We start from the raw sequence: 82,419 nt of genomic DNA, 5'->3' as shown, positions 1-82,419 counted from the left end.
CGATTTCGTCATTACCCGTCACTCCTTTATTTTTTGATTATTCACAATATACAACGAAAACGTATGTTCTGTAAAGAAAAAAGCACTTCATTCCTCCCACCTCTGAAGAAGTGGGCTTCCTGAAGTTCACTGCTGTGAAATTAGCAACAATGCAAGGTGCTTCTACTGGCTTTGGTGGTATTTTCACATTAGCTATTGATATTCCCCTTATTTTAGGGATGGCTTTAAAAACATTGCAAGAGATTGCGATCATTCATGGCTATAATCCGAATGATAAAATGGAGCGTATTTTCATCGTAAAATGTCTACAATTCAGCTCCGCCGATATTGTCGGTAAAGAAGCGATATTAAAGGAACTTTCGTCCATTTATGATACTAATAATGCAGCAGAAAATATGATTTCACAGCTGCAAGGCTGGAAGGAAGTTTTCTATACATATCGCGATCAGTTTGGATGGAAAAAGCTGTTTCAAATGATTCCGATTGCTGGAATGATTTTCGGTGCCTACGCAAATAAAGGCATGATTCAAGACGTTGCCGAAGCAGGTATTATGCTCTATCGTAAGCGACGTATTTATGAAAAAATGAATGAACTAGATAAGCAATAACACTTAAAAAGATGACTCTGATAGATCGGAGTCATCTTTTCTTTGCTTAATCCATATTTATATCTACAACTACATTTTCAAGGTACTCGTCAAGATTCTCTTTATTTACAGCCTGCATCATATTTGACCGTTCTTCCCTGTTCTCTAAAGATTCGATTATTAAATACCCCACATTTGGATAGTAATGCAGCCAATCAAAAAAGTTGTCCACATTCGTCGTTACTTCATTCACCGCATGGAAACTATAGACGGTGCCAAACACATCTACCATATCGTTCATCCATCTACTATAAGCCTCGTAGCGATTATCATTATGCAAAATTGTTTGAAGGCGTTTGGCAGGCATTAATTCCGTGAAGACAACTAATTCTGTATCTGGAAATGCATCTTTTATAGCTTGAAGCCTTTTTCGATAGTCGGTATCGTACATAAAAGGCTTAGCTGACTCTGCTTTAAAATTTTTCTTAAATTTTTGCCATTCCTGCTCCATATCATCATTCGGATACGTTGTTTGTGCAATATTATTACGCTTGTAACTTCGAGCACCGTCATAATGATTTGCTTTTGAAATATCATAATTAAAACGAGCATAATGCATAGTGCTTTCTGAAAATAAGGATTTTATTGCATAAAACGGTGCCTCCGACGTCTCAATATAAGTTTGCGGCGGATTCAATGAATTAGATTTACTAGTATTAGCTGAATCAAAATATAACTCAATAAAAATCTTCTTAAACGGCTTACCATTTTTCTTTTCAGCATATTCCATGTAAGGTAAGTATTCTTCTATTTGCAGCCCACTCAATGAATAATTATAGACACTTTCTTTTGTAAAGGCCCTCTCATCAAGATACGTAATCCTGCTCGTTCCAATTAATAAACTATCATAGTTAAAATCATGGCTATTGATATAATTTGTTTTTAACTGTCTTTCATCAAAACCTAGCTGATAGTCGTTAAAGTCATTGGCATGTGTGTAATTCCAAAGAGGGTCAATATAATAATTGAAACCCATAATTCCGAAAACAGGTAATCCTATTACTATGAAAGATGTGGCAAACAATTTTACTAACCATTTTTTCGGATCCAAGTTAATTCACACCTTTATTTAGAAATTAAAATATAAGAATATACTATTTTTTTGCATATAGTAGATCGATATAAGAACTAGCGCAATCATAAATTGCATATAAATGATAGCTCTCCAATTAAATTTCATCTTATCCATTAATTGAATAGAATTTAAGGCAGTAAATGCAATAACAAGTGCGATTAAGAGCCCTACAACAATCACTAACGGATCACTTAATGTTAATCCCATAATATTAAATGCATCCGCTTGAGCAAAATTGGTGAGCGGCTCCGTAAAGAAACTAGTTATAGATTCCATATTTGGCGTAAACATTTTAGAAATAATAGTATTTGCTTGCTCGAGGCTTGTTGCACGGAAGTAAACCCAAGCAATGTTAACAAATTGGAAAGTTATAAACCACGAAAGTAAATATGGAAGTTTAACACCTGTTTTACTAAAAAGTCTTACAACAACAGACGCAAAGCCATGCATAAGTCCCCATAAAATAAAATTCCATCCAGCGCCGTGCCAAAATCCACTGATGAAGAAAATAATTAAAATATTTATGTAAGTCTTAAAAGCCCCTTTTCGGCTACCACCTAACGGAAAATATACATATGTAGTTAAAAACCGGTTCAAGGTCATATGCCACTTTTTCCAAAACTCCTGAATATTACGTGCTTTGTAAGGAGAGAAGAAATTTACTGGCAATTTAATATTAAATAATAAGGCTAAACCAATCGCCATATCAGAATATCCACTAAAATCGTAATAAAGTTGCACGGTATATGATAATGAGGTGATCCACGCTTCTACAAAACTTAAGTTACTATAATTTTCAAAGCCTGCATTAGCCCATATGCCAACCGTATCCGCAATAACAATCTTCTTGACTAAACCGATGACAAAGATAAACAAGCCTCGCGCAACATTATCATGTATAATTTTTCGATTTTCCTTAATATCATACTGAGGAAGCATTTCATCATGCTGAACAATTGGCCCCGCTACTAATTGTGGGAAAAACAATATGAACAACGCATAATTACTAAATTTATAATGAGCCGTTCCATCTCGATAACTATCAACAATAAAAGCAATTTGTTGAAATGTAATAAAACTAAGCCCTAATGGTAGCAATAAATGCAACAATGCAATATCTGTACCAAATAAACTATTAATATTTGTAATGAAAAAATCTGTATACTTATAGTAGCAAAGTATTAAAACATTAAAGATTACTCCGATAATCATATACGTCTTTCTCAGACGATTACTACTATTATTTATGATCCGACTTAAAGCAAAGTTTACAATGATTGAGATTGTGATAATTGCTAAATAAGTTAACTTAAAATAACCGTAAAAAAACAAAGAGCTCAGTACCAACCAATAAATCGCATATTGTTGTTTACTGAAGCGATTTAATAAAAAATAGACTACAAATGTTACTGGTAAAAATAGAAAAATAAATTCAAAGGAATTAAAAAGCACTCCATCACTCTCCTATTAGCCATTCCTTTATATTCGTGCTTAATAATACAAGAGGCCAAACATAACATTATATTTGAAAATTGACCTAAAACAAAGAACAATATCAAAATAAAGTAAAGAAATACAAAAATCCAGGTTCATCACCATAATGTGTGGTTGATTTCCGTTCCGACTGGGCGCTTTGTTGCTGACGCTTTGCTTTCGCACAGATAAAACATTTGTTCGCTGACGCTTCGCTTTCGTACAGAGCAAAGCTTCCTGTGGGCGTCCGATGAGCCGCTTCACTCGCGAGGCTCGCTCCAGGGTCTGACCGGAACGAAGATCAACTTATATAGCATATATATCACTAGCGTCGAATAAAAATAATTCGACGTTTTTTAAAAACTGGATTTTCCGCAATATTATCCGTCCATAAAAAAAGCCTTTATAATGGTTTGGTCATCCAAATCCAAAATAAAGGACATAAGGCATGGATAAGTTTACACGAAAAACATCATTTTAACTGTCAGTTGCCCAGTCAAAGGTTATAGTAAAAAAATGGATGTTCACTATCTCTATATTTGAGTGTCTTTCATTTACTTCAAAAACGGAAGGAATAGAAAATTCAATTAAAATTTATGCTGCATATTTATTAATAACTGTTTTTCTTAAATTTTAGTGATTAGCCTACAATGCTTTAACATAGGAACAATTGTAAAATCCAATCATACTACCAGAAATAGATAAAGAGAAGGAAAAATCCATATACAATATCTCATTTTACCAAATTTTTAAAGGAAATTCCTGTATTATTGTCGAAATTACATACTAAAGGAGATAATAGCTAAAATTATCTCTTTCAATGATTCCATTCTCTTATTTAATTCTTAAGTTTTGAAACAACATAGATGGGGTGATTCTTTGAAAAATATAATTAGATTTTTACTAGCTCTTTCAACTATATTTTTTATTATTAATTTCTTACCTATTGAAGCAAATGCATCTAGTTTCCGTGAAGTCAAAACTATCAACCTTAAAGATGGTGTAGCCTTAAAAAAAGCAGCGTCCACTGATGCTGATACCGTTACCCATATTCCTTATAAAGCATTTGTCGTACAATATAATACTCCTGATTCTGATTGGGTACATGTACAATATGGGGATCAAAAGGGATTTGTTGAGAAAACAGCATTATCGGCGCCACCGTATACTATTAAAATTGCAAGTTCTAAGGGGGGCGTAGTCGTTAAAGACTCTCCAAACGTAAAATCCCCTACCCAAACGTACTTACAATATAAAATGGTGGTGAAAGATTTCGGCTCTGTTGGGGGCAATTGGTCATTTGTGCAGTATGGCAATATTATTGGTTATGTTAATTCTAAATTCATAGGTGACGTGAAACCATATCCAAAAGTGTATATCTATAATGGAGCTAATAGTTTATACAATATCGCAAGCTTTAGTGGTGAAAAAACACCTTTTTTAGCGAAACGTGGGGATGTTGTTCAAGTTTATTCTGAAATTGCAGGTTTCTCCTATGTGTCGTTTGGCAACCAGCAAGGATATATTTATAGTAGTGAATTAGTCGACAAAACAGTTTGGGCAAATCAACAAAAACTAACTTCCTTTCAATCTTTAGTACCTAAAAAGCATTCGACTGCTACAATGCAAATAAATGGGAAAACCTATAAACAACTGCAATTGAAAAAAACAGGAAATACGTATTCTTATTATGAAAAAAATAATAATAAGCCTATATTATCAATCACTTACAATACAAATGAGCTGGCAATCAAGGGAATAAACTTGCTGTTAGATTTAAAACTTCCCGCGCCTCTTGAGCAAATTAATGATACTAAAACATTAATTGTTCCAAACACTTCTCGAGATGCCTATTTACAGCTCCTTACTACAAAGGATTCATTAAAAACACCTCTGGGAATTTTGAACAATGTTACAACATTGTACATTTCATATAGTTTTGTGGAGGATGCTATGTCTACTGATATATATAAGCTTTATTTTTCAAAGAATTACGGTTTAGTCAAAATTACTGGTGGGGTTGATTTGGGGCCATCTACACATAACAATATTGTATTCGAGCTACAAACACTCAAGTGAGAATGACCTATACTGGGGAAGTTCGATTACAACTGGAAGGCCTGAACTCGGAATTGTACGAGTCTCAGGCCTTTTGATTTTGCTATAACTTATTACACTTAATGCGAATCTTGAATAATTCCTTCCTTGATTTCTTGTGCTATATATTTTTCTGTTTCTGTCTTGGGGACATCTGATGAGATAGCTTCAGGCAACAAGTTGGTTTGTGCTACTATGCTTCATTTCATTCGCTTTCGGCACACAACATAGTTATTTAATAACCACTCCTCCATTGCCTTGAACCTAGTTCTCATCACAATTACATAATCAGTGTTTTCATGCACTGATTATTTTATATTTTAATTAAAATTTTCCCTTGATGCTGACGACTTTCCATTAATTCATGCGCTTTCTGCATGTCCTCTAATGCAAAAACATTGGCAATTGGTACTTGGAAGCTTTCATCTTTTAATAAAGTAAACATCTCTTGTGCAACTTGTTGTAGCATTTCTGGCTTAAGAGCTCGGGTCGTTCCTAAGCTAAAGCCTTTCACATTACGACAGCTACTATGTAAATCAGATGTTTTTATATTTCCTGCCTTGCCACCACTATTTCCAAATTGCACTAGCGTACCATAAGGAGCTAAACAGTTAAAGCTCTCTTCCGTAATATTTCCAGCAATTGAGTCAAAAATAATGTTAACACCATGACCATCCGTATGTTCATTAACTTGAGCACTAAAATTCTCATAAGTTAGTACATGATGTGCACCTAGTTCATAGGCAATTGACGCTTTCTTCATATCACTAACCGTGCCAATAATTTTTTTGGCACCTAACTTTTTCGCCATTTGAATAAGCATTGTCCCTACCCCTCCGGATGCAGCATGAATTAATACACAATCGTCTTTACTAATTGGAGCGATTTGATGTGTCAAAAGATAGGATAGAAATGAAACCGTTGGCACAGCAGCTACCTTTTCCAAAGGGACATCGTTCGGAATTTTAAAAACGAGCTGCTCTTTCGCCACCACATATTCTGCATAGGCCCCATTTTTCGGGAATGCAATTACTTGATCCCCCTTTTTAAAATCACTATTCTCATCAAAAACTTCTTCAACTACACCCGCTACATCTAAACCAAGTATCATCGGAAAATTCGCTTTTGCTTTATTTCCTGTTCTGTTTTTTATATCAGCAAAATTCACACTCGTATATGACGTCCGTATTAATACTTCCCCTGCCGAAATCGTAGGCTTTGAACATTCCACATACGTTAAAACATCAGAAGTGCCAAACTCATTGATAATAACTGCCTTCATAAATTTCTCCCTCCTTGTTATAGTTAGATTATAAAATAGAACAATTTTCACAAAAAGAGACACTAGGAGAGATTAAATGTCCACCTTTCTATCAAAAAATAAAACACTATTTTATTTACTTTCACTCTATTGCCAACAGAAAGGCAACACTTTTCCTCAGCAACAATTAGCTTCTATATTAAAAATAAGTTCTAAACAACTGAATCGTTATCTTAAATTATTTCAGCAACACAATTGGATAACTTATAAAGCTGGGAATGGACGCGGACACTTATCCAAAATCCAATGGCATGAAGATATTGAACAAATTATTGTAGATACGATTAGGCCTCATCTCTCAACAATAACAATGATGGATTGGGAAGAATTGCTTACATTTCCTAATTTAACAGACTCTTTAGCAGTAAACTTTAAGCATCTATATCATCAAAATATAAAAAATAATATTTTATATAATGAGCGTTTGATTGCACCAATCTATCATCCCATTTATAATTTACAACCTAATCAGGTAAATGATATATATAGTGCAGCACTTCTTTCCAATATAACAAATCGTTTAGTCGAGACAGATACTAATGGTAATATTATTCCTTCTCTTGCTCACCACTGGAAAATTAATGACATGAATTTACGTCTTTATTTACGAAAAAATGTTGTATTCCACAATGGTGATTTACTAACCGCACACGATGTAGCTTGGTGTTTACGTCAATTACTACATCTTCCTTTATGGAAACCTATTCGAGAAATAATCATCGTGGATATGTGGACAATTGATTTTATTCTTTCGGAATCCTGCACGTACGTACTACACTTACTAACAGATATAAAAACAAGTATCTATAAAGTTGTAGATAATGTAGTTTTCGGAACAGGTCCTTTTGCAATATCTAAGCATACACCCAATCAAATTGTTTTAGAAGCTTATGATAATTATTTTGGCATGAGAGCTTTATTACACACAGTAGAATTAAACATACTTCCAAAATCATCTAATTCGTTTTATCAAACTAATTTTTCAAATGAAATCACCCCCAAAAAAATTAATATCCAAAATGGGGTTTGCGCCATTATTTTAAATAAAAATGTGGAAGCTTGTTCAACTAAAGTACAAAGGCAAGGAATTAAAAACGTAATACATAAGCATTTATATAAACCTTTGCAAGATGATTCTTCATTACAAAATCATTTAAGTAGTTTTAGTAATGCTATCTCACAATTAAGTAAAAAAAAGGTTTTAAAAATTGGCGTGCCTAGAGGGAAAGTCAATCTAAACCAATATTTATTTTCAGCTTTAACGAAATATGGTTATCAACCTCAACTAGAAGCATTAACACTATCTCAATATATTAAAGATTCTCTTCAACCTCTGAAGTACGATGCGCTTGTTTATACAAATGTAGTAACTGTAAATACCGCTTTCCATAAATTACATGACATGTTCAGCCCAGTTTCTCCAATTTATAAAATTTGCAAAGAAGATACATATTTTATAAATATCTTTGAAAAATTTAAAATTGCAACTATAGCAGAATGGCCGTTACTTTTCGATTCATTAAACCACTATTTAATTGAAGAAGCTATTTTGATACCATTATTTACATATCTCGATGATATACCGTTTGCCCACGATATTTTAGAATTAAACTTCAACCACCTAGGGTACATCGATCTTTCAACAATCTGGTATGACAAGGAGGAACTATGATGAAAATGAAAATGAAACCGAGGAAAGAGCAACACAATGGCGTTGCATACAATCACTTTGATAGCACTAGCGATAAAGTGTGCTTTATGTTCTCTGGCACAGGCTATACGTATGAAAAACCACTTCTTTATTATTCCACTGCACTGATGCTAGAACTTGGCTATGATGTAGTACAAGTATGCTATACATTCGATCCGCAGCAATTCGAACAGGCGCCAGAAGCTATTTCAGAGACGGTTTATGATGCAGTAAATCCTATTGTAGAAAATATTTTTAGCACCAAATCTTATACGGAAGCTGTATACTTAGGAAAATCACTTGGAACATTGCCTATCGTAGATTTTTATATGCAACAGTCTTCACTTGTTCCTTCTCGTTATGTACTTTTAACTCCCTTATTGTCTCTTGAACATATTATGCAAAACTTACTAGAGAAGCATGCATTTCTAGCAATCGGTACAGCTGATCCTCATTATTCGAAAGAAAGTTTAGAACAACTTTCTTCACATGAGGTTGCTATTGTAGAAAATGCTGACCATTCTCTTGAAATAGCTACTAATACAGTAAAGTCAATAATCATTTGCCAGTCACTATTAACAACGCTTAAAGCTTATCTTCAATAAGATTGTCGGAACCTTTTCGTGAAATATCGGTATCATTTCTGAATTTATCGGAATGTTTTCAAGATTTATCGGAACAATTTCATAGTTTATCGGAATGTTTCTCACTTTTATCGGAACAATTTTAAAAAAACGGCTTGAGCCCATTAAAATAAGGCTCAAGCCACTTAACCCCCATTTGAGTATTCAGGGTTCCTCTTATGAACAATCTGTGTTCCTGCTATATCACCAGTAACATTGACAACGGTGTTACCCATATCTACAATTGGAGAAACAGCCGCAATGATTGGTATTATCGTAAGCGGAAGACCCATTGTAGAAAGTAATAGTGATGCCGTAACAACATCCGCTCCTTTCACTCCTGCGCAACCCATTGCAAGAACAACCCCTAAAAAAGCAATTTGTAAAATCATACTGAACGTTATAGGGAGACCGTATAGATTTGCTGCGAACACGGATAGGACACCCAATGTTGATGCTAATCCATTCATATTAAGTGTTGCGCCAAGTGGAAGCGTAAAACCATATATATTTTCTGGTATTTTAAGCCCGTCTCTTGAAACGTCCATCGCTGCGGGAAGTGTTGCACTACTTGATGTTGTACTGCAAGCTACTAGCATAGCCGGACTTACTTGCTTGTAAAAGAATAATGGACTGGTTTTCCCTAATACTTTTAACATAATCGGATAGACAACTAAAAGAATAATGGAAAAACCGATAAAAGCTGATAATACGTATCGACCCACTTCGATGACTACCCCCAACCCAAGTGTTCCGATAACGTTTGCGATTAATGCCATAATTCCATAAGGGGCAAAATTAATAACAATTTCAGCAATTTTAATCATCAAATTTGCGCCTTCATGAGCTAATTCCTTCATTCTCTTCACCTTGTCTCCAAGAAGAACCATTGCAATTCCGACAAAAATACCAAAGATTATAATTTGAAGCATATTTGTCTCTGACATTGCTTGAACAACGTTTGACGGAAACCATTGAACAATATTATCAAGAAAACTAAATTCCTCTCGCTCGATAGTTTCTGTTTTACCAAGAAGTCCTATCTCTCCTTTACCAGGCCTAATCAACAGGGCAGTAATAACACCAATAAGTGTCGATAATAAAGTGGTAACTATATAAATAAGCATTATTTTACCACCAATAGACCGTAACATTTTAATATCTTCAAGCTTCGTAATACCCGATACAATACTGAAAAAAGCCAGTGGAACGATGAGCATTTGTAACAAACGAATAAAAACGTCCCCGATAGGTTTTAAAATGGCAACTTTAGGTCCGAAGATCAAACCTAACACAACCCCAACTACTACGCCGATGAAAATCTTTACATATAGCTTTTGCTTCCTCCACCATTTCATGCAAACACCTCCTTATTCTCCAACCACCGGAATCTAAATATTCAGTCAATAAAATTCGCAATATTTAACTATCGATTATCTGTATTATCTTCATCATTTTTAAGTGGCACTTAAATTTTTGTGTAAAAAACGATTTATTACCATAATAAAGGATGACATTTTTGTTAAAACGTATGCCATAAATACATTGAATTGGAGTAAAGACTGAGCGCCCCAAGCTTTGCTCTGTAGCGAAAGCAAAGCGGTAGCTAAAAAGCGCCCAGTCAAATGGAAATCAACCCCACGTTATAAAGATGAGCCAAAAATGGACTCAATTGAAATATTTCAAAATCTTGATAGTTCCAATTAAAATGACACTTAACTATAACTTAAAGGTTAATGCTAGTTCCCATTTTATTTTTAACAGCTTTTTCGTAAAAATATTTTGCAACGACAATGTCTACAATGGCTAATCCTACTGATTTAAATAGAGTAATTTCTTCTGAGCTTTCTCTACCTTTTAATTTCCCATCTACAATTTGTCCGAGTTCTCCAAAGATATCGCCTGAATCAAAAACCCCTTCATTTATTGGAATTATTATGTCACCCGTCTCTTCTATGGCTGCTTCTTTGGATTCAACTACTACCTTGTGAGCTGAAGAAAGAGCATGAGATGGCAATTCTTGCATCGTAGGTCTGAATGAACCAACCGCATTTACATGAGCACCAGGCTTTAACGATTCAGAAAAAACTGGTGTTGAAGAATTGGTTGTCGTAACAATAATGTCAGCTTTACGTACCGCTTCATTCGGATCTGAATAGACTTGTACATGCTTATCAAATTTGTTGCTAATGTACTCTGCAAATTCATGTGCTTTTTGTTCTGTTCTATTATAAAGAAGAATTTCTTCAATATCTCGTACAGCAACTATAGCTTCAACTAGACCTTTTGCTTGTTCCCCCGTGCCGATGATGCATAACTTTTTTGAATCTTCACGGGATAAATATTTCGTTGCAACACCTGATAAAGCACCCGTTCTAATCATCGTTAAATAAGAACCTTCTAGAAGAGCAATTGGTTCCCCAGTTTTAAAGTCTGATAGCATTACCACTCCAGTTATCGTTTTCTTACCTAACTCTTTATTATTAGGGGCTACTGTTACTACCTTTAATCCAACACTACTAAGTTCGTCAGCTACAGAAGGCATAATCAATGCTGTATTTTGGTCATTATTAAAAGGCAGAGCAGCGCGGATAGGTGTAATAGTTCTATTTGCTGAAAATTCCTTTAAGGCAACAGCCACGCATTCAATAATTTCATTCATATCTACTAAACTTTTTTGTTCATCCGAACTTATAACTAACATAATTCTCCACCTTTTTTCTAACTGTATTTCTTCTTTTATTTAAATTTTAGAATACTAATTTGGATACATTTACTTCAATAAAAACCCTCTATTAAGGGGATCATCTGGACTAATCACAAATTGATGGAAACCTGTGATAAAGGCATTCCCACTAACTTTTGGAATAACAGCTTTAAATTCATCCACTGTCGTCAATGAAAGTACTTCACCAACAAATTGTCCATCTGTTATACTTTCATGAATAAAGCTTCCCTCTTCCTTTAGTACGCCACGTTCGTATAAAGTAGCTGCTCTTGCAGCAGTACCCGAACCACATGGGGATCGATCAACCTGTTTATCTGCAAAGATTGTGACATTTCGTAAATCAGCATTGCTGTCTTTTGGATTATCAGAGAAAATCACACCGTAAATCCCTGTTATATCTTCATATGGATGTTTTACTTCGATTTGACTTTCGATGTAATGTTTAATTTTGTCACCCGATACTTGCAAATCCCATAAATCCTTGTTGTTCACTTGTAGGCCAACTTTCTCACTATCAACCACGGCATAAAAAGCACCGCCGTATGAAATATCTACATCAAATTCGTGACCATCAATTTTAATCGGGAAATCTTTTCTATAGACAAAAGAAGGAACATTTTCAAAGGAAACCGATTCTACTTTAGTTCCACTACACTTTGCATACGCCGTTACAGGCCCACACGGACAATCAATGATAAGTTTATCGTTTTCATCTTTTACCTCAATCATGCCTGTTTCAATAGCCATCGTCACTACCGCAATAACGCCATGACCACACATTGTACTCCAGCCCTCATTGTGCATGAACAAGACACCTATGTCTGCACCTTGGGTCGCTGGTGGAGTAATAATGCAACCATACATGCCATCATGACCTCTAGGCTCATACATTAGTACTTCTCGAATATGATCCAAATGTTCCATACAATAGGCACGTCTTTCTAGCTGCGTTTCTCCTTTAATTTCAGGTAATCCCCCAGTAATAATCCGCAACGGTTCGCCTGACACATGAAGATCAATAGTAGTAAACATTTTTTTGAATTCCATAATTCTTCCCTCCAATTTAATTTGAAAATTAATAATCGCAGAAGCTTCGATAAACACAATATTTAATAACAGCTTTAATTTTCTGCTTTAATTCCTCGAAATTTCAATACGACTTAAATTTTAGAACAAAAAAATATACGTATTTATTGGCTCTTCACCAAAATATGCACTTACCTGCACATTACGCTACGGGCATGGCCTAAACCTCCCTTCGCTTCATGTACTATTATACGAACCTACTTTTTAATTAATAACAGATTTTAGTTGTAAGTTCAAAATTTAAATGACACTTAAATTTTCATTTAAAAAAATATGACAACTGTATCTCATTCCTAGTAAAGCCTCAGTTGAATTTGAGCAATGTAAGGCGTTTACATTTATTATACACACCGTTTTCGAAAATTCAATGTTTTTTGAATTTTTCATCTAAACCTTAACCCTTTCTAAAAATCCGACAAGGCAACCTTTTTAATACATCATAGATTTCAATCTTATTTCTACTCACATTTATAATGAATTCCAAAATTACAAACTGCAAAACCCAAAGTCTTCCATAACTTTACAAGAAGTTAAGTATTATATATACTTTATCACAATACGACTATATTTGAGGTAGATAAAATGGATCGAGATATAGGAATTTTAATAAAAAGACTTCGTAAGTCGAAAAAAATGACGTTGAAGGAAGTCTCTGAAAAAACAGATTTATCTATAAGCTTTTTATCTCAAGTGGAACGATCTCTTTGTTCCGTTACACTACACTCCTTGCGCAAAATATCTGAAGCTCTTGGTGTTAGTCCAAGTTATTTCTTTCCTGATTCAATACAAATGGACAAAGATATGATTAGACGTGGCGCTTCTAAACAATCGGAACATAAATCATCGTTTATCTATTCGGACCTTTCTGGAAATGTTTCAAATCCCATATTTGTTCCAATTTCAGTAACCTTATTGCCTGGGGACAAACGAGAAACGCCTTTTTCTCATGAAGGACAGGAATTTATTTATGTCACCGATGGAATCTTGACTATCATTCTTGATAATACAGAATATGATCTTTTTCCTGGGGATAGTATTCATATGAATTCAACCATACCCCACAACTGGTTTAATAAAACAGATAAACCTACAAATTTCATATTCGTTTCTTCAACTTCCATCAAAGTCTAAAATAATGCCATAAATCCTCTAACTAACGCATAGCTTCGTATCCATGTAGATATATGCCCATTTTGGATAAATTTATTATTTTGACAAAACTTAGGTTCATCACCAAAACGTGTGGTTGATTTCCGTTCCGACTAGGCGCTTTCCAGGGGGCGTCCGATGAGCCGCTTCACTCGCGTTGCTCGCTCCAGGGTCTCATCTGTGACGCTAATCCCCTAGGAGTCGCCCAGCCTCCACTCCAATCAACCTCTATATGACATACGTTTTAACAAATGTCATCCACAACTTTTGGTGATGAGGCAAAACTTAATAGATGGCAAGAGTAAATTATTACCTCCTTTAATTAAACAAGCCAGTAGCCTTTTATATTGAAATGAAGGGCTACTGGCTTTTATGTTTTCTCTTTCTCCATTTATCGGAATTTTTATAAAAGTAATACTTTACTAAAAATACAAACATATGCTACACTATCGAAAATACATTGAAGAGAAGAGTAAATAAGGCCGTTCTTCCCAGAGAGCTCGGGTTGCTGAAAACGAGTAAGAACGAATTATTGAAACAAGCCTCGGAGTAGCGCATTGGATTTCTGTTTGAATGATGGTGCGACGGGAACTCCCGTTACAGAGAAACAGTATAAGCATAAGTCTTTATGCCGTACTGAAAAGGCTATTATGGTGACATAATAGTGAACTAGGGTGGCACCACGTGAGTATAAATTCCACAATCTCGTCCCTAAGACAAATCGTCTTGGGGGTGGGATTTTTTTGTTTTAGTTACTTGTCATAACTACAAGGAGGAATTTATATGGGCGTGCATAAATTAATAGAAACGTGGCGTTATCCGGTTATATTATTGTTTAGTATTGGTGTTTCCAGCGTCGGAAGCTGGATATATTTTATAGCTTTAAATCTAATTGTTTTAAATCTTACAGGATCTGCTATCGCTGTGTCTGGATTATATATCGTTAGGGCTTTATCCACACTTTTCGCCAGTTTTTGGTCAGGTAGTTTGATAGATCGTTTAAATAAAAAATACCTCATGATTGTTCTCAACCTTTTCGAATCTTTACTAATTGTCACACTACCTTTCTTCTCTACTTTGACTTGGATATATTTCATGGTCTTTGTTATAACAATAGCTAGCTCTATGTATCGTCCGACTTCCATGACCTACATTACGAAATTGATACCCGTTGAACAAAGAAAACGTTTTAACTCGCTTCGCAGCTTACTTGATTCCGGAGCATTCGTAACTGGTCCAGCTATTGCAGGACTGCTATTTACGATTGGATCGCCTAATATGGCAATTTACTTGAATGCCATTGCTTTATTTTTATCAGCCTGTATTACATTTGGAATGCCAAATATTGAGGCTAATCAACAACTGGCAAGTAAGGCCGGTGCGAAATTTTCCTACAAAGTTTTATTCAATGATTGGAAGCTTGTAATCAAATTTAGCCTTAAAAATCCTTATATTATGATGGTCTATTTTTTATTTAGTGCGATGATTGTCATGATGACAGCAACGGATTCTTTAGAGGCTGCTTTTGCTACTCAAGTACTATCATTATCCGAAGGTGAATACGGGGTTTTGGTGGGCATAGCAGGTGCTGGAGTATTAGTTGGTTCTTTAATGAATACAGCCATCGTTGAAAAAACACCAACTGCTTGGCTTATAGGTTTTGGGTCATTAATAACAGCATTAGGCTATTTAATTTTCACATCCTCTTATACTTTTCTTATCGCTTCTTTAGGATGCTTTATTTTGTCCTTTGCGATGGCCTTTGCCAATACGGGGTTCAATACTTTTTATCAAAACAATATTCCTGTCGAAAACATGGGTAGAATAGGAAGCATTTACGGTTTTGTAGAAGCCTTTTTCATTATTATCATCACTGCCATCTTTGGCGTTGCAGCTGAAATTATATCTATTCGATATGTTGTTGTATCTGCAGCCATTATCATGTTTGTGGTAGCAACTGTACTGCTTATTATTAATGTTCAACCTTCGAAAGCTAGATTTTATAGTAATATTTCTAGACTCAACGACTAGAAGCAATTTTATTTTGTAGTTACTGTCGCACAGATAACTCAATGCCAGAGTCTACGTCTAAAAAGGCAAACAAAAATAGGTCTTTTCTCAAAGATGGAAAGACCTATTTACGTAAGCCCTGATTCATGACATTCTATTCTTTGCCTCTTTTATCTGTCGCTTTGCTTTTTCTATCCGTCACTTTGCTTTTTCTATCCGTCACTTTGACTTTCCTATCCGTCGCTTTTGCTCTTCTTTCCGTCACTTTGACTTTTATCCGTCGCTCTTGCTCTTCTTTCCGTCACTTCGCCTTTCCTATCCGTCGCTTCTGCTCTTCTATCCGTCACTTCGCCTTTTCTATCCGTCGCTCTTCCTCTTCTTTCCGTCACTTTGACTTTTATCCGTCACTCTTGCTCTTCTTTCCGTCACTTTGCCTTTTCTATCCGTCGCTTCTACTCTTCTATCCGTCACTTTGCCTTTTATCCGCCGCTCTTGCCCTTCTTTCCGTCACTTCGCCTTCCCTATCCGTCGCTTCTGCTCTTCTTTCCATCACTTCGCCTTTCCTATCCGTCGCTCTTCCTCTTCTTTCCGTCACTTTGCCTTTTATCCGTCGCTCTTGCTCTTCTATCCATCACTTTGCCCTTCCTATCCGTCACTCTTGCTCTTCTATCCATAAAAAAAAAGGCATGAATCAATTTAACAATTGATTCATGCCCTAAAAAAAATATTAATACGCTAAGCCGAATAGCGCTTTGATATGTGTAAGATAGCGAATGTTAGATGCTTCTTTCATAAGTGTTGCAGGAAGACCTTTAAGTTCTGTGTTGCTAGCACCAATTGTAGCAACAGCGTCTTTGCGGCCTAAGCTTGCAAGTGTACCAGAGTTAATCGCTGAGAATGACTTCATCTCTTGGTTTTTGTATTGTGCGAATAGGTTGTAACCAGCGCACTCACCCATTTGCCAAGCAACTTGAGCAGTTGGTGCGTATAGTGGACGACCACCATCAGCTGGTAATGCAACAGATGCGTCACCAATTACGAATACATCATTGTGAGATGTAGATTGTAAGAACTCGTTAATCGTTGCTTTACCGCGGTCAGCAGCAAGGCCAGACTCGCCTACTAGTGGAAGTGGAGCTACCCCACCTGTCCAAACAAGTGTGTTGGCAACGATTGGTTCGCGATCTTTAAGAGAGATGACATTACCATCAACGCCTGTAACAGGAGTACTTGTAATGAATTCAACGCCACGTTTAGCTAAGCTTTCAGTAGCACGTTGGATAAGTGTATCTGGAAGTACTGGTAAGATTTTCGGACCAGCTTCAACAAGTTTGATTTTAAGATCAGCAAAGTTAACACCATGTTTCGCTGCGATTTTCGGGAAGTTGTCCACGATTTCACCAACAAGCTCAACACCTGTTAAACCGCCACCACCGATAACGATTGTCGCATCTGCTTCGTCTTTTGTTTGTGCATATGCTTTAATACGGTCTTCGATGTGTCTGTTAATTTTGTTTGCATCGTTCACTGATTTAAGTACCATAGAGTTTTCTTCTAATCCAGGGATACCGAAGAATCCAGTTTGGCTACCTAAAGATACTACTAATGTATCGTAATCTAAAGTATAACCAGTGTCTAGGTCAACTTTTTTAGTGTCTACATTGAATTTCGTTACTTTAGCAATTTGTAAATCAATATCTAAACCTTTAAAGATTTTTTTAAGAGGTAAAGCAACAGCACCTTCAGCAATAGTACCACCAGCTAAACGGTGAAGCTCAGTGATGATTTGGTGTGTTGGGAATTGGTTTACTACAGTAATTTTAGCTTCATCAGCTGATAAATACTTACGTGCAGTTAATGCAGTTAAAACGCCAGCGTAACCAGCACCTAAGATGACGATTTCTTTTGACATGATTAATTAATCCTCCGTCCTTACGAATTGAATATATCTCGAGTCGAGTCTTATTTAGATTTACGTTCAGCGCTTACTTGTAAGAAAGCATTAACAAAACGGAAAACACCTTGTACTTGTGGGTCTTTTAACATTTTCATAAGACCGAATAAACCAATTACTTCTTGGCTTTCAGAAGCACGATCTTTCGCTTCAATTGCAGTAGCTGCAAGATTTTTTGCTGAGCCTACTACCGGGCCTGCCATTTCTGTTACAGCACCAACAGTATCATTTTTCAGCACTTCGTCAGTTGCAACAGCTTGAGCAAACTCATACGATTTTGTTAATAACGTCATCATTTCAGTTAACTTTGGTAATTGCTCAACTAAAGTTGTAAGTGATTCCTGAACCTCAGGCTTTAATAATTGATCTAGCACATCCAGTTGTTCTTGACTCACAGTTAATTGTTCAGACTGTGTTTGGTTATTCGTTTCTGACATTTTGAACTCTCCTTTGCCATCACTATTACTATTTTAATTTTATATTGCTTCCATGTAAAAAAGACCATTAAGGCACTTCTTAACAGTCGTTACAGCGCGTATATCTTACAAATCACCAGTCTCAAGAGCTGGATAACAATTCGTATGATTTGTTATTATAATGTTAACTTTACTTTGCAAAAAGTGCATCATAATTCCATCCTATCTTGTCTTGGTGACTTTACAAACTCCATTATAAGACTGTTTGCATATTATTTCAATGAGCTAAATCACAATTTCGACAATCTTTTCAAAATTCATTGATTTTGTCAACTATATATTGTATTTAGGTTTGCTTTTTGTCCATACTGACTTATCACCATAACGTATGGTTGATTTCCGTTCCGATTAGGGGGCGTCCGATGAGCCACTTCACTTCGCTCCAGGGTCTCATCTGTGACGCTGATCTCCAAGGAATCGCCCAGCCGAAACGAAGATCAACTTATATACAGGGCTGAATTTTTAATAATAATCGCTCTCTTGCTTCGTTCTGTATTTAATCTTCCCCACCATCGTTCGTGTAATACTTACTATGTTTATATATATAATGAAGGAATTTATTTCTCAACAGATTGCCAGAAGAAATCTACAATTTCTTTCGCAGCCATAGCTTCTGTTTGAAATAACTTATTCCCTTCTCTATCTTTAAAATAACCTACTGACATCAATGCCAAAAACGTATGCGCAAAAAAGGTAGCATTTCCTTCACGAATCGTGCCTCTCTCCATCTCCAACTGCATCGCCTGTTCAATCGTTTTATACATTTTACATTCTAATGCATACACTTCTTTTAATTGAGATTCTGATAAATTAATCGTCGCCTCTCTCATAAAATTTTTCATATCAATGCCCACAGTCGCTAATAAATGATTTTCAACTAACTGCTCTAAGCGTTCTCGAAATGGTCTTGGCTGCTCTAAAATTTCCAAAATGTACAGTCTGATTCTATCTATCATTGCCATTAAAACGGATGTATATAAATCTCCTTTAGTCGGGTAATAGTAATAGATAGTGGCCTTTGTCACATTACAAGCTATCGCTACATCATCCATCGAAATATTATTGTAGCCTTCTTTTATAAAAAGCCTAGTTGCCGTCTCAAGGACAATCTCTTTTCTTGGTCTCGCATTTTCATCATAGCGAGGTCTTCCGAGAACACGCGGTGATTGTTTCAAACAGGTTTGCCCCCTTTTCAATTTCGCCTTGGCGCAATTGTTGCTGCCGCTTCGCTTTCGCACAGAAAACAATTGTTGCTGTCGCTTCGCTTTCACACAGTAAACATTTGTTGCTGCCGCTTCGCTTTCACTCAGATAAACAATGCGTCCGAATTTTGAATTGTGCTCAGGTCTGCGCGAGGCCAATATGATGTTGGTCACTCAGGCGGTTTCACAGGATATGAAGTTCTTAGCCTGAGTTCCTCTATTTCAGTAGGTGTTTGGATATCCACTGAATAAAAATAAAGCACTCTTTTAAGACAGAGTATAACATATTGATTTTTCTCAATTAATTAACCTTTTGGTATATAATTGATGTGCTTCTTGATATGTTCATTGCTAGTGTCAGCTGTTATAACTGTTTTAGGTAAATATGCTGGTAACGAACATTGCTATAATTTTCAGATAATTATATACTAAAACAAAATTGCATGATTTGTTATGGATTTATATTCCAATTATTAACAAGGGATGTGGTATTCATGAACTATCAAAAATTGCAGCAACGCTTTCCATTATTAAAACCCTTTTCTGGCAATGAGACAGACGGCTATTTATTTAATTTTGACAATCGTCTTTTTGAAATTCCAAAACATACTATTACGCAAAGTGAGCTAGAGCTATTGCGTATTTTTTCTGGACCACTTACATTTCCAAATGATTATGATACGGCTTGGTTTGATTATTTTACGGATGAAACAAATGAAGCGCCAACACCAATTCATAAACATCGCGTATTATTTCTTCGTTTTGACAAAGCATTTACTACACCTAATTTACTTCGGACAGCCTTTGAAGCATTACTCGGCAAAGATATTATACTCATATCACTAAATCCTCATTTATTTGCAATTATCGAATGTATCGAAAACGATGAATTACTGAATTTTTCTCACTATCTTGATCTTTTACTTGAAGATTTAAAAACCAACTTTAAGATTTTTGTTTCTGATATTATGCCAGACATTACGATGACAAAAAAACGCTTTAACTGGCTTGTTGATTTACAGCAATCTCTTTGGTCTTGTACAACTAAGCATGTACTTACACAACAAGAGTTATTAGTGCCGTACTTATCACTACACCTTGGCTTACATGAGAAAAATATTTTTATATCTTCCATTTTAAAAGAAGCGACCTCACAGCCTGACTTAGTACATACTATAAAACAATTGATTAAATACGAAGGAAATATAACACTGGCTGCAAAAAAAATGTTTATGCACCGTAATACATTGCAAAATCGTCTGGAGAAATTTCAGCAACTTACTCAAAAAGATATTCGGCAATTTGAACATCGGCTCGAAGTATTCCTTGCTATCTCCTTTTTAGAGTCATTATAAGCCACGCCGCACACTTTATAACATAAAAATTGTGCAGTGTCATAGTGTTGAAAAATAAAATGGTTAAGGGAATCTTTGTGAATGTTGTTGCGCTTTCGCGTGGGCGATTCATGATGCTATCAGCGGTTCTCAGCTTTTTATCAGCGGTTTCTCGGTTTTATCAGCGATTCTCGGCGCTTTATCAGCGGTTTCTCGGTTTTATCAGCGATTCTCGGCGCTTTATCAGCGGTTTCTCGGTTTTATCAGCGATTCTGAGCATTTTATCAGCGGTTTCTCGGTTTTATCAGCGATTCTCGGCTTTTTATCAGCGGTTTCTCGGTTTTATCAGCGGTTCTCGGCTTTTTATCAGCGATTTTCTCGGTTTTATCAGCGATTCTCGGCTTTTTATCAGCGGTTTCTCGGTTTTATCAGCGGTTCTCGGCTTTTTATCAGCGATTTTCTCGGTTTTATCAGCGATTCTCGGCTTTTTATCAGCGGTTGGCATTTTGGAGCATCGGGCCGCTACGTTTGCACTTCGATTTCGCGCAGATACATTCGTGTTGGCCTAAGCAGCTTATCGGGCGCCCCAGTAAAGCGCCCAGTCGGAACGGAAATCACTCCCCCGTTTTGTCGAAGAGCCATACTTTAGTTAATGTTAATTTGACACCTTCATTTCATCGTCACAATAGTTTTTCAACAACATCACGCTGCACATTTTATAACATAAATATTGTGCAGTGTTTACCTAGGTCTACACGATGAAATTATTTACAATGGATGTATGACTTACAAAGGGGTGTAGTGTATGGCGGAATTGAGGTTAGAGCATATTTATAAAATCTACGATAAAAATGTTCAGGCTGTCACCGATTTTAATTTACAAATTCACGATAAGGAATTTATCGTTTTTGTCGGTCCGTCTGGCTGTGGGAAAACAACAACATTGCGAATGATTGCGGGCTTAGAGGATATTTCAAAAGGTGAATTTCATATCGATGATGTACGGATGAATGACGTTGAGCCAAAAGATCGTAGTATCGCTATGGTATTCCAGAGCTACGCCTTATATCCACATATGTCTGTATACGATAATATGGCATTTAGTTTAAAGCTTCGTAAGGTCGATAAAAAAGAAATTGATCGACGTGTGAGAGAAGCTGCTAACATATTAGGCTTAGAAGATTACTTAAAACGGAAGCCCAAAGCGTTATCAGGCGGGCAACGTCAGCGCGTAGCTCTTGGTCGTGCTATCGTGCGGGATGCCAAAGTTTTTTTAATGGATGAACCGCTCTCCAATTTGGATGCCAAGCTACGTGTACAAATGCGTGCTGAAATTCAGAAGCTCCATCAACGTATTCAGACGACAACTATTTACGTTACACATGACCAAACTGAAGCAATGACTATGGCGACTCGTCTCGTAGTTATGAAGGATGGTCTTATTCAGCAAATTGGCGCACCAAAGGAAGTTTATGATACCCCATATAATATGTTCGTTGCGGACTTCATCGGCTCACCTTCTATGAATCTTTTCCAAGGTCATTTAACCGATACAACTGTAATACTCGGTGAGCATAGCTTCCCTATTCCTTCAACATATTTAGGGGTATTGAAAGAGAAAAACTATTTAGGCAAGGATATTGTACTCGGTATTCGCCCTGAAGATTTATACATTATAGCATCCGATTCTCCGTACACTTTCCGTACAACAGTAAACGTTGCTGAACTGCTCGGCGCAGAAACTTTCCTCTATGCTTCATTAGCAAACCAAACATTTATTGCACGTGTTCATGCTGATAGTACTTTACAGCCTGCCGATGTAGTGACATTAGCCATGAAAGAAGAAAAGATTCATTTTTTCGATCCACTTACAGAAGAACGTATTTATTAGGAAGAACTTAGGCGATATGAGTCTGGCATCGCCTAAGTTCTTTTATTTCTTTCGTGTATTAACCTTTTTATGCAGGCCTTGAATTGCTGTACGTGTAGAGTCCAGATAATCAATTGTTTGCTCATAGTTACTCGTTGCTACGCACATAAATAAAATATCAATTACATGGAGCTGCGCAAGACGTGAGGAAGTTGCTCCGCTTCTAAAGGCCGCCTCTACATTCGGTGACGTGTATAAACAAATATCCGCCAAGCTTGATACGAGCGAACTACCATAGCGAGTTAAACTAATTGTTGTTGCAGGTGTTTCTCGGGCAATTTCAAGAATTTTAGCAACTTCATGTGTTTCACCAGAAAATGAAATACCTATTACCACATCCCCCTCTTCTGCGTTTACAACCGCTGTAGCTCCTAAATGTAAATCCATGAACGCCTTACTATTCTTATTAATTCGTAAAAATTTCTGGTCTGCATCCATTGCTGTAATACCAGATGCGCCGACACCAAAAAAGAAGATTCTGTTGGCATTTGATAATGCTGATACCGCACGTTCCAGCTCTACCGCATCAATCAAATCCGCTGTTTGCTTTAAAATCTGACTACTTTGCATCGTCACCTTTTCTACAATGGACCGTAATGGCTCATTCGGTTCAATATCACGATCATCTGTTTTTTCTCGTTGCAAATCACCAGCAATACGTAACTTTAGCTCCTGAACACCACTGACATTTAAAGATTTACACAAACGAATAACAGCCGCACTACTTGTATTACTTGCCTCTCCCAATTCAACAGCTGTCATTTTAATAGCCTTTGATGGATGCTCTAAAATATAGGATGCCACCTTCTTTTCGGATGGTGGTAACTTCTCCCGCATTTCCGCAAGCATAATCAATCCAGCATTTATTTTTTCCATTCCCATCAACTCCGCATTTTATTATGTATGTATTGTAACTTGACGAACAATTACGCAAAAGCGCTATAGAACCCGAAGTAAAAATAAGCAATCCACCACTATTTAGCCCGATGGATTGAAGCGACCCCAAGGATGTAGCACTTTAAGTTAAAAATCTATAATTTCCTTAACAATAAAAAAGTGAGTGGATGCATCCACTCACCCTTTCTCTTAGTCCTTCATAAGCTCCACTGCCATACGCACATGACCTTCCGATTGTGCTAATAATCTCTCAGCTGCATCTAAAGTCGTTTCTGTGAGTAACATTACAATGGCAAGCTTCACTTGAAAATGAGTCTGCTCTAAAATTCCCTCTGCCTGTTCATAGGATACACCCGTTGCCTCACAAACAATCTTTTTAGCACGTTCACGTAATTTAAAATTACTTGCATGGACATCTACCATTAAATTCTTATATACTTTTCCAAGCTTAATCATCGATGTTGTCGTAATCATATTTAGTATTTGTTTATGAGCAGTCGCAGCCTTTAGCCTTGTGGAGCCCGTTAAGATTTCAGGTCCCGTAATGACTTCTATTGCAATATTTGCATAGGCACTAATGACCGATTGCGGATTACTGGCTAAACTTATTGTACGTGCCCCTATTTGCTGTGCATAAACTAATGCACCTTTAACAAAGGGTGTCCTACCACTCGCTGCAATCCCAATGACAACATCCTGTGCACTTAGCTGCTGTTTCTTTAACTCCTCTTCCCCTAGAGTATAGTCGTCCTCCGCACCTTCTATGGCAACCATTACTGCGTCTGACCCCCCCGCCAATATTGCTTGCACGAGCTTTGGCGATGTACTGAATGTTGGTGGACATTCCACTGCATCTAATAAACCTATACGCCCACTTGTCCCTGCACCTACATAAAATAATCTCCCGCCATTCTTCAGCGCATTAATGACGACTTCAATTGCTTGTTCAATTTCAGGTAGCACCTTTGCAATGGCTTGCGTTATTTTTAAATCATCTTTATTCATCAGCTGTACAATTTCAGCAATTGACATTACATCTAAATTTGCTGTTTCTGGATGATAATCTTCTGTTGTTAGTTTTGTCATTCGTTCCATCGAAGTCAAATCCCTCCTCCCCTATTTGTTAATGTTGCTCATCCAAGTTTCCTTTACGATTTGCTGTACTGACTTCGTGATTAGAACGCCCTCACTAATAAGCCCTTTTACAAATGCTCCAATTACAGGTGGTACCTCGGGTTGAATGAGTCGATTTTTAATAGCTACTTGCTGCAATTTCTCTTGAAAACAGTTAGTAAAATAACTACTTTCAAATAAACCACCACAAGTGACAATAGGAAAGCTTTTGACTTGGGGCTCTTTCTGAAACATCGTTAACAGTAATTGTGCTAAGCAGGTAATGGCACGTTCTATAATAATCTCCGCTGTTTTATTACCTTGTTCAGCTAGCTGTAACACAGTTTGGACAATGGAAGCAATCAACACCCGTGGCTGTGCATGCTCGTAGATGAACGTAATGATTTCAGTCGGATCTTTTAGCACTAGTTGCTTTAAGATTGCCTCTGTAAACGCATCTCCATCTCGACCAAATGCATCATAATGCTGTGCAATAACACGTAATGCTTGTTGCCCAATATAGTAGCCACTACCTTCATCTCCAAATAAATAACCCCATCCACCTACCCGGCTCACACGATTATTCTTTTGAACACAATATACAATAGAGCCAGTTCCCGCAATAAGGACAAGCCCTTCATGTGCAAATGTACCGCTAGTAAGTGCCGCTACCGCATCATTTGTAACATACACCTTGCAGGATTCAGATGTAAAAAATAACTCCATCCATTTATGCCAGCGTACTAAATCCTCCTGACGATCCCCACCTGCTATACATAAAAAGGTAGTCGAAACATCCGTCCTCGTTGCCCCAACCTTTTGGAGTAATCGCGTTAGTAATTTCATCATTTGCTGTCGTACTTCTTCTGGTGGCGTTGATTTTATATTTGCTCCTGCTCCTTCAACGGTAGCAAGTACTTCACCGCTTCTAGTACCTATAACTGCACGGGTTTTCGTCCCACCACCATCTACACCAATAATGTATTGTTTATTTAATAGCACCAGCCGTCAACCCTTCCATAAATTGCTTAGAGGCAATAAAGAATAAAAGTATCATCGGCAATGACGCAAGTGTTAGGCCTGCAAAAAGCGAACCCCAATCAGCCGAATGTTCCCCAAAAAGAGACATCATCCCAACCGGAATTGTACGCTTCATCTTATCTGTAATGAAAATAAGGGGGAAGAAAAAGTCATTCCATGCGGCAATAAAATTAATGATGACCACCGTCCCAAGTGCTGGTCTCATTAACGGTAATACTACATGCCAGAGCACCCTTAAATTCCCCGCTCCATCCATACGTGCAGCCTCCTCTAGCTCATAGGGCATCGTTTTAAAGAAACCTGTTAATATTAACATCGTCAGCGGAATGCCTGTCGCAGTATTCATCAAAATTAGTGACCATAAGGAATTAATAAGTCCTAAATCACGCATTAAAATGAAAAGAGGTACAATCCCAAGTTTAATCGGAATCATCATCCCTAATAGGAAAATAAAAAATAGCGCCTGATTCCATGAAAATTTAAAACGCGCAATATAAAAAGAGGCCAATGAACAAACAACGACAATTAATACAACAGATACAATACTCACAAAGGCACTGTTCATAAAATACGTTGTAAATGGAATCTTTGACAATAATGTACGGTAAGTATCTAAGCTAAAGCTAGTCGGTAAGCCCAAAGGATTTTTATAAATGTCCACACTCGTCTTAAATGACGATAAAATCATTAATAAAATAGGATATAAGCTGATCGTTGCCACCGCAAATACAACAATATAGTAAAATGGCCGAGCCCAAATTGCGCCTTGCTTCATTTGCTCACCCCTTACATTTGTACATCTTTTTTACTCGTAAAACGTAAAAATACTGTTGTGCAAATTAAAATAAAGAAGAATAAAACCGTTGCTAGCGCTGACCCTAAACCAATGGCCGTTGCGCCTGAGGCTGTTGAGCTACCAAATGCCAAGCGGTAGAAGAATACAGCTAAGGTGTCAGTGGAATAATATGGCTCTCCCATTGAGCCCTGCATTGCATAAACAAGCTCAAAAGCCTCAAATGATTGAATAAATGTTAAGACGCCCATGATCATAATAGAAGGAATCATCAACGGCAGATAGATTGTACGTAATAATGTAAAGCCTTTTGCACCGTCTAGCTTCGCGGCTTCGATTAGTTCACTTGGTATCCCTTGAAATCCAGCTAAGAAAATCAAGACACCAAAGCCAAGACCAAACCAACAATTTACTAAAATAATAGCGATTAAAGCTGTCTTAGGATCACCTAACCATGCCTTCTGTAAGCTTTCCAGACCTATTTTCTCCAAAATAACGTTCAACGTACCGAAATTGGGATTTAAAATGAGTTTCCATAAAAATCCTACAACAATAACAGATAGTAATCGCGGCAAGAAGAAGGCCGCCTTAAAAAATTCTGCTCCCTTTATTTTTTGATAAATGATAAACGCTAGGAAAAAGGCTAAACCATTCATCACAATCATTTGTAAAACGAAATACAGTGCGTTATGTTTGAAGGCATTCCAAAACATCGATCCATATGGTTCTGTCGTAAACAATGTCACGAAATTTTGAAATCCAATAAAATTACCTCTCGTCATCCCTTTCCATTCAAAAAAACTATAGGATAATGCAGCTATAATAGGATACAGTACAAACATTCCGTAAATAATCAATGCAGGAATTGGAAAAAGATGAATGGTCCACTTTGCCCAAGTTTTTTTCTTTTTAGTCGATGAAGCTGTAGTTATGTTCATTATCGGACAGCCTCCTTTGAAGAAATTTAGACAGTAAGACCCCAGCTTCTTCCTTCGAAGTGTTCGTGGGGTCAATTTTAGTTATCTACTTAATTGAAGATACACATCTATCAAGGAAAGACAGTTCTATTTTTGAAACGGTGTAAACCATGTTTTGGCGTTTTCTTGCACTTTTTTCGCTACCTCTTCTGGTGTTACCTGACCTAAATACATGCCTTGTAACTCACTTTCGAGCAAGCTCTTTGTTGTCGGATCGCCACCTGTAAAATTTGTAACCCACATATACGGTGTTGCTTCATTTTCGGTGGATTTGCTAATGTCATTTAATAATGCATTGTCAGAGGTAATACCAGGAATTGCACTAATCATTGAAAATTCCTTTACAAATAGCTCTCCAAATTCCTTCGTTGTTAAAAACTCTAAAAATAGTTTAGCCGCATCCTTATGTTTCGAATTTGCATTAATAGCAAATGAACCATCTACCCAAGTCGTCACTGTTTTATTACCAGCCTTTGATGGTATCGGGAAGTAACCTAAATCTAAATCTGGATTCATTTCTAGCACAACTGGAATTTCCCAGCTACCTAGCGGGAACATAGCTGCATCACCTAATGCAAATAATGTACGAATATCATCCATCCCTAACCCTTCTGAATTTGCTGGGAAGTATTTTTTCAAGTCATTCATCACCTGTATAGATTCTATAAACTTCGGATCTGTAAAGTCTTTTTCTCCCGCAAGTACTGCTTGATAGAAATCATTTCCTTCATAAATAGCAGGACCTACAATGCCGTGCAGCAACGACAATAACCAGCCTTCTTTAGTGCCCATTGCAATCGGCGTAATACCCTTTTCTAGCAATTTATCATTAAGAGCTATGAATTCATCCCAAGTAGTAGGTATTTCTAAGTTATTATCTTTAAAAATCTTTTTATTGTAGAAGAATTGAGTGGAGCTCAAGTTAATGGGTACACCATACTGATTCCCTTCTTGATCGCGGGAAGCTATTAATGCTTCTTCAGGATATGCATCCAAACCTTTTAAGCCGGTAATTTTTTCCACATAACCAGCCTCAGCAAGCTTTAATCCTGCAGCATACGGACGTAAATGAAAGATATCTGGACCTTCACCAGCTTGTAATGCTGTGTTTAACACCGTGTTATATTCCGTATTTTTGGTTGGGTTAAATGCTATGTTTATGTCGGGATGTTGTTCATTAAATAACGCAATGACTTTTTCATATTTGGCAACATCCTCTGTACGCCAACTCCCTATCGTTAATGAAACTTTCTCTGTATTTCCTTTATCCTCTTTATCAGGCGTTGTAGAGCTTGTTGATTTCTTATCTGAGGAACAGCCTACTAATGCCACAACGAGTAACAAAAGGAACAGGAACAACCATTTGTTCATTTGTTTCATAACAGCAAATCCACCCTTCATGTAATTAGATTTTCATAGATCATCGTATGAAGTTTTTCTCTAATTCCCCTTATGTTCGTATTTCTTCCATAATGAACAGCGTTTGTAAGTAAAATAACAAATGCCTTTTTGACAGGATCCATCCAAATACTTGTGCCAGTAAATCCTGTATGCCCAAAAGAGCCCTTCGTCCACCCCCTACCAAAACAAAATGTTGAACGATCTCCATTCCAAACTTCAAAGCCAAGTCCTCTGTTATCTATTGTTTTCGTAAATGCCAGCTTCATCCACTCAACTGGTATAGTAGATTGCTGCGTTATGCCTAACCAATATTCCGCATACTTTGCTAAATCCTCTGCACACGAAAATAACCCTGCACTACCGGCTACTCCACCTAATAGTAGTGCTTTTTCATCGTGTACAATTCCTTGCACAAATTTACCTGCTACCATTTCTGTAGCTGCCGCTTCCCTCCTTTTCTGCTCGGATAGTCGAAAACTTGTATTATGCATACCCCACGGCTCGAAAATCTCTTGCTCTACAAAATTTTGAAAAGGCAGACCTGCGACATTTTCGATCGTCTTCCCTAATAAAATCATCCCTATATCACTGTATCGTACTTTTTCATTTGGCTGTCCTATTACATCACAAGCCAAAACCTCCTGCATAATATCACGCTGCTGGTGTCTTTTAACAGATGGCTCTAAGCCTGCCGGTAGCCCAGAGCTATGTTGTAATAAATGTTGTATTGTAATGTGCGGGAATCTAAAATTCGGTAAATGTTTTTGTACTGAATCCATCAAGTTCAACTTGTTCCTACTAATTAGTAAAAGAATAGCTGGTAATGTGGCGACAACTTTTGTTAAGGATGCCAAATCAAACAAAGTATTTTTGGAAATAATTTGCTTACTCAAATCCTCAGCTGTATACACTCCATAGCTTTTTGACAATATACGTCTATGCTGATGTTGGACAATAAGCACTGCTCCTGGAATTTCATTGTCCATCACTAAGCGATTCATATATGCATCTACCAAATAAACACCTCACATTTAAAATGACTAAATTTTCTGTAAATTACTAATATGATATAAAATATAATGACGAAAAACAACATAAATTTTAAAATATTTTTTCATTTTGAGTAATGCTCTTTTAAAATGAATCAATACCATCAATCCTTATGTATAAAATGATGATTTCATGATAACTTATTTTGCGTACCCTTTAAACGCGGTATGATATGTACAATTAATTACACAATTTATTGCATAGTATATAGAGTAAAGGATGGTGACAACAATGGTGGATAAAGAGAAATCCTTTGGTCATTCTGTTGATTTAGATTTCATCAAGAACAATGTGTTTGGCATTACCGATATCAAGCGAGGCAATCGTTTAAACGAGATTTTAGAAACATATGAACATGGTGCTAACGACTTTTACGTTGTACAAAGTACACAACAAAAAGGCAAAGCTGTTATTGCTAACTTGGATTTTTTCACAGAGCTTCTTCGAGCAAAAGAACTATTGGATGCTATTCATGATGAACATATGCAAAAAGTGATGTTAATACGTAAAGATGATGAGGCAAAGATTCCATTAAAAGAGGCTCTAGGAGATGAAGATTTAGATTTTAATGAAATCATAGCAATGGCAGATCAATTTGATGAGGTTATCGACTAATGCCAGCTTGGTTAGATCGACTAGAGGCTGAATGACTAAAATTCCATACACGCTTTCGCTACAAAAATATTTGTTGCTGTCGCTAAGTTAGCCCTTCGCTTTCGCACAGTAATTTTTTTGCTGTATGAACATAAAAAAACCCGCTAGTAGAAGTTTCTACTAACAGGTCATCATTTAATTAGTTGGTTTTTTCAAATCCATATGTGCAGCTGCACTTTCAACTTTGGAACGTTTTAAGAAGAGTGCTAGCACAAGTGCAACCACTGTAAGGCATGCAGCAATTAAGAATGAGTGAGTAATACCATCTAATAAAGCATTTTGCATAATTTGATCTTGCATTTGTTGCATTTGCTCTGGTGTTGGTGCAGCACCTGACTGTACCGCATTTGCCTTCGCTTCTGCAATTAAATCCTGAGCGGTTGCTTTTGTACGGTTATTCATAATCGTTACCATCACAGCACTACCAATTGCCCCCGCCACTTGCTGTACAGTATTATTAATGGCTGTACCATGTGGGTTCATCTTTTGAGGTATTTGGTTTAAACCGTTTGTCATAATTGGCATCATGACCATTGACAAGCCGAACATACGAATCGTGTACATTGACACAATATACGTATAGCTTGAATCCATTTCTAATTTTGCTAACCCGAATGTTGCTAGTGTTGTAATGGATAAACCGGTCATCGCTAACACTCGCGGTCCAAATTTATCAAAAAGCTTCCCTGTAATCGGCGACATAAGCCCCATTAACAGCGCCCCAGGAAGCATCATTAAGCCCGCTTCAAATGGTTCAATGCCACGAATTGATTGTACATATGCAGGTGTTAAAATCATCCCTGAGAACATAGCCATGGATACGATAACAGAAATAGCCGATCCCAACGCAAACATTGGATATTTATAAATACGTAATTCTAGTAAAGGCTGATCCATACGTAATTGTTTTAATACGAAGATCATTAAGGCGATAAAACCAACTAAAATCGTGCCGTATACCCAAGGACTTGACCAGCCCTTGTCCCCCGCTGCACTAAATCCATACAGTATACCACCGAATGCTATTGTTGATAATAATACGGATGGGAAATCTAAATGAACTTCACGTGTTTCCATCACGTTGTCTAATTTCCAAACGGCAAACAATAAACTAATAACAGCAAACGGAATAATCATTTGGAATAGCATGCGCCAATCATGGTGCTCAACAATATATCCTGACAATGTTGGACCTATCGCTGGTGCCATAATCATGACTAAACCAAATATCCCCATCGCTGCCCCACGTTTTTCTCTTGGGAAGCTAGTTAACATGACATTCATTAAAAGTGGTGACATTGTTGATGCACCCGCCGCTTGCACCATACGACCCGCTAATAACATACCGAAGTTAGGTGCAAATCCAGCCATTATTGTACCGATCGTAAAGACTGACATTGCTGCAATAAATAAATGTCTATTTTTAAAGCGTGTTACAAAGAATGCCGAAGCGGGTACCAAAATACCACTTACAAGCATATATCCTGTCGCAAGCCATTGTACCTTAGAGTACGTTGTGATACCAAAATCTTTCATGATTGTTGGTAATGCAACGTTTAACAATGTGTTATTTAGAAAAGCAACAAAAGCACCCACAAATAAAATGGCAATCATGCCATAAGGGGGCTTTTTCATTGTTTGCTCACTATTCATTTTTATCCCTCAATTCTCTCTTGTTTTTTCGATAAAACTTATTTTATACTCGCAGTCTACTTTTTTCAACAAAAAAGAATATTTTTTCCCTAAACATTGATATATAAGCGTTTTAGTTATAGAATGATAGTATAATAATTTCAAAAAGGTGAGGTTATGAACAAAAGAAAAAGACAAATAATTACTGCTGCTCGTGAACTTTTTATCGAAAAAGGATTCGTAGAAACATCCATTAACGATATTATTAGTGCAGCTAAAATTTCAAAAGGTACATTTTATAATCATTTTGCTGCCAAAAATGAATGTTTAATCGCTATTCTAGATGAAGGGCGCGAAGAGGCAAGCAATCGTCGACATGAGCTTCTTTACGGAAAAGACCCGACTGACTTAGAAGTGTTAACACAGCAAGTTGCCGTGCTCATGTATGTCAATCGGGAGCACAATCTAATTCAAATTTTCGAGTCGATTACCTCTTCTCGTGACAAAGAACTTAAAAAGATTATTTTGAACTATTACTTACAGGAGCTAGAATGGCTTGCTAATCGTTTTGTACAAGTTTTCGGTGAAGAAATTAGTACACTGAGCTATGAATGCGCTATACAGGCACTCGGAATGATTAACCTTTCATTACGAGCAGTTTTAATTTCGGATTTCCAATTTATTAGTCGCGAAACAATTGTCCGTGTAGCATTGCGTAATATTAAAGCAATTATTCCTGTAATGTTAGAATCCAAAGAAGTCATTATAAACGTTGAAATGATTAACGCTATTCAAAATGTGGTGAACTATCAATCGATTAACAAGGAAATGATTGCTAAACAATTGCATGGATTTATGAAGGAATTGCCGAAGGATGAAACAGTTGAGGGCTTAGAATACACTGAATTTTTGCTAGAAGAATTACAACGTGAGAAACCAAAGCTTTTCATCATCGAATCACTACTTACTCCTTTCAGAAAAGCATTCGTCGGGACGGGACATGCTGCTGAAGCACGCGACATCGCCAATAATTTATGGCGCTATGTAAAAATTGAGCATCCATCAGAGAGATGTATATAGTTAGGCGTGTTAATTGGGGAAAAATAGGTTTTGCTAATGTATTTCTATTTTAACTAGGGCTACTCGACTCCCGCAGAAAAGCGAGTAGCCCGTAGCGGAAATCAGCCTCTTCGAATGTCTAGAAATGGTTAATCAACACACCTGGTATATAGTAAAACACTTAAAGGAGCTATCTAGAAAGTCTCTTTCTAGATAGCCCCTCAATTAATATGGAATTTATCTATTTATTGCTTATTTGACGATCTTTTGGCCCTATCCAAAAGCCAATCACAATACTGGCAGCCACTACAAGAAAAGGTGCATACAAAATTATAAATTGATTCATTATAGTCCCTCCCTATACATGATGATTACGTTTACCGCTAGCATAGTCACGATCAAACACAAACCATTTCATTACTAAATATAGTGAAGGAATGAGTAGAACTAGCCCTCCAATAAACGCTATCACTAAGGCAACAGCCATTGTTTCGTTTGTAAAGCTGTCATAGACTGATAGGTACGGATACAGTAAATAAGGATAATGTGAAATACCATAACCGAAAAATGCAAATCCGAATTGTGCAACCATTAAAAAGACAGCTACTCCATAGTTTTTCTTTTTAAATAAAAGAATTAGTGTGATAAAAAAGAGAACACCTGATATTGCGAAAAGCCACCACAGATTTAACATATTTTCATAATGCTCAGGCACATGTCCCTTTAACGCCACCATAACTCCTATTACACTTATGACGAGCGGTAACGACCAACCGAGCGCATACTTTCTCATTAAATTAGAAGCATGTTCATCTTGCGCTCTTTTCCCATACCAAGTTAAGAAGACAGCCGAAATATACAAAACCGCCATTATACTTAATAGCACAACAGACCAAGTTAACGGACTTGTGAAAAGTTTAGCAATTTGTAAGTGTGGCTCATCATTGACAATGTTCACGAACCCTCCCTCAGATATCGTTAATACAATAGAAAGGGATGCTGGTATGAATAAACCAGTAATTCCATACATCAATGTATAACCGATGTGTATACCATTCGAACTGTAAGATTCAAATGCATAATAACTACCTCTAATTGCAATTAATATTAATGAGATACTGACCGGCACTAGCAAAATTGTGCCATAATAGTAAGCCGACTGAGGAAAGAACCCTACTATTCCTACAAAGAAAAATACAAGGAAGACGTTTGTAATTTCCCACACCGGAGATAAATAGCGCTTAATGACATTTGCCAATATACGGTCTTTCCCAACCATGACACTATAAGCATTAAAGAAGCCTGCTCCAAAGTCTATGGATGCAACAATGACATAGCCAAAAAGAAATAACCATAGTACTGAAATTCCTAAGATTTCTAAGCTCATTGTCCTTCACATCCTTCCACTTGTTTATGTTCTTCAATTTCACGTTCGATTGGATTGTTACGGAACATACGAATAAGTGCTACGACACTTCCTATTGCTAATACAATGTAAAGCCCTGCAAATAGTATTAGCATAGTATCGACCTGACCACTTGTTGTGGCTCCTTCCGCCGTTTTCATATAACCACGAAGTATCCAAGGCTGACGCCCTACTTCCGCAAACCACCAGCCTACCTCAACAGCAATAAGCGCTAGTGGACCACCTGCCACTACTATTCTCTTAAAGCTTTTTGAAGAAACGAACTTCCATCCTCGCCACTTACCTAGTACATAAATAGCTGCAACGGCTATTAAGAAAATCCCGATTACTACCATGATGTCAAACAAATAATGGATGTAAAGTGGAGGTTGTTCATCCTCAGGAAATTGATCTAAACCTTTTACTTCTGCAAAAGGATTATTATGCGCCAATACACTCAGTGCGTACGGTACTTTAATGGCATATTTTACTTCTTCTCCATCTAATACACCAAATAGTACAAGCGAAGCATCCTCTTTTGTTTCAAAATGCCATTCAGCAGCAGCTAATTTTTCAGGTTGATATTCAGCTAAATACTTCCCAGAAAAGTCACCTACGATCAGTGCTGCTAGCGAAAATACTAATCCAAGTTTCATTAATAGATGTAACGATTTTTTATGATACACATGCTTCGATCCTCGCAGCATACGATAAGCTGCGATAGAAGCTAATAAAAATGCTGCCGTCATATAAGATGTCACTAATACATGCGCTACCTTCGTTGGCATTGCAGGATTTAACATAGCAAGTACAGGCTGAATATTCACAAGCTCCCCATCTACAAGATCAAAGCCTTGTGGTGCGTTCATAAATGCATTCACAATCGTAATAAAAACGGCCGACATAGAAGCACCAATAGCTACTGGAACCAATAATAATAGATGTCGCTTTGGATTTTTGAATCGATCCCATGTATATAAATAAAGCCCTAAGAAAATTGCTTCCACAAAGAACGCGAACGTTTCCATAAACAACGGCAATGCTATAACTTGACCAGCCAACTCCATAAAACTTGGCCACAGTAGTGATAACTGCAATCCAATAGCAGTACCAGTCACAACACCTATCGCTACAGTAATGACAAACCCTCTTGCCCATCTTCTTGCGAGTAGTAAATAGTGTTCGTCATTATTTTTTAATCCGACCCATTGAGCAATCATTATCATTAAAGGTATGCCAACGCCAATCGTTGCGTAAATAATATGGAATGACAATGTTAACTCTGTTAAGGCTCGACTCCATATTACAGCTGAATCATTCATTTAATTTCATCTCCTATGTACCAAAAATTCTTCCAACTAGTGAAAGAAGCATTATCCCAGCTACAAAAAAACTCATAATTATTAGCTTTTTCTCCTGTGATTTATAGGCAACAACTTTTTGTTTTTTAAACATCATCAATCAACCCCAATTTTAATCGCTGTCGTTAAAATGAGTACGGCTACAATACATTGCAAAATTTTCGCTTTCTTTTTTACCTACTTTTGTGCCAAGCGGAGCCGTCAGTCTTTATGGTAATGAAAATGCCGCTAAGGCAAAAGGTGGCGGTATAGATAGCGGCATTGCGTATTTAATGATTGAACCGCGTATTCCCAACATACCGGACACAAAAGATCCAACGCATCCCGTCAGGAAAATCGCAATTAAAAATGTTATATCCACTGCGCTTGCATCTCCTTTTATTCATGTGCTTTCAGTATAGTCCCGCTGCTTTTTCAGACATATAGGGGTTTTCCACTATTAGCTTTCCTCACTGTGACAATATTGCAAATTACTTTGAATAAGAAGAACAAATATGCTAAAGTGCTACATCTGGTGCGAGGGATCGAAGCGACCTCGAGGTACAAAAACATTTGTTGAATGAAGATAAAAAAAAGACCACTCCTTGTTCGAGTGATCCTGTAACCGGTCTAACATCCTTTTGGCATATAATATTTCGATAAAGCTTTCGCTTCTTACAACAATGAGCTATTACATATAGTTATTTGCAAGCCCATACTGAATAAGCTCAGCTTTATTACTTAAATCAAGCTTTTGCATAATATTCGATTTATGATTTTCAACCGTTTTACTGCTGATATATAGCTGTTCAGCAATTTGGACATTCGTATACCCTAGAACTGTTAACCTCATTATTTCCTGCTCACGCACAGTTAAAATGCATTTATCTTCATGCCCTTTGTGTTCAAACAATTTATTAATCTGTTCTTGTGGAATACCAACGTTATAATATACACGACCACTTGATACAGCATGGATAGCCTCATAAAGGACCCCACCTTGACTATTTTTCAAAATATAACCATGAGCTTCAACAGCAATCGCTTTTTGAATATAAGCAACTTCATTATGCATTGTTAACATAATAATTTTAACGTTGGGCATTTGTTTATGAATTTCTTGAGTAGCCGTAAATCCATCTAATCCATTCGGAATGGATACATCCATCAAAATGACATCTGGTTCTAATGATATTGCCTGAGTTATCGCCTCTGCTCCATCACCTGCTTCACCTACAACGTCTACATCTTTATAATTTTCCAATAAAAGAACAAGTCCTTTACGGATTAGCACATGATCATCTACTACTAAAACACGAATCATCTATAGTCATCCTTCCAATTAGGTACTTGAATACTAATTTTTGTACCTTTATCGTAAGCAGAAGTAATATTAAAAGATCCGCCTAACAAAGTTATTCGCTCCTCCATATGTTTTAAGCCAAGTCCTTCTTTCTTCACGTGCTGTAGATCGAATCCTACGCCATTATCTTCTATATAGAGCGCTAAATCTCCAGCTTTCTTTTCGAGCCGAATAACGACCTTAGAAGCCTTTGCATATTTAACAATATTGTGTAAAGCCTCTTGTACAACGCGGTAAATATTGATTTCTACAGATGGATGGCAACGTTCTTCAAAATCCGTTTCGAATACTATAGAAATACCGGGATGAACCTTCTGCACTGAATCTACAAGTGTACCTAATGTAGGTGAAATCCCTAACTGGTCAATGCTTTGCGGGCGGAGCTGATAGGCGTACAATTTAATATCATTCATTACTTGCCCTAGCTCATTGCGTACTTCTTCAATATACGTATTTAACTTTTCATTATCTTTGACATAGGATTCTATCGCTTGCAATGCAACAGAAATTGTAAATAGCGATTGGCCAACGCCATCATGTAATTCCTGCGCAAGCCTTTTATGTTCTTCCTCTTTCGCCTCAATCAGCTGTTTAATAATCAGTTTTGAAATCCGAGCCTCTTCTTCCTTTAACTGTAGGGTTTGATCGCGCAGTACAAGCAGAAACTCTTGCTCGTTTGTTTTACTGTCTGTATACATCAGTGCTGTGCTAATTTCAACATCTATTTTACAACCATGATACGTAAGCATTTTCGATAAAAAATAGGGAACCTCATTATGTTCTATTAAATAACATGTATGTTCTGTTGGAGACTTTTGGCGATTTTCACAAAATGAACAAAAGGGCACTCGATTTCCTAATTCCCATCCCGTTAATCTCATCGCTGATGGATTCATCATTAAAATTTCACGATTGTGATTCATAATGATGATGCCGTCTTGAATGTATTGAAATATTTGCTGTAAATATTTATTTTTTAACTGTTCTTTCTCCAAGCTAAACACACTCCTGGCTTAAAATGAAGGCACACCGAAAAATACGTTTCTTATATTTCTTTGAAGTTACCTTCCTTTAAGTTTACTTGTTACAATCAACACTTTGCCCTATATTTTATCTTCTATCAAGGTATAACTCTTCGCTTCATGTTCTGATTTCCAAATGATGAGAACGCTCATATTTTTTTGGATCATCGCCATAACATGTGATTGATTTCCGTTCCGACTGGGCGCTTTCCCGGAGCATCCGATGAGCCCCCAGCCTCTAATCCAATTAATATATGGCATACGTTTTACCAAATGTCATCCCTAACTTTTGGTAATGAGCCAAAAAACTATTATTTACAATTAAATTTCAACACAAAAACAGTACCTTCTGCTCCTGATTGGACACTAATGGTACCATTGTGTAAATCAATTAACTGCTTAGTAATTGCCAATCCTAGACCTGTACCCGTTGTATCATCAGTCGTATTAGTACCTCGATAATAGCGTTCAAAAAGATTATCTAGCTCTTCTTGCGGAATGCCAGGACCTTGGTCGGCAATTGTTAGCATAATGCCCTTGCCTATATTTTGCGCTTCTACATTTACCTTTGTACCAACAGGAGTATATTTTTTAGCATTCGTAATTAAATTATCTAAAATGCGCTTTAATAGAAGCTCGTCCGCTTCGAGCACAACATCCCCATAAACCTTCACAGACACCTGCTCATCTGCAAATTGAGGTAACCACGTGTTGAGTGTCAATAACACTTTTTCAATCTGTATCGCTTTATTTTTTAATTGATACGTATAGGTTAAGTCTTGTATAAGGGCATCCATATACGTCGCCTTCTCCTGCATCGTATTCGCAAAGATACGCATTTCTTCCTTTGTCCACTCATAATCTTCTGAAGCAAGCATTGTAGAATAACCAAAAATAGAGCTTAACGGTGTTTTTAAATCATGCGATAAGCCTGTTATCCACTCCTCACGCAATTGCTCTGCATGCTTAATTTGCCTTTCATTAAAGGATAGACGTTCCGATAAATTATTGAGGGATTCATCCACTGGCTGAAATAATTTATATTTCCTCTTCAGCTTCCCTGTCTTCCGATGATGAATTTTTTTATCTCTTACTGCACTGTAATCAAACTGTGTCAGTCGCTCAATACGAGATAGTACATAAACAAGCGGACGAACAAATTGACGGGAAACGCTAATCGATAAGAAGGTAACCCCTATTAACACTAAAATATGTCCACCAAAGAAGATGGAAACAAATAAAACCATCGCTTTAGTAAAAGGTTCATCAAATGGCTTATAGGATGGATTAGGCATGCGTACAACTAATGTCGAGCCATCCTCTAAAGCTGCACTTTGCGTAAGCTCTTTATGCTCAAAAATATCGTATTTCTCTTCTAGTAACTGAGGTTTATGTAGCTTTTTATAGCCCTTACCAATGACTCCTACACGGTCCCACTGCTCGTTATAGATTTCAACAGAAGCCTTCTTATCTTGTAAACGCTGGAGCAGTTCTGAAGAAATCTCCTCTTTTTCCTTCCAACTCTGATATACTTCCTCAAAAAGTGGTTGGACAGGTGATGTCGGGAGGAATAGCAAATAGTATTTAGGAATCTCCCACGTGTGCATTCCTGGACGTTTAAGAGCAATGATTTCGTTATCTGTCATTCCACATAGTTCACAACTATCTCCCGTGTAATCAACGATGTCCATCGATTGATCGAACAAATATAATTGCCCTGCGTTCTCCTTCGCTCGCTTCACTAAATAATCAGCAAGCTTAATAGATCCTCCTTCTTCTACGACAGCATCATCTTTTATTTCAGAAGAAGTCATGATATGAATATTGTCACCAACATGACCATTGATAAAGATTGCAAAAAATATCAAACTAATAATAAAGCCTGAAATGATTAGTAAATAAAATACGATGAAATAAGACACGAAACGAAGTGATAATTTTCCAGCTGGCTTCATGATTGAACATCTCCAACTAGTTTATAGCCAATCCCCCTCACAGTTATAATGCAAGTTGGTTTACCAGGATTCTTTTCAATTTTTTCTCGCAGTTTTCGAATATGAACCATCACTGTATTATCATCAAACAAACAATCGCCCCAGACTCGCTCATAAATTTGCTCCTTCGATAATACTTGCCCTACATTTTCACACAAAAATTTCAATAAATGAAATAATCGCCCACTAATAATTTCCTTTGTATCATTAACAGTTATCTCTGCTGCATCGATATCAAATGTAAAGCGACTACATGTAAATAAATGACTTTCTGGCACACGCTTTTTCTTTATATATCTTGCAAGCTGTACTTTCACCCTTGCAACAAGCTCAAGTGGATTAAATGGCTTCGTAATATAATCGTCTGCGCCATTCATAAAACCACGAAGCTTATCTGCATCACTACCTTTTGCTGTTAAAAAGAATATAGGTGCATCACTTTGCTCACGAATCATATTCGCCATATCAAGCCCACTACCGTCTGGAAGCATAATATCTAAAAGGTAAAAATCAAAAACCTTATTTTCAATTTTCTTTTTTGCTTCTTGAACAGTGCCGCAGAGTGTAATGTTTAAAAATCCTTCTTTTCTTAATATAATTTCAATCATTTCCGCAATTGCATGTTCGTCCTCTAACACTAAAATTGAAGCATCTTGCATTCTCTCACCTACTTTTAAGATTACTTTAAGGTAGTCATTATTCCACCATAAGTTATTCCAACTATACTATGTATAAGATAACCAATTAAGGAGATAAAACGCAATGACAACAAACCGTGTTACTTTCATTGATACAATGCGTGGGTTTAGTTTATTTGGCATCTTAATGGCGAATTTGTTGATTTTCCAGTTTGGCATGTACGGTAATGATGAACTAAAAAATCTATCCACCCTCGATAATGGGGCCTTGTATTTTGTAGAAATTTTTATAGAAGGCTCATTTATGCCGATTTTTACAATTTTATTCGGCTTCTCTCTTATTAAACTGATTGAGTCTATTCGTAAAAAAAAGGATAAGAGTCGATGGTCTATTTTACGTCGTGCAACAGGGTTAATTGCCTTAGGATGGCTCCATTCATTTTTATGGGATGGCGATATTTTATTTTCCTATGGATGCATGACTCTATTTTTAATCCCATTTATTAATCGCAAACCAAAAACATTATTTGTTTGGGCTGGTATCTTATTCTTACTTACAACAGCCTTATCATTCGGTTCTGCAACCGAATCCGAAAAAGAACAAAAAGAGATGGCAACTTTTATTGAGAAAGCCAATGATGTGTATGCTAATGGAAGCTATTTAGAAATACAGGATTTTCGTTCAAATGTTCTCCCTCCTGGAATGGATGATCCTGCTTTCATATTCATTCTTCTCATTATTGCACCAGTATTTTTTGCTTCATTATTCCTCTTCGGTATGGGGCTCGCTAAAAAACAAGCTTTTGTAAATATGGAGGACGAAAAGAAATGGTATAAGTTAGGTGCCTTGCTCGTTCCAATAGGGCTAGCTTGTAAAAGTTTAAGTTTTATAGAAAGTAACTTTTCTGGCATGTTGATGATGGGTGGTTCTCAGCTACTGTCAGTTGGCTATGTCTGCCTTGCAGCTTTATTATATAAAACTCGCCCAGTACAACTGCTAGCTCCTGCTTTCGAGAGTGTCGGTAAACTATCATTAACCAATTATCTAATGCAAACGATCATTTGTACAACAGTATTTTACGGATATGGTCTAGGCTTATTCGGCAAGCTAGGCGTGTTCGGCGGTATTTTATTTGGAATCGTTTTGTATAGCTTACAATGTGTTTTCAGCCTTGCCTATTTAAAGAGATTTAAACGCGGACCATTTGAAACTGTACTGCGAGTTTGGACGAATTGGTCTTGGAACGGACAGCTTAAAATCAAACAGAAAGGAAGTACTATACATGGATAGTGACTCCAAAGAGGATTTTACAGACACATGGTGGTTTTTAGGCATCTGTGCTGCTGTAGCTGCAGTCTTAACACTATTTGCATTTTAATAAGCTAATACTTCACTCAACTTGGGAACACCTATACAACATATTGGAATTCGTTTTCACCTGCCCCCTACTGTATACTAGTACTACATAATATACAGCTTAGGGGGCGTTTTGTTGTTACAGCGCATTATTATCACTGGCTATAGACCACATGAACTAGGAATTTTCAATGACAAGCATCCTGGCATTGCCATCATCAAAAAAGCACTCGAAGACCGTCTACGTATTCTGGTTGATGAAGGGTTAGAATGGGTAATTATTAGCGGGCAGCAAGGTGTAGAATCGTGGGGTGCTGAGGTTGTTCTGATGTTAAAAAAAGAATTTCCCCATTTAAAATATGCTGTGATCACTCCTTTTTTAGAGCAAGAAAAAAACTGGCAAGATCCTAAAAAAGAAAAGTATCAATCATTAGTAGCTCAAGCAGACTTTGTCACTAGTGTAACGAAAAAGCCATACGAGGCGCCGTGGCAATTTATCGAAAAAGACAAATTCATTATTCAAAATACAGATGCTCTACTGCTAGTTTATGACGAAGAAAATGAAGGCTCCCCGAAGTATATGAAGCGTCTAGCAGAAAAATATACGGAAACACACGACTATACAATTTTAATGATTACGGCTTATGATTTACAAGTTATTGCAGAGGAAATGCAGCAACAAGATTGGTGAGAAATATTGCTATAATTTTCTGATAATTATATACTAGAATAAGTAGACATATGCAGTTGGAAGCGTTTATCTAAGCACTTCGCTTGTTGCTTCACTACCCTTTGTAGCTAATATCCTAAAAGGAGCTGTTAACATTTTGAATAAAAAAATCGAAATGATTCTTGAGCCTTCGCCGGTGAATGTTTCTCACGATACGTACCGCAGAGAATGCAGATATACACGCGGGATTCAAATTGAAGAACAAGAATTTAAAGCTATTTTAGATACAATGTCTGACGATTCACGCTTGTATTTTGATTTCCACAATCCACGTAAAGAGATTAAAAAGGGAACATATTTAAATGGACACTCCGGGTTAGCACGTAATATCTACGATTACTATAAAACAAATTACAGCATTGAGCTTACCGAGCTTATGAACGGTAAAGATTTTTATGTAAAAATAATATAAAGGGAAAGCGGGCATTCAAAGAGGCTGGGACAAAACTAGCTGATAGTAAAGAAAAAAGAGAAATCGATGCTGTTTGATTTCTCTTTTTTCTTTACCCTATTTCTCTGTTAATAGCAGTATATTTCCGGAGATTTACTGCCTTGAGAACTTTTATAGACTAACTTTTTCGATTTATCACCCAACTTTCGAAAAATATCGACATCTACCTCCATGAAACACTATATTTAACATCAAAAAAGCGCGAGAAATCAAAGTTTCTAAATTGATTTCTCGCGCTTTTTAGGTTTTGGCCAGTTTTGTCCCAGCCACTTTATTTTTTATCCGATCAGCGAAGATTAATAATCAGCGTGGGATGAAGATAACCCCTACTGATGAAAAGCTTCATTTTATAGGTCCGCTACTTGAGCACCTAATTCTTTATTGTTGTACATTTCTGTGTCCAATTCTTTTGTGACACGTGCTGTTGTCAAACCAGCCGTCATTGAACCACTTACATTAAGAGCAGTACGGCCCATGTCGATTAATGGCTCAACAGAGATTAATACACCCGCAAGTGCAATCGGTAAATCAAGTGCTGATAATACAAGAATCGCTGCGAATGTTGCACCACCCCCAACACCAGCTACACCAAATGAACTGATCGCTACGACTGCAATAACAGTAATGATGAACACTGGATCAAGCGGATTAATACCTACTGTAGGTGCAATCATAACTGCTAGCATCGCAGGATAAACACCAGCACAGCCATTTTGACCAATAGATAATCCAAACGAACCTGAGAAGTTCGCGATACCCTCAGGTACACCAAGACGACCTGTTTGTGTTTTAATATTCATCGGTAAAGTACCTGCACTTGAACGTGAAGTGAAAGCGAACAATAATGTTTCTGCAGATTTTTTTAAATACGTAAATGGATTTAAACCACTTAATGTAATAATTAATAAGTGTACTAATAACACAATAAATAACGCTACATAAGACGCAATGACAAACTTACCTAAATTGTAGATTGCCCCGAAATCAGAAGTTGCCACTGTACGTGCCATAATGGCTAAAATACCATATGGTGTTAAACGTAAGACAATTGTTACAACGCCCATTACTAATGCATAGATTGCATCCAAGCCCTTTTTAATAGTAGCAGCAGTGTCTTTATCTTTACGCGCTACACGTAAGTACGCAAAACCTAAGAACGCTGAGAAAATAACAACAGCAATTGTTGATGTAGAACGAGCACCTGTTAAATCTAAGAATGGGTTTGCTGGGAATAACTCGATAATTTGCGTTGGTAAATCTGGCGCAGTTAATCCAGAAGTTTTTTCCTCTAAATATGCTCCACGCTCAGTTTCTGCAGCACCTTGTATAATGTGAGAAGCATCTAAATCGAATACTGTTGCTGAAAGAATACCAACACCAGCTGCAACAGCAGTTGTACCGATTAAAATCGCTAAAATAAGAGCTGCCATTTTCCCAAAGTTTTTACCAACCGTCATTTTTGTAAAGGCTATTAAGATTGAAATAAAAATTAATGGCATGGCAACCATTTGTAGCAATTTAACATAACCAGTACCAATAATATTGTACCAACTTGTTGTTTTTGCTAAAACCTCAGAATCAATACCATAAATTAAATGTAGTCCAAGACCAAGTACAATCCCTAAGCCTAGAGCAGCAAAAACACGAGTTGAAAACTTAACGTGCTTTTTATTCATAAAATATAAAATCCCAACGAACACGAGTAATACGGCTACGTTAAGAATGATTTGTAATGTAGACAATGGAAAGCCCCCTAACCAGTTTTTATAATGTAAATCGAATTATATACCTATAATCCCTATAATTCAAGTATGTTTTATTCGAATTAATATTTTTTTAAAACGAAAGCTGTTTATGTCTTTTATTTATGCCCTAAAAACGTTATATAATAAATTTAACAAGTGTGGGTTATTAGCCATTTTTATGGCTCATCACCATAACGTGTGGTTGATTTCCGTTCCGACTGGGCGCTTTGTTGTTGCTGTCGCTTCGCTTTCGCACAGATAAAACATTTGCTGACGCTTCGCTTTCGCGCAGAGCAATGCTTCCTGCGGGCGAGCGTCGAGCCGCTTCCTCTGCTGGTGTCGCCGCTGACACTTCGTTTTCGCGCAGATAAAACATCCGCTGCCGCTACGTTAGCACTACGCTTTCACACAGAAAACATTCGCTCCGTGCAAGGTCTCGTCTGTCTCGCTTTCCCGCGGGAGTCGAGTTGCCCTACGCTATAATCAGTTAAAATAGAAATATATTAGCAAAACAGCAAACACGCCTGTAAATTTAGTTTAGCAATGAACCTTATTCGCTAATTAAGAGAGTGATTTTTTCACGAGGAACGGAGTAAAATTCGTAATTGTCGACTTTAATGAGGATCGTTTCTGTCTTATAAATATTTTAGTCAACAACCCTAGAATTGGTGACAATATGTAAGTGGCAGATGTGGAGATTACTTTTGTGGAATACTTATATAAAAGTTCAAAAACCTACTTCGTTTAATGAACGAGATAGGTTTCTTTTTCATTATCATTAACTAGGTAACAGCTTCCCGAAATTTTTTTACATTGTTTTTTTACACGCGTTACTGCATCTGACAATTGATCAACAGATTCAAATTGTTGATATTGATTAGTGGTCATCGCGATGGACAATGACGTACATGCGAAAGGCTCAAGTGTACCAGCCCTATTATGAATCTGTAATTGCGCTAAATCTTCTAGCTCATAAAAGTTCAAAATGGATGCATCAAACTCATCAATAATTCTTTGACAGATCGGATTAGCCTCATAATGCGGCAGAATAGCAACGAAATCATCTCCACCAATATGCCCTAAAAATTCTTCTGTATCAACTATATTTCTTTTCAAAATGTCTGTTAAATACAGTAAAATTTTATCCCCTTTATTAAAACCATACGTGTCATTGTAGGATTTAAAATGATCTAAATCAAAGTATATTAAACTATATTGCGATAGCTGTAATGCTTCCTCAAGTTTTTCATCAATTAATTTATTGCCAGGGAGACTGCTTAACGGATTCAAAAAGCTTGCAATAGCTACTTGTGTGTCTACAAGCTTTAACAGTAGTTCCCGAATACTTACGACACCATAATATAAGCCATTTCTTGTTACAATTACATCATCATATAAGTCCTCTGGTCGTCGCCGCATTGCTTCCGTGCTGACTTCCGTTATAGATGTATGACGATCTATAATTAAAGGATTCTCTTTCATAATAAGTTGATTTTGCCGCCCCATAAATAAATTATAGCCATAGCGTGTACCAATTTTTTCATAGAAATGCGTACGTGTAATATGCCCAATTGGTTTATCATCTCGAACAACAACAACACTACGTAATGACGGATCGTTTGTAAAAAGCAAATCTACTTCTTTATTTTTCACAAATTCATCAATACAAGGAACACTTTCTATGACTTCTCCTATTTTCATGGTCATCCATCCTTATTTTCCCCAAATGTATTTCCTTTGCGGGTTTCCCTATCGCATAACCTTGTGCATAGTGAATACCAATATTATGTAAATAATTCAGTTCTTCCTGTCGTTCAATACCCTCAGCAATAATTTTTGTCTCAGCTTGCTCTGCGTATCTCATGAGCAATGTGACAAGCTGCTGTTGTTCGCTGTTTTTATCTATAAATTGTATTAAAGAACGGTCTAGTTTAATAAATTCTGGTTTTAAATAAATAAGAGTTTTCAAGCTATTGTAGCCTGAACCCACATCATCCACTGCAATTCGATAACCTTGTGAACGATAATGTGATAAGACACGTTCAAACTCCACAAAATCTACCACGGCACTGCGTTCAGTTAGCTCAAATACTACCTGCTGTGGTTTAATACCAAGCTCCATTAATAATTGTAAGGTTTCACCACTATGGTAGTTCTTATCTAGTAAGACATTAGGATGTATATTAACAAATACTATAAAGTCTCTATTGACTAAATCTTCGTGCAGTCGTTCTTTGAAACGTTGTAATGAAAGGTTTCGACAAAAGCATTCAAATAAAAACACGCAGTCCGTTTGCCCAACAAATTCATAAAACTGATCTACACTATTAAACAATTCTGAAGGCTCTGGACGATTCAGTGCCTCAAAGCCCACCGTTTGCCTCGTCTGTAAATCGACGATAGGCTGAAAATATGTATGCAAATTCTTGTCCTGAATAATTTGCTTCAACGATTTTAAACGTTTTATATATAAAGTATTGTTTTGATGCTGCCCATATAAATGCTTGAAATAAGAAAAAAAATTACTTGTTTTTTTGCTTTGTCTCACAACAGACTCCATTCTGGCACCTCTTAATTTGGTTATTATGATCTATTGTACGCTTGTATTGTAAATATACTGTGAATAACATGTAAAAATAGGTGGCTCTAGCACTAGATTTCCTTTTCAATTGTGTATAAAAATAATCTTTTTTGATCACTTGGTAGAGTGGTATACATTCTGGATGTGGAGAAGGTAGTTCAAGCAAAGGTTATTGGAGATTGGTTGGTTTATTAGCGATGTTGGTTGGTTTATCAGCGGTTTGGTGGGCTTTATCAACGATTTTCACCGGTTTATCAGCGATTCGAGGGCTTTTATCAGCGATTTTGACTAGTTTATCAGCGATTCGGGGGGGTTTATCAGCGATTCGGGGGTTTTATCAGCGATTTCGGCTGGTTTATCAGCGATTCGGTATGTTTTATCAGCGTTCTTGACTGGTTTATCAGCGGTCTGACCAGTTTATCAGCGATTCGGGGGCTTTTATCAGCGATTTTGACCGCTTTATCAGCGATTCGCTGTACTTTATCAGCGATACTAATGGTATTTTACTGACAAGTACTTTTATAATAAGATTAGAAACTCAATTATAAGAAAGGTTGCCTGATATCCTCATGAACGTAGAGAATTTTTTACAACTGCCTATAACAAAGGATTTTACTGTCGTTGCTGGTCGCAATGGTTTACATAAACCCGTTCAAAATGTAGAAATTCTAGACTTTGAATTTTCACCCGATATTCATACTGTGAGAGAAACGATTTTCACACCGAATAGTGTTGTTCTAAGCAGTTTATTATTCGCAAAGCAAAAGCCAGAATATTTATGGAATGCCGTGAAAAATCTTATTGAGCTAGGGGCAAGTGCTTTAGCTTATAAGCCTGTCATCTATGAGGATTTGCCAGAGGAAATTCTAGTGTATGCAGATGAGCAAAATTTTCCGATATTGCGATTTGGCGGAGATGAATTTTTTGAAAAGATTATTTTAGAAACGATGGCCTATGCAAAAACACAGGATTATTCATTCTTTTTAGAAACGATTATGCGACGTCTAATGGAAGAGGATGTAACAGATGAACAAATAAAGTCCATTTTACAGCAAATCAATAAGCCCTTTGAAAAATATGTATTTGTTGCTAATATCCAAATGCAAGAGCATACAAATAACCAATGGATGCAATCTCTATTTCACTTAGAGCCTCTCTTGAAATCTGGTATGATTTGTACCTATAAAAAGAGCCTCTTTATTTTAATGACCCATCCATCGCAGCAATTTCAATTTGAAAAACTTCTCAATGAATGGTTAACCATGTATGCCATTTCAACTGATTCATTGACCTTTGGCTATAGTCGTTGTCACTTAACACAAACAGAACTCCCTTTCGCTGTTCGGGAAGCCTTCTATGCACGTATCATGGCTGAAATTGAAACGGCTCCTATCTGTCATTATGAAAACCTGGCTTCTGATAGTTTGTTAATTGAATTGCATCGCAAGGACCCTAAATTTGCTATGGACTATGTAAATCGCTATCTTGGTCCCCTGCTTGAGGAAAAAGTTGATCCAGATTTAATGAAAACAGCCATCACCTATGTTGTAAAACAAGGAAATATTAAGGAAGTAGCTGTTGCTCATTTCTGTCATCCGAACACAATCCGTTATCGTTTATCAAAAATACGTCAACTAGTAGCACCTTTAGAGAATGATTATGTTTTTTATGAACGTATAGCTGCAGCCGTTAAATTGTACTTATTACATAGCAAAATGAATGTTGAATGATAGCTTTGGAATAAGTACAAAAAAACGCCTGAATATTTAGAATTAAAATCAAATTATTTTCTTCCACCACATGTTATCCTAATGAAGTTAGGAGGAGGAATGATGAAACAATACATAGCTGATGGTATGCTATTAGTTACTGCAATCGTTTGGGGTAGCGGATTTGTAATAACGGCTATCGCATTGGAATATTTAACAGCTTATCAAGTGATGGCAGGCAGATTTTTATTAGCTGCAATTATACTCATCGTTTTATTTGGATATAGATTAAAAAGAGCTTCAAAATCAGTTATTTGGAAAGGAATGTTGTTAGGGACCATTCTGTATATTGCCTTTGCCCTTCAGACAGTAGGGTTACAATATACAACGCCATCTAAAAATGCTTTTTTAACCGCTGTAAATGTCATTATTGTGCCATTAATTGCGTTTGCTGTTTACAAGCGTCGTATAGATGGCTATGAGATTATCGGTTCAATTATAGCTATTGTTGGAATCGGTTTTTTATCATTACAGGGCTCACTGACAATGAATATAGGAGATGCACTTTCCTTAGCTTGTGCTGTCGCCTTTGCTTTTGATATTTTTTGTACAAACCTTTTTGTACAAAAGGAAGATGCCATTGCCCTTACGATTATTCAATTTATCACAGCAGCATTTTTAGGTGTCTTGGTCGTTGTCAGCCAAGGCGACATCCCAACCAGCCTTGAAAAAGAAGCAATTTATTCAATCGTTTATTTAGCAATTTTTTCAACTACTCTTGCCTATCTTTTTCAAAATGTTGCGAATCAATATACGTCTGCTACAAAGGCAGCTATTATCCTGTCGACAGAATCATTTTTCGGCATGGTACTATCCGTTATATTCTTACATGAAGTATTAACAAGTCGCATGGTTATAGGGGCAGTACTGATTCTACTTGCTATATTAATTGCAGAAGTAAAACCTGCACATCCTAAAAAACGAATGGTGAAGAGCTCTCGATAACGGATTTCAAAATAGTTTCAGTCATGCTGAAACTATTTTTTATGCATGACTAGTCATGATACTGGTAGTAATCCCTACTACCAAAACTGTAATAATTGAAAACAGTAATGTACTGGAGGATATAAGCAGACTCCCTACCACAATAACGATAGAATCAATTATAAAAATAAGCATCCCAACATTAACCCCTGTTTTATCACATAAAAACTGTGCAATCAAATCTGTGCCACCAGTGCTTGTCTGAAATCTAAGCATCAAGCCAATACCAAAACCCATTAGTATCCCTCCAAGTATGGCACTATAAATAGCTTCGATTTGAACAAGATTCCGAATGGGCTTTAGTAAGTCAATAATAAGAGATGATGCAATTAATCCGTGAATGCTATTGTAAAAATATGCTCTGTATTTATACCAGGCAATAATAAATACCGGAATACTAATTATGATGATCATTAAACCTATTTTAAGATTATACAAATAGTGTAAAATAAGCGCTATCCCTACAACTCCCCCATCCAAAATTTGATAGGGCGTTAAGAATAAATTAATTCCCAATGATACCGCGGTACTCCCTATAAGAATGACCAAGCCTTTCGTAAAAAAATACATACAACCCCCCTCCGAGACTGAGCATGTACTTATAATATGAAAATAGGAAAACGAACATGTTATCAAATACGAATTGATCAAAAGTCAATCCTACTTTTTTTATCGAATTCGCTCGATAAATTTCTCTAAAGCTCTATTGGTCATTGGCGAAACCTTATTCCTGTATTTTCCGTATATTTAATGTAAAATTACTAGATAAAAGAAGGGAGAATATACTATGGAATATAACTTATTAGAACGAGTGAAAGACACACGAACGATTTTAAGAAGAACACTATTAGAGACGATTTTTGAGGAATTTGATGGTCAACTTATGGGATTAACTGATGAGCAGCGTATAGAAAAGTATCGCACAATGCTAGATAGCCCTTTCCGCTTTTTCCGTGGAAGTGCCTATTTATTTTATTTTGATGTAACGAAATCCCCTTCTATTTTCCATACATCTGATGCAATGCCTACTTGGATACAAGGAGATATGCATATGGACAACTTCGGTGCATTTCAAAATGAAAAAGGCGCCATTGTTTTCGATATTAATGATTTTGATGAAGGCTATGTCGGCTCTTACCTATATGATGTTATTCGCATGAGTATTAGTATCGCCTTATACCTTGAGGAGCAAGGATTAGATAATGATACACAGGAAACGGCCATTCACCATTTCCTACAAAGCTATGTCGATCAATTAAAACGATTTCAGCGTAAACAGGATGATCCGCTGACACTAACATTTACAAAAGACAATACAAAAGGACCAATCAAAAAGGTTTTGAAAAAGCTAGAGAAACGTCAAAGCTCTCATCTTATAGAGAATATAACTTACATTAACGATGAAGAACAGCGTGTTTTCTTATGGAATGAAGAAGTACAACCTGTCACTCCAGAAGAATATGCCGCAATCTCTACTGCGCTACCTAACTATAAGATTAAAGATATAGCCATTAAATACGGCTCGGGGACAGCATCCATTGGCTTAAAACGCTATTATATTTTAGTAGAGGGCGAATTAAATGCACAAGGGGTAAACGATTTAGTGCTGGAAATGAAAGAAGTGCGCACGGCAATCCCCGCATATTTCCTTCCATATAATGAGACATTTTGGGAAGCTTATGAGCACCAAGGAGCACGTGTAGTAGGTACTCAAAAGGCAATGCATCATTTAGAGGACCCTCATTTAGCATATGTCACGATGGATGGACAAGAATACTATATTCGAGAGCGTTCTCCTTATAAGAAAAAGGTTAAGCCTAAAAACTACAAAGATGTAGAGGATTATTTTGTAACAACATCGACGATGGGACAAATCGCTGCCAAAAACCATGCACGTGCCGATATCGACTACTCCCAAATTTTCACCTACCATAGTGAAGAAGAAATATTAAAAGTTATCGGCAAGGAACGTAACGTATTTGCTGAAGGCACCGTTTTACATGCCATGAGCTACAAAGAAATTGTCTACTCGGATTTCGAGTTGTTTAAAGAGTTGGTCAAAGAGCGTTTTAATTGATCTGCGGAAAGAACAAAGGACTTCTGCCATAAAGCGGAAGTCCTTTTTATTTTTGCTTTGCCTTCATTCGATTGAGCAAAAATCCACCTTTGAATGATTTAGGCTCATATGAAATAATAAACGCATTCGGTTCAAATTGCTCTACAATTTGGAACAACTCCACCTCACGATTTCTCTTTGTTAATATTTCGTATTTATAACGATTGCTATCTCGACCTTCCCCAATATAAATAGTCACTGCAAAGCCTTCATTACGAAGGAAATTCACGAGCTCTTCGTTTTTATTCTGCGTATTAATCGTCGTAAAGACATAGCCGATCGCCAGTTTTCGTTCAATTTTGGCACCTAGGAAAATACCTAGACCAAAACCAACTGCATAGACAACCATGGCTAACATACTTTGTTTTCCACTAAAAACAAGTGAAAGACCAAATACATACACTAACATTTCCAGCATACCGAATATAGCAGCAAGGAAAGTAATATTCTTCACTAAAAATATTGTCCGTAACGTTAAAAAAGGTACATAAACTAATTGCAGGATTAAAATCAGAAATATACTTTGCATTTGTAAAAGACCTTTCAAAAAGTAGTAGATATACACTATAAATTATATGTTCAAATAAGTAGTTGCATTCTATTAATAAACTAGCCTATAGTTTATTTAGCAATTCCCTATTCTTTTTATTTTAAACATCTACATGGACTAAATTCATCGGGTTTAGTAATCCTTCAGCGTCTTCCTTACTTAGCAAACCATTCTTAATAACAATTTCTTTAATGGTAGCGTCCGTTTTAAAAGCTTCAGCTACTACTTTATTTGCCATTTCATAGCCAAATAATTTAGAAATGACAACAGAAATCGAATAAGAACTTTCCGCGTGCATTTGATTTATCGCCTCATTTATTTGAATGCCCTGTACACATTTGTGATTAAATACAGGAATACTTGCTATTAAAAGCGAAAACGCATCAAATAAATTTTTCATAATAATCGATTCCCATATATTTAACTCTAGCTCTCCTCGATCGACCGCGATTGTAATCGTCTGATCCATCCCATATATATCAAAGCAAACCTGCATCATCATCTCTGGAATACACGGATTGATTTTTCCAGGCATAATGGATGAACCTGGCTGTACAGATGGAATAGTAATTTCAGCTAGTCCTGCTCTAGGGCCTGAGGCAAGTAGTCTAAAATCACCTGCCATTTTGGATAACCCACTACACAACCCCTTTAAGCAGCCTGATATTTTTATATAACTATCTGCATGTTGTAAACCATCAAAATAATCTTCTATTTTGGTCACTGGCATTCCGGAAACTTTAGGCAAATATTGATAAATTGCTTCGATATAGCCTTTTGCTACACCCAAGCTTGTACCTACAGCGGTAGCACCAATCAATAGTTTTAGACAGTCTTGTTGAACCTTTTGTAATTCTTTCTTCTGTCTTGTAACAAATGATAAATAAGCATTAAATTGCTGACCAAAAGTCATTGGGAGAGCGTCCTGTAAACAAGTTCTAGATAATTTAATGCTTGATTGAAACTCATTGACTTTACTTTCTAGCGCCTTTTCAAGCTGTTCTAAGTGTTTAATCAAGTCTTCCATATAAAGATAGCAGGCCATTTTCATAGCGCTTGGCAATACATCATTTGTAGACTGAGACATATTCACATGTTCATTTGGATGTACACATGTAAAGCCTTTTTTACCAGTAATAATTTCATTCGCTCGGTTGGCAATGACCTCGTTAATATTCATATTTGTCGAAAGGCCTCCGCCGCCCTGATAAATATCAACAGGAAATTGATTTTCAAATTTCCCTGCTAAAATTTCATCTGCTGCCTCCACAATGGCAGCTTTGATATGGCAATCAAGCGCTTCAACACGATGATTTGAAAGTGCTGCTGCTTTTTTTATATAGGCCATAGATTTTATGAGGTAGGGGTAACTTTCAATAGATCTCCCAGAGATAGGAAAATTCTCTAAAGAACGCATCGTTTGGATACCATAATATATATCGGAACTAATCTGCATTTCACCTAAGAAATCTTTTTCTATACGCATCCTTTAATCCCTTTTCTTCTATTATAAATTTCCTTAAAACTCTATGACAGCTCGACCAACATTGACACAGCTGCAATCATGGAAAGAATCAAATGCTTTATTAATATTTTCTAGCTTAATACGCTCTAAAACTAGCTCGTCTAGCTTAAACTTCCCATCTAAATATAATTGTGCAATCATTGGGAAATCACGGAATGGCTGTGTATCTCCATAGAAGCTGCCTTTTAGCACCTTTCCAACCCGATGGAATCCACCAGCAGGTAAATTTAATTTCTGCTCTGGATTAAAGGCACCCACTACAACCACTGTTCCACCTTTACGTGTTATTTTCCACGCACTTTCAGTAGCAATCGTATGACCTGAACAGTCAATTGCATAATGGACGCCCACACCGTTTGTAATTTCCTTAACAATTGCTTCAACATCTTGATCTTTTGTGTTAATAGTGTGCGTTGCGCCAAATTCCTTAGCAATTTCAAGATTGGCATCTTTTACATCACAGGCAATTATTTTAGCCGCACCCGCTATAGCAGCTCCTTGTATTGCATTTACACCAACCCCACCAATTCCGAAAATCGCTACTGTGGAGCCTGGTTTTACACCCGCCGCATTGACTGCAGCACCATAGCCAGTAGCTACACCACAGCCAATAAGTGATGCTTGGACAAGTGGCATTTCATCAGGTATTTTTATACAAGACATTTCTGGTACAACTGCATATTCAGCAAATGTTGAAAGTAATGAATTATGGTACACCTTCTCATTGTTCACGCTTAATCGAGTAGTACCATCCAATAAAGTACCATCAAACATTGGTCCAAACGCAGATTCACAAAGATGGACCTTTCCTGTTACACAGAATTCGCAAGTACCGCAGTAAGGAACCCAGCTCAAAGCCACCTTATCGCCGACTTTCACATTCGTTACACTTGAACCAACAGCCTCCACAATACCTGCACCCTCATGACCTAAAATGGTTGGAGTTGGTGTTGTAGCATCACCCAATGCATTTAAATCACTATGGCAAACACCTGTAGCCACAATTTTTACTAACACTTCATTGTGCTTTGGCTCAGCAAGCTCTACTTCTAAAATTGCTAATGGTTTATTTATTTCTGTCATCACAGCAGCTTTCATTTTCATGATAATTTCCCCTTACAATATCAAATTAATATGCAAACCAAATTGCTCTTGTTTTGGTAAAAGCAGATAAAGAATGGATGGCGTATTCTTTGCCCCACCCACTTTGCTTAACGCCTCCAAATGGACTAGCAAAATCATAACAGCCATATTTATTAACAAATACCATGCCTGCATCTAATTGATTAGCTACGCGGTGAGCACGTGATGGATCACCTGTCCATAGACCGGCAGCTAAGCCATAGATTGTGTCGTTCGCCATTTTAATAACATTTTCTTCCGTATCAAACGGAATGATGCAAAGTACAGGGCCAAAAATTTCTTCCTGTGCAATTTTCATATTGTTATCTACATCAGCAAAAATAGTTGGTTGTACAAAATAGCCTTCCGCATTCGTACCCGTTAGATCACGCTCACCACCAGCAACAATTCTTCCTCCCTGCTCTTTACCGCTTTCGATATAGCTTAAAATTGATTCCATATGCTCTTTTGATATTTGAGCACCCTGCTTGCTGTTTGGATCAAATGGATCACCACATTGATAATTTTTGGCATATTCAGCAATCTTCTCGACAACCGTGTTATAAATAGCATTCTGAACAAATAATCTTGTTGGTGAAGAGCACTTTTCACCTTTATGTGTAAACAAACCATAAAAAGAACGTTCAATCGCGCCCTCTAAATTTGTTACGTCCTCAAAGATTATATTCGGCGATTTACCGCCCAATTCTAAAGTGACTGGTTTCAAGTTGCTATCAGCGGAATCACGTAATAATTGTTTACCTATTTTAGTACTGCCTGTAAATGACAGCTTATCAATATCCATATGCTGGCTAATATAAGCACCTACTTGACCATCTCCCAAAATTAAGTTAATAACACCCTTTGGTAATAGCTTAGCTTCATCAATAATTTCAAACAGTCGTATAGCGGAGAAAGAAGTTTTATCAGCAGGCTTTAAAATAACAGTATTTCCCATAGCTAGAGCTGGAGCCATTTTTAAAATTGCCATTTGAATCGGGAAATTAAATGGTACAATTTGACCACAAACTCCGATTGGATCGCGTGTTGTTACACTTAAAAAATCCCCTTCCACCGGATTATTTTCACCGTAGAATTTGTCAGTCCATCCAGCATAATATTCAAATAAATCATGTGCCTCTTGCACATCATCATTGTAGGCTTCTGTATATAATTTGCCATTATCAAGTGTCTCTAAAGTTGCTAGTTCTGCGTGATGCTCAGCAATAAGCTCACTAATTTTACGTAATACTCTGCCGCGCTGTTTTCTGCTCATACTTTTCCATTCAGGATTATGAAGTGCCTCTCTCGCCGCTTGAACTGCTAAATCTACATCTTCTTTAGCAGCGCAATAGAAATTACCAATAACTTTCCCATTTGCAGGATTAATAGAATCGATTGTATGACTACTACTATCTATCCACTGTCCATTGATATAACTTCTTTTTGTTGTTGATAACCAATTGTGAGCCCACTCTAGCTTTGGCTGTTCAATACCATCAAAAATTTTCTGATTCATAATTTTTAATCCTCCCTTTTCTCTAAAGATTGTTGCTTCAACAATTTTGTAGCCTCACTGTATCCTACTTTGTCTTTTAAATCGCAAATTTTCGGTATACTCGTATTAGATAGTTCTAGACATCTTTGTTCATTGGCTTGAATGTCAGCAAGACAAAGATTTGTGAAGCTTTTTAAGCAATTGGAAAGCATATAAAATCCATCTAATATATGCACACCCGCAAAGTTTTCAAATACATTTAAGTCCAGTTCTCCATGCTCAAATGCTGTCTGAACTACTCGCTCAATGCCAATGATTTCACTGCAGCATTGAATTATTGTTTCAGGCATTACAGGATTTATTTTTCCAGGAAAAAAAGATGACCCCGCCTGTATAGCTGGCAATGATATTTCAGCAAAACCTGCTTCTGGTCCTGAAGATAACAATCGAAGGTCTTTAGCCATTTTCATTAATGCCGTAGCAAACAAACTTAATTGCTTAGAAACCTCAGCTAAATCATCAATATTTTGAGCAGCATCAAATAAATTCTCCCGGCGCCTTATCGGTAATTGTGTAACTTCCTGTAATTTTTTAATGACCGTTTGTTTATAGTCCTCACTAGCACCATCACCTTTACCTATAACAGTTCCTCCAAGATTAATCGTCAGCAGTTCGTTTATGGATGCTTGTAATTTTTGATGCCTTCTTTTAATAACTGCCTCAAAGCCGCTAAACTTTTGCCCAAGCTGAATACGTGAAGCATCCTGCAAGCATGTTCGCGAAATAGTTGTAATGGGCATAAATTGTACTGTTTTACGGTTTAAAATTTGCGATAAATACTGCATCTCTTCATCTAAACGCTTGTAGCCACTCATTAACGCTAAGCGGATAGCAGTATGGCAGGCATCTGCTGTTGATTGTGAAGCGTTTACATGTTCGATTGGATGGACAGGAACATAGGTACCATTCATTTTATTTGATAGATTGGCTACTACCTCATTTATGTTCATATTAATGCCAATACCGCCCCCGCCATGGTATACATCAACAATAAAATGCTCTGTATATTTCCCATCAATCAAGGCATTACACGCTAAAGTAATCTTTTCTTTAATTGGTAACGAGATCACCTTGGCCTCATAATTTGCCATAGCCGCGGCCTTTTTTACCATTGCTAAGGATTGAATATAATCTGGATAATCTTTTAATGTGTTCTTTGAAAAAGATAGATTTTCTTTTGTTCGAACAGATTGAATACCATATAAAGCATCATCAGGAATTTCAACATTCCCCAAGAAATCAGTTTCTATTCGCATAGTTTGAATGGCTCCCTCTACAACAATTAATGACCTCCACACCATTAATCGTTCATATTATGAACTTTTTATTCGCATTAAGAACTTTATGCTATTATATGTCTGAAAATTACGAAAGTCAACACGAAAAACAGCTTGGGTTTTTAAATTTTATTTAGTCCATTTATTTACCTCAATTCAAATAAATTACCTGTAACACAGACAACTTTGATTTTCAAAACTAACTATGTATAATTAAAAATATGGAAACAAATAAACTTATAACAAATAAAAATGGTAAAGACGGCACTACAGTTCAAGCTGTAGATAGAGCTTTGCTCCTACTAAATCTTATAGGAGAAAACAGCTCACCTATTTCTGTAAGGGATTTGTCCCTCAAAAGCGGTCTAAATAGGACAACTGTTTGGCGGTTAATTGGAAGTTTAGAAAATGAAGGTTTTGTTGAAAAAGACACCGCAACGAATAGCTATCAACTTGGATTTACATTCTATCGATTAGCTTCTCAAAATAATCCATATAGTTCGTTAATTCGCAGAGCTAGAAGTACATTAGAGGCATTAAGAGAAAAGGTAGGTGAAACAGTATTATTAAGCGTTCCAATGCACAACGGTATTTTAACAATTGACCAAATCGATACGAACCACAGTGTAAGATTAGTCGATTATACAAATACTGTTACACCATTGCATTGCACCTCTAATGGAAAAGTATTATTAAGCATACTTTCTAAAAAAGAACTCGAACAGTTTTTAGAAAAAGAGCTTATTGCAACATCGAAATATACCATTACAGATCCTAAACTATTGCAAGAAGAGCTTCAATGGATACGTTCCCATCATGTGGGATTATCAATTGGTGAATACGATGAAAATGAAAATGCTATTTCTGTACCTATATTTGATAATAGAAAGAACCTAGTAGCATTTTTAACGTTAGGTGGTCCTAGCTTTAGACTTTCAAAAGATGATTTATTAAAACTTAAGGATACGTTATTAGATGCAGCAAAGGATATTGAAAGACAGTTAACATAATTTATCTGGTAAACAAGACAAAGCCAAACTTGCGGCATTGTCTTTTTTTAATGAATTATTATCGAATTTTCAATTAATAAAGAGAATAATGCAATGTAAGAGAAAAATTTGCATTGAATTCGCTTTCAAAAAGCAATTGACAACATATTCACCATAGACATATAATTTACGTATTCGCATAACGACCATATGGTTCACATTACGAACTTTATTTAAGAACAATTTCCTCTACTACAAATTTATTCATGTTACTTCAAACAAAAATATGTTTACTAAAGGGCGATGGGAGGAATTTGATATGAGTAGTAACACAATGACAATGGATAACTCGCTAAAGATCAAGCTAGATGATGCACCACTTAATAAGTTTCATATTAAAATCGCAGGCTTAACATTTGGAGCACATTTCACTGATGGATATATTTTAGGGATTGTAGGCTTTGCACTTACATTACTTACGCCACAAATGGGTTTGTCTTCATTCTGGGTGGGGTTGATTGGGAGTTCCGCCTTAATAGGCTTATTTTTAGGCAGCTTGATTTTGGGCTGGATTTCTGATTATATTGGTAGACAAAAAATATTCGTTCTCAGTTTTACGATTATAACAGTTGCTTCTATTCTTCAATTTTTTGCTGATTCACCAACTGAATTAGTTATTTACAGGATATTAATCGGGATAGGTCTCGGCGGAGATTATAGTGTGGGACATACTATGCTTGCTGAATTTTCGCCTCGTAAACATCGCGGGGTTTTACTTGGATCATTTAGTGTGATATGGACAATTGGATATGTTGTAGCCAATATTGTCGGAATTTTCGCAACAGATGCTTCTCCTGATGCATGGAAATGGATGTTAGCCTCTTCTGCCATTCCAGCATTTATTATTTTAATTATCCGCATGGGCACACCAGAATCGCCAAGATGGCTGGTAAGCAAAGGCCGAAATGAAGAAGCTCTTCAAATTGTTCAAAAATATATAGGACCAAACATTATTTTGGATGATGAAGTAGCGCAAGCTAAGAAAAGTAGCTTTGCATCTTTATTCCATAAGGATATGATTAAGCGTACAGCCTTTAACAGTATTTTCTTCGTATGTTTAGTAATTCCTTATTTTGCAATATACACATTTTTACCAATCATCCTAGATGAAATTGGCTTAAGAGCAGGTCATACTACGGATTTCTTATTAAATGGTCTTCTAATTATAGGAGCATTATTAGGGATTTGGTTTACTATTAAGTATTCTAGACGTGGTTTCTTAATTTCTTCCTTCATTGTATTGGTTATTTCTTTAGGTCTTTTAAGTGTATTACCAAGTAATCTAACAGTTCTTATGATTATCGCTTTCTCTGTATTTACATTGATTTTATCGGCCGTGAGTAATTTAGTAGGTGTCTTCCCTGCTGAAAGTTTCCCGACAGACATTCGTTCCTCAGGGGTAGGCTTTGCTACAGCTATTAGTCGGTTAGGTTCTGCTGCTAGTACGTTCTTACTTCCAATGAGTATGGCTAACCTTGGTGTACAAAATACGATGCTTTGTTTAACAGGTATTTTAGTCATCGGTACTCTTGTGTCGATTGCTTGGGCTCCAGAAACTAAAGCACTATCTTTAAGTGATGCTAGTAATGTTTCTGAATAAATAATCAACAAAATGCCATCTACTTTTATAGTAGATGGCATTTTGTTGATTATAGAAATCCTTTAAGCTTCCCCATGCATTGGATCTTCCTTATGCTTTGGCCCAATCATGTTGAATAAAATATTAAGAATAATCGCTGTAACAGAACCACAGACGATACCGTTAGATGTTAGAAGAGATATACTTTCTGGAAGTGCATCGAAAATACCTGGTACAACCGATACGCCGACACCAAGACTAACTGCAATTGCAGCAATCATGGCGTTTTCCGCTGACTCATTCATAACAGGTACTAGCATTCCCATACCTTGAGTTATTACCATACCGAACATCGCAAGCATTGCCGCACCAAGTACTGGTGTTGGAATAATCGTTGTTAACGCTGCGATTTTTGGTAGGAAGCCAAGTGCTACTAGTAATCCACCTGTGATGTAAATGACTTTACGATCTTTGACGCCCGACATGCGCGTAAGCCCCACGTTTTGTGAGAATGTTGTATATGGGAAGGCATTGAAAATCCCACCGATTACAGAAGCAAGACCTTCTGAACGATACCCACGAGCTAATTCTTTTGAATCTAATTTTTTATTACAAATATCACTTAGCGCAAAATAGACTCCTGTTGATTCCACTAAAGAAACCATTCCTACAAGGGTCATTGTAATAATTGCAGTAGCATCAAATGTTGGCATGCCGAAATAGAATGGCTGAACCATGTGCAATGCATCAGCTTCTGAAACTGGGCTAAAATCAACTTTACCCATAAATACTCCTAAGATTGTCCCAACAACTAATCCGATTAAAATAGAGATTGCGCGGACGAAACCTGTAGAGAAACGATAAACTACTAAAATAATAACTAATGTAATAAACGCTAAAGCTACATTCGAGCCAGATGCAAAATCTTTTGCACCTAGTCCACCCGCCATATTGTTTAAAGCTACTGGTAATAAAGAGATACCTATAATCGACACGACCGAACCTGTCACAACAGGTGGGAAGAATTTTACTAGCTTTCCGAAGAAGCCTGCAATAATCATAATGATTATACCTGATGCAATAATAGAACCATAAATATCTGTAATACCTTGCTCAGGATTTGTACCGATTGCAATAATTGGACTTACTGCTGTAAATGTACAGCCTAGTACTACTGGCAAACCAATACCGATAAATTTACCCGAATAAACTTGTAAAAGTGTTGCGATCCCACACATCATAATGTCAATCGCTACTAAATACGTCATTTGTGTTGAATCAAAGCCGATTGCCCCACCGATAATCAATGGCACTAAAATGGCTCCTGCATACATCGCAAGTAAATGTTGAATCGCTAGCGCAGTCGATTTAACTTCTTTCAGCAAAAGTTTCCCTCCTCTATAGGTGTAATGAATGCAGATTTAAACTACTTTTCAGCAGGTGTCCAAACGCATGCTGAAAGAAGTTAAAGCTTCCGGACGCAATTATGCCGAGGCATAATTGATCAGTATTCATCACGCATTAGCCTCCGCAGCAAACGTTACTTTGCCATCCTCAAGAGAATCTACAATCGCTAATGATTCTACACGAACACCTTGCTCACGTAATAATTTCCCGCCATCTTGGAAGCCTTTTTCAATAACAATGCCGACACCCACAACGTTTGCACCAGCTTGTGCTGCAATATCCAGCAAGCCTTTGACAGCTTCTCCATTAGCTAAGAAATCATCAATAATTAGGACATTATCATCTTCATTTAAGAAACTACGTGATACTGAAATATCATTTGTTTCATTTTTTGTGAAAGAATGTACTTTTGAAGAAAAAAGATTATCTGATAGTGTTAAAGATTTACGTTTACGCGCAAATACTACAGGAGCGCCGATTTCAAGCCCTAGCATAACAGATGGTGCGATACCTGAAGATTCAATTGTTAGTATTTTTGTAATGACCTGATCAGAGAAACGATTGGCAAACTCATGGCCAATTTCCTTCATAAGCATTGGGTCGATTTGATGATTTAAAAATGAATCTACTTTTAATACAGATGAAGATAATACTTTACCTTCTCGCAAAATTTTATCGTGTAATAACTTCATGTCCTTTTTATCCTTCTTTCTTATAGTAATAAGTTTTTATGAGCAAATAACAGTCCGTTACAGGCGAGCGCCAAGTTGCCTCTGGGCCACACGATATTGATGTCACGAAGGCGTTATCTCAGAAGAAATGCTCTTTTCAAGTAATAAAAAACGCCGAATACCTTGATCCATTCATCTATGAGTGGAGCAAAGCATTCAGCGTAAAAACGTCGAAACAAATAGAAAAAGTCATCATCTTATATGAGATCTCCTAAAGCATTGCTACCCATAGTCGATTTATTTACGGTAAATCGGTAGAAACTTGCGAGCCATATTCTCGCCATTATATGAGTGAAACAGTATGAAGCTGTAATACATAGCAATTATTTAAATCAGCATTTCATTCGGCTTGTGCCTATATGACTTACTGAATAAAGATTGATTTTTCGGAATTTACTGGCATTCCGATGAATTTTAATTGCAAATGTTCGTGTTTTACAATCAACGTACTGATTATATCAGACAATTTTCCAGCATGCTAGTCATTATTTTAATAAATGAAAAGGCACTGTCATAATAACGACATTTTTGTTAAATAACAGCGTAGCACGAATTAATAGACTCGATTGATTGTGTAACATATGATGCCACCCTTTTTTGGGTATAAACTGTGGAATAACAACTGTTACTCGATGTCCTGTTTTCTCGCATTGATGTTCAACCTTACCAATAAATTTCATCAATGGCTGCGTAATACTTCGATATGGTGAATAGTATGTTACAAGCCGTACATCTGGCTGCCAAGCTTTCCATTTCTCTTCAAAAGCTTTTGCGTCAGCTTGATCGAAGGCAACATAAAAGGCAATAATTTTGTCAACCTTTAATGAACGTGTGTAATGTAAAGTGTTTTCGACTACTTTCGTAATACCAGCCACAGGGACAATGAAAACATTTCCTTCAACATCAGGTAGTTCCTCATTATTTAATCTTAACTGTTCACCAACTGCCTGATAATGTTGTTTAATGCGATGGAACGTCAAAATAATTATTGGTAAGAAGATAAATACTGGCCATACTTGAGGTAATTTCGTCACAAAAAACATCATAGCGACAACAAAGGAAATAACCGCCCCGATCGTATTTATTGCAAATTTTGCACCCCAACCTTTTGGCTTTTCACGCCACCATTTTCGCATCATTCCAGCCTGCGCTAACGTAAACGGAATAAAAACGCCAACTGCATAAAGTGGAATTAAATGCTCTGTTGCCCCACCAAATAAAATGATTAAGACAATGGCAGCTAAACCAAGCATCAAGATTCCATTTGAATAACCGAGACGATCCCCACGAACTTCGAATATTCTTGGAATAAAACGGTCCTTCGATAAATTGACTGCTAGTAAAGGGAAGGCTGAATAACCTGTATTTGCAGCGAGTACTAAAATCATTGCTGTTGTTCCTTGCACTATATAGTAAAAAAAATTACGACCTACACTCGCCTCTGCAATTTGTGAAACAACTGTTTCTTTTGCACTTGGAGCAACTCCATAAAAATAAGCTAAACTTACAATACCGATAAATAGTACCGCTAAAATACCGCCCATCGCAAGTAACGTTTTAGACGCATTTTTTGGTCCTGGATCCTTAAAATTAGGAATAGCATTTGAAATGGCTTCAACACCAGTCAAAGCTGAACTTCCTGATGCAAATGCCTTTAATAATATAAAAAGACTAATTCCTGCAACTGGTGTACCAACTTTTGGATGCAACTCTGCTGGAACTTGCCCTGTTACTACATTGTAAATCCCTACTCCAATTAATATCAGCATGACTAATACAAACAAATATACTGGATACGCTAAAATGGATGCAGATTCTGTGACACCACGTAAGTTTAAAAGCGTTAAACATATAACAAAAAACACAGCGATATACACGTTATAGGGATGTAGACTTGGAAATGCCGAAGTAATCGCATCTGTCCCCGCCGACACACTTACCGCAACGGTTAAAATGTAATCGACAAGCAATGAACCACCAGCGACGAGACCGGCATTGACACCTAAATTTTCCCGAGAAACTACGTACGCACCACCACCATGTGGATACGCATAAATAACTTGACGATACGAAAAAATAAGTGCTGTTAATAACACAACTACCCCAGCGGCAATTGGTAGCGAATACCAAAAGGCAACAGTACTTACTGTCATGAGTACAATTAAAATTTGCTCAGGCCCGTACGCCACTGATGACAAAGCATCGGACGATAGTATGGCAAGAGCCTTTGTTTTACTAAGCTTCTGTTCCCCTAACGCATCGGATCTCAATGGTTTTCCGATAACATAACGTTTTAATGAGGATTTCATATACAACACCTTCTAATTTCATGGGATATGTTTCGCATTTCTAAATCGATTACACCTTAGCATAATCTGTTTTTCGTGCCGTGCACTGGGGCTTATTTCTATTTTCAAATGAGAATAAAAAAACGTCTACAAGTCATCACTAAATACGACTTGTAGACGCTCATTCGTCTGCCAAGCTCCAACTTTTCTGCTCTTAACGCTTACGAGGTTAGCTGTCGGATTCGGGCCTGAGTAGCCCTACCCTTCAATAAATGAAGAGATTCACCCCAAGGATTATTGTTAAACAATCCGTAAAAATTGGGTCCCCCGCGTTTAGTTGCTTCAGCGATTTAGAAATTTGAAACTTTTATAATGATGTCATATTACGCTCGTATTAAGAAAAAGTAAAGAAGAAAATTTTTTATTGTTATATGTGAAAAGCACAGATATTCTCGCGGATAGTATGTAATTATCCGTAGAATTAAAAAAGCTATCTTAAAAGTATTGTCTCACTTTTAAGATAGCTTATGCACATTATTTAATTTCACCTGTAGATGAATACATATTACTTCGTATTCATCTATCAGTTTGTACTTTCGATTTCGCAAATCCTATTATCAAGCTTAATTTAGACACTGTGCCTTTTCCCTTTTTAAAAGAACTTTTCAGTAACCTATTTCTATAAGAAAAAACGTTGCAAATCCGCTCGAGTACAGATTCTTTGTTAATACTACATATATAATCGTGCATACTTTAACTACATAAATATTGAGCTACAAAAAATTAGGCAAACATCTTCACATTTTTTCGCTAAACCTATAAAATAGTAATATATATTTTTCCTCCAAGAAACTTTATTTCTTATGTGATACTTTTTGAAATGAGGGAACAACATGGTTTACAAACGAATGACAAAATCGTCTGCTGAGGCGGTTTTAGATGGAGAAATAACAGGCTGGCGACGAATTTTACCGTTTCTTGGTCCAGCCTTCATCGCAGCGGTTGCCTATATTGATCCAGGCAACTTCGCAACAAATATTACAGCAGGTTCACAATATGGATATTTACTTCTTTGGGTAATCGCCTTTTCCAATTTAATGGCGGTGTTAATTCAATCTTTGTCAGCAAAGCTCGGTATTGCGACTGGCAAAAATTTACCTGAAGTAGCACGTGAACATTTTTCTAAAAAAACTTCTATTTTTTTATGGATACAGGCTGAATTGGTCATTATCGCAACAGATCTCGCAGAATTTATTGGGGCTGCACTAGGGCTGTACTTGTTATTCAACATTCCAATGTTACCTGCAGCGCTTATTACAGCAGTCGGCTCATTTGCTATTTTAGAATTACAACGCAGAGGCTTTAGGGCATTTGAAGCAGGTATTTCTGGTATGGTGCTAATTGTCGTGCTAGCCTTTGCATTCCAAACGTTTTTAGCACAACCAAATTGGGGCGAAGTAGCGATAGGGATGTTCTCTCCTCACTTTGAAGGGGTAGACTCACTGTTACTGGCAACAGGTATTTTAGGTGCGACGGTTATGCCACACGCTATTTACTTACATTCTTCATTGACACAAAATCGCATTGTTGGACGAAATGACAATGAAAAAAAACGTATTTTTCGTTTTGAGTTTATAGATATTGTGATTGCAATGATTATTGCAGGCGCCATCAATATGAGTATGCTAATTATTGCTGCCGCAGTATTCCATACACAAGGATTAGTAGTGGAAGATTTAGATATAGCCTATAACGGTTTAAGAGATGCTCTTGGACCAATGGCAGCAGTGTCCTTTGGTCTTGGTCTTCTTATTGCAGGTCTTGCTAGCTCTTCGGTGGGTACATTAGCAGGTGACGTTGTGATGCAGGGATTCATTAGAAGAAAAATACCCCTTTATTTGCGCCGAGCTATTACAATGTTACCTCCATTAGTCATCATTGCATCTGGAGTTAACGCAACCTATGCACTTGTCCTAAGTCAAGTTATTTTATCCTTTGGTATTGCCTTTGCCCTAATACCACTTGTTATGTTTACAAGTAAACGTGACATCATGGGTAACCTAGTCAACCACCGTGTTACCACAATATTAGGATGGTTTGTCGTGGTAATTGTAGTTGCTTTAAATCTTTATTTATTATGGCAAACGATATTCGGTTAAAAAAATGTGTCTGGGACAGTACTGGTCTAAACCTTAAAAAGCGCGAGAACGTTGATTTCTCGCGCTTTTCTGATGTGAAAACTTTTATATACTTACGCCCCAGCCTTATTTAAGCTCTTCTATTTTTTATCCTTAAATATCGATCTTCTCAATATTTCGAATCGCTAAATAGGCAACGCTGATTCCGATAATGGCTAATGTTATTGGAATGAAAATAATATCATTTAATGAAAAGTTCCCTGTATTGGAGGAAACGACCGATACAATAAGTATTGATGATAAAATCGTTGTGGGAATGGAGTATTTTCTCATACCAAAATACAATGGTATCAATGCCATCCCTGATGCTGCTACGGCATTCATTAATACAACTGGAATACGCTGCATAATTAAAGTAGTCGTTAATGAATCTGGAATCAATTCAAAACTTTCTGTAATAACACAAAAAATCGTCGTTATGAAAACATTCGATAAGATAATTGCACTAAAGGTAAAAAGTATAACAATGGCTAACTTTGAAGCAATTAATTTTTTCCTATTTATTGGATACATAAATGCCAAAGTGATCGTTTTATATTTGTATTCTCCAATAATAAATTTAGCGATTAATACCGATGCAAAAACAATAAATACTCCTCTTGTCATTGATTCTATGAAGGATAGTACCCCCTGATAATTTTCAAGATTTGGATCTCCTTCTACTTTTGTGATAAATAGAAGCATAAACACAAGACCTAATATCACAAAATTTGCGATGATAGCTCCTTTTACATATGAACCTAAATGATACTTTTTCATTTCCAGGCGCATTAAATTAAGCATTAACGACACCTCCATTGATTAATTTCAAGAAATAATCCTCTAATGAGCTTGTTTTTTTGCTAATGCCCTCAATATCAATATCATGCTCAATCAATGTTTTAGATAACATCTTCTGGGAAGCTGTCGCATCATAAATGCGAATAGCATGATCATCCATTAGCTTGAAATTAGTAATATGTAATTCCTTTTCTATAATAAAGGCTGCTTTTTTTCCATCGTTAACAATCACTTCAATATAATCTGTCTGACTGTGATTGATATCGTTCATTGATACTTCAGTAATTAATCTTCCATTCTTAATAACGCCAATGGTATCAGCCATTTGTTCAATTTCACCCAAAATGTGACTAGAAATAATAATCGTAATTCCATACTCTTTGCAAAGCATCTTGAATAGCTCTCGAAGCTCTTTAATTCCAACTGGATCTAGTCCATTAATCGGCTCATCTAAAATAAGTAATTCCGGCTTCGTAATAATAGCACGCGCGATACCCAATCGCTGTTTCATCCCAAGAGAAAAGTCTTTTACACGCTTCTTCTCTGTGTTTGTTAGTTTCACTAGATCTAGAACATGAGCAATTTCTTTCTTATCATAATAGCCCATATATTCGCAATGTAATTCTAAAGTTTCCTTTGCTGTTAAATGTTCATAGAAAATGGGATATTCAATAATCGTCCCCATCCTTTTCAGCACTTCATATGATCGATCAGTTAATTTTTCACCAAAGATTTCAATGTCTCCGCTCGTTGGCTTCGTGAGATTTGTCAGCATTTTCATGACCGTGGTTTTCCCAGCACCATTAGGACCTAAAAAGCCATAAATCTCCCCCTTTTTGACATGCATAGTGACGGCAGAAATCACTTCTTTTCCCTCATACACTTTCGTAAGCTGATTCGTTTTTATAATATATGTCATATAGATCTCTCCCTTAAATTTAGCTATCCTTATTATAAAAAATGAAACTCTCTAATTTATTACTTGATTCTTACAAATTTCTTAAGTGCAGAAGAAAAGCTTGCAAAGCAATTAGAATGCTCTACAAGCAAGACTGTTTAGTACATCATTCGTTTTAATGAAACCGTAAAAATGGTTTTCTCATAAGGAATACTTGAGAGCTGTATGGAGCCATCCATTAATTCTACAAGACGTTTTGTAATGGTTAAGCCAAGACCACTACCTTGGAAGGATTTATTTCTGGAATCCTCAAGCGTATACATTCTTTCAAAAACATTATCAATTTGATATTCTTCAATTCCCTTACCACGATCCCATACATCAATAAAAATGTTAGTATCATCATTTCTTACCGTTAGTCCAATAACGTTTCCTGCTGCCCCATAGGCAATAGCGTTTGACAGTAAATTGTTCAGAACTCTATCTAACGCTTCTTCATTACCAAGTGCATATATGGATATCTCTGGTATTGTAATATCTATCTCTAGCCCCATAGAGGTGACCATATCGTAAAATGATAAAATATTTTTTCGGCAAATTTCACTGACATTAATTTTTGTCATTGGATAATCTGTATCCCCAGCCTCCAATTTTGCCAAGTCAAAAAATGTATGGATTATTTTTAATACTTCCAATGTTTTCGTATGAACGCCCGTGAGCAACCGTTGCTGCTCCGCTTCACTAAGTGATTGCTTAAGCTGTAGCATTTCCGTATAACCTAGTACAACCGTTAAAGGTGTTTTAAGATCATGTGAGATATTGGCCAACATCTTTTTCATGGAGCTTTCCATTTTTCGATGTGTCGCCAGTACTTTTTGATTATGGTCTAGCAATCCATTCATCGCAATAAGCAGCTGCTGTAATTCTTGATTAGCTGTAGATACTAAAATCTTCTCGCTCGATTGTTCATCAATGATTGCTTGCAGTTTTTGATGCATGTATTGAATAGTAGCATCTTGTTGTTTTTTTGCCCTCACCTGAAAAATAATAATTCCTATGAGTAACACAATAATGAGTAATAGAATTATAATCATCTGTTTATCCTTCAAATTTATAGCCAATCCCCCAAAGCGTTTTAACATATTGAGGGTCGGATGGATTGTCTTCAATTTTTTCGCGTAATCTTCTTATATGTACATTAATAATATTTTCATCGCCATAGTAAGCATCATTCCAGATCAGTTGATAAATTTGCTGCTTTGTAAAAACTCGATTACGATTTGTTACGAATAATTTTAAGATGGCAAATTCCTTTGACGTAAGCTTTACTTTTTGCCCATTCTTCTCTACTGAAAAATTAACAAGATCTATCGTTAAGTTATCTAGCTCTAATACATCTTTCTTATCATCTACATGATTAGAGTATTGTGTAGCTCTTCTAATGGCGGCTTTGACACGTGCTGAAAATTCCAGCATCGAAAACGGCTTGGCGATATAATCATCTGCCCCTAATCCCAATCCTAACGCTTTATCAACATCACTATCTTTGGCTGACATGATGATAATTGGAAATGAAGCCTGTTCTCGTACGATCTTTAAAACTTCTAAACCATTAAGTTTCGGGATCATAATATCCAAGATCACTAAATCAAAGGAATTGTTTAAACAATTTTGTAATGCCTCTTCCCCATTTATTGCAGAGGTAACAAGGAACCCCTCCATCATTAAGTAGTTTTCTACCATTTCACGAATGGCTTCATCATCTTCTACTAGTAAAATATGCTTTTGCACTTTCATGCACCTCTTCTTTTTATTAGCTCATCACCATAACGTGTGGTTGATTTTGCCTTGGCGTAATTGTTGCTGTCGCTTCGTTAGCACTACGCTTTCGCACATACAAAACCCTGTTGCTGTCGCTTCGTTAACACTACGCTTTCGCACATACAAACCCTGTTGCTGTCGCTTCGTTAACACTACGCTTTCGCACAAATAAATTGCCACAGGACGTGGCGTTCTTAGACTGAGTTCCTCTATTTCAGTAGGTGTTTGGCCACCCCTACCATCTGTTGATTATTTCAAGATGTAGTCCTTTATTAATTGAAGCGGTAATAAACTAGTTTCATACAAGTCACCTGTGATAGTAATAACTAGTTCTTCCTTTGGCCAAATAAAAATATATTGTCCCCCAAAGCCTAATGCAAAGAAATATTGATTATCTACCGAAAAAGCTTTAGTTTCATCCTGTTTATTTACCCACCAATGCATCCCGTAATAGCCGATATTGTCATAAGTCATTAAATTAGGCTTTATCGAATGGTTAATCCAATCCTCTGAAACTATCCTTTTTTCGTTATATATACCCTTTTTTAAAACTAAAAGGCCTACTTTCATCATATCTTCTGCTTTTAATAAAAGACCATCTGCCCCTTTACTAATTTTCTTCTTATCCTCATACCATTGATATTTGAGAATACCTAATGGTTGAAATAAATAACGATTGGCAAATTCTTTTGTTTTCATATTCGTCACTTGCTGCAATATAGCAGATAGTATATGGGAGCAACCCGAGTTATAATTCATATGCGAACCAACTGGATGCACCATCGGACGATCTATTATAAATTTTACTATATCAGAATGAAATACCATAGGAGCAAAACTATTCCATTCACCAAATTCCGGGAAATCTAACCCCTCCGTCATTGTTAAAAGGTGATATATTGTCATATCCATTTTACGTTTATCACCTTGCCGTTCGAATAGTTCAGGAAAAAAAGAATGGACAGGTATATGAACAGATTCTATATATTTTTGATCTATTGCAATGCCAAATAAGATGGAAAGAATACTCTTTGTGCAAGAATTAATTTTATGAAGTTTCTGTTGTTGTTTCTTGTTTTTATAGTATTGAAATATCGTTTTGCCATGACTATTAATCAAGAAAGTATTAATCTTTTCTTTTTTTAATCTGTTTTGTAAAAATGGATAGTCTATCATCTTTCCCCCTCTTATTATTAGTCTTCTCCTATTGGGTTTTTACGTGCAATTTTGCTGCCCGTTTATACTGAATAAATTATTTAAAATTTGCCTCCTTACCAAAAATTGCGGATGCCTTTTGTTAAAATATATGCTCTGTATATTAGTTGATCTTCGTTCCGACTGGGCGACTCTTTGGGGATTAGCGTCACAGATGAGACCATGGAGCGAGCAGGTAGAGGAACGAAGGCTAAAAACATCACATCCTGTGATAACGCCTTCGTGACCTACATCGTGTAGGCCCAAGCGGCTCATCGGACGCCCCTAGGAAGCTTTGCTCTGTGCGAAAGCGAAGTGCTAACGTAGCGGCGGCAATTGTTTTATCTGCGCGAAAGCGTAGCGGCAACAACAACAACAACAACAACAACAAATGTTTTCTGTCGCGAAAGCGAAGCGACAGCAACAAAGCGCCCAGTCGGAACGGAAATCAACCACACGCTATGATGATTAGTCTATAATTTACCATATGACATGTTTTCGTTTTATAGATATTTTGCAAAATAGTAAAAAAAGCTGTTCCATAAACCATCATTCAATGGATTATAGAACAGCTTTAATATTAGTCTTCCACCTTTAAATCACATTCTTCAAGTGGGAGCATTTTTGTTTTATGCTTGATTTTATAGCCAAGCCATAACAGTAAGAACAGTGGAATACCAATGTATGAAACAACGACTCCGTACCAATCAATTTTATCACCCATAAAGGCCGTGTAGTTTTGACCGATAACAACAATCATACAAACTGTAAAGGCAAATAGCGGACCGAATGGAAATAGCTTCGCTTTATATGGCAGCAATTTCGGATCCAAGCCTTGTACCTCGAACGCTCGACGGAAACGATAATGGCTAAATGCAATTCCTAGCCAAGCAATGAAGCCAGACATCCCAGAGGCATTTAGAAGCCACATATAGACTACACCATCACCAAAGAATGAAGCTAAAAATGCTAAGGAACCTACAGCTAATGTCGCCAATAATGCGTAAATCGGAATACCTCGACGGCTTAGTTTAGCGAAAAATTTTGGTGCATGTCCATCTACTGCTAATTGCCAAAGCATACGAGAAGATGCATAGAGCCCTGAATTCCCTGCTGACAGCATAGCCGTTAAAATGACGGCATTCATCAATGAAGCAGCAAACGCAATTCCTAAACGGTCGAATACTAGTGTAAATGGTGATACAGCGATATCTTCAGACAACAAACGTTCGTCTGTAAATGGAATTAACATCCCAATTGCAGCAATTGCTAAAATATAAAATAACAGAATTCGCCAAAAAACTGACTTAACAGCTTTCGGAATATTTTTACCAGGATCATCCGTTTCTCCTGCTGTTATTCCAAGTAGCTCTGTCCCCTGGAACGAGAATCCCGCTGCTAAGAAAATACCAAATGTAGCAAAGAAGCCACCGTGGAATGGTCCATCACTAATAAAGAAATTCGTAAAGCCTACAGGAGCTTGCCCACCTATAATACCAAAAATCATTAAGAAACTGGTGATAATAAAAACGATTACAGTTACAACCTTAATCATTGCAAACCAATATTCACTTTCACCGTAGCTTTTTACCGATAATAGATTGAACATTAAAACTACAGCGATAAATAAAGCAGTCCAAAGTGCTGATGAGCTATCTGGGAACCAATATTTCATAATTAACGATACAGCTGAAATTTCTGCCGCAATGGTAATCGCCCAGTTGTACCAGTAGTTCCAGCCAAGTGCAAAGCCTAATGCCGGATCTACAAATTTTGTAGCATACGTACTAAATGAGCCCGATGATGGCATATAAGCTGCCATTTCGCCTAAGCTCGTCATTAAAAAGTACACCATAACACCGATTAATGCATAGGCGAGCAGTGCACCGCCAGGGCCTGCTTGTGCAATGGCACCACCACTAGCTAAAAACAATCCTGTACCGATTGTACCGCCTAATGAAATCATAGTAATATGACGGCTTTTTAATTCTTTTTTCAACTTCGGCGCTTTATGGCCGAGCTGATTCACTTTTATTTCACTCACGATATAGCTTCCTTCCTTCTTTAAGAGGCAAAAAAAATGCCATCACATGAACGTAGTGATGGCTAAGTTAATCCTCAGTTCTTTCAAAAACGATAGCTCAACACGTTGTTCCAAACGTGACAGTTCTGTTCCTTTCGGAGACAGCCCCAGCATGAGGTTTTCAAGTCCCCTCACACTTCGGCGATATTTCCTTTCAACTAATTTCTCTAATGCTTGTCATTTCCATTAGTATACTCTTAAATAACGCGACCTCTACCTCAATGCAAACTTGAGGCATATAATTATTAAATTTATGATGTGTACTAGTTTAACATACGACCTTTGACATTTCAATAACCTGATTAATGTTCTGTATTTTACGAATTTTCAACCATTTTAAATAATTTGATAAAGTGGTATAGTAGTTCAATTATAATCGTTCTTACAGGGGGGATCAATTTGACTACTGATGAACATTCCAATACTTATCCTAGCAAGAAAATTAGCTGGAGAGGAACAACCTTATTACTAGTTATCGGCGTAATTTGTATTGCCTCTACATTACGGATGCCGCTAACTGTTGTTGGGCCTATTATTTCCTTTATCCGTGAAGATCTCGGCATATCCAATGTACTAGCGGGTTTTCTAACAACTATCCCATTACTAGCATTCGCCATCATATCACCATTTGCTCCAAATGTCGCACGTAAATTCGGGCTAGAATTAACATTATTTTTATCAACTATTCTTTTAGCATTAGGGATTGTACTACGATCCCTTGGCACAACTGCTTTACTCGTGTCTGGAACTGTACTAATTGGTATAGCTATTTCATTCGGTAACGTACTTATTCCAGGATTACTTAAATTGAAGTTTCCCTATCACGTAGGTTTACTTATGGCATTTTTCACAATGTCGATGAATTTGACAGCTGGGCTAGGTGCTGGCATCAGCTATCCTATTGCCATTTCACCACTTGGCTGGCAAGGTGCACTAGCTATCGCGCTTGTTCTTGTGGTGTTAACCATTTTAATTTGGATTCCACAGTTGAAATTTAATAAGCCTGAACTGCCTTTTAAGACTATGAAAGAACGTACACCTTTATGGAAATCACCTGTTACTTGGGCTGTAACAGGCGCTATGGGATTACAATCATTATTATTCTATACAACTGCTGCTTGGATTCCTGAAATATACATTGCGCAAGGATTAGCCGCTGATCGTGCAGGCTGGATGTTTTCCATCATGCAATTTTCACAAGTCCCAATGGCTTTAGCTGTGCCTATTATTGCAAGTAAAATGACGTCTCAACGGCCCCTTGTAATAATGTTTACGTCATTTTACATAGTTGGCTTTATTGGAGTAGTAATGGAATGGACAAGCCTCGCAGTACTGTGGATGGTGCTACTAGGCTTAGCAGGGGGTGCTTCATTCGCATTAGCGATGATGTTCTTTACACTACGTACCCGTACAGCCTTTGAAGCAGCTGATTTATCAGGCTTTGCACAATCCTTAGGATACTTATTTGCCGCAACCGGTCCAATCCTATTTGGATATTTGCACGATTTATTCGGCGGCTGGAACATCGCTGGCTGGCTCTTTGTTGTCGTAGCATTGATACTGTTCTTATGTTCTTTTAGGGCTTCTAAAAATGAATATGTGAATTAAAAAAAGCAGCTCATATGCTGCCTTTTTTCGATTAATAAGGTGGTTTCTGATAAAAATAGTTCGGTGTATTGTAAGCATTAACAAAAGGCTTATGGTAAATATGAGTTGTAGCTGGCGAAAGAGGTGGAATCAACCACGCCCAATTGCCTGTAACCTCACGATCTGCTGCTGCTTCCGCTTCCTCAAACAATTTAAATTGCTGAGCTGCAGTATGATGATCTACAATGCTCACACCATCTTCTTTAAATGAATGCAATACCGCAATATTGAGCTCAACTAGTGCCCGATCACGCCATAGAGAAGCCTGTTTTGTTGTATCGAGGTTAAAAATTTCTGCTATAGCAGGCAACATATTATAACGCTCATGATCTGCTAAATTACGTGCCCCGATTTCTGTGCCCATATACCAGCCATTAAATGGAGCTGCCTGAAAATCAATACCCGCCATTTGGAAGCGCATGCTCGAAATAATTGGCACTGCATACCATTTTAACCCTAGCTTCTCGACTTGAGGAGCTTCAGGGTGACGAATCGGAACCTCGAGTACATATTCATCAGGGATTGCAAACACTTGCGGCTCTCTTCCATCTACCTGTACAACAAGCGGAAGCACATCAAATGCTGTTTTTCCGCCTTGCCAGCCAAGTGATTCACATATTTTTGTGAACTCTACGGAATGTTGATCACCAATGATCCCAGATTCCGTTTCATAGCCCGCATAACGGATTAGCTGGTGATTCCATATACGCACTCGCCCTGGTGCAAAAACGGTGATTGTTGGACGAATTTTCCCGTCATTTGTTGCATATTGAATATGCTCAAGTAAAGCATTGAACACAGCCTCTTCCGTTAGCGTATCTCTGGCATCTCTAACATGCAATGATTGCCAAAACAAACGGCCAATACACTTATTACTATTGCGCCATGCCACTCGTGCACCAAAGGTTAACTCCTCCGTCGTCGGTATATATTCTCCTGCTATTTTAATTTGCTGTAATTTATTTTCTAGCCATGTTTTAGACTCATTTTGTTCTACTCGATAAAGTTCTAAAAACTGCTGTATCTCATGTAAATTCATGTCGAACTCCTCCATCTACCCTCATATTAGAGGAACGGAACTATAATCACCACGAAAATATTTGCTGGAAAACATACATATTGCATATATGAAATACTTTGTTCAAATTTATACGTCACTATCATGTAATTTCATTAGATAGCAAAAACTTTATTTTAAAGACTTTATTAGAAGTCGTTTTCTCTAGAATCAGCCCTGATATTAATTATTAGTCATTGATTTATTTTATATTTATTTCGAGTGACCATCCCCAGTTAGTTAGGAGTATTCCTGTTAGAAAGATTTTTATGGCTTGAAAAAAAGATTTGTTTATCTACCCTACGCGAAGCGAATGTTTTCTGTGCGAAAGCGTAGTGCAACGTAGCGACAGCAACATTGTTTTTTCTGCGCGAAAGCGTAGCTCAGCGGCATTGTTTATCTGTGAGAAAGCGTAGCGTCAGCGGCAACAAAGCGGAGGAAAGGGCTCTACGCTCACCCGTAGGAAGCCTTGCTCTGTGCGAAAGCGAAGCGACAGCAACAAATTGTTTTATCTGTGCGAAAGCGAAGCGACAGCAACAAAGCGAGTAGCTCGTAGCGAAAAACAGTGTCTTCTAAACTAATCAGAATAGACAAAAGCGAATAATAAACACACCTGAAATAAAATATTTTTTTAAATTAAATTTTTTAGTGGATGAATGTCGCTAATCCTTTTAACAACTATTAATATTATAGATTTTAGAGAGGAGGGGAATAATTATGTCTCAAGAATATGGTTCTGGATCTGGATCTAGTTCATCATTTGCGCTAATCGTTGTTCTATTCATTCTTCTGATTATTGTTGGCGCTAGCTTTATGTCAAAATATTATTAATACCCAACACCGCCTCTGATGCTCATAATTATTAGGATCATACAAGCTTATCCTTTACACCTTCAAATATTAAATAAGGGTCACTATCCTCCGCGTGATCCTTTTAATTTTCCCTCTTTCAAAGTATTCATCCCTATACAACCCCACAAAGTACATTCAATACATCCATCTGACTTTGCGAGCATAATAAAAAGCACCTAATTATGAAATGCCTAACAATCAAATCCACTCTACGTCTTTTAATTTATGAAAGTCTTGATCTCTTTTGATTTCCGTTCCGACTGGGGGCGTCCGCTGAGCCGCTGATCCACAAGGAGTCGCTCAATCGGAACGAAGATCAACTGATATATAACGCATATATTTTAAAAAATGTCATCCACAACTTTTGGTGATGAGCCTTTCATTTCCTCATATGTAGAATCTAAATCTAGCTATACATCCATATGATAAAAGTTTTTCCTCTTTAACTAAAATTTTGTGTTTAATTAAATATAAATTTGTACATCCTCTTAATAGTTTCAAAAACTTATTGAGGAGGAGATTTGGGGTGAATAATTTCGAGAATACTAATGCCTCCCAAGATTATATTCAAAAGGGACTATTAAACACAAAACTATCAAAAAATATAACTACTATAAAAGAAGCTTTCGGGAACAGTAGTGACCTTATTATACGAGAAACATTAATAGGGAAATCAAAGGAACAATCAATCGCAATCGCTATTATTCACACGGATGGTTTAGCTGATAACACCATAATTTCAGACTTTATCGTAGAACCTCTCCTATCTGATTTAAAGGAAACTTCCGAAACAACGATCAATGAATTAGATCAACATTTAAAGAATTACTGTTTAACAGTTGGACATGTTAACGATATTGCTGATTTTACTGCTTTATTTAACGCCATTTTAAACGGGGACACCGTTATATTGCTAGATGGTCTGGCAAAAGGGCTTGCGACGAGTACTAAAAGTTCGAAGGATAGAGCAATAACAGAACCTGCAACGGAAGCTGTCATTAGAGGCCCTAGGGAGTCATTTACGGAGACTTTGAGAACTAATACAGCTTTAATTCGGCGTAAAATCAAAAGCCCAAACCTTTGGATAAAATCTATGGTCATTGGTGATGTCACTCAAACAGACGTTGCCGTTATGTATATAAATGGAATCGCAAATGAAAAAATTGTACAGGAAGTTTTTGAGAGACTGGATCAAATTGAAATCGATGGCATTTTAGAAAGCGGCTATATCGAAGCACTAATTCAAGATTCAAAGTTCTCTATATTTCCCACTGTTTATAATTCTGAACGTCCAGATGTTATTGCAAGCGAATTATTAGAAGGTAAAATTGCTATTTTAGTAGATGGTACTCCCTTTGTTTTAATTGTACCTGCATTATTTACTTCCTTCTTACAATCCGCAGAGGATTATTATCAACATCCATTTATCAGTTCATTTATTCGTATCATTAGGTTTTTAGGGATTAGTCTTGCCTTAGCTGCCCCTTCTCTCTATATTTCGCTCACGACTTTTCACCACGAAATGATACCCACCTCTTTGCTAATCAATATTTATTCACAGCGAGAAGGTGTACCATTTCCTGTATTTGTCGAAGCTTTGATTATGGAGATTGCATTTGAAGTTCTTAGGGAAGCCGGACTTCGAATGCCAAGAATGATAGGGCCTGCTATATCAATTGTAGGAACATTGATTATTGGGCAAGCAGCTGTACAAGCAGGTATCGTTTCGGCATCAATGGTTATTATTGTAGCCTTAACAGCGATATGCAGCTTCCTTTTTCCTGCATATGGATTATCTAACTCCATACGGATTTTACGCTTTCCGTTAATGGGGTTAGCAGCAATGTTTGGATTATTTGGAGTGTTTATAGGAATGATGTTTCTTATTTTGCATTTATGTAGTTTACGTTCATTTGGTGTACCTTATATGAGTCCTTTTGCACCATTAATTCCAAAGGATCAAAAAGATGCACTAATAATTGTTTCTCGCCGATCTTTGTTAACTCGTCCACGATTAATTAGCCAAATTAATAATGTTAGAGGACATAAACAATTAAAAAATAAGAAACGACCGGCCCACTAACAATATGAAAATAACGATTTTACTCATTATCTTAATGCAAATTTGAAGTAGTTGTTGGAGTAAACACGAATAATAAATAAAGGTAGATCAAGGTCAATGTGAAAACTCAAGGTTTGGGGATGACTATGTAGAACGTAAAATTAAAGGAGTAATCTATATGCTTATAGTGTTAGGAATATTAATTATTACAGCTTGTATTATTTTTTTTGAGCTGCCCAGTTTAAAAAAAGAAGATGCTAAAACAATTTGGACATTTTCCCTTTTGCTAACTATCGGTGTCGCCTTAAATATTGGTATAAGTTTAAAAGTAATACACTTTAGTCCGCTGGATGTAATTATGTATATTTTCCATCCAATTAGTGACTTTTTAAAAGCAACGCTATTAAAAAAATAATTTTTTTAAAAGAGGGGCATATTTATGGAAAAGCAATTGATAAGTTCGCGGCAATTCACAATAATTGTAATTCTTTTTACCGTAGGGACAAGTATTTTAATTATCCCTGCAAGCATCGCAAGTGAAGTAAAACAGGATGCTTGGATTGTAGCAATTATAGGTACGTTATTGAGTATGCTTATACTAAAACTGTTTATGGCTTTAGTAAAAAAAATGCCTACTCTAACCTTTGTTGAGATTACGGAGAAAATATTGGGGAGTTTTTTAGGGAAAATTTTTACCATTGGATTTGTCATTTTAACATTGTTATCATCTGGTGAGCTACTATATTTTATCGGAAATTTTCTTCAGACAGAAGTAATGCCAGAGACGCCGCCAGTTGTATTTTCAATATTATTTAACCTTATTATACTTTTTGCAGCTTATTTAGGAATAGAAGTTTTTGCGCGTACATTAGAAATACTATTCCCCGTTTTTCTGTTAATATTTATTATTTTTGTGTTATTTATAAGCCCTGAAATAGAGATTAAAAATGTACAACCAATTTTAGAAGTTTCACCAAAGCCTCTTATGTATAGCATTTTACATTTTATGGGTCTGTTCTCTTTTCCATTAGTTGTTATATTAATGGTTTTTCCATCTGCTATCAATGACTATAAATCCGGTGAGAAAGGATTTTATATTGGCACACTTGTGGGAGGATTAATTTTAACAATTGTTATAGCATTATCAATTTTAGTATTGGGAGTAACGAATACATCTCTTAGAACCTTTCCTAGTTACACTCTAGCGCAAAGAATTTCGATTGGTAATTTCCTGCAACGTATTGAAGTTATTATGGCTTTTATTTGGATGGTCACGATATTTGTCAGAGCCTCCGTGTATTTTTACGCAACCGTAAAGGGGTTAGGACAAATACTTAAAATTAATGATCACAGACGGTTAATCCTTCCACTTGGGATGATTACAGTTGCACTTTCTCAAATTGTACATCCAAATATTATGCACTCTACTAAATATAATAAAGAAACTTGGCCCTTATATATTTCATTATTTGCCCTTTTTCTTCCTTTACTATTACTTATTATCGCGAAATTAAGAAATATTAAGGGCCCTGAAAATGATACATTAAATAATAAAGACTCCGGTACAACCTAGATCGCACATCCATTATTAATCCTATTAATAAATTGGGTGTGCAGTTTTGCATTTTAACTTCTTTCAGCAAATGTCTTTTGTAGCGAAAGCAAAGCGTTAGCTATAAGTATTATTTCTAGCAAATGCAAGCGTCATAAGATTATTTACATGCTTTAGTCATCTACAAGCATAAGAAAAAGCATGTTACACGAATGTGCAACATGCTTGATGACCCCTACGGGATTCGAACCCGTGTTACCGCCGTGAAAGGGCGGTGTCTTA

75 protein-coding genes, 1 pseudogene, 3 riboswitches and 1 other annotated feature are annotated in these 82,419 nt (G+C 36.8%); of the genes and pseudogenes, 30 read left to right on the top strand and 46 right to left on the bottom strand.

Going from position 1 to position 82,419, the window contains the following annotated elements:
- Nucleotides 1-134 precede the first annotated feature (134 nt).
- A pseudogene (locus tag QRN68_RS05355) lies at nt 135-608 on the top strand (EcsC family protein); the annotation flags it as partial.
- 46 nt (nt 609-654) lie between these two features.
- Here QRN68_RS05355 and QRN68_RS05350 read toward each other — a convergent pair.
- From QRN68_RS05350 to QRN68_RS05340, 3 genes are read right to left on the bottom strand one after another with little or no spacing between them, the layout of a single operon-like run.
- Nucleotides 655-1,698 carry a hypothetical protein gene (locus QRN68_RS05350; protein WP_285395713.1) on the bottom strand — a complete coding sequence of 348 codons (1,044 nt, stop codon included), beginning with the start codon at nt 1,696-1,698 and terminating at the stop codon, nt 655-657.
- An 18-nt stretch (nt 1,699-1,716) separates the two neighbouring features.
- The gene (locus QRN68_RS05345; protein ID WP_285395712.1) at nt 1,717-3,174 is read right to left on the bottom strand and encodes an MBOAT family O-acyltransferase; all 1,458 of its coding nucleotides are present in this window, start codon (nt 3,172-3,174) and stop codon (nt 1,717-1,719) included.
- A 39-nt stretch (nt 3,175-3,213) separates the two neighbouring features.
- Nucleotides 3,214-3,459 (bottom strand): hypothetical protein, encoded by a 246-nt coding sequence (locus tag QRN68_RS05340; RefSeq protein WP_285395711.1) that lies wholly within the window; start codon nt 3,457-3,459, stop codon nt 3,214-3,216.
- Nucleotides 3,460-4,074: 615 nt separating this feature from the next.
- Between QRN68_RS05340 and QRN68_RS05335 the strand changes: the two genes are divergently transcribed.
- Nucleotides 4,075-5,274 carry an SH3 domain-containing protein gene (locus QRN68_RS05335; protein WP_285395710.1) on the top strand — a complete coding sequence of 400 codons (1,200 nt, stop codon included), beginning with the start codon at nt 4,075-4,077 and terminating at the stop codon, nt 5,272-5,274.
- 331 nt (nt 5,275-5,605) lie between these two features.
- Here QRN68_RS05335 and QRN68_RS05330 read toward each other — a convergent pair whose 3' ends face one another.
- Nucleotides 5,606-6,574 carry a quinone oxidoreductase family protein gene (locus tag QRN68_RS05330; RefSeq protein ID WP_285395709.1) on the bottom strand — a complete coding sequence of 323 codons (969 nt, stop codon included), beginning with the start codon at nt 6,572-6,574 and terminating at the stop codon, nt 5,606-5,608.
- A 76-nt stretch (nt 6,575-6,650) separates the two neighbouring features.
- Between QRN68_RS05330 and QRN68_RS05325 the strand changes: the two genes are divergently transcribed.
- Nucleotides 6,651-8,285, top strand: a complete 1,635-nt coding sequence (locus QRN68_RS05325) for an ABC transporter substrate-binding protein (RefSeq protein ID WP_285395707.1) — start codon at nt 6,651-6,653, stop codon at nt 8,283-8,285.
- Nucleotides 8,285-8,908, top strand: a complete 624-nt coding sequence (locus QRN68_RS05320) for a hypothetical protein (protein ID WP_285395706.1) — start codon at nt 8,285-8,287, stop codon at nt 8,906-8,908. Before QRN68_RS05325 ends, QRN68_RS05320 begins: the two co-directional genes overlap by 1 nt.
- Before the next feature lie 164 nt (nt 8,909-9,072).
- On the opposite strand, the gene QRN68_RS05315 is transcribed toward QRN68_RS05320, so the two are convergent.
- From QRN68_RS05315 to QRN68_RS05305, 3 genes are all read right to left on the bottom strand, one after another.
- On the bottom strand, nt 9,073-10,284 hold the full coding sequence (locus QRN68_RS05315) for a dicarboxylate/amino acid:cation symporter (RefSeq protein ID WP_285395705.1): 1,212 nt from the start codon (nt 10,282-10,284) through the stop codon (nt 9,073-9,075).
- 368 nt (nt 10,285-10,652) lie between these two features.
- Nucleotides 10,653-11,630, bottom strand: coding sequence for an ornithine cyclodeaminase family protein (locus tag QRN68_RS05310; protein ID WP_285395704.1), 978 nt, complete (start codon nt 11,628-11,630; stop codon nt 10,653-10,655).
- Between the two features lie 69 nt (nt 11,631-11,699).
- Nucleotides 11,700-12,701 (bottom strand): proline racemase family protein, encoded by a 1,002-nt coding sequence (locus QRN68_RS05305; protein ID WP_285395703.1) that lies wholly within the window; start codon nt 12,699-12,701, stop codon nt 11,700-11,702.
- A 621-nt stretch (nt 12,702-13,322) separates the two neighbouring features.
- On the opposite strand from QRN68_RS05305, the gene QRN68_RS05300 reads away from it, so the two are divergent.
- From QRN68_RS05300 to QRN68_RS05290, 3 genes are all read left to right on the top strand, one after another.
- Nucleotides 13,323-13,871 carry a helix-turn-helix domain-containing protein gene (locus QRN68_RS05300; protein ID WP_285395702.1) on the top strand — a complete coding sequence of 183 codons (549 nt, stop codon included), beginning with the start codon at nt 13,323-13,325 and terminating at the stop codon, nt 13,869-13,871.
- Between the two features lie 469 nt (nt 13,872-14,340).
- Nucleotides 14,341-14,605: a binding site (T-box leader), on the top strand.
- A gap of 67 nt (nt 14,606-14,672) precedes the next feature.
- The gene (locus tag QRN68_RS05295; RefSeq protein WP_285395701.1) at nt 14,673-15,920 is read left to right on the top strand and encodes an MFS transporter; all 1,248 of its coding nucleotides are present in this window, start codon (nt 14,673-14,675) and stop codon (nt 15,918-15,920) included.
- A gap of 125 nt (nt 15,921-16,045) precedes the next feature.
- Nucleotides 16,046-16,606 (top strand): hypothetical protein, encoded by a 561-nt coding sequence (locus tag QRN68_RS05290; protein WP_285395700.1) that lies wholly within the window; start codon nt 16,046-16,048, stop codon nt 16,604-16,606.
- A gap of 20 nt (nt 16,607-16,626) precedes the next feature.
- On the opposite strand, the gene QRN68_RS05285 is transcribed toward QRN68_RS05290, so the two are convergent.
- From QRN68_RS05285 to QRN68_RS05270, 4 genes are all read right to left on the bottom strand, one after another.
- Nucleotides 16,627-17,811, bottom strand: a complete 1,185-nt coding sequence (locus QRN68_RS05285; protein WP_285395699.1) for an NAD(P)/FAD-dependent oxidoreductase — start codon at nt 17,809-17,811, stop codon at nt 16,627-16,629.
- A 50-nt stretch (nt 17,812-17,861) separates the two neighbouring features.
- The gene (locus tag QRN68_RS05280; protein ID WP_068985866.1) at nt 17,862-18,290 is read right to left on the bottom strand and encodes a helical membrane plugin domain-containing protein; all 429 of its coding nucleotides are present in this window, start codon (nt 18,288-18,290) and stop codon (nt 17,862-17,864) included.
- 308 nt (nt 18,291-18,598) lie between these two features.
- Nucleotides 18,599-18,742, bottom strand: a complete 144-nt coding sequence (locus tag QRN68_RS05275; protein ID WP_285395698.1) for a hypothetical protein — start codon at nt 18,740-18,742, stop codon at nt 18,599-18,601.
- Nucleotides 18,743-18,886: 144 nt separating this feature from the next.
- A complete protein-coding gene (locus QRN68_RS05270; RefSeq protein WP_285395697.1) occupies nt 18,887-19,600 on the bottom strand; it encodes a TetR/AcrR family transcriptional regulator in 714 nt (237 codons plus the stop codon).
- Between the two features lie 425 nt (nt 19,601-20,025).
- Here QRN68_RS05270 and QRN68_RS05265 point away from each other — a divergent pair, with 425 nt between their 5' ends.
- From QRN68_RS05265 to QRN68_RS05255, 3 genes are all read left to right on the top strand, one after another.
- A complete protein-coding gene (locus tag QRN68_RS05265) occupies nt 20,026-20,886 on the top strand; it encodes a PucR family transcriptional regulator (RefSeq protein ID WP_285395696.1) in 861 nt (286 codons plus the stop codon).
- 47 nt (nt 20,887-20,933) lie between these two features.
- Entirely contained in the window at nt 20,934-21,434 is a 501-nt protein-coding gene (locus QRN68_RS05260; protein ID WP_285395695.1) for a hypothetical protein, read from the top strand.
- A 236-nt stretch (nt 21,435-21,670) separates the two neighbouring features.
- Entirely contained in the window at nt 21,671-22,756 is a 1,086-nt protein-coding gene (locus QRN68_RS05255) for an ABC transporter ATP-binding protein (RefSeq protein ID WP_285395694.1), read from the top strand.
- A gap of 42 nt (nt 22,757-22,798) precedes the next feature.
- Here QRN68_RS05255 and QRN68_RS05250 read toward each other — a convergent pair whose 3' ends face one another.
- The 7 genes from QRN68_RS05250 to QRN68_RS05220 form a co-directional block, all read right to left on the bottom strand.
- On the bottom strand, nt 22,799-23,671 hold the full coding sequence (locus QRN68_RS05250) for a MurR/RpiR family transcriptional regulator (RefSeq protein ID WP_285395693.1): 873 nt from the start codon (nt 23,669-23,671) through the stop codon (nt 22,799-22,801).
- A gap of 210 nt (nt 23,672-23,881) precedes the next feature.
- The gene (gene murQ, locus QRN68_RS05245) at nt 23,882-24,787 is read right to left on the bottom strand and encodes an N-acetylmuramic acid 6-phosphate etherase (protein ID WP_285395692.1); all 906 of its coding nucleotides are present in this window, start codon (nt 24,785-24,787) and stop codon (nt 23,882-23,884) included.
- Between the two features lie 21 nt (nt 24,788-24,808).
- The gene (locus tag QRN68_RS05240; protein WP_285395691.1) at nt 24,809-25,807 is read right to left on the bottom strand and encodes an N-acetylglucosamine kinase; all 999 of its coding nucleotides are present in this window, start codon (nt 25,805-25,807) and stop codon (nt 24,809-24,811) included.
- Entirely contained in the window at nt 25,794-26,621 is an 828-nt protein-coding gene (locus tag QRN68_RS05235) for a carbohydrate ABC transporter permease (RefSeq protein ID WP_285395690.1), read from the bottom strand. Before QRN68_RS05235 ends, QRN68_RS05240 begins: the two co-directional genes overlap by 14 nt.
- An 11-nt stretch (nt 26,622-26,632) precedes the next feature.
- The gene (locus QRN68_RS05230; protein ID WP_285395689.1) at nt 26,633-27,577 is read right to left on the bottom strand and encodes a carbohydrate ABC transporter permease; all 945 of its coding nucleotides are present in this window, start codon (nt 27,575-27,577) and stop codon (nt 26,633-26,635) included.
- A gap of 126 nt (nt 27,578-27,703) precedes the next feature.
- The gene (locus QRN68_RS05225; RefSeq protein WP_481817431.1) at nt 27,704-29,017 is read right to left on the bottom strand and encodes an ABC transporter substrate-binding protein; all 1,314 of its coding nucleotides are present in this window, start codon (nt 29,015-29,017) and stop codon (nt 27,704-27,706) included.
- Nucleotides 29,014-30,033 (bottom strand): serine hydrolase domain-containing protein, encoded by a 1,020-nt coding sequence (locus tag QRN68_RS05220; protein WP_285395687.1) that lies wholly within the window; start codon nt 30,031-30,033, stop codon nt 29,014-29,016. The genes QRN68_RS05225 and QRN68_RS05220 overlap by 4 nt, the downstream gene beginning before the upstream one ends.
- Nucleotides 30,034-30,298: 265 nt before the next feature.
- Here QRN68_RS05220 and QRN68_RS05215 point away from each other — a divergent pair, with 265 nt between their 5' ends.
- Nucleotides 30,299-30,682: a hypothetical protein gene (locus tag QRN68_RS05215; RefSeq protein ID WP_285395686.1), complete on the top strand. Its 384-nt coding sequence runs from the start codon at nt 30,299-30,301 to the stop codon at nt 30,680-30,682.
- Between the two features lie 174 nt (nt 30,683-30,856).
- On the opposite strand, the gene QRN68_RS05210 is transcribed toward QRN68_RS05215, so the two are convergent.
- Nucleotides 30,857-32,374 carry an MDR family MFS transporter gene (locus QRN68_RS05210; RefSeq protein ID WP_285395685.1) on the bottom strand — a complete coding sequence of 506 codons (1,518 nt, stop codon included), beginning with the start codon at nt 32,372-32,374 and terminating at the stop codon, nt 30,857-30,859.
- A 156-nt stretch (nt 32,375-32,530) separates the two neighbouring features.
- On the opposite strand from QRN68_RS05210, the gene QRN68_RS05205 reads away from it, so the two are divergent.
- A complete protein-coding gene (locus QRN68_RS05205) occupies nt 32,531-33,433 on the top strand; it encodes a TetR/AcrR family transcriptional regulator (protein ID WP_285395684.1) in 903 nt (300 codons plus the stop codon).
- 220 nt (nt 33,434-33,653) lie between these two features.
- Here QRN68_RS05205 and cydS read toward each other — a convergent pair whose 3' ends face one another.
- From cydS to QRN68_RS05195, 3 genes are read right to left on the bottom strand one after another with little or no spacing between them, the layout of a single operon-like run.
- On the bottom strand, nt 33,654-33,758 hold the full coding sequence (gene cydS / locus QRN68_RS27060; RefSeq protein WP_481817430.1) for a cytochrome bd oxidase small subunit CydS family protein: 105 nt from the start codon (nt 33,756-33,758) through the stop codon (nt 33,654-33,656).
- A gap of 12 nt (nt 33,759-33,770) precedes the next feature.
- Nucleotides 33,771-34,799 (bottom strand): cytochrome d ubiquinol oxidase subunit II, encoded by a 1,029-nt coding sequence (locus QRN68_RS05200; RefSeq protein WP_285395683.1) that lies wholly within the window; start codon nt 34,797-34,799, stop codon nt 33,771-33,773.
- Nucleotides 34,796-36,139: a cytochrome ubiquinol oxidase subunit I gene (locus tag QRN68_RS05195; RefSeq protein WP_285395682.1), complete on the bottom strand. Its 1,344-nt coding sequence runs from the start codon at nt 36,137-36,139 to the stop codon at nt 34,796-34,798. The genes QRN68_RS05200 and QRN68_RS05195 overlap by 4 nt, the downstream gene beginning before the upstream one ends.
- 224 nt (nt 36,140-36,363) lie before the next feature.
- Between QRN68_RS05195 and QRN68_RS27055 the strand changes: the two genes are divergently transcribed.
- The gene (locus tag QRN68_RS27055; protein WP_481817429.1) at nt 36,364-36,579 is read left to right on the top strand and encodes a hypothetical protein; all 216 of its coding nucleotides are present in this window, start codon (nt 36,364-36,366) and stop codon (nt 36,577-36,579) included.
- 269 nt (nt 36,580-36,848) lie between these two features.
- Here the strand turns inward: QRN68_RS27055 and QRN68_RS05185 are convergent, their stop codons facing one another.
- The 4 genes from QRN68_RS05185 to QRN68_RS05170 all read right to left on the bottom strand — a co-directional run bounded on the left by QRN68_RS05185 (nt 36,849) and on the right by QRN68_RS05170 (nt 41,195).
- Nucleotides 36,849-37,481, bottom strand: a complete 633-nt coding sequence (locus tag QRN68_RS05185) for a response regulator (protein WP_285395681.1) — start codon at nt 37,479-37,481, stop codon at nt 36,849-36,851.
- Nucleotides 37,478-38,515, bottom strand: a complete 1,038-nt coding sequence (locus tag QRN68_RS05180; RefSeq protein ID WP_285395680.1) for a PAS domain-containing sensor histidine kinase — start codon at nt 38,513-38,515, stop codon at nt 37,478-37,480. Before QRN68_RS05180 ends, QRN68_RS05185 begins: the two co-directional genes overlap by 4 nt.
- Before the next feature lie 338 nt (nt 38,516-38,853).
- Nucleotides 38,854-40,497 (bottom strand): sensor histidine kinase, encoded by a 1,644-nt coding sequence (locus QRN68_RS05175; RefSeq protein ID WP_285395679.1) that lies wholly within the window; start codon nt 40,495-40,497, stop codon nt 38,854-38,856.
- Nucleotides 40,494-41,195: a response regulator transcription factor gene (locus tag QRN68_RS05170; RefSeq protein WP_285395678.1), complete on the bottom strand. Its 702-nt coding sequence runs from the start codon at nt 41,193-41,195 to the stop codon at nt 40,494-40,496. The genes QRN68_RS05175 and QRN68_RS05170 overlap by 4 nt, the downstream gene beginning before the upstream one ends.
- Nucleotides 41,196-41,298: 103 nt before the next feature.
- On the opposite strand from QRN68_RS05170, the gene QRN68_RS05165 reads away from it, so the two are divergent.
- From QRN68_RS05165 to QRN68_RS05155, 3 genes are all read left to right on the top strand, one after another.
- Nucleotides 41,299-42,465, top strand: coding sequence for a DUF418 domain-containing protein (locus QRN68_RS05165; protein ID WP_285395677.1), 1,167 nt, complete (start codon nt 41,299-41,301; stop codon nt 42,463-42,465).
- Nucleotides 42,466-42,667: 202 nt separating this feature from the next.
- Nucleotides 42,668-43,222: an SLOG family protein gene (locus QRN68_RS05160; RefSeq protein WP_285395676.1), complete on the top strand. Its 555-nt coding sequence runs from the start codon at nt 42,668-42,670 to the stop codon at nt 43,220-43,222.
- 136 nt (nt 43,223-43,358) lie between these two features.
- Nucleotides 43,359-43,673 carry a hypothetical protein gene (locus QRN68_RS05155; RefSeq protein WP_285395675.1) on the top strand — a complete coding sequence of 105 codons (315 nt, stop codon included), beginning with the start codon at nt 43,359-43,361 and terminating at the stop codon, nt 43,671-43,673.
- A 386-nt stretch (nt 43,674-44,059) separates the two neighbouring features.
- Here the strand turns inward: QRN68_RS05155 and QRN68_RS05150 are convergent, their stop codons facing one another.
- The 4 genes from QRN68_RS05150 to QRN68_RS05135 form a co-directional block, all read right to left on the bottom strand.
- Nucleotides 44,060-45,454 (bottom strand): L-cystine transporter, encoded by a 1,395-nt coding sequence (locus QRN68_RS05150; protein WP_285395674.1) that lies wholly within the window; start codon nt 45,452-45,454, stop codon nt 44,060-44,062.
- 169 nt (nt 45,455-45,623) lie between these two features.
- Nucleotides 45,624-45,833, bottom strand: coding sequence for a hypothetical protein (locus QRN68_RS05145; protein ID WP_285395673.1), 210 nt, complete (start codon nt 45,831-45,833; stop codon nt 45,624-45,626).
- Nucleotides 45,834-46,201: 368 nt separating this feature from the next.
- Nucleotides 46,202-47,158 (bottom strand): GGDEF domain-containing protein, encoded by a 957-nt coding sequence (locus tag QRN68_RS05140; RefSeq protein WP_285395672.1) that lies wholly within the window; start codon nt 47,156-47,158, stop codon nt 46,202-46,204.
- On the bottom strand, nt 47,118-48,017 hold the full coding sequence (locus QRN68_RS05135; protein ID WP_285395671.1) for an EAL domain-containing protein: 900 nt from the start codon (nt 48,015-48,017) through the stop codon (nt 47,118-47,120). The genes QRN68_RS05140 and QRN68_RS05135 overlap by 41 nt, the downstream gene beginning before the upstream one ends.
- Before the next feature lie 200 nt (nt 48,018-48,217).
- On the opposite strand from QRN68_RS05135, the gene QRN68_RS05130 reads away from it, so the two are divergent.
- From QRN68_RS05130 to QRN68_RS05120, 3 genes are all read left to right on the top strand, one after another.
- A complete protein-coding gene (locus tag QRN68_RS05130) occupies nt 48,218-48,430 on the top strand; it encodes a hypothetical protein (RefSeq protein WP_285395670.1) in 213 nt (70 codons plus the stop codon).
- 177 nt (nt 48,431-48,607) lie between these two features.
- Nucleotides 48,608-49,768 carry a PucR family transcriptional regulator gene (locus tag QRN68_RS05125; RefSeq protein ID WP_285395669.1) on the top strand — a complete coding sequence of 387 codons (1,161 nt, stop codon included), beginning with the start codon at nt 48,608-48,610 and terminating at the stop codon, nt 49,766-49,768.
- Between the two features lie 102 nt (nt 49,769-49,870).
- Complete coding sequence (locus QRN68_RS05120) at nt 49,871-50,752, top strand: DMT family transporter (protein WP_285395668.1); 882 nt, start codon at nt 49,871-49,873, stop codon at nt 50,750-50,752.
- A 39-nt stretch (nt 50,753-50,791) separates the two neighbouring features.
- Here the strand turns inward: QRN68_RS05120 and QRN68_RS05115 are convergent, their stop codons facing one another.
- Entirely contained in the window at nt 50,792-51,361 is a 570-nt protein-coding gene (locus QRN68_RS05115; RefSeq protein WP_285395667.1) for a YitT family protein, read from the bottom strand.
- 217 nt (nt 51,362-51,578) lie between these two features.
- Here QRN68_RS05115 and QRN68_RS05110 point away from each other — a divergent pair, with 217 nt between their 5' ends.
- Nucleotides 51,579-52,868: a DUF2252 domain-containing protein gene (locus tag QRN68_RS05110; RefSeq protein ID WP_285395666.1), complete on the top strand. Its 1,290-nt coding sequence runs from the start codon at nt 51,579-51,581 to the stop codon at nt 52,866-52,868.
- A 46-nt stretch (nt 52,869-52,914) separates the two neighbouring features.
- Here the strand turns inward: QRN68_RS05110 and QRN68_RS05105 are convergent, their stop codons facing one another.
- The 5 genes from QRN68_RS05105 to QRN68_RS05085 form a co-directional block, all read right to left on the bottom strand.
- On the bottom strand, nt 52,915-53,436 hold the full coding sequence (locus QRN68_RS05105; RefSeq protein ID WP_285395665.1) for a DUF2179 domain-containing protein: 522 nt from the start codon (nt 53,434-53,436) through the stop codon (nt 52,915-52,917).
- A 121-nt stretch (nt 53,437-53,557) separates the two neighbouring features.
- Nucleotides 53,558-54,943, bottom strand: coding sequence for an aspartate ammonia-lyase (locus tag QRN68_RS05100; protein WP_285395664.1), 1,386 nt, complete (start codon nt 54,941-54,943; stop codon nt 53,558-53,560).
- 33 nt (nt 54,944-54,976) lie between these two features.
- Entirely contained in the window at nt 54,977-56,086 is a 1,110-nt protein-coding gene (locus QRN68_RS05095) for a Zn-dependent alcohol dehydrogenase (protein WP_285395663.1), read from the bottom strand.
- Between the two features lie 25 nt (nt 56,087-56,111).
- Nucleotides 56,112-57,623 carry an aldehyde dehydrogenase family protein gene (locus QRN68_RS05090; protein WP_285395662.1) on the bottom strand — a complete coding sequence of 504 codons (1,512 nt, stop codon included), beginning with the start codon at nt 57,621-57,623 and terminating at the stop codon, nt 56,112-56,114.
- 5 nt (nt 57,624-57,628) lie between these two features.
- The gene (locus tag QRN68_RS05085) at nt 57,629-58,918 is read right to left on the bottom strand and encodes a lyase family protein (protein WP_285395661.1); all 1,290 of its coding nucleotides are present in this window, start codon (nt 58,916-58,918) and stop codon (nt 57,629-57,631) included.
- A 242-nt stretch (nt 58,919-59,160) separates the two neighbouring features.
- Here QRN68_RS05085 and QRN68_RS05080 point away from each other — a divergent pair, with 242 nt between their 5' ends.
- Both QRN68_RS05080 and QRN68_RS05075 read left to right on the top strand, forming a co-directional pair.
- Nucleotides 59,161-59,949, top strand: a complete 789-nt coding sequence (locus tag QRN68_RS05080) for an IclR family transcriptional regulator (RefSeq protein WP_285395660.1) — start codon at nt 59,161-59,163, stop codon at nt 59,947-59,949.
- Between the two features lie 298 nt (nt 59,950-60,247).
- Nucleotides 60,248-61,588 (top strand): MFS transporter, encoded by a 1,341-nt coding sequence (locus QRN68_RS05075; protein WP_285395659.1) that lies wholly within the window; start codon nt 60,248-60,250, stop codon nt 61,586-61,588.
- A gap of 62 nt (nt 61,589-61,650) precedes the next feature.
- Here the strand turns inward: QRN68_RS05075 and QRN68_RS05070 are convergent, their stop codons facing one another.
- The 3 genes from QRN68_RS05070 to QRN68_RS05060 all read right to left on the bottom strand — a co-directional run bounded on the left by QRN68_RS05070 (nt 61,651) and on the right by QRN68_RS05060 (nt 66,014).
- Entirely contained in the window at nt 61,651-62,949 is a 1,299-nt protein-coding gene (locus QRN68_RS05070; RefSeq protein ID WP_285395714.1) for a nucleobase:cation symporter-2 family protein, read from the bottom strand.
- Between the two features lie 132 nt (nt 62,950-63,081).
- Nucleotides 63,082-63,666 carry a xanthine phosphoribosyltransferase gene (locus tag QRN68_RS05065; RefSeq protein WP_285395658.1) on the bottom strand — a complete coding sequence of 195 codons (585 nt, stop codon included), beginning with the start codon at nt 63,664-63,666 and terminating at the stop codon, nt 63,082-63,084.
- Between the two features lie 248 nt (nt 63,667-63,914).
- A riboswitch (purine riboswitch) is annotated at nt 63,915-64,016 on the bottom strand.
- A 174-nt stretch (nt 64,017-64,190) separates the two neighbouring features.
- A complete protein-coding gene (locus QRN68_RS05060) occupies nt 64,191-66,014 on the bottom strand; it encodes an APC family permease (protein ID WP_285395657.1) in 1,824 nt (607 codons plus the stop codon).
- A gap of 183 nt (nt 66,015-66,197) precedes the next feature.
- Nucleotides 66,198-66,351: riboswitch (cyclic di-AMP (ydaO/yuaA leader) on the bottom strand.
- A 535-nt stretch (nt 66,352-66,886) separates the two neighbouring features.
- Here QRN68_RS05060 and QRN68_RS05055 point away from each other — a divergent pair.
- Complete coding sequence (locus tag QRN68_RS05055; RefSeq protein WP_285395656.1) at nt 66,887-68,152, top strand: Nramp family divalent metal transporter; 1,266 nt, start codon at nt 66,887-66,889, stop codon at nt 68,150-68,152.
- A 132-nt stretch (nt 68,153-68,284) separates the two neighbouring features.
- Here the strand turns inward: QRN68_RS05055 and QRN68_RS05050 are convergent, their stop codons facing one another.
- The 5 genes from QRN68_RS05050 to QRN68_RS05030 form a co-directional block, all read right to left on the bottom strand.
- Nucleotides 68,285-68,974 (bottom strand): ABC transporter permease, encoded by a 690-nt coding sequence (locus tag QRN68_RS05050; protein ID WP_285395655.1) that lies wholly within the window; start codon nt 68,972-68,974, stop codon nt 68,285-68,287.
- On the bottom strand, nt 68,967-69,890 hold the full coding sequence (locus QRN68_RS05045) for an ABC transporter ATP-binding protein (RefSeq protein ID WP_285395654.1): 924 nt from the start codon (nt 69,888-69,890) through the stop codon (nt 68,967-68,969). Before QRN68_RS05045 ends, QRN68_RS05050 begins: the two co-directional genes overlap by 8 nt.
- A gap of 137 nt (nt 69,891-70,027) precedes the next feature.
- On the bottom strand, nt 70,028-70,963 hold the full coding sequence (locus tag QRN68_RS05040) for a sensor histidine kinase (protein WP_285395653.1): 936 nt from the start codon (nt 70,961-70,963) through the stop codon (nt 70,028-70,030).
- A 4-nt stretch (nt 70,964-70,967) separates the two neighbouring features.
- Nucleotides 70,968-71,660 (bottom strand): response regulator transcription factor, encoded by a 693-nt coding sequence (locus QRN68_RS05035; RefSeq protein WP_285395652.1) that lies wholly within the window; start codon nt 71,658-71,660, stop codon nt 70,968-70,970.
- 279 nt (nt 71,661-71,939) lie between these two features.
- Nucleotides 71,940-72,866 (bottom strand): serine hydrolase domain-containing protein, encoded by a 927-nt coding sequence (locus tag QRN68_RS05030; protein ID WP_285395651.1) that lies wholly within the window; start codon nt 72,864-72,866, stop codon nt 71,940-71,942.
- Nucleotides 72,867-73,220: 354 nt separating this feature from the next.
- Here QRN68_RS05030 and QRN68_RS05025 point away from each other — a divergent pair, with 354 nt between their 5' ends.
- Nucleotides 73,221-73,349, top strand: coding sequence for a hypothetical protein (locus tag QRN68_RS05025; protein ID WP_285395650.1), 129 nt, complete (start codon nt 73,221-73,223; stop codon nt 73,347-73,349).
- Between the two features lie 115 nt (nt 73,350-73,464).
- On the opposite strand, the gene QRN68_RS05020 is transcribed toward QRN68_RS05025, so the two are convergent.
- Nucleotides 73,465-74,928: an amino acid permease gene (locus QRN68_RS05020; RefSeq protein ID WP_285395649.1), complete on the bottom strand. Its 1,464-nt coding sequence runs from the start codon at nt 74,926-74,928 to the stop codon at nt 73,465-73,467.
- A gap of 85 nt (nt 74,929-75,013) precedes the next feature.
- A riboswitch (Lysine riboswitch) is annotated at nt 75,014-75,191 on the bottom strand.
- Nucleotides 75,192-75,342: 151 nt separating this feature from the next.
- Here QRN68_RS05020 and QRN68_RS05015 point away from each other — a divergent pair.
- Entirely contained in the window at nt 75,343-76,575 is a 1,233-nt protein-coding gene (locus QRN68_RS05015) for a CynX/NimT family MFS transporter (RefSeq protein ID WP_481817432.1), read from the top strand.
- A 31-nt stretch (nt 76,576-76,606) separates the two neighbouring features.
- On the opposite strand, the gene QRN68_RS05010 is transcribed toward QRN68_RS05015, so the two are convergent.
- On the bottom strand, nt 76,607-77,653 hold the full coding sequence (locus tag QRN68_RS05010) for a nitric oxide synthase oxygenase (RefSeq protein WP_285395647.1): 1,047 nt from the start codon (nt 77,651-77,653) through the stop codon (nt 76,607-76,609).
- A gap of 375 nt (nt 77,654-78,028) precedes the next feature.
- Here QRN68_RS05010 and QRN68_RS05005 point away from each other — a divergent pair, with 375 nt between their 5' ends.
- The 5 genes from QRN68_RS05005 (at nt 78,029) to QRN68_RS04985 (ending at nt 82,158) form a co-directional block, all read left to right on the top strand.
- Nucleotides 78,029-78,220, top strand: a complete 192-nt coding sequence (locus tag QRN68_RS05005) for a hypothetical protein (RefSeq protein WP_285395646.1) — start codon at nt 78,029-78,031, stop codon at nt 78,218-78,220.
- Nucleotides 78,221-78,388: 168 nt separating this feature from the next.
- Entirely contained in the window at nt 78,389-78,502 is a 114-nt protein-coding gene (locus tag QRN68_RS05000; RefSeq protein WP_285395645.1) for a YjcZ family sporulation protein, read from the top strand.
- 547 nt (nt 78,503-79,049) lie between these two features.
- Nucleotides 79,050-80,606, top strand: a complete 1,557-nt coding sequence (locus QRN68_RS04995) for a spore germination protein (RefSeq protein WP_285395644.1) — start codon at nt 79,050-79,052, stop codon at nt 80,604-80,606.
- Between the two features lie 157 nt (nt 80,607-80,763).
- On the top strand, nt 80,764-81,000 hold the full coding sequence (locus QRN68_RS04990; RefSeq protein ID WP_285395643.1) for a hypothetical protein: 237 nt from the start codon (nt 80,764-80,766) through the stop codon (nt 80,998-81,000).
- A 24-nt stretch (nt 81,001-81,024) separates the two neighbouring features.
- Complete coding sequence (locus tag QRN68_RS04985) at nt 81,025-82,158, top strand: GerAB/ArcD/ProY family transporter (protein ID WP_285395642.1); 1,134 nt, start codon at nt 81,025-81,027, stop codon at nt 82,156-82,158.
- The last annotated feature ends 261 nt before the right edge of the window (nt 82,159-82,419 follow it).

The sequence above is a fragment of the Lysinibacillus sp. fls2-241-R2A-57 genome (assembly GCF_030209535.1).
In the GTDB taxonomy this organism is placed as follows: domain Bacteria; phylum Bacillota; class Bacilli; order Bacillales_A; family Planococcaceae; genus Lysinibacillus.
The sequence above is the reverse complement of the archived record's forward strand: the minus strand, read 5'-3'. Positions and strand labels throughout refer to the sequence as shown.

Coding starts and splice junctions, on each gene's coding strand:
- QRN68_RS05330 (WP_285395709.1), bottom strand. CDS start 6,574: ATGAAGGCAGTTATTATCAATGAGTTTGGCACTTCTGATGTTTTAACG.
- QRN68_RS05325 (WP_285395707.1), top strand. CDS start 6,651: ATGTCCACCTTTCTATCAAAAAATAAAACACTATTTTATTTACTTTCA.
- QRN68_RS05320 (WP_285395706.1), top strand. CDS start 8,285: ATGAAAATGAAAATGAAACCGAGGAAAGAGCAACACAATGGCGTTGCA.
- QRN68_RS05315 (WP_285395705.1), bottom strand. CDS start 10,284: ATGAAATGGTGGAGGAAGCAAAAGCTATATGTAAAGATTTTCATCGGC.
- QRN68_RS05310 (WP_285395704.1), bottom strand. CDS start 11,630: ATGTTAGTTATAAGTTCGGATGAACAAAAAAGTTTAGTAGATATGAAT.
- QRN68_RS05305 (WP_285395703.1), bottom strand. CDS start 12,701: ATGGAATTCAAAAAAATGTTTACTACTATTGATCTTCATGTGTCAGGC.
- QRN68_RS05300 (WP_285395702.1), top strand. CDS start 13,323: ATGGATCGAGATATAGGAATTTTAATAAAAAGACTTCGTAAGTCGAAA.
- QRN68_RS05295 (WP_285395701.1), top strand. CDS start 14,673: ATGGGCGTGCATAAATTAATAGAAACGTGGCGTTATCCGGTTATATTA.
- QRN68_RS05290 (WP_285395700.1), top strand. CDS start 16,046: ATGACATTCTATTCTTTGCCTCTTTTATCTGTCGCTTTGCTTTTTCTA.
- QRN68_RS05285 (WP_285395699.1), bottom strand. CDS start 17,811: ATGTCAAAAGAAATCGTCATCTTAGGTGCTGGTTACGCTGGCGTTTTA.
- QRN68_RS05280 (WP_068985866.1), bottom strand. CDS start 18,290: ATGTCAGAAACGAATAACCAAACACAGTCTGAACAATTAACTGTGAGT.
- QRN68_RS05265 (WP_285395696.1), top strand. CDS start 20,026: ATGAACTATCAAAAATTGCAGCAACGCTTTCCATTATTAAAACCCTTT.
- QRN68_RS05255 (WP_285395694.1), top strand. CDS start 21,671: ATGGCGGAATTGAGGTTAGAGCATATTTATAAAATCTACGATAAAAAT.
- QRN68_RS05250 (WP_285395693.1), bottom strand. CDS start 23,671: ATGGAAAAAATAAATGCTGGATTGATTATGCTTGCGGAAATGCGGGAG.
- murQ (WP_285395692.1), bottom strand. CDS start 24,787: ATGGAACGAATGACAAAACTAACAACAGAAGATTATCATCCAGAAACA.
- QRN68_RS05235 (WP_285395690.1), bottom strand. CDS start 26,621: ATGAAGCAAGGCGCAATTTGGGCTCGGCCATTTTACTATATTGTTGTA.
- QRN68_RS05230 (WP_285395689.1), bottom strand. CDS start 27,577: ATGAACATAACTACAGCTTCATCGACTAAAAAGAAAAAAACTTGGGCA.
- QRN68_RS05225 (WP_481817431.1), bottom strand. CDS start 29,017: ATGAAGGGTGGATTTGCTGTTATGAAACAAATGAACAAATGGTTGTTC.
- QRN68_RS05215 (WP_285395686.1), top strand. CDS start 30,299: ATGGTGGATAAAGAGAAATCCTTTGGTCATTCTGTTGATTTAGATTTC.
- QRN68_RS05210 (WP_285395685.1), bottom strand. CDS start 32,374: ATGAATAGTGAGCAAACAATGAAAAAGCCCCCTTATGGCATGATTGCC.
- QRN68_RS05205 (WP_285395684.1), top strand. CDS start 32,531: ATGAACAAAAGAAAAAGACAAATAATTACTGCTGCTCGTGAACTTTTT.
- cydS (WP_481817430.1), bottom strand. CDS start 33,758: ATGAATCAATTTATAATTTTGTATGCACCTTTTCTTGTAGTGGCTGCC.
- QRN68_RS05200 (WP_285395683.1), bottom strand. CDS start 34,799: ATGAGCTTAGAAATCTTAGGAATTTCAGTACTATGGTTATTTCTTTTT.
- QRN68_RS05195 (WP_285395682.1), bottom strand. CDS start 36,139: ATGAATGATTCAGCTGTAATATGGAGTCGAGCCTTAACAGAGTTAACA.
- QRN68_RS05185 (WP_285395681.1), bottom strand. CDS start 37,481: ATGATTCGTGTTTTAGTAGTAGATGATCATGTGCTAATCCGTAAAGGA.
- QRN68_RS05175 (WP_285395679.1), bottom strand. CDS start 40,497: ATGAAGCCAGCTGGAAAATTATCACTTCGTTTCGTGTCTTATTTCATC.
- QRN68_RS05170 (WP_285395678.1), bottom strand. CDS start 41,195: ATGCAAGATGCTTCAATTTTAGTGTTAGAGGACGAACATGCAATTGCG.
- QRN68_RS05165 (WP_285395677.1), top strand. CDS start 41,299: ATGACAACAAACCGTGTTACTTTCATTGATACAATGCGTGGGTTTAGT.
- QRN68_RS05145 (WP_285395673.1), bottom strand. CDS start 45,833: ATGTTTTATCTGCGCGAAAACGAAGTGTCAGCGGCGACACCAGCAGAG.
- QRN68_RS05140 (WP_285395672.1), bottom strand. CDS start 47,158: ATGAAAATAGGAGAAGTCATAGAAAGTGTTCCTTGTATTGATGAATTT.
- QRN68_RS05135 (WP_285395671.1), bottom strand. CDS start 48,017: ATGGAGTCTGTTGTGAGACAAAGCAAAAAAACAAGTAATTTTTTTTCT.
- QRN68_RS05125 (WP_285395669.1), top strand. CDS start 48,608: ATGAACGTAGAGAATTTTTTACAACTGCCTATAACAAAGGATTTTACT.
- QRN68_RS05120 (WP_285395668.1), top strand. CDS start 49,871: ATGAAACAATACATAGCTGATGGTATGCTATTAGTTACTGCAATCGTT.
- QRN68_RS05115 (WP_285395667.1), bottom strand. CDS start 51,361: ATGTATTTTTTTACGAAAGGCTTGGTCATTCTTATAGGGAGTACCGCG.
- QRN68_RS05110 (WP_285395666.1), top strand. CDS start 51,579: ATGGAATATAACTTATTAGAACGAGTGAAAGACACACGAACGATTTTA.
- QRN68_RS05105 (WP_285395665.1), bottom strand. CDS start 53,436: ATGCAAAGTATATTTCTGATTTTAATCCTGCAATTAGTTTATGTACCT.
- QRN68_RS05100 (WP_285395664.1), bottom strand. CDS start 54,943: ATGCGTATAGAAAAAGATTTCTTAGGTGAAATGCAGATTAGTTCCGAT.
- QRN68_RS05095 (WP_285395663.1), bottom strand. CDS start 56,086: ATGAAAATGAAAGCTGCTGTGATGACAGAAATAAATAAACCATTAGCA.
- QRN68_RS05090 (WP_285395662.1), bottom strand. CDS start 57,623: ATGAATCAGAAAATTTTTGATGGTATTGAACAGCCAAAGCTAGAGTGG.
- QRN68_RS05085 (WP_285395661.1), bottom strand. CDS start 58,918: ATGCGAATAGAAACTGATTTCTTGGGGAATGTTGAAATTCCTGATGAT.
- QRN68_RS05080 (WP_285395660.1), top strand. CDS start 59,161: ATGGAAACAAATAAACTTATAACAAATAAAAATGGTAAAGACGGCACT.
- QRN68_RS05075 (WP_285395659.1), top strand. CDS start 60,248: ATGAGTAGTAACACAATGACAATGGATAACTCGCTAAAGATCAAGCTA.
- QRN68_RS05065 (WP_285395658.1), bottom strand. CDS start 63,666: ATGAAGTTATTACACGATAAAATTTTGCGAGAAGGTAAAGTATTATCT.
- QRN68_RS05060 (WP_285395657.1), bottom strand. CDS start 66,014: ATGAAATCCTCATTAAAACGTTATGTTATCGGAAAACCATTGAGATCC.
- QRN68_RS05055 (WP_285395656.1), top strand. CDS start 66,887: ATGGTTTACAAACGAATGACAAAATCGTCTGCTGAGGCGGTTTTAGAT.
- QRN68_RS05050 (WP_285395655.1), bottom strand. CDS start 68,974: ATGCTTAATTTAATGCGCCTGGAAATGAAAAAGTATCATTTAGGTTCA.
- QRN68_RS05045 (WP_285395654.1), bottom strand. CDS start 69,890: ATGACATATATTATAAAAACGAATCAGCTTACGAAAGTGTATGAGGGA.
- QRN68_RS05040 (WP_285395653.1), bottom strand. CDS start 70,963: ATGATTATAATTCTATTACTCATTATTGTGTTACTCATAGGAATTATT.
- QRN68_RS05030 (WP_285395651.1), bottom strand. CDS start 72,866: ATGATAGACTATCCATTTTTACAAAACAGATTAAAAAAAGAAAAGATT.
- QRN68_RS05010 (WP_285395647.1), bottom strand. CDS start 77,653: ATGAATTTACATGAGATACAGCAGTTTTTAGAACTTTATCGAGTAGAA.
- QRN68_RS05000 (WP_285395645.1), top strand. CDS start 78,389: ATGTCTCAAGAATATGGTTCTGGATCTGGATCTAGTTCATCATTTGCG.
- QRN68_RS04990 (WP_285395643.1), top strand. CDS start 80,764: ATGCTTATAGTGTTAGGAATATTAATTATTACAGCTTGTATTATTTTT.
- QRN68_RS04985 (WP_285395642.1), top strand. CDS start 81,025: ATGGAAAAGCAATTGATAAGTTCGCGGCAATTCACAATAATTGTAATT.